The sequence below is a fragment of the Streptomyces regalis genome (assembly GCF_001509475.1).
In the GTDB taxonomy this organism is placed as follows: domain Bacteria; phylum Actinomycetota; class Actinomycetes; order Streptomycetales; family Streptomycetaceae; genus Streptomyces; species Streptomyces regalis.
Map to the genome: position 1 here is coordinate 1 of NZ_LLZG01000153.1, position 87,143 is coordinate 87,143.

The following is an 87,143-nucleotide window of genomic DNA, read 5'->3' on the forward strand; positions in this document are numbered from 1 at the left end:
TCACGCCGATCCCCGGATCGCCCGCCCGCACATTGGAACAGCTACACGCCCGAACAACTGCGGAATCCCGTCCCTGACAGTTATTGAAATACGGGCCCCCGCGGTGCCGGAGTACTGCCGCTGGACGCCCCCCGTGCGCGTGCCCCCGCTCGGCGATGGTCCAGCAGTTCTTGCGCGGCAGGTCCGACAGCAGCCCGCGCGCCAACTGCCGGACACGACGACGGGGTTCGACCCGCGCGAACCGTCCCGATATCCGGTCCATCAGGCCCTCGAATGCCTCCTCCCAGCGGGCAGGGTCTACGCTGTGACCTGCAGCCGCCGCATGATCGTTTGCCTTCACACGCCGATGGTCAACGGTGGCCGCATCCTTGCCCGAACAGGCCCCCCACCAGCAAGATCACGATCTATCGCCGGGGCCCCGCCAGCCGTCCCGGATCAACGCGGTGTGCCGATGCCGCCCCTCCTACCAGCCTGCTCGTCGGCATCCGTCAGGGTGGCTCTGCGGGTGCGCTCCGTTTACGGACTCCCCATCCGGGGAGTCGACAATCAGGGTGGAACGTATCGAGCACCGCGAGTGGAGTCCATGCCGTGGCCGGGACGCACGACTCGAGTCACCCTCCCGGATCACCGCCGTACGCCGTGGAAGCGAAACAGCGCGCAGCTCCCTTCTCCCGGTATCTGGCAAGTGGCGCTCAGCCGCCGGATATGCGAGCGCCCCCGTCACCCGGGCCGGTGTGCAGCAGGGACTCGCCGAACCCGCGCAGTCGCTCCACTGCCCGAGCGTCGGGCCGCTCCCGCCGGGCCAGCGACTTCTTGATCTCGCGGTACAGGTCAGCCTCCATGCCACAGTCGCGACAGTCGTCCAGGTGTGCGACCACCCGGCGGGCGGTGACCTCGTCCGTCTCCCCGTCCAGATACGCCTGCAGGACACGAACCGCCTCGGCGCAGCCCATCCTCCGCTGCGCCAGGTCCCGCCGTCTCGGCCACACCCTCATCGTCCACCTCGCCTCGGTCTCGGACCGACCGTCGCTTCGAGGTCGTCGCCCCCTGAGCGCGGCTACGAGGTCCGCGCGCCCGAACGGTGAGCGTTCGGTCCCCGCTCACCACGGAACCGCCCCGTGCGCCGGGCAATCGGCGCCCCCGCTCACCGCCCGACAGGGGCGCGGACGTCCACTAACGGCCCTTCCGCATGCAGGAAACCCGCTGACGGCCTGTCCACATTCCCTTTGGCCCCTCCCGAACGGCACAACCCGGCTCCGGGCGGTGGCCACGCGAGTGGCGTCGGCGCGGGCCCGTCTTGTCTGGTGACGCTCGAACCCGTACGCCGACCCCGTCTGCAGCACTTCGGCCACACCGTCAGCGACATCGACGTCCCACGGGTGCACGCCGCGGTGCCGCCCGACGGCGCGGGCCAGCTCCGTCAGGAGTGCTGTGCCCACCGCCCATGTCGCGGCGGCGGTGGCAGAGATGGCAGGGCGCACGCCTCCCTGCGCCGCATCCCCCGCGAGTCACCCCGCAGGTGTTCTCATGCCTTGTCCGCGGTCAGGATGTCGGCGAGCTCCCGCAGGTCCCGCACGCTGTAGGTCGGCCGGGACATCGCCTGCGGGTGGACGACCGCGTCGCGGCGCAGCCAGGCGCCGCCCAGACCCGCCCGCAGGGCACCGTCGACGTCCCACGGGTGCACGGCGACCAGCAGAGCACGTTCGGGCGGCACTGTGGCGTACTCGACGACGTACCGGTAGGGGGCCGGGGCGGGCTTCCAGCACTGCGGCCCGCCGACGTCCAGCAGCGCCTCGAAGGACTCCAGCAGGTCCGCCTTGGCGAGCAGCTGCTCGGTCAGTCGGGCGCTGCCGTTGGTCATGGTCATCAGCCGGAACCCGGCCACGCTCAGCTTCCGTACGCCGTCCGGGACATCGGGGTGCACGTCGAGCAGGCCGAATCCGTCCATGACGTGCCGGACCGCGCCCTCGACATCGCCGGTCCACTCGCCCGCCCGGGACGACAGCACGGCCCGCAGCCCGTCCCGGGCGATGGACGCGAAGTCCGCGTACGCGCCCGCGGCGGTCAGCGCGAACCCGTCGCGCAGCACCCCGGCGAACCAGGTGGGCATCAGCTCCGCCGGAGCGCCCACATCCTCGAAGCGGTCCCGCAGCGGTGTGAGGTCGCTGAGTGTCTCGTTCACATCGAAGACCAGGACCAAGGGGTCCTCGCGGCGGTCGTCGGACATGATCTCCTCATCCCACCTGCTCTCGCCGTCCTCACAGTCGGCCAAGCGTGCACGTCCGGAAAGGCGGCCGACAGCCGGAACGCCACGTTCCGATCAGGGGATCGGGTCGAATCCCTGTCGGGTGCGCCCCTCCTCCCCGTTCTCACCGCTGTGCAGCAGTCCCTCGGCGAAGCCGCGCAGCCGCTCGACCGCTTCGGCATCCGGCTCCGACCGGCGGGTGAGCGCGTCCTTGATCTTCCGATAGGTCTCGACTTCCAGTCCGCAGCGGCGGCAGTCCTCAAGATGGGCCGCCACCCGGCGGGCCGTGACCTCGTCGGTCTCCCCGTCCAGGTACGCCTGTAGGACCCGGGCCACCTGCATGCAGTTCATCCTGCGCTCGGCCGGCTGTCGTCGCTTCGACCACATGCTCACCGCTCACCTCGTCCCGGCACCAGTCCGGCCGCCGCCAGCCGGACGCGGATGCGCCTGCGCGCCCGGCGCAGGCGACTCGTCACGGTCGCCTCGCGCATGCCCAGCAAGCCGGCCGCCTCCGCGTACGACAGACCGTCGATGTCCACGAGCCTGACCACCTGCCGGTATCTGACCGGCAGAGCCGCCAGCGCGCTGTCGACGACCTCGTGGAACGCCGGTCCGACCACGAGCGATTCCCCGGGGCGCCCAAGGGAGCCCACCAACGCCCGGACAGGGCCGCCGCCCCGTCCGTCCGGCAGTTGTGTTCCGCCGTCGCGAGGCCGGTCGGTGCGCGCCTGGTGCATCAGGGTCAGCAGCCAGGCCCTCGGCTGCTGACCGTCGAAGCGGTCACACATCGGGTACGCCCGCAGCAGGGTGTCCCGCACCCACTGCTCGGCCTCGCCCGGCCGCGCGGTCAACGTCGTCGCCACCCGTAGCAGCATCTCCACCTCAGGCAGCACGCACTGGGCGAACTTCTTGTCCCGCTCCGTGTGTGCGTGCGGCAGCCGTTCCTCCACGATGACGGAAACCCTTCGCTCCTGAGCCCGCATTCCATTCCCGCACGGACCGCGGCGGACATGATCGAAGAGTACCCTTTTGTACAGGTGGTCTCTGCTTCAGCAGCATTCCACTCCCGGAGGTCATCATGGACGTCCTGGTGCTCATCGGCCGCATTCTCTTCGCGGCGCTCTTCCTCGGCTCAGCCTTCGGCCACCTCAAGCAGACCAAGACAATGGCGGACTACGCCGCGTCCAGAGGCGCACCGTCCTCCGTCCCAGTGATCCGCGGAGGCGGGCTGTTGCTCCTCATCGGCGGACTGAGCGTCCTGCTCGGCATCTGGGCCGACCTCGGCGCCCTGCTGCTGGCCGTGTTCCTGATCCCGACGGCACTGCTGATGCACGCGTTCTGGAAGGAGAGCGACGCCCAGGCCCGGCAGCTGGAAATGGTCCAGTTCCTCAAGGACATGGCCCTTGCCGGAGCCTCGCTGATGCTGCTCGCTCTCATCTCGCACGCCGGTGGAGACCTCGGGCTGACGATCACCGGTCCGGCGTTCGACATCGGCTGACGCGGCGTTCGTCGGAGTGCGCGTCCACCTTGAGACAGTCTGTCCGTCTTGGGACGACCTATCTGCGCCGACCGGGGAACGAGGGAAGTTCCGTGCCCGATACCGGGTTTCCGTCGTGCCGTTCACCGCACCGTTCGGACTTCACGCCTTCCCCGGAGGAATTCGATGCGCCTTCTTCGTTCCCGGACGATCACGACCGCCGCCGCGTTGGCAGCTGTGGCCCTCGCCGCACTGACGGCGGGCTGCGGCACCAAAGAGACCGCCGGGGGTACCGGTGCCAAGACGTCCAAGACGTCCAAGACGTCCAAGGCGGACGCGGGCGGCGCGGCGGCGAAGGTGCCGACCCAGCTGAAGTTCAAGGCGACCACCGTGGACGGCAAGTCGTTCGAGGGCACCTCGCTGGCCGGCAAGGACGCGGTGCTGTGGTTCTGGGCCCCTTGGTGCACGGTGTGCCGAGGCGAGGCTCCGACCATCGCCAAGGCCGCCGAGAAGTGGGGCGACAAGGTCACCTTCGTCGGGATGCCGGGCCTCGGCGACACCTCGGACATGAAGCAGTTCGTCGCCGACACCGGACTCGACGGCATGCGGCACGCCATCGACGCCGACGGTTCGCTGTGGGGCCGGTTCGGGGTCGTCGCCCAGCCCGCGGTCGCGTTCGTCAACGACGACGGAAAGATCCAGGTCTCCCCCGGGGCCGTGAGCGCGGACCAGTTCGACGCCGAGGTCGAGCGGCTGATCCAGCAGTGACCGGCATCCCCTACGCACTCGCGCTCACCGCGGGCATGCTGGCCGCGGTCAACCCCTGCGGCTTCGCGCTCCTGCCCGCCTACCTGACCATATTCGTCTCCGGCGGCGACCGGACCGGCAGGCGGGACGCGGTGACCCGGGCACTGATCGCCACGGCTGCCATGACGGGCGGCTTCGCTGCGGTCTTCGGCACCTTCGCGCTCGTCGTCTCCCCGCTCGCCCTCACTGTCGAGCGGTGGCTGCCCTGGGCGACCGTCGTCATCGGTCTGATCCTGCTCGCCCTGGGCGTCTGGTTGCTCACGGGTCGTGAACTGCAGGTGCGGCTGCCGAAGGTACACACGACCAGCCGCCCGGCGGACTCGGCTCTCTCCATGGGCCTGTACGGCATTTCATACGCCGTCGCCTCGCTGTCCTGCACCATCGGCCCTTTCCTGGCCCTCACCACCACGGCCTTCCGGGGCAGCAGCGTGCCGGGCGTGGTCGGCGTCTTCCTCGCCTACGCCGCCGGGATGGGGGCCGTGGTCGGCGTGCTGACCCTGACCGTCGCCCTGTCCCGGCAGGCCGCCGTGGCCCGGGTCCGCGCGGTCCTGCCGTACGTCACGCGTCTCTCGGGAGCGCTGTTGCTGATCGCCGGGGCGTACGTGGCGTACTACGGCTGGTACGAGCTCAGGCTGCTGGGCGGCGGCGCGGCGGACGACCCGGTGGTCTCCACAGTCACCCAGTGGCAGGGCACCGTGACCCGATGGCTGAACGACCTGGGGCCGGTGCCGATCGTGGCGGCCCTCGCAGTGCTCGTGACCGCCGGGTGGGCCGCCCGGGCCCTGTGGAACCGCCGGGCTGCCCCGGAACTGCAGCCCTCCCGGGCTGACCTTCACCGTCCGCTCGGCGATGGTGCCCCGAACGGGGCGCGCGACGGAGTCACCTGACGCATAGATCCCGTCGGGTGTGGCGGTGCGGCCCACGCAGGGCTTCACAGCCGTACCGTCCGGCGATCGGAACCCTCGGTGATCCGTCATCACCCGCCTTCTGGGCAGCGTTGGGCCACCTGGGGCTGAATGAACTCGACGCGGGCGGCAACCCGTAACGTCCGGGCGGGCTGAGCATGGTCCGGTGGATCGTCCGCGGCTCCGTTCTGCTTGGCCGGGGGGTCGAGCTTCCTGGCGCCCCATACGACGGAGACAGTGAGCAGCACCAGGCTGAGTGGATAGAACACCGGGCGCAGGGGCACCACAAAGGGCAGTACTGCGGCGGCCGTGCCGGTGCCCAGGGCCAGCAAGAATGCCGGGACGCAGCAGGCGAAGCCGAGCAGGAAGGCGGGCAGGACGCCGAGCAGCCGGGTCAGGCCTCGGGCGCGCGGCGCACGGCATACCGTCTCGTCGCGGGCGGCCGGCGCGACGGCGATGTTGGCGGCGGCGAGCCCGGCCACGACCGCGCCGAGCAGCACGTTGACCGGGCTGAGGAACAGAGCCATGTATGGCGTCCGCAGGACCAGAACCGGCTCGAAAAGGTACGGAGCACGCGTGCTGAACACCCGGTCCCACTCGGTCTGCGCGAAGGGCATGCCGGCCCAGCGGCCCGATGGCGAGAAGACGAGGTCGCCGATGGCTGTCAGGTACAGGACCAGCAGTACGGCCCCCGTGACCAGCGCGATCCGGCGCCGCCGCCGTACGGACAGCGCCCGGCGGAGGCGGGAAGGGGTCGCCGCCACGGCGTGGGCGGCCCGGTCCCATGCGTCGCCCACTCTGGACAGGACGGCCACCACCCGGTTCATGACAGCACCTGGGTATCGGGGTGGAACGCGTACCAGGCGAACCACATCGCGTCGAACGCCTCGGTTCCGCCCTCGGCGCCGGCGAGGTGAGCGGCGCCCAGCGTTCGGTTCCAGCGCACGGTCATTGGTGCGCCGCCGAGCTCGGCACGGACAGCCCCCTCGCGCTCGATGCGCTTCTTGGCGACAGCCAGGTGGCGCTGTCCTCTCCGTACGCCCACCACGACGTCCTTGTCCGCGAACCGCCTCGACCGGTCGCGGGCCAGCACGGGAAAGATCGGGCCGCCTTCGACGTAGTAGCCGCTGTCGCGGGTGTAGGAGCCGTACGGGTCGCTGCCGTAGTCGCGCAGGTGGCCGGTGTCGGTGGACAGCACCTTGGTGCTGGGGCGGGCCGTGCGCCAGGTCTTCCAGGTGGTCCACACCAACGGCGTGGTCGCGAGCCGCTGACCCTTGCGCTTGCCGGTGATGGCGGTCCCGGTGATCTGCGGCCAGGTGGAGTCGGTCTGACGGTCGTACATCAGCAGGTTGGAATTGACGAGGTTGCCGGTGGTGCCGAAGGTCAGCCCAGCCCCGTCGGGCGGGCCGGTGAAGGCGATCGCGGTCCCTGTGAGCGGGCAGTAGGTGACGGTGAGCGGCCTGCCGCCCACCCGGTCGTTGACGATCTCGTGCCAGACCAGCACCAGCTGCGGGTAGGCACGGGGCCGTTCCCCGCCTTGTCCCTCCAGGCCGAACACCGGCTGGTCGTCGGAGAGGAAGCGTGGTGCGTCGTCGGCGTCGACGAAGCGCGGTTTGTCGATGGCGGGGATGCCGTCCTTGCCGGGGCCGCCGGGCACCACGCCCGCCGCCAGCCGCTCCAGCGAGGTCGGCTCGCCCGGGGACGCGGGCTGCGCTGTCGAGGCCGGTCCGTCGCCCGAGTCGTCAGTCAGCCGGCGCACGCCGTAGAAGCCGCCGCCCGCCACCAGCACCGCCAGACCGCCGATGACCGCGGCCCCCTTGAGCACCTGGCGCCGGTTCGGCTCCGAGGGCGAATTCTCCGGCCCACGAGACGGAGGTGTGTGCGGCTGTTCGTCCATCCCATCCATGACGCACCGTCCCGGATCCAAGGGGTGACGCTCCAGAAACCCGGCTGATGGCGCGATTCCTTCCCTCGCTCGCCACCAAGCCCGACCGCCTGACGTCACGGACCCTCCGGCTCCGGCGCAGATCCGTGTTGCGTGGGGCGGAAGCCCCATTCGGCGGCCTTGGCCACTGCCTCAAGCTGAGATCGGGCCTCCAGTTTCTCGAGGATCCCGCGTACGTGAGTGCGTACGGTGGCGTAGCTGATGGTCAGATGGTCGGCGATGGCGCGGTTGTCGAGTCCTTGGGTCATCAGGGCGAGGATCTCTTGTTCCCGGGCGGTGAGGCTGTTCAGGCGTTCCGTCTGCTGGGCGGAGGCACGGGTGGTCTCGCGGTGGCGGGCGAGGACCTCCATCAGGGTGCGGGCGGGGATGAGGGTCTCGCCCGCGGCCGCGGCCCGGATGGCTGCGGCAATCTCGTCGCCGCCCGCCGACTTGAGCAGGTATCCGCTGGCGCCCGCCTCGACCGCGGCCAGCAGGGCGGCGTCGCTGGTGTCGGCGCTGAGGAAGACGACCACGACGGCGGGGTCGTGGGCGCGGATGCGGGCCGCGGCGTCGGCGCCGGTGCCGTCGGGGAGCCGGTAGTCGATCAGCGCCACCTGCGGGGAGAGCTGCTCCGTCATCGGCACGGCTTCGGCCACGGAGTCCGCCCAGCCGACCACGGTCAGGTCGTCGTACTCGTCGAGCAGGGCCCACAGTCCCTCGGCGACGGCCCGGTGGTCCTCCACGAGCAGCACCTTGGTGAGGTCGGGTGCTCGGTTCATGGCCCGGTGTCCTTCGGCGCGGACGTGCCGTTCTCCTCCGTTCCGGATTCCGTGGACGGCAACGGAGTCTCCTCGATCGGCACCCAGAACTCGACGGTGGTACCGGCTCCCGGCTCGCTCTCCACGCGGCTCCAGCCTCCCGCCATCTGGGCGCGTTCGTGGATGAGGGTGAGGCCGAGGTGGCCGGGGCGGGACTCGACTTCGAGGGGGTCGTAACCGGCGCCGTCGTCGACGATGCGCATCAGGCAGCCGTCGTCAACACCGAGCAGTTGGACGCGGACCATCTTGGCCCGGGAATGCTTTCGTACGTTGATCAGGGCTTCCTGGGCGGTGCGGTAGACCAGCACCATGGTCTCGACGGGCAGGGTGGCCGTCAGGCGTTCCTCGAACTTGTAGTGGATGCCGGTCTCGGCGCGCATGCGATCGAGGAAGGTCTTCAGGGCGGTGGCCAGGCTGCCGTGCTCCAGGGCGGAGGGCCGCAGGTCGAAGATGAGTTGGCGCAAGCGGCTCAGAGAGAGTTTGAGGGTCTCGTCCAGCCGGTCCATCACCTGCACGTCCTTCGGATCCTTCAGCCGTCTGCGGAACTGCTGCAGGCGCAGGCCTGCCGCGGTGATGACCTGGATGGTGTCGTCGTGGATGTCGGCGGCGATGCGCTTGCGCTCCTCCTCCTGGGCATGGATGAGGTGGCTGAGGAGGGCCTGCCGGTCGCGGTCGGTGCCCTCCAGGAGTTCCAGGCTGCGTTCGAGGACGAACTGGGCGCGCTGCACCTCGGTGATGTCCCGGACCGTCAGCACGGCGAACACGCCCTCGGTGGTACGCAACGGACTGACGCTCACGTCCACCGGGAACTGCTTGGAGTCCTGGCGCCGGCCGACCAGTTCCACGCTGTGTCCGGTCGGCTCCTGGCGCGGGTCGGCCCAGTCGCGCAGTGAGACGGTCAGCGGCTGGTCGGGCAGCAGCACCTCGACGAGCGTGCCGAGCAATTGCTCGCTGCTGTATCCGAACAGGGTCTCGGCGCGCGGGCTCGCCTGCCGGATACGTCCCTCGGCGTCCATGACCAGCATCGCGTCCGGTGAGGAGTCGACGAGCTGGCGCAGCCGATCACCGGTCACGCCCCCGCCGCTGAGGTCCATCACGTACACCACGTAACGTGGACGCCCGCCCCGCAGTCGGCCGCCGCCGATCCGGGCGGGGAACTCCGAACCGTCCCGGCGCAACGCCGGCGTGACCGGGGCGATCAACTCTCCGGTGGCCACCCCGGCACCGGGGTGCTCCGGCAGCAGGTCGCGCAGCCGCTTGCCGCGCAGTTCGGTCGCGCTGTAGCCGAACAGGTGGCGGGCGTGGGCGTTGGCGAGTTCGACGCGGTCCTGGGCGCCGGTCACGAGTACGCCGCAGGGTGCCTGTTCGAGCACGTCCAGGCAGGCCTTCTCGTCAATGCGTACGGGCGCGGTTGCCGCCCCGGGCACCGGCGGTCCGGGGGTGCGCCGCAGCGGTTCCAGGCAGGCCCCGGCAAGCTCGGCCGACATGCTGAACTGGCCGCGGGCCGCGCGGGTGATGGCTTCGAGGATCTCTTCCGCGGGCGCGCCCTTGACCAGATAGCCGACGGCCCCGGCGACTAGCACATTCGTCACCGTCTCACGGTCCGCGTACGCGGACAGGGCCAGAACCCTCGTGTCCGGCGCGCGATCACGGAGAGTGCGTACGGTGGTGGGGGCGTCGCCCTTGGGCATCTGGACGTCCAGGACCAGCACCCACGGATGTGTCTGGCCGGCCACCGAGATGGTCTGGGCGTGGTCGACAGCCAGGCCCACCAGTTGGAAGGCCGGGTGCGACTCGACCAGGTCCGCGAGGGCCTCGCGGACCTCGGCGTCGTTGTCGGCCACCATCACCGGGATGCGGTGGTTCATGACCGCCCGCTCCCCCCGAGCACGGCGTCCGGCAGGTGGCGGGGGCCGAGTACGTCGCGCCGGCACACACCCAGGAAGGGCATGACGGCGGCGACCGGGGCGATCAGGACGTCGTAGTGGCCGCCGATCCGGTCGCAGACCGCGATCGCCATCACCGCGTCCCAGACCGCGGCCCAGAAGGCCCAGTCGTGCCTCTGGTGGCTCTGCGCCGTGTCCAGGGCCGCGCGGCGGGCCACCGAGGCCGCAACGTGGATGCGGTAGCGCTCCTCATCGGTGGTGGTGCGCCGGACTTCGGCCCACGCCTCGGCACGGGTCTGGCTGGAGGTCTGCCGCCACAGGCCGGCCACCCGGTCGATCTGCTGCGGCGTCAGGTCCTCGATGTGGGTGAGGAACTGCAGGACCCGTCGGGTGTTGGGCCCGAAGACGACACTCATGGTGCTCTCCTCCTGTGTCTGTCTCCCGTGTTGTCGCTCTGCGGCGCTCGGCCGCTGATCCGGCCCGTCCGGACTACTGCCCCTGGCCCTGCTGTCCTTGGTCCTGTTGTCCCTCCTCCTCGGCGGCGTTGACGGATGCCTTGGCCTCGCCGCCGCTCTTGCTGCCGACGAGCTTGAAGGCCACGCCGCCCTCGTCGGCCTTGGTGATCGGGTACGAACCCGCGGCCTCCGCCTCGCCCTTGGCGTCGACCTGGAACGTCGTGATCTTCTTGGCGTCGCCGTTCGGGCCGCCGGCGTAGAGGGTGACGGTCTCGTTCGCGGCGAAGCCGGTGACGTAGAAGCTCACCGCCGTACCGGCCTTGCCGGAGTAGGTGCTGGGCTCGGCGGTCGGCGTGTAGGGCATCACCTGGAAGCCGGCGCGGACCACTGCCCGGGTCCGGTCGCCGATCGCGGTGAGGTTCTGCTCGCCCTCCAGGCCGAACGGCACGTCGAAGGACACGGATCCGACGTTGCCGTTGGCGTCGGCGGTGGCGGTGAAGGCGGGAACGCCGCTGGCGCTGTTGATGTAGTACAGGACGCGCTCGGCCGGGGCGAACCCGCCGGCGGAGACGGTGATCTGGTGTCCGGCCTTCAAGGCGTACGGCGACGACTTGAGCGTCGGGTACAGGCCCAGGATCTGGAAGGGCGCGGTGGCCGTGGTCTGGCTCTTCTCGCCGACCAGGATCAGCGTGCTGACGCCGGTGGGTGCGACGCCGACCTTGACGTCCGCGCGGCCGATGCCGCCGGATCCGTCGGCGGTCAAGGTGGCGTCCGGCTTGCCGCCGACGCGGCCCCAGAAGACGTCGATCTTCTCCCCGGCCCCGAAGCCGCGGATGTTCAGCGACACCGAGTCCCCGGGCTTGCCCACCATTTTGTTGATCTTCACAGCGCCGACCACACCGCCCGCGACGAGCTGGGCCTCGGCCACATTGTCGGCGTCGCGCTGCTGCGCGACCACAATGGCGCCCTTGCTGACGTTCTCGGGCACGGTGATCTGCGTGTTGATCGACCCGGTCCTGTCGGTCTTCGCCGTGGCGATGCCCTTTCCCTCGTTCTGCTTGGCCGAGGTCTTCAGAAACAGGTCCACGGTGGACTTGGCGTCGAACCCGGCGCCCTCGACGGTCGCCTTGCCGCCGGGTGTGACCAGGCCGGGGTTGACCACGATGATCGGCCCGGACGCCTGGGGGATCTTCTGGTCCCCCAGCTCGACCGTCTTCGGCTTCTGGGCCGGTGTCTCGATCTCCTTGGGTGCGCTCTTCTTGTTCTCGGAGTTGTCGCCGGTGGTGTTCAGCGCGCCGCCGAAACCGCCGCTCCTCGCGATGACCTGTACGAGGGAGCCGACGACCACGAGCGCGATGGCGATCATCAGGAGCTTCTTCCAGGTGAACCGCCGCTTCATTCCTCCGGTTTCTCCGGGAGGGGCCTGTTCGTTTTCCTCGGGGCTCTCAGGTATGTCCTTGTCCCTGTTCTCGGGGTTCTCGGGCATGTCGTTCACCTCCTCGGCCCGGGACTAACCGACCCGGTAGATCTGCAGGTTGATGTCACCCTGACCGGTCTCCCAGACCTTCTTCGCGTTTTTCAGCGCGGTCAGGATCCAGTCCTCACGGCCGTCGCCGTTGTTGCTTTCCATGGACTGACGCATCTTGTTGGACATGACGATGTAGTCGATGTTCCGCCATTTCTTGGCGAAGAGTTTGTCGCGCACGTCGGGGTCGGCCGCGGCATTCCAGTGGGAATGCGCGAACGGGTAGAACGGGGGGACGTCGTGGAGTTCGCTCCACAGGTCGTCGTCCATGATGATCCGCGCGTCCGCCGGGACGTTCCCCCGTATCCAGGCGACCTGCTGCTCCTGCATCCGGGTCAGGTTCAGCTTCGGGTGGTACTGGTCCGCGACCGCCACCCGTCCCTCGTCGTTGACCGTCAGCAGATAGTCGGTCACCGGTACGAACAGGAGGAGAGCCCCGGCCATGGCGGGCACTGCGATCCGCAGCCGGGACGACAGGCGGCCGAGCAGCCGGTCGGTCACCATGCCGATGCTCATTGCGAACAGCACGACCATCGGTGCGATGTAGAAGTCCAGCAGCACGCTGCCGCGGATGAGATAGAAGGCATAGGCAACGGCCATCGTGCCGACCACCAGGAAGCCCAGGTTCCGCTCCCGGTCCCTGAAGCCCCAGTACAGGGCGGCCAGCATGGCGAGCAGACCCAGGAGCAAGAACAGCCCGTCCCTTGGGATCCAGCTGCTGTACAGGAAGCTGCCCGAGCTGAGCAGGGAGCCCTGACTGCGGTTGAGCTGCCACCACAGGGTGTACAACAGCGACACGTGGTCGGCCGGCGGGTTGTTCAGGTCGAAATCGAGGCCCGTGGGCACCAGCTCGTTCTTCAATACGGCGTACAGCAGGTAGGCGCCGACCGGGATCGCCGTCGCGAACGGCCAGAGCGACCGGGTGAACCGGCGCTGGGTGGAGCCCTTCACCCTGCGGTGCAGCAGATACACCAGGGTGGGGACGAAGAAGAGCGCGTTCTCCTTGGTGATCAGTGCGATCCCCAACGCGGTCCCGGCCCCCAGTGCGTGCCGGATTCTCATGTCCCGGCCGAGCAGCAGGTACAGGCTCAGCAGCACCCAGAACATCATGAGATTGTCCAGCAGGACCTGCCGCTGGTAGTAGACGGCGAGCGGCGAGACGTTGTAGAAGAACGCGGCAACGGAGGCGGCCAGGACGCTGCCGGTCAGCCGCCGGACGATCTCGAAGAGCAGGGCCACACTGACCAGGTGGACCAGCAACATCAGGAATCGGCCGGTGTTGACCGCGTTGCCGAACGTCTCGAACTGGTTCGGCAGCGGGAAGGCGAAGCCGGCGAGCTGGATCCAGCCTCCGGGCGCGTGGTCGTAGTCGTAGGTGTACGGCGACAGGCGGGTCTGCCGGACGAGCGACCAGGCCCGCTGCATGTAGATGCCCTCGTCGGTGAGGTACAGCGGGTACTGGAACAGGTGCCAGCCGTGCGTGACCAGCCCCGTGAGCACGGCGGCGCCCAGGGCGATCCGCCCGCGCTGCCCCAGCCGGGGGACCCCGCCCAGAGGGACAACCGGCCGAGGGCTCCGCTCGGTGGGCGCCGGGGCCTGGCCGGCCGGCGTGCGAACCCCGTCGTGGACCACGACCAGCTGGGGCCTCGTCACACCCGGTCCTGTCGCACGCCGTCTCATCTCACGCGGCATGGGAGTTCGCCTCCGATGCCTTGTCCCGGTGGGCGCCGACGTGCTGGGTCTTCTCCCAGTTGGTGCGGCCGGTCAGCTGGCGCCGCATGGCGCGGAGCGCGGCGTAGGCGAGGATCAGCTGGTACGGGTACCAGGCGACGGCCATCCTCAGGACGGCCTTGGGGGTGGCCTTGAGGCCGTGGGCGTCGGTGAACTCGTACAGGCCCACGGCCTGCGTCACGAAGTGCGCCAGGAGCATCAGCACGGGCAACCAGGAGACGAGCGCCACCAGCACCGGCACCCTGAGGAAAAGGATCATGCCTAGGGAGACCAGCAGGTACAGGCCGAGCAGGGCCTGCCCGTGCGGAAACGCCAGCACATAGAAGGCGAGCCAGCGCTGCTTGCGGGTGGGCATCTGCTTCCAGGTGCCCTTGCTCAGGGTCTGCATGAAGCCCTGACTCCAGCGGGTGCGCTGCCGGATGAACTGCCCCAGCGTGGGCGGGGTCTCCTCCTTCGTCACGTAGCGGTCGTCATAGACCACCCGCACCCGCTCCCCCGCGGCAGACACCCTCAGCCCCAGGTCCGCGTCCTCGGTGAGGTTGTGCTCGTCCCAGCCACCCAGGCGCACCAGCAACTCACGCTTGAAGAACACCGTGTTGCCGCCGAGCGGGATGGACCCCTCAAGGGCGTGGTAGTGCAGACGGCTCTTGAACCAGAAGAAGTACTCCAGGACGTTCAGCGCGGAGTACCAGGTGGACTGATAGTTCATCAGCTGCACGCCGGCCTGGACGACGTTGACCTCGTCCTCGATCATCACGGTGTTGACCAGGTCGAAGATCGCGGGGTGGATGTCGTCCTCGGCATCGAAGATGGTCACCACGTCGTGACTCGCGTGCGGCAGGGCCGCGTTGAGGCCGTGGGGCTTGTTGATGGGCTTGTCGTCGAAGACGACGACCTCGACGTTGTGCAGCCCCTCGCGGCCGAGTGCGGCGATCTTCTCCTCGGCCTTGCCGATCGTGCCGGTGTCGTCCGCCGAGCAGATCACGAAGACCTCCAGCAGCTCGGCCGGGTAGTCGGCACGCACCACGCGGTCGATGGTGGTCTGGATGACGTCCTCTTCGTGCCGGGCCGGCAGCAGCACACTGAACGACAGCCGGGGCGCCACGAACTCCTCCGGCGCCTTGGCCTTCGCCTCGGCGTCCGGCTGGTCCCAGGTGTAGAGCATCAGGTACAGGACGTGGGCCGACTGCACCGTGAGCAGGAGGGAGACCAGGACCAGTCCGGTGTGCAGGAGGAGCGTCATCATCGGTTCCTCCCCCACACCCACAGTGCGCTGGAGGCGTAGTTGACCGAGAACGCGGCGCCAATGGCAAGGAGGTTCGCCACCACGAGGTGGACTCCGCCGTGCACCAAAGCCCACAAGGCGAGCACATTGACCGCGAGACCGACGAGCATGGACAGGTTGAACTTCCCGAACCGCCTGAGCGACGGTGCACGCGCCGCGAAGGTCCACCAGTCGTTGAGCAGGTAGTTGTGGACCACAGCGAACTCGACGGCCAGCGCCGAAGCAGCGACCAGCGGCACACCCAGCGGGCGATGAAGGACATACAGAGCCGCCGTGTTCACGACCGTGCCCGCGCCACCGACCACCGCGAACCGCAGGATCCGGTTCGTGAGCAGCCCTGTGGTCCGACCACCCCAGGCCCTGGACATTGCAGGAACGCCTCCGGGCGCCGGCTTCGGGGACGGTACCGCCTCCACTCGTGGCTCGTCGGTGTGCACGGGTACCGTTCGGAAGTGGTGCATCACGGCTCCTCGAAGGCGGGAGAACGCCCCGGCCCCGCCCGGCGGGACCTCACAGACCAGCCTGCACTCGTGAGCAGTCGCAAACATCACATAAACGGGTGACTGGAACCCCCGCCTTCGGGGGAGGCACTGGTCTCCCCCATTTGGGGGAGCCCTCGGGATCAGCCCGAGAATCGGAACGCGCGCTCCCGCTACTCCCCCAAAGAGGGGATCGATCTCTCCCCCATTGGCGGGTGCCACGCCGCTCTCCGGCTGCGGACGATGGAGCGCGCAGGGGTGTTCCGGCCCGGCACTTCCTGGGGCACCGGGCTGGGACGGCCGGGCCGCGGCGCTTCTTTCAGCGGCCCGGCCTCACATCCCACCAGCACCAGAGGTAGGTCCTCGCTATGGCAGGTCGTACGACGTCGGGCCCCATGCTCGCCACACGCGCCGGAGCCGTCGCTGCGGCGCTGGCACTCGCTGTCGTCGCGGCCGGCACGGCCGCCCCGGCTGATTCCGGAGCCCTCCGCGAGTCAGAGTGGGCGCTGACCGCGCTCAAGGCCGAGCAGGCCTGGGAGATCACCAGGGGCGAGGGCGTGACGGTCGCGGTGATCGGCACCGGCGTCGACGCCTCCCACCCCGACCTGGCGGGCCGCGTCGTCAAGAGCAGGGACGTCGACGGCACGCGCGATGAGGGGGGCGGCTCCGCAGCGATCCAGGGCACCCACGCGGCGGGCGTGATCGCCGGAACCGGCCGCAACTTTGACGGCGACGGCCTGTTCGGGCTCGCTCCGAAGGCACGCATACTCCCCTTCAGCGTCTACCGCGACAACACGGCCCTGACCGCTGCGACCGCAAGGTCGATCATGGACGCCGCGCGCCAGGGAGCCGAAGTCATCGACGTCACCGTCGGCTTCCCCCGCCCGAGCGACGACCTCAAGACGGCCATCGAGTTCGCGACCGACCGGGACGCCCTGGTCGTGGCCGGTGCGGGCGACACCGGTGGGACGGGCAACGCGGAGACCTACCCGGCGGCCTATCCAGGTGTCCTCTCGGTCACCGCCATGGACAAGAAGGGCGCGATCTGGCCGGACTCCCACCACGGCAAGGATGTGGACCTGGCCGCGCCAGGCGTCGACATCCTGACCACCGCCAGGAACCGCGACTACTGGACCGGCTCCGGCACCGCGTTCGCGGCGTCCTGGGTAGCGGGCTCGGCCGCGCTGCTGCGCTCCGAACACCCGAAATGGACTGTCAGCCAGGTCACTCGGACACTGACCGAGACGGCCACTCAGCAGGGCAAGGCGGACTGGGATTCGCGGTACGGCCGGGGGGTCGTCGCCCCCGCTGCGGCGCTCTCGCAGCGCGCCGTCCCGTCCGGCTCCGAGGCGGCCGCGCCGCCGAAGGACCAGGCGGCGAACGCCGAGAACCACGCCACCTCCGAGCCCTCCGACGCCGGACCGGCGCTGATCGTTCTGGCCGTGACCACAACGCTCCTCGTCCTGGCTGTCATCGCATGGCTCCTGATCCGACGCAGCGTCACCCCAACGGACAACGACTGACGGCGAGCCGCTTGAGCGGCCCCGTCCCCGAGCGCGCGCGCCCCGAAACACCGGCCCCGGGGCGCGCGCATCCGCGTCCGTGGAGGGTGCGACTGGGGGCTCTGCCGGCCGCTCTCGGCCTCCTCGTGGCCATCTCCACCGCAGTGATCAACGCCCCGTTCCTCCCGGACCCGCGTCCCGGCGCCGCCTCGCCCCCCGCCCTGCCGGGGCCGCGTTTCCCCGCCGCAACCCGCCTCTACACCGCCCCCGACACCCCTGCCGCCCACTGGCTGCGCGAACACCACCGCGACCCCCGGGCAGCGGTCATCCGAGAGCGCATCGCCTCCCGGCCACAGGGGGCCTGGTTCACCGACCCGGATCCCCTGAAGGTGGAGGGCGAGGTGCGCACCGTGGTCGACGCAGCCCGGGCCCGTGGCGCGATGCCGGTCCTGGTCCCGTATGCCGCGCACCGCCGCGACTGCTCCGGGCACAGCACCGGCGGCACGGGGGATCTCGCCGCCTACCGGGACTGGATCGAGGGCTTCGCCCGGGGAATCGGTTCAAGAGACGCACTGGTGGTCCTCGAACCGGACGCGCTCGCGCTCGCCGACTGCCTCAGCTCCCGGGAACGGCGGGATCGGTACGCGGCCCTGTCCTACGCCGGCCGCGTACTGGACCGCCACGCCCCGCGCTCCTCGGTGTACTACGACGCGGGAAATTCCGGCTGGCACCCCGCCCGCACCATGGCCGACCGTCTCCGGCGCGCCGGTGCCACCCGCTACGGAGACGGCATCGCGCTGAACGTCTCGAACTACAACAGAACCCGTGACGAGATCGACTACGGCTACTCGGTGCTCCGGGAGCTGAACAGCACCCGCCTGACCATGGTCATCGACACCAGCCGCAATGGAGCCGGACCCACCCGCGGCCATCGCGCCTGCGATCCACCCGGCCGCCGCCTGGGACAGACCCCGACGACGGACACCGGCGTCCGTGGTGTCGACGCCTACCTGTGGGTGAAACCGCCAGGCCAGGCCGACGGCTGCGCCGCGGCCGCGGGAACCTTCGACGCGCAGTACGCCTACCGGCTCGCCTGATGACGCGACGGAAACCCAGCATCTTCACCTAGCAACACAACAGATATAAGTAACCAATCGGCCGAATTCGGGCTACCTCAATTGAGGTAGCCCGAATTCGGCCGATTGGTGTGCCTGGAATTCGCTCGGTCGTACGGCGATTTGAACACGGCTCCTTTCCTAGCCTCGTGGGCACGGCAGCAAAAAGCCCGAAGGAGCCCATCGCCCATGAAAAAAGTTCTCGTCGTGGAGCCTCATCCGCAGGTACTGGCGGCCCTCGCCGATCTCGTGGAAGAGGAGCCGGGATATGAACTCGCGGGGGCCGTGGCCACCATCTCCGAAGCGATATCGCAGATCAGCGACCTGACACCGGATGTCGTCCTGGTCGATTCGGATACGGCGAACCAGGAATCCCACCTGCTCGGCCACCAGCTCGGCGAACTCCTTCCCATGGCTTTGCTCGTCCTTCTTTCCGCAGCCACCGAGCCGCACAAGGAGTGCCCGGAATCGTCGGCGAAAACACTCCCCATCAGCATTCTCAAGACCGACGCACCCGAATTCCTCAGGAGTCTCAGCACATGAATTCCCCCATGGAAAACCACACCGACCCGACCACGTCTGCGCCTTCCGAGTATTCCGAAACCGCGACCGAGGGGAAGAAGCGAGGCCGCGGTCGGCGCCGGCTGATCCTGGGGGTCGCTGGGGCGGCCGTCGCAGTCGCCGCCGTCGGCGGAACCGTCACCGCGTTTACAGTGGACTCTGTGAGCGGCTCCGAGAACACCGCCGCTTCCGGGGTGCACGGCCCCCTGCACACCAAGGGCGGCGACATCGTGGACGCCGACGGCAAGAAGGTCGTCCTGACCGGCGTCAACTGGTTCGGCCTGGAGACCGGCACCTTCGCGCCGCACGGCCTGTGGGCCCGCAACCTCGATTCCATGGTCGAGCAGATGGTCGACACCGGGTTCAACACGCTCCGGCTGCCGTACTCCAATGAGCTCTTCGACGCCAAGAGCAAGCCCAACGGCATCGACTACAAGAAGAACCCCGACCTCAAGGGCCTGGGCGGCCTGCAGATCATGGACAAGGTCGTCAAGAGCGCCACCGAGCACGGGATGATGGTCATCCTCGACCAGCACCGCCCTGACCAGTACGGCCAAAGTGAGCTCTGGTACACCGACAAGCTCCCCGAGAGCAAGTGGCTGTCCGACTGGAAGATGCTGGCAGAGCGGTACAAGGGCAACGACAAGGTCATCGGGGCCGACCTGCACAACGAACCGCGCGGCCAGGCCACCTGGGGCGACGGCAACCCCAAGACCGACTGGAAGATGGCCGCCGAGAAGGCCGGCAACACCATCCACTCGGTCAACCCGGACTGGCTGGTCTTCGTCGAGGGCAATGACAAGTACAAGGACGAGTCCACCTGGTGGGGCGGCGAGCTGCGGGGCGCCAAGGAGCACCCCGTGAAGCTCAAGGAGGCCGACAAGGTCGTGTACTCCGCGCACGACTACGGGCCCGGTGTGTACAACCAGAACTGGTTCATGGACAAGAGCTTCCCGAACAACATGCCCGCCTTCTGGGACAAGCACTGGGGCTTCCTGAAGAAGGAGAGCACCGCTCCCGTGCTGCTGGGCGAGTTCGGCGGCAGGAAGAGCACAGGCAAGAGCACCGAGGCCGTCTGGCAGCAGAGCCTGATGAAGTACCTGAAGAAGAACGGCATCAGCTACACCTACTGGAGCTGGAACCCCAACTCCGGTGACACCGGCGGCGTCCTCAAGGACGACTGGACGACCGTGGACTCGGGCAAGCAGGCACTGGTCGGCACGTACCAGGACCCGCTGCCGCTCTCGAAGGCGGCGAAGTCCTCGCAGTAGTCCCCCGCACACCCGGGGTATGAGCGGAGAGAGGCCGCGGGCATCGTGCCCGCGGCCTCTCAGCCGTGCGCGGCCGCTTCCGCCCTGCCGATCGCCCAGGCGGCGTTGACCAGGCCGATGTGGCTGAGCGCCTGCGGGAAGTTGCCCAGCAGCTGGCCTCCCACCGGAGCCACTTCCTCCGCCAGCAGCCCGACGTCGTTCGCGCAGGCTGCGGCCCGCTCGAAGACCTCCCGCGCCTCAGCCCCCTCCCCCATCAGGGCGAGTGCGTGCGCGAGCCAGAAGGAGCACATCAGAAACGCTCCCTCCTCGCCCGCCAGGCCGTCATCGACCCGCTGATAGCGGTGGATCAAACCGCTCGGACCGGTCAGCCGCTCCCGTACGGCGGCAACCGTGGCTCGCGCCCGAGGGTCGTCCGGCATGGTGAACCCGGTGATCGGCAGCATCAGTGCCGACGCGTCCAGCAGGTCGGACCCGAAGGCCTGGCTGTAGGCTCCGGCCCGTCGGCTCCAGCCGTGTTCCTCGATCGCCGCACGGATCACCTCGCGGGCCGCCTTCCAGACGGGTACCCGCATGGCGGCGTCGAGCTCGTCGGCCAGACCGATGGCACGGTCGAGCGCCACCCAGCACATGAGCTTGGAGTAGACGAAGTGCTGCGGGCGGCTGCGGACTTCCCAGATACCGTGGTCCGGCTCCGTCCAGTGGTTCGCGGCGGCGTCGGCCAGGCTTATCAGGAACCACCGGCCGTGCTCGTCCAGCCGGTTCAACTGACCCCGCAAGCGATACGCGGCGTCCAACAATTCGCCGTAGACGTCGAGTTGGCGCTGGCGCCAGGCATCGTTGCCGATGCGCACAGGCCGGCTGCCGCCCCACCCCGTCAGATGGTCGAGTGTGCGCTCGGTCAGTTCCCACTCGCCACCGACGCCGAACAGCACCTGCAGTGACTGACCGTCGGCGAGCCCCTCGGCGGAGGCGGTCCGTGCCATCCACGAGAAGAACGCCTCCGCCTCTCCCGGGCAGGCGGCGACCGACAGCGCGTGCAGAGTGAAGGAGGCGTCCCGCACCCAGGAGAAGCGGTAGTCCCAGTTGCGTTCACCGCCCACAGCCTCCGGCAATGACGTCGTGGGCGCCGCCACGACGGCGCCGGTCGGAGCGAACGTCAGTGCCTGGAGGACGCGCCCGCTGAGGTGCACCGCATCCCGCCAGGGTCCCTCGTACCGCTGGTTCAGCGCGGCCCACGAGCGCCAGGCGTCCAGGGTGGTCCGCAACGCCTCGCCGATGCGGTCCTGCGACCACAGTTCTCGACGGCCGCCGATGGGCGCGTACGTCAGGGCGAAGCCCGCCCGCTCACCGGCGCTCAGCGTCAGCTGCCCACGAGCCGTGGTCCGCCCCTCCAGCCGCAGCGGTGAAGACAGCAGCAACGATCCGGAACCGAAGGCGCAGAGCAGCCCTCCCTCGGCCGGCGCCAGCAGTGGCCGGATCACGCCGTAGTCCGGCCGGGGGGCGAACTCCACGGCCATCCTGGCCGATCCCTCCGTGCACTCCACCACACGCAACAGGGTGTGCGGCACCTCGCGGCCGAGGACCCGGCCGGTCGTGTTCGGCCCCACCGCCAGCGCGTCGGTCACCTGAACAACTCCGGTGTCCGTCCGGAACTCGGTACGGAGCACCATCGTCGTGTCCACGTACGCCCGGCGTGCGGTGAAGACGCCGACCGGGCGGATCCACCAGTGCCCGGCCGAACGGTCCAGCAGCCGCGCGAAGACAGAGGCGGAGTCGAAGCGGGGCAGGCACAGCCAGTCCACCGATCCATCACGCGCCACGAGCGCCGCGCCCTGACAGTCCGACAGCAGCGCATAGTCCGCTATCGGCCTCGCCTCCGTGCCCACTGCGGCGGCAGGGAGAGGCGAATGCGTGGGATGTCCGTTTACCACAGGGCTCGGTGAGAGCGCTTGGGGAGCGGGGCCCCTCATCCATCCGGGGATCTTGTTCACGGCATCTCCCTGCACGCGAAGTGACACCGGCCCCAACAAGAAGGAAACACGCTCTATTGGGACCATATTCCCTCATCTGAGCTGGAATGTGAGCATCCGAGCGATGAGCTCCAAACCGGTGGACACCGCGCGAAACGCCTGCAGGTGTGGAATCCGTACTACGTACCGCCGGGTTTCCCACCGGGGCCGTGGCACAGGTCCAGCCCCGGACAAGGAGAAGATCATGGCCCACCGCGGAGGGCGGAGAAGACGCACACTCCGGACCAGTGACCGCCGCACGTCCCCTTCGCTGCCGCACCCACAGCGGCGGCGGTCGACCAGATCAGCAAGAGAGTGATGGTGCAGCGCCGCCTCGCTTCACGCCGCAGTGACCTGCATCGGCCCCTACCGGTTCCGGTCCAGCGGCACGACAACGCCGTATCCCCTGGAACCGACCCGTCCCCCAGTAACACCCACGCACGGCGTGCCGCCGTTCCACGCGGTCATGCACAGGCAGGAGCGTCCAGTGGCCATCACCGACCTCTTCCGTCCGAATCCGCGGGAACGGGACCGGGCCTTGCGGGCCGGCCTCCTGGCCGGTTCAGCGGCCGTGGAGGAGTGTCTGCTGGCCGCCGTCAAGAGCGATGCCCCTTTCATCGCCGACTCCGGCCTGGGACTTCTGGGCACCGCGCAGGCATGGCGACTACGCCCCCTGCTGGTGCTGCTGGCGGCGCGGTTCGGCGACCCGCACGCACCCGGTGTCGTGCCCGCGGCTGCCGCCGTCGAGCTCACGCACCTCGCCACGCTCAGCCACGACAGCGTGCGCGACGCGGAGGCGGCCCGGCTCACCAGGCCGGATCCCGGCGCCCTCACGGACGCCTCGGTCGCCCTCCTGACCGGCGACTTCCTGTTCGCCCGCGCCTCACAGATCCTGGCCGACCTCGGCCCTCACGCCGTCCGCGTCCAAACCGCGGCGTACGAGCGCGTGGTCACCGGCCAGATCCTGAGCCGGACGGGCCCAGCCGAGGGATGTGACCCAGTCGCTCACCACCGCGAGGTGGCCGCCGCGCAGACGGGCTCGCTCACCGGCGTCTCGGGGCGACTGGGCGCCCTGGCGGCGGGCGCGGACGACCGCGCCGGAGAGGCCCTGGCCCGGTACGGCGAACGGCTCGGCACAGCGCTCAGACTCACGCACGACGTACTGGGGCCGGTCGCCGAGGGTCCTCTCCAGGCCGAGGCACCTGGTGGACCGTGTCACCCGCAGGGACATCCGGCGCCGCGACGGGCCCTACGAGACGCTCTGCGCCGGGCGCGTCAGGCGCGGGCCGCGCTCGAGGACCTTCCGGACTGCGCGGCGAGAGATGCCCTGGCCGGGCTGTGCGACGCGGCAGCCACGCGCGCCGGTCGGTGACTCGCCGGACACTCGCCGGAAGGGCCGGCGCAGCCGGTCACGCGTCCGTCGGCGGTCGTCCGGCGCTCGGTCCGGCCAGTGTCGGGCGTGCCGGGACGGCGACCCGGACCCGGGTCCCGCGACCGAGGTGGCTGTCCACCTCAAGGGTGCCGCCCGCTTCCCGCGCCCGCTCCTGCATGGAACGCAGGCCCAGGTGGCCTGGGAAGGATCTGCTCGTGTCGAAGCCCACGCCGTTGTCCGTGATCATGAGCGTGACGGTGTCGGCCTCCGTGTACAGGCTGAGCAGGACATGCCGCGCCGCCGCGTGTCTGATGACGTTGTGCAGTGCCTCCTGGGCGATCCGGTAGAGCGCGTGCTTGGCCTCCGGTGCCGCGTCCGGCTCCGCCGAGAGCTTCGCCTCGACAACGACAGCGTGTCGCACGCGTACCTGGCCGACGTACCGGCTCAGCGCGGTGACCAGCCCCTCGGTCTGCAGCGACTCGGGACTGATCCGGCACAGGATCGTCCGGACTTCGCTCAGTCCGGCGTCGGTCAGCCGGAGCACGGAGTCGATCGACTGGTGCGCCCCGGTGTGCCCGCGGCGGAGGAATTCGCGGGCGGTGCGGGCGCTCAGGGCGATGCCGTAGAGGGCCGGGCAGAGGGAGTCATGCAACTCACGGGCCAGATACCGCCGTTCCTCGCGCGTCGCCTGCTCCCGGGCCACGGCCCACAGCCGCTGTGCCTCCACCGTGGCAGCGGCCCTGACGGCGAGGGTCTGGAGCGCCGCGAGATCCTCGGCACCGGGATGCCGACCCCGTGGAAAGCGGCAGCAGAGGGCGCCGACCGCCTCCTCGCGGCACAACAGCGGCACGGCGGACAGGAACTCGCCGGAAACCGGGGCCGCCGTCGTAATCGCCTCCATCACCACTCTCACGGGATCAGTGACGGAGCGCTCCGCCTGGTCGCAGGGGAGCGGACCGGTACCACCATGGCCGCCGGCCGGACGCAGGCCCGCCCCTGGTTCCAGGAGGTAGATCACGCAGCACACCGCACCGGTGCGGCTGACCGCCTCGGCGGCCACGGAGTTCAGCGCCTGCCGTACGGCGTCCTGGCCGACCAGAGATCCGCGGCCGAGCCGGTCCAGGTCCTCCTCCGCACGGGACCGGTCGACCGCGAGCCCCACCGGTCCCGTGAACGGCTCCACGATCCGCAGGTCCTCGGAGGTGAAACAGCGCCCGCCCCGCCGGTTCGCCACCTCCAGCAGCCCGACGACCCGATCACGGACCGTCAGCGGCACCTCCATGACCGAGGCCAGCCCAGCCTCCCGCAGCGCCGCCCGCAGCCTCGACGGCTCGTGGTCGGTGTCGGTGTCGGTGTCGGAGAAGATCCTCGGGCGTCCGACGCGGACCGCCTCGCGTACCAGCGTGGCCTCCCCCGGCATAACGAAGCCAGGTGAAGTCGCGTCCCCGACGCCGTCCACGGCGCACACGGTCGGTGTGTCTCCCCAGTCCAGAGCCAGTACGCGGGCCGTCTCCGCGCCGACGGACTCCCGTACCCGGCGCGCGGCCAGCGCCAGCACCTCGAGCCCGGGACCGCACTCGACAACGCTCTTGGTGACCTCGGCGACCGCTCTCTGTCGGCGCTCGTGCCACCAGTGTGCGCTCAGATCGCGGAGAACCACGCAATAGCCGAACAGGCGTGCGTCCGCGTCCCGGGTCGCCGTGACAACCGTCTCGGCCCAGAAGCGTTCCCCGTCCGGGCGCGTGCGCCAGGCGTACTCCCGGTGTGCGCCAAGGCCTGCGGCCGCGTCCATTGCGCGGGCCACGCCGCCCGACGCCGCGTCCTCGGGCGGATAGAGGAGCGAGACATGCCGCCCCACCAGCTCGGCCGGATCGTGACCGTCCAGCGAGGCGGCGCCCGCGCCGACGCTCAGGACATGCCCCTGCGGATCCAGCACGAGGAGCAGCTCCGCGGGCCCTGCCCCGGGCGACGGCCCTCCTCTCCCGCCGGACTCGGCGTCGGGCGTCGCGCCCGGTGCCGCCGGCATCGCGGTGGGAGGGGGTTCCGTCACGCCGACCACCGGTACTCGTCCATCGCGACGAGGCCGCGGGCGAGTTCTCCGGACGGCACGAGCCCCAGCCTCAGGGCGTGGGCGACCGCCTGGGTCCGGCTGTGCACGCCGAGCTTGTCGAAGATGTGGCTGACGTACGTTTTCACGGTCTGCTGCCCGATGCGCAGCTCACGCGCGATCTCCTTGTTCGCCTTGCCTCGGGCGAGCATGACCAGGACCTCCGACTCGCGCTCGGTGAGACGTCCCGGCTGGGCGGCGTCCGTGACCTGGTCGACCAGGCGAGCGACCGCTGTGCTGGAGACGTACGTCCGCCCGGCCGCCACGGCCTTCACCGCGTGCCGCAGCTCGTCGGCCTCCGCGTTCTTCAACAGGAAGCCCGTCGCGCCCGCACGCACGGCCGCCATCACCGCACCACCGTCCAATGCGCTCGCCAGCGCCACCACTCTGACTTCGGGCAGCTCCTGGCGGATCTGCTCCGTGGCCTCGATGCCGTCCATGACGGGCAGCATCAGGTCCATCAGCACCACGTCCGGGCTCAGTTCCCGGGCCAGCCGTACAGCCTCCCGGCCGTTGGTTGTCTCGCCGGCCACCGCTATGTCACCGTCAAGACTCAGGAAGGCGCGCAGGCCCTCCCGGACCACCGCGTGGTCCTCCGCGATCAAAACATGAACTGCCACTGGTGATCTCCGTTGTCGAGCACGGGCTCACGGCACCCACCACGGCTCACCCACGGTGCGCGCCCTGAGGCCTGCACGGTCGGCATCCGCCCCAGGCTTTCACTCCGCTGCCCGGGGCACACAGGGAACGTAACTGGATATTTACGACATATTGGAAACACGCGGCGGCCCGCGCTCATTCCATACCCGGGAGTGAGAGGCCACCGTCGTTACAGCGGGGCTCGTCTGCCGCAACTCGAGGACACGGGACGAGGGACTCCGCGCCGCCGCACCGGTGGAACACGGCATGGCTGTCGACCCATGTCGCACGCCGCGCCCACGAGGCCTCGGCGCCCCGCCGGCCATGGCTGCCGAGGGAGCCGGCCACGGCGCAGGATCCGTCCGCAGGCGCTCCCGCAGGCTCCTACCCCATACGGTAACGCGCTCAACGACCGGCTCGCAGCGCGGCAGGGCCAGCAGCACCAGCGCCCCGGCAGCCCAACCACCCAAGGCGTCGCTGAACCAGTGATGTCCCAGGTAGACCGTGGTCAGCCCGACCACCAGCGCGACCAGCGCAGCCAGCACACCCGCTGTCCTGCGATGACGCGTGGCCAGGTACGTCAACGTCCCCCAGACGACGACACTGTTGGCTGTGTGGCCGGACGGGAACATGTCGCCACCCCGGAAGAACTCATCGGATCCGATGGCATGCGCGTAGCCGGGCCCCAGGCGTCCGGTGCCGAGTTTGACCGCGCCGACACTCAGGTTGAGCAGCAACAGCGCCGTCAGGAAGATCAGCAGCGGGCGTGGGTTCCGGCTCCGCCAGAAGCGCCACCCCAGCCAGGCCAGCGCCACTGTCGCCGTCGGTCCGCGCTGCCCTGCGACGACAAGGACATCCAGGAGCCCTCCCGGCTGTGGCCACTGTTTGTACGGCCGCCACATGGCCACGCGCCAGTCGAACTCCAGCAGGGGTGACCGGGTAAGCACCGCCAGGAAGACGGCTACGTATGCCCCGGCCACCAGCGCGAAGAGAGTCGTCATGCGCCTGCCACGCGCTCCGGGGAAGAGCCTTGCTCTCCTCAGAGGGAGTGCCATGATGCCCATGCCGTAACTCCCGGTCCCCTCGGGAACTTCGACCGCGTGACCAAGCGCAGAGTCCGAACGCGGCGCGACGCAACGACACACGAAGGGAAACCCGGCTCGATCCGCCCGGAATTCCCGTTTCATCAAATATATCCCCGCGAGCCTGCAGCGACGATGTGACGGATCTCGCCGGCCCACAGCACGATGAGTGTCGCCGGGTGGCGAGGGTGACGTTGCCTTGTCGTCCCAGGGCATGCCGGACTTCACCGGGTCGGCGCAGCTCCCTCCCGGGTCGGCAGGGACGTTGGTCCGCCACAGGGCATGGACGACGAAGAGAGTGCGCAACACACCCACGGTGATGAGCAGTTCACCGAGCCCGCCGATGGCCTTCGCTGTGGTGTCCGTCGGGAGGGCGTCACACGAGGAAGTCCGCGAGGTCACGGACGAGCGCGGCCATCGGCTTGGCGCCGACGATGGTCTTGGCGACCTCGATCTTGTTGTCGTAGTCGGCGGCGATCGCCTCCAGGGCCGGCGCGACCTGACGGCACGGACCGCACCAGGCGGCCCAGAATTCCGCCAGGACGGGCTTGTCGCTCATGAGGACGTCCTGCTCGAAGGAGTCGTCGGTCACCTTCTTCAGGGTGCGGGCCGCGGCGGTCTCCTTGGCTCGATGGCGCGTGGGGACGGGGAAGGAACCCGGGAGGGCGACCGCACATTCCCTCCCTGCATCAGTCGGGAATGGCGAGTAGAAGAGCGAAGCGCTGCGCCCGGTCGGTCCACCACTGGCGCACCGCGAACCCGGCGGACCCTGGACCGCAGCCGCATCTCGACGCGTTCCTCGTACGTGTTCCACACCGCGTGGTGGGTGAAGGCCGGGGTGTCGAAGTCGGCGTCGAGCAACAGGGCGTCATTGTGGTCGAGTTGGCCGCAAAGGGTGGTGTAGAAAGCGGCGCGCTGGGCCGAGTCCAGGTTGCCGACGAGGGAGCCGAGGACGGCGATCAACCGCGGCCCGGTGCCGGATGGGGGTAGGGCGGGATCAGTCTCGAAGCCCGTGACTGCCCGCACCAGGGCGGAGAAGGAGACGTCGACGAGTGCGTACTGCTCCAGTGTTCCGCCGGTGGTGAGCGCGTCCAGCAGCAGCCGGGTGTTCTCCGATGCGCCCGAGCCGACTTCTGAGCACGACCTCCCCCAGCGCCTTGAGGGCCTTGGAGGTACCCCCACCGGGGCGGGGCGCAACGGAGTCTCGACGCCGAGGGGGGTGGCCACGGGCAGGAGACCGATCGCGTACGCCCTGCCAGTCATGGGCGCCGTCGACCGGCTCGGAGGCGACGACGCGGTCCTCCGTAACGCGGTAGCCGAGGGTGTCGTCCCAGCGGGTGGCGGTGATGGTGTGGCCGTCGGCGAGCAGCAGGTTGAGCCAGGTCGCAAGCCCTGCGGGCCGTATGGCGGCGAAGTCCCGAACGAGCCCATGGCGTAGATATGGACGGAGCGGGCCAGGTCGGGCAGGTTGCCGCCCGTCCAGATGATCATCGACCGGCGGTAGGGCGCCGGCAGGCGGTAGCCGCCGGGCTGACACCAGCCGATGCGGAATTCGTCCACGTTCACCGTGCCGTGTCTCTGCCTGCGCGGCGAGGTGACGGCACATCAGGCCGCCCTCATCCGCGGAGCACCGTCGACATCACGGACGGTGCGGAAGCCTGCGAAGATCTGTCGGCGGACGGGGAAGTCCCAGTTGCGGAACGTGGCCCGGCAAACGGTCGGGCCGGTGGCGAAGGAGCCACCACGCAGCACGTTGCACTGGGGGCCGAAGAAGACCTCGCTGTGCTCCCGGTGGGGGAAGGCGCGGAATCCCGGGTAGCCGGTGAAGTCGGAGGACGTCCACTCCCACACGTCGCCCAGCAACTGCCCGGCCCCGCACGGGGCGGTCCCGATGGGATACGAGCCGACGGGCGCGGGCTGCAGGTGGTGCTGGCCGACGTTGGCGTGCCACGAGTCGGCCTCCCACTCGCCCCACGGGTTGCGCCAACTGCGTCCCGTGGCGGGGTCGTGGCGGGCGGCCTTCTCCCACTCGGCCTCCGCCGGCAGCCGCCGCCCGGCCCAGCGCGCATAGGCGTCCGCCTCGTACCAGCACACGTGCACCACCGGCTCGTCGGGTGGCACCTCCTCGGTTCGGCCGAAGCGACGCCGCAGCCAGGTGTCCCCGTCCCGCTGCCAGAACAACGGAGCTTCCAAGCCCACGTGTTGGCGGTGCTTCCAGCCCTCCGGATGCCACCAGAGCGGCTCGGCGTAACCGCCGTCGGCAATGAACTCCTGGTAGGCCGCGTTGCTGACGGGGGTGGTGTCCAGCCAGAAGGCGGGGACGTCGACGGTGTGGGCGGGGCGCTCGTTGTCCAGGGCCCACGGGTCGGTGGAGGTGCCCATGATGAACTCGCCCGCCGGGACAAGGACTTCGCCGGGCAGCCGGTGAACGGGCGTCGCGGCGGGCCCGGGAGGCGGCGCGTGCAGGACGGCGGGGCCGTGGCGCAGCTGGTGGGTGGCGAGCATCGTCTCGTCGTGCTGCTGCTCGTGCTGGGCGACCATGCCGAAGACGAAGCCGTCCTGGAACAGTGGACTTCCTGTCACAGGAGCGTCGCTGAGAACCTCCAAGGCGTGGATGCGGACCTGCCCGAGATAGGCGCGGGCGGCGTCCGGACTCAGCAGCGGCAGTTCGGCGCGGGTGGCCCAGGGCTGTTCGACCGTGTTGTACAGCATGTCGAGTTCGCCGCGCAGCGCCGGGCGGCCGCCCGCTTCGCGCAGTAGCCAGATCTCCTCCTGGTTGGCGATGTGCGCCATGTCCCACACCAGCGGGGGCACCAACGGCGAGTGCCGCGCGGTCAGTTCGTGCTCGTCCAGGCACTCGGTCAGGGTCAGGGTGTGGCGCCGCGCCGCGTCCAGGGCCTGCGCCGCGCGCACCTTCACCGTCTGGGGCCGAGACTCCGCGATGATCGCGGTGACGGTGCCGATCGGTATGTGGTTCATGCCTGTCATGGCAGGCCTCCTTCCGAGAGGTGGGGTGCATCCGGGAGGTGGGGTGGGCCGGGCAGCGGCCGCGCGGCGGACAGCCGCCGATGAAGTCGGACACCGCACGCTGCATCAGTTCAGGCGTGCCCCAGTCGTACGCCGCCCCGTACGCCGCCCCGTACGCCGCCTTCGCCGCCGTCGGGTCGTCCAACTGCACGGTGGTGACCAGCACTGGAACGATCCCGCCGTCACAACGCTGGGTGTCGATCATCCGCAGCCACGGGTGGCCGCCCGGACGCACGGGCGGGAAGAGCGCGGTCAGGTCACGTCCGCGTGAGTGGCAGGCCGTTCGGTCGTCTCGCCGCGCAGCCAGGTGCGCAGCGGCAGGTACGGGGGCGCCGTCCAGTCGGCGGGCGGGGTGCGGCGTACGTACATCACGCGAGTGTCCGGCGCGTAGCGCACCCAGGCGGTACGCGGGCCGACCCGGGTGCCGACAGGCCGCCGGGTGTGGCCCCGCTCCATGCGCCCCCACACCGCCTGCCGGGAGGAGACCCAGCTGGTGGACCGTCCCTGGTACAGCGGGGAGTCGGCAATGGCGGCGATCAGCACCGGGGCCAGGGGGCGGGCCGGCAGCCACCGGAACCGGCAGCCCGTAACCCCGTCGCAGTCGCCCCCCGGCGTCCACGTTGACCTGCCCTGCAGCCGTGGGCCGCATCATCACCAGCGTCCGGTGGTGGGGATGGTCCGGCACACGGGACGGTGTCTCCGCGACGCGCCGTGCCACCAAGGCCGCCGGAGGGCAGCTGAGCCCGATCTGGCCGCCCGGCTCCCGGATCACCGCACTTCCCCGGGGCCTGCACTGCAGCCGTGGGCGGGCGGCCCAGGCTGCAGTGTTCGATGCGGCGGGCCGGTCTTGAAGCACACGCCGTGCACATGCGTCGTCTCGGCGTCCTCCCCCCGCAGCGGGACGCCTGCCTCACGGACGGTCGTCGTTTCCACGGCGCCCCCAGACGACGTTCTCGGTGATTCGTGAGCCGGATGGGAAACCCGCTGGGCCGTTCGGGGGATTCCACCCCACGTGAATTCGGCACCGAACGGTTCACCGGGATGAGCGGCACGCGAAGAGCCGCGAGCCGCACCTGTTTGCCCGGCCGCCGGTCCGGTGTGGGTCCCGGACCTCAGCGCCTCAGCGGAGCCCGCCTCACGGCGCTGGTCAGCCGGGACGGCAGCATCGACTGGCTGTGCCTGCCCCGGTTCGACAGCCCCTCGGTCTTCGCGGCGCTGCTGGACACGGGGGCCGGCCACTGGAGCCGCCGGCGATCCCCACCGACTCGGCGAGGGTGCGGAGTTGCTGCTGTTGCGCGAGGTCAGTGTTCCAGAGGCTCGGTGGAGGTGGCGCTGGAGTTCGGGCCCCGGCCTGAGTACGGCCGCGTGGTCCCGGCGCTGCGGGTGGTGGAGGGCGGCGTACGGGCCCGGGGCGGGCCTGCGGCGCTGGCCCTGTCCAGCTTCGTCCCCCTCACCGTCAGCGCAGACCAGAGCGCACGGGGCACCGTACGACTGTCGGCGGGAGAGGCGACCCGTTTCGCCCTGCACTACGCGGCCCTGCCCGATCCCCGCCCCCGCATCCTGAGCCAGGAGGACATCGCCCACCGGCTCTCCGACACCGTCACGGCCTGGCACCGCTGGTCGGCCGAGCACCAGAACTACGACGGCCCCTGGCGCGATCAGGTGCGGTTCGCCGGCCGGGTGCTGCAGGCCCTGTCCTACCAGCCCACCGGCGCTATCGTCGCCGCCCCCACCACATCCCTGCCCGAACGCGCCGGCGGACGGCGCAACTGGGACTACCGCTCCACCGCGGATGCCGCCGCCACCGGCTGGACCCGCACCCATCTGCAGATCATGTACGGCATCGGGGGCGAACACGATCTGACCGAGCGGGAGTTGCCCCACCTGTTCGGCTGGAAGGGCAGTCGCCCGGTCCGGGTCGGCAACGCCGCCTGGAACCAGCCACAGGTGGACGTCTACGGCGAACTGCCGGACAGCGCGGCCCGCTTCGCCCCGCAACTGGACACCACCGACGGCACCCAGCGGGCCTTCCTGATGTCCCTGGCGGACGCCGCCGTCGAGGCCTGGCACCAGCCCGACCACGGCATCTGGGAGATCCGCGGCGCACCCCGGCACTTCCTGCACTCCAAGCTCATGTGCTGGGTGGCCCTGGACCGCGCCCTCAAACTCGCCGACCGCCTCGGAGCTCAGCAGCGTGCGGAGGAGTGGCGCAGTGCCCACGACGAGATCCGCACCGCCATCGAGCGGCACGGATTCAGCGAGACGGTGGGCGCCTTCACCCAGTCGTTCGGCTCCACCGCGCTGGATACCTCCGCCCTGATGCTGCCCATCACCGGCTTCCTGCCCGCCACCGACCCGCGCGTGCCGGCCACGCTCGACGCCATCACCGAGCACCTCACGCGAGGGCAGTTTCCTGCTGTGCACCTTCTGGCTCGCCCAGGTCCAAGCCCTCGCGGGGCGCACGGACCAGGCCCGGGCGACCTTCGAGCGGGCCGCCTCCTGCGCCAACGACCTCGGCCTGCTCTCCGAACAGGCCGACCCACGCACGGGGACACTGCTCGGCAACTTCCCCCCAGGCCTTCAGCCATATCGGACTGGTCAACGCCGCCTGGGCCATCCACTGCGCGGAACAGGCCCAGGCCGACGGACTCAGCGCCGCAGCACACCACATCCCCACAGAGGTGTAGAGCCGGCGGCCTCGTCAGCAACGGCAACATTCGGCAGTGACCGACTGCGCGGCACTTCCAGTCCCTGCCTGCCGTCGGGCTTTCCGCTGTCCGTGCGGTTCGGCCATGGCACGGGGCTGCCGGGCCGGCCAGTCCGTGCCTGGCCACCGCCACGGCCGCCACCGTCACGATCGGCGCAGCCGCCGATGGCCCGCCGAACCCGCTGCCGGTCGACCCGCGACCCGCACAACGGCGGCCCTGAGGAAGGAACCGCAGGCTGCGCATCAGGCGACGATGCGCCGACGGATCGCCACGTCGGTCCTGGGCCGGGACTTCAAGTCCATACTCACGCTCGCAGACCGCGGCCTCCTTGCGCCTCCAAGCCTTCGCCTTCAAAGCTCTTTGCCCCCTGCCCTTGATGATCCAGGGCGCCGTCTCCGTCCCGGCAGCGCCGGTCGATCGCCGACGAGTCCGGACTCCTGACACGTGGGCGAGGCTGTCCATCACTTGGACCGGCCATGGCCACCAGGAATCGGCAATGCTACAAATACTCGCATGGCGGACCATTTCGCCCGCTTTAAGCGCATCTCAGTGTGCTCGCTGGCTGGAAAGAGCCCCCGGAGCGTTGCCGGACAGGTCTTCGTGCTTCAGGTGGTGCTCGTGGTGCTGCTCGTGGTCGGCGCCGTCGTCGCTCTGGTCCTGCAGTCGGACCGGGACACCAAAGCGGAGGCCAAGCGCCGCTCCATCGCTGTCGCACAGACTTTCGCGCACTCTCCCGGCGTCCAGGCGGCGCTCAAGACGGCTGACCCCTCGAAGGTGCTCCAACCGCTCACCGAGGCGGGGCGCAAGTCCGCCGGCATCGACTTCATCGTCGTGATGGACACCAAGGGCATCCGCTACACCCACCCCCTGCCGGACCGGATCGGAAAGCGGTTCGTGGGCACGATCGAGCCTTCCCTGGCGGGGAAGGTGTACACCGAGAGCGTCCACGGCCCGCTGGGCCACGAGGTCCAGGCGACCGTTCCCATCAACAGCACCGACGGCAAGGTGATCGCCCTCGTCTCCGCCGGGATGAAGGTCAAGAACGTGACCAGCGAGGTGACCCGGCAACTGCCGATCATCCTGGCCGCCGGGGCCAGTGCGCTCGTGGTGTCGACCGGCGGGACGGCGCTGGTGAGCCGGCGGCTGCGACGCCAGACCCACAGCCTGGCCCCGGACGAGATGACCCGCATGTACGAGCACCACGACGCGGTGCTGCACTCCGTGCGGGAAGGCGTGCTCATAGTCAGTGACGACGGGCGGCTGCTGCTCGCCAACGACGAGGCCAGACGACTGCTGGAGCTGTCCCCCGACGCCGAGGGGAGGCATGTCGGGGAGGTCTCCGGTCTCGACCCCGAAACGGTGGACCTGCTGGTCTCCGGGCGCGAGGCCACCGACGAAGTGCACATCGCCGGGGAACGGCTGCTCGCGGTCAATCAGCGGCCGACGGACCGTGACGGAGGCCCCAGGGGAACAGTGGTGACGCTCCGCGACTCCACCGAGCTTCAGGAGCTGTCCGGGAGGGCGGAGCTCGCACGTGAGCGGCTCAAGCTGCTGTACGACGCGGGACTGGGCATCGGCACCACCCTCGACGTGGTCCGCACGGCCGACGAGCTGGCACAGGTCGCCGTCCCCCGCTTCGCCGACTTCGTCACCGTGGACCTGGCCGACGGTGTATTGCACGGCGATGAGCCGACTCCCACAGCGACGGACATGCGACGCGTCACCGTGTGCGGCATCCAGGACGACCATCCGCTCTACGAAAAGGGCCGACTGATCGACTTCCTGCCTTCCACGCCCCAGGCACGCGGCTACGGCACCGGCCACTCCGAACTGGTGACCGACCTGTCGACGGCCATGGGCTGGCAAGCACAGGACCCGGAACGCGCCCGGGACATCCTCGCCTACGGAATTCACTCGCTCATCTCAGCCCCGATCCAGGACCGCGGGGTCGTGCTGGGCATGGCCAACTTCTGGCGTACCAAACGGCACAACCCGTTCGACGAGGAGGAGCTGTCGCTGGCGGAGGAGCTGGTGGCCCGCGCCGCAGTGAGCATCGACAACGCCCGCCGGTACACCCGCGAGCACGCCCTGGCGGTCACCCTCCAGCGCAGCCTGCTGCCGCGGGCCCTGCCCGAGCAGAGCGCCCTCGACATCGGCTACCGCTACATCCCCGCCCAGTCGGGCGTGAGCGGAGACTGGTTCGACGTGATACCCCTGCCGGGGAGCCGGGTGGCACTGGTCGTCGGCGACGTCGTCGGCCACGGCCTGCACGCCGCCGCGACGATGGGGCGATTGCGGACCGCAGTGCACAACTTCTCCACGCTCGACCTGCCGCCCGACGAGCTCCTGAGCCATCTGGACGACCTGGTGGGCCGCATCGACCAGGACGAGTCGTCGAGTGCGGAGGCGGCCGCAGAGATCGTGGGCGCCACCTGCCTGTACGCGATCTACGACCCCGTGACACGCCGCTGCGTCATGGCGCGTGCGGGGCACCTGGCGCCGGCGCTGGTCCATCCCGACGGAAGCGTCACCTTCCCCGACGTGCCGGCCGGACCGCCCCTCGGACTCGGCGGCATGCCGTTCCAGACGGCCGAGCTGGACCTCGCCGAGGGCTCGCAGCTCGTCCTGTACACCGACGGCCTCATCGAGGACCGTGCACGCGACCTGGACGTGGGAATGGAGCTGCTGCACCAGACGCTGGCGGGCCACCCCGACCGGCCGCCGGAGGAGAGCTGCCAGGCGGTGGTGGACGAACTGCTGCCGGGCCGTCCCAAGGACGACGTCGCTCTGCTCATCGCGCGCATCCGGGCGCTGCCGCCGAACCAGGTCGCCGACTGGGACGTGCCGCGCGATCCGGCCGCTGTGTCAGAGATGCGAGAAGCCGTGTCCGGCAAGCTTGAGGAGTGGGGCCTGTCCGAGCTCGGTTTCGCCATGGAGCTCGTCCTGAGCGAGCTCATCACCAACGCCATCCGCTACGGCTGCGAACCGATCCACGTGCGGCTGATCCGCGACCGCACGCTGATCTGTGAGGTGGCGGACGGCAGCAGCACCTCGCCACATCTGCGGTACGCCGCGTCGACCGACGAGGGAGGCCGAGGCCTGTTCCTGGTCTCGCAGATGACCGAGCGCTGGGGCACCCGGTACACCCCCCAGGGCAAGGTGATCTGGGCGGAACAGGCACTGCCGGAGATCACGGAGCTCCTTCCGGACTGAGCCCGGAGCCGCCCCCGGCACGATGATGGGCTTCGCGTGCCTCCGGGTGACGGGCACGTTCTTCGCCTCCGGCGGCGCCCTCTCCGCCTGGCCGACCGCCGGCGCTCTCGAGCCGTCAAGAACATGATCATGATCAGCCAACGGCCAACCGAGGCAGCCGACCGGGCAATGCTGGTCCACCTTCCCGACGGCTACAACTCAGCACCCGTGCGTGACGCCCTCATCACCACCGTCAACGCCCTGCCACCCCACCTAAAACGGTCACTGACCTGGGATCAGGGCACGGAGAAGGCCGCTCACCGCGGCTTCAGCATGGCCACCAACGTCCCGGTCTACTTCTGCAACCGCGGCAGCCCGTGGCAGCGCGGCTCGAATGAAAACACCGGCCGACCATCCCTCGCCCTGCGCTTGGGCATCGGGATCGCTCTTCTTGGGGCGGACGTCCACAAATGCCTGGCGGCTTGGCCTCGATGCCGGGACTTCCGCAACCAGCCTCCTGCCGAGACGGAGCGCGGTCAGGTGGTGATTTCTGGTGCGTGCTCAGCCGGACGCCACCAGAGGCTCACAGCCGATCCGCTGTCTACACTGCTCGCGGCTTGATCAACTCACCGCGTGTTGCACCGATCCCTCGAATCCACCTGACGCGCCGAGCCTCGGCGCGTCACATTCATGGGCCTTCATCGACCGTACCGCGCGCCCCCGTTACGAACAGATCCGCACCGTCGTCTCGGCGGTCCGGTCCGCTCAGCATCTCCCTGATCACCGGTTCTCCCGTTGCCCGGGCACTCCCGCGGCCGCCTCACACGCACTCCTGCCGGCCCCGTGTGCTCGCCGGTCACGGACGACGACAGTGCCCGCGATGACGTCTCCCAGCCGCTGGCGCCGTGGAGACAGGCGCATCGCGATCAGTCCGACCAGGCCGACGACCAGACCCATCGACGGCAAGCAGCAGCACACGGGCGACAGCGACCCGCGTGGTCTACGAGTCCCGACCCATCCCGGCCCCGTGATGCCCTGAGCCGTTGGCCCGCCCAGTCAGGACTGTCACGAGGAGCTTCCAGACTGATCCTCATCTCGTGCAGTCGACACCTGAGCCTCAGTGGGTCGACCCTGAGAGGGGAACATATAGGTGATAGCTGGAGTAAAGGGGCTTCCAGATGGAATGGTGGACCTGGCTCATCGTCGCTCTCGCGATCGTCCTGGCGGGCGCCGCTTTGGTCGTGCCCCTCCAGGCTCGACGCCGCTCCGGTGGGGTAATAGCGCAGGGCCGTCGGCCTCCGGGGGGAGGAGGGCAGAAGTCGTGACCGTCTACATGCGAGCCAGCGAGATCACCAAGAAGCCAGTGGTCACACTGGCGGGCGACGACCTCGGGCAGGTCAAGGACCTCGTCTTCGACGCCTCGACGGGCAGCATCCGATGCTTCACCCTCGCCGGTCGTGGCCTACTGGCAGGCCCGCTCCACCGGGCCCTCCTGTGGAGGAACGTCCACGCCCTGGGTCCGGACGCGGTCATGGTGCGCGACGAGAGCGCGCTGGAGGAAGACGACACGGCCGCCCAGCCGAGCGCGAAGGAGCCCGCCGGGGGCAATGTACTGGGTGTCGCGATCATGACCCGCAGCGGCGCACGGCTGGGTACGGTCACCGACGCCGTCGTCGAGGCAGGCAAGACACCGGTGGTGGCGGGCTATGAGATCGAAACCCCCGAGCACCGCCGCGTTCTGCTCCCGGTTGCCGGGCCCGTCACCGTCTCCGGAGAACGGGTACTCGTTGCGGACGCCACCGCACAGTACAGAGCTGGTGACCTGGGAGGGTTCGGTACCGCCGCGGAGAGCCTGCGCATCCGCCTCAAGGAAGACTCGCAGGGGGACTGACTCATGCTGTTCACCAAGGCCCGGGGCAAGGCCGTCATGGATCTCGCGACAGCCGAGACAGTAGGCACGGTCGCCGCATGCACCGTCGCACCGTCACCGGCGCGTATCGCCGGCCTGCGCCTCAGGACCCGAGGCCGCGGACATCGCACCCTCGAATGGAGCGACGTCCAGTCGTTCGGTCCCGACGCGATCGCCGTCGAAGAAGCCAGTCGGATCCGCGACGAGAAGAACATCGATCCCGGCAACGGCGCCCACCCGGTGCACGACCCTGTCGGAAAGGCGGTACTGACGGAAACAGGTCTCATGAAGGGCATCGTCACCGACGTCGAATTCGACGAGCGATCAGGACGCATCCGACACCTGCTGACCGACGAGGAGCAGATCCCCGGCGACGAACTCCTCGGAGTCGGCAGCTACGCTGCTGTCGTCACCGCCTCGCAGTGACGGCCCAGGGCGCCAGTGTCCTCAGTGCCCGAAGATGTGCCTTCCCCGGCGACGGTGAACCGACTGCGACTGCGGGGGGCGATCAGCCTCGCGGTCCTCTGCCACGGGTGGGGCAACGGGTGGGGCAGGCATGGATTCCTGTACGCGGTGCCGTCGCTTCACTCCAGCGGTGAGCGCGGCCAGCCCCAAGCAGAATACAAGCGCCAGCCCTACGCCGGAGAGGAAGAGCTCCGTCCCATTCAGCGTCGCGATCTGGTTGCCGAATATCTCCACCGCGTGCTGAGGTCCGTCTGTGAAGTTCTCCGCAACAGCAATGGCCGTGAATGCACCGGTGGCCAGCACGAGCAGGAGAGCCAACGTGATCATTGCTCTCGCCTCCTGATCCGGTCCCCGTTCTGCCTTTCTACTCGACTACCCGATGCCGGTCACCCCACACAGGCTCCGGTCAGCCCAGCCGACCCACGGCAGCCCGGGTGCCTCCCCCGGCGACCCGTCCTCCCAGATTGCCGCCGACTTCTTCCGTCTGCGGCTGCCCGACCCAGGCGGTGGTACGGAACAGGAATCTGAAGGCGAAATGCCAGGGGTCGGCTTCCCCTTGGCGTCGTTCGCCTCGATCACGTGAATGGGGTGAGTTTCCGGTCGACGCCCCAGCGAGCGGCTCCGGATGCAATGGTCTGCTGGATGGTGTCCGAGGGCGCGGCCGATTCGGACTCCAGGATGGGTTTCGAGGGTGAGGAGTTCGGCGAGCTGGGCGCGTACGTGGTCCAGGCGGTCGGTCAGGACGCGGCGAGCGTGGCCGCAGGGGCCGCCGCCTCAATAGGGGCGGGTCTTCGCGCCGTACGTCGCCGCGTACACCGCGGGCCGCGGCTGGATCGAGCTGATGCGCGTCGGCCCGGCCCACGACATCCTCGGACTGCGCCTGAACGTCTGGACCAGCCTGCTGCTGTTCACCCACCTTCCTCATCCGGCGCCATCGGCCTTCCGGGACCGCAGATGTACCGATGACCGCCGCGCAGAGGACTGCGAATTTCGGCAGTGATCACCCGCGCCCGCCCCGGCCTGTCGGACACCACTCCGGCCTCGGGCACCCCGCAAGAGGCAGCCGTCCCCGCTGCTGCTTTCTGGCCCCGCGCACCCCCTCGCCGGCCGCCATCCATCTCCTCGTACCGCACTCCGCCCCAGGCGGGAGCACCCCGTGACCGCCCGGCAACGCCGACCGGCCCGCTCGAGGCCGCACGAGCACCCTGCTGTCGAACAGGCGCGGCGGCCAGCACTCCCGTACGTCATTGACACCCCCGCCTGGCCGCGGGCTGGAACGCTGGTCAGGCTCGCGGTGGGCGAGACCCGGGCTCAGTCCGGGAACCGGACAGCTGGAGACCAATGGTGCCCACAATCACCGACGCGATAGAGACGATCTTGAACGGGGAGACCAGATCGCCGAGGAAGGCCATGCCGTAGATCGCCGTTCCCGACGCACCGAGGCCTGTCCACGCCGCGTACGCGGGGCCGACGTCGAGCTTCTTCAGCGAAAGCGTCAACAGACCGAAGCTGGCCGGTGCGAAGACGCAGAACCCGATGGTCGGCCAGAGCCGGGTGAAGCCGTCGGACAGGCTGAGGCTCACGGCGAAGCCGGTCTCGAACAGTCCAGCGACGATGACCATCAGCCACGCTGTGGCCATGTGAGTGCCTCCGCGCCTCAGGTTGCAGGTTGATGACTGCCTCGCCGACCGGTCATTCCCTTGCTGTGAGTATGCACTTACCAGTCGCGGTCGTCGGGATCCCGCGCTCAGCGTTGATCGCGCCGTTGCCTTTCGACTTGGCTCGGGCCGGGGAGGGGGGCGGACCGGTGGAGACACCGGTGACGAGCAGGGCAAGGGACGACGGCATGCGTCGGTTCTCCTGGATCAGGAGGGCGGCGCGCCCGCGGGAACGCCAAAACGGACATGGTGGGGATCAGTCGATTTCCGCGAGGCAGACGACTACGTCCGTGACACGCACAGCCGGTGCAGATCCGGCGGCGGATCCGGGCCGCACTGGGGCAGGGCACCGAGCCGGGCCGCCCCCAGCTGCGGCGATGGGCATCAGGGCCGCGGGCTGGGCGCAGTGCTCCTGGCCCATCGGACAGGCATCGCGCAATTCGCCTCCATGCCGGACGGCATGGCCATGGCCGGACGTGCGACACCGGCCGGACACAGCAAGGCCGCGTACACCATCAGCACTCCGGCCCACAGCCGGAACACCGGATTCACGCGCGACATCACGACCGGCATGTGGCGGGCGACCTGACGCCGGAGCGGAGAAACTACGTTCGCGACCGCCGGCCTCGTGCTGCTGGGCGACGGTGAGCCGGTGCCCGAAACGGCGCTCGCAACCTGCAGCGGTTGCGGCGGCGCACCGGAACCGCAGGCGCCGACAGGACTGCTGCGCGGGGCCCAGCCCCAGCGCCTTCGCGATCTACTCCAGGCTGCTGCCACGCGCTGAAACCAGGTTGCGGCACGGCGCTGTCAGCCTGGTCCTGGGTACGTCTCCTCCGCCGATGCTGATCTGTTGACGCGAAGGTCCCGGCCGCCCAGCGGCCGGGACCTTCATCGTTCCGTGGTCGCAGTCGGATGCCACGGGCCCCAGGCGGATGCCATCGCCCTGCTCAGGCAGGCGCGTCAGGCCTGGTCGTCCAGGTAGGAGGCCACCCACGCCAGCGGGGCGTTCCAGTTGATGGTGATCTCGTTCGTGGACCAGGACTCGATGTCGTCCATGTAGCTCTTCGCCGGGGCGCTGCCCTTGAGCTTGGTCTGGGCGACCGGGTCGTCGATCGACGAGTTCGGACCGCCTGCCACAGCGCCGGGGGCAGGCTGCGGCAGCCGGGGGTCCTTCTGCTTGGCCCAGAAGCGGTGGTGCTGGTTGTGCGCGTACCGCTCGCCGTAGCCCGTGACGTACGACAGGCCCATCGGATTGCGGCCGAGGATGTAGTCCATGCCGCTGGTCACCGCGTCGCGGTACTTGGTGTCGCCGGTGATGTCGTGGGCGGTGGCGAGGACGACCATGTTGTTCAGCACCTGGCCGTTGGAGCCCCACTGGTAGCCGCCGCCGGGGGCGTACGGAACGCCGTACGCGGCCTTGCGGGCGTCGGCGGCATAGCGGTCGGCGGCCTGGGTGACGGTCTTGCGCACGGCCTTGGTCTCGGCCGCTCCCAGCTTGTTCGGCACGGTGGCCAGGTCCAGGGCACCGAGCCCGCCGACCGACTGCCAGGAGACGCCGCCGGCCGGGAAGAGCGCCTCGCTGTCGTTGTGCAGCGGGGACTTCAGCACCTCGTGGCGGTACTCCTTGTCACCGGTGGTGATGAACAGCTCGGACGCGGCCCAGTAGAACTCGTCCTTGACGTCATAGTCGCTGTAGGCGCCGCCGCCGGTGGCGTCGCCAGGGTCGGCGTACATCTCCGGGTTGGCCTTCGCGGCGTCAAAGGCGGCGCGCGCTGCCTTCAGGGACTTGGCGGCGAACTCCTTGTCGTGCGGCTCGAAGAGGCGGGCGGCCTGGGCGGCGGTGGCGGCCAGGTTGAGGGTGGCCGCGGTGGACGGGGCGTGCAGCTCGCGCTTGCCGTCGCTCTTGTCGGCCCTGAGCGGCAGGCCGGACCACTGGGCGTCGTGGATCTTGTGGTGCGCCATGCCGGCGAGCTTCTCGCCCGCGGGCACCTGCATCTTCAGCAGGAAGTCCATCTCCCAGCGGGCCTCGTCCAGGATGTCGGGGACGCCGTTGCCCTGCTCGGGCACGACGAGCCGGCCGTCACCGAGGGCGTCGGCGTCGGCGCCCTTCGCGTGCTGGGTGCGCTCGTAGCTGGACATCAGCTGGGCGGCGGAGATGCCGCCGTTGACGACGTACTTTCCGTAGTCACCCGCGTCGTACCAGCCACCGCTGACGTCAAGCGTGTAGTCGCAGACCTTCGGCTGGCAAGGCACCTTCTCGTCGCTGGACGCCGCGCCGTCGACGTGGCCGGCGGGGCGGGCGTACTCCTTGCCGACGAGGTCGGCGTCGATCTCGGCGCCGCTGCGGTTGTGGTAGAAGTACGCGAGCGAATCGGTGCGCAGCTGCGAGTAGAGGTCGTCGGCGATGGTGAACGGCTCGCTCTTCTGGCCGTCGACGGTGACGGTGTAGCCCTGACCGCTCTCGGTGACGTCGCTGAAGTCGAAGGTGTGGACGTTCTCGCCGGCGGACTTGTCCACCCCGGCGGGTGTGGTCATCCCGTGGGCCACCTCCTTGCCGCTCACGTCCTTGAGGGACCAGGCCAGCGGCTTCTTGGCCTTGGTCACGAACGTGCCCTTCTTGGGGCTCTCGGTCTGGTAGCCGACCTGGTTCACCCGCACGGTCGGGGCGGGGCCGGTCTTGGAGGCGGCCGGCTTGGAGATCTGCGGCTGGGTCGCCGCGGCGGCGCCGGCCTCCATACCGAAACCGGAGGCGACGACGGGGACGGCGATGCCGCCGGCCAGAACACCGGCCACGGTCGCGACCGCCAGCCTGCGGCGTCCGCTACGGTTCAGCCGGTCGAGTACACGGGCCGTACGGGAGAGCGGGCGAGGCACCAGAAGGGTCCTTCCGAGGTGGGGTGCGGGAGATCCGCGGTTTTCCAACCGCCCCACCGACGGTAGGAGAGGGACCGGGCCTCAATCACCGTACGCGCGAGCGAAGTTGAGACCCTTCGATCGAACGAAAGGCGCCTACCTCAATTGAGGTAGGCGCCATGCCATTGCCCGGCGGGATGGGCACTGAGCGGTCTCCGAAGAGGACGATGGCCACTCTTTGTTACCGCACAGAGACATGGCGCGACGTAGGCGGCGCTGAAGGACGCGTCATCCGGACAGGATGAGCAGGGCGGTGGCCGCGAGCACGAGAGCGACGTCGCTCAGGAGGTCGGAGCGGATGCGGATGAAGCGTCCGGCGATCTCCCGATGTGCAATCCGATCAACGACGTCACCGCGGTAGTGGCACCGAACACAAGAGCGGGAACCCAGGAGGCGAATCCGAGCAGTCCGAGGCCGGCGCCGCCGACGAGGTTGTCCAGGCTCAGGGAGAGCGGGATACCGAAGATGGTCACGCACGGGTCGTCGATCTCGTCGGGAGGCTGTGGGTTGCGTACGGCCCGGATGACGAGGTACAAGCCGTTTCCGCCCAGGGCGGCCGAGCCCGCGTAGCCGGCGATCGGGGCGATCGCCTGGCCGATGTGGTGGCCGAGCAACAGGCCGATCAGCGGCATCACCCCGTCCCACAGTCCGAACATAAGAGCGATCTGCAGGGCGCGGCGGAGGCTGAACGGCACCGTGCCGAGCACGATCAACACCCGGAAGTAGTCGCGTGAGTACGCCGTCACCGATCCCGGTCTCCCCGCCCGCGGCCCGCACCCGCTCGGCCACGATGTCGTGGTCGGGAGAGAGACAGCAGACCGGGTCGGTGCGCGCCGCGTCGCCGGTGAGCTGGAAGGCCTGGCAGCGACACTCGCCGAAGTCGATCTCGCGGCGCCGGCAGCTTCGGCACGGCTCCGGCATCCAGTCTGTGCCACGTCAACGCCGGAACACCGGAGAGTCGGCCCATATCCGCGCCAGGGAGTCCTCGTGCACGCTTGCGCGTGGCAGGGGCAGGGCGCCCGCGGCCGGGCAGGGCAGGACATCGCCGTTCGGGGTCACGGTGAGCTGCCGATTCCCCCACCCGCCCATGCAGGGTTTGGGGTATTGGCTGCAGTAGTCGGGAAGGACGTAGAAGATCTCCATGCCCCAAGGCTCAGGACCGCCCCCGGTCGGCGGGCAGCGAGGCCAGTGTGCGGCGAGGGGGGCGCGGAGAAACGTAAGCGCCGTCACATACCGGCGCCACCCTCGCCCCTAGCGTGGAATTGCCGCTCAGGCTTCACGCCTCACCCCACCAGGTGACGACCGCGCCTCCCGCACGCGCTCTGTCCGGCGTGGATGGTGATCCAGTCTGCGGTGTCGGGTCCGGCGTCTTAACGTGGGCGAGGGAGGTGACCGTCGTGCCGTCGCTGACGCCCACCAGGGTCGGCGTGCCCGTCCCCCACGCCACCGGGGCATTCCGGCGAGGCTTCGGCGGTCGCCTGGCCCACTGCCCGCTGCCAGGCCCGGCCCGCGCCCACCGGGCGACGCACCATGACGACGGCGATGGGGCCTCACCATGAAGCGCTCCTTCCGCCTCACTTCCCCGGACGCCGGACGGGACGCCGCCGGGGTCGGCGCTCCGTCGCGCCTCCCGCCGCCCACCGGCACCGGTGCCACGACAGAGTCCGACCCGGCCCCGGCCGCCCTGCCGCCGCGCGGCCCCGAGCCCGGCGGCGGCAGGGGACCCGACCGGGTTTCCGGGGCGACCTGGTGCCTGTCCGAGGTCGATGTCTTCCGCGACCTCGACGAGGCGGAGATGACGGCCATCGCGAACGCCGCCCCGATCAGGACCTACGCCGCCGGCGAACTGCTCTACACCCCGCAGGAGCCGTGCCAGGTGCTGTTCATCCTCAAGCACGGCCGCGTGCGCATCTTCCGGATCTCATCGAAGGGTCGTGCCCTGACCTGCGCGATCCTCACCCCAGGCACGGTGTTCGGCGAGATGCTGCTGCTGGGGCAGCGGATGTACGACGACTTCGCGGAGGCCCTCGACGACGTCACCGTCTGCGTGATGCACCGCACCGACGTGGACCGGCTGCTGCTGTCGGACGCCCGCATAGCCACCCGGATCGCCGAGATCCTCGGCCGCCGCCTGGCCGACCTCGAACAGCGGCTGTCCGACAGCGTCTTCAAGTCCATACGGCAGCGCGTCGCCACCACGCTGCTCACCCTCACGGCCGGGCCGGCCATCGGCCCGCCGGCAGCGGACGCTCCGGAGCGGCAGCTCGCCGTCACCCACGATCAGCTGGCCGCGCTCGTGGGCACCGCCCGCGAGTCGGTCACCAAAGTCCTCGACCACTTCGCCGATCTCGGGGTGATACGCCTCGAGCGCGGTCACATCACGCTCCTGGACCCGGACAGGCTGCGCGACGAGGCGGGGTGACGTATGCCCCGCCACCTCCTCCCGCGAGTCGTCGCCGTCCCGCAGGACGCCGACGCTCATGCCGGAGAGCACGGACAGCATCGAAGCCGACCGGTTCGAGGGCTACGACGGGCACGACGATCGCACCGGCAAGGAGGCCACCGGGATGCGGTTCCCACTGACCGAAGCGAGAGGGCGGGACCGACCCGGGTGTCCGGGCACCGCCAGGTCGTGTCCGCCCCACCAGTGCGCGTCCCAAGCCGAGGGGACGGCCTCCTGAAGACACCGCACCCAGTCCGGAGGGAGCCGTGATGAACACACACCGGTTCCGGCTGCCATGGCGCTGGGGCAGGCACGCCGCCGTCGGATCCACACCGTCGGCCGTCCGCCACCGCACCGTCTCCCTCCCCGTGGGCCCGAACGCCGTGGCACAAGCGAGGGAGACGGTGACCGAGGCCCTCTCCACGGCTGGTGTCCCGGCCCGCTCCGCCTTCGCCGACACAGCGGTGCTCGTGGTCAGCGAGCTCGTCACCAACGTGCTGCGGCACGCCACCCGCTCCCCGGTGATGGACGTGGGCACGGCCCTCGACGCCGGGCAACTGGTGATCACGGTCGTGGACACCGACCCGCGCCTGCCGGACCTCACCCCCGACGACCCGGGGGCGGGGTTGCGCATGGTGGCCGAGCTGGCGGGCACGTACGGCGGCGACGTCAGCGCGGAACCGGCGCACGGGCACGACGGCAAGGTCGTCCGGGTACGGTTCAGGATCCCCTCGTGACAGGGCGCCCGGTCATGCCTCGTCGCCGCCGGGTGGGACCGGCAGCAGGGCGTGGAGGAGAACTCTCACACCAGCCCCGCGACCAGCAACTTCAGGGTGCAACATGCTGCCGCCCGGTTCACCTGCCGCACTCAACCGACCGCTTCGATACTTTGAACAAAGATGATGTTGTTGTTCCGGTCGCGGACGACATTCCCGCGACTGTTACGTAGGGGCTCCGCCGTCACCTGGAGTTCAAAAGGCTCGGAGCACTCTTGCTGCCTGCCCTGTCTGGCCGGCCTCAGCGGCACGCTCAGTTCGACGCTCCAGGTTACCGACTGGTCGGTGGAGACAGGGCCCCCCTCAACAGTGAGGGGGCATGTGTTGGAACGGCCTGTTGCCGCGTTCCAGCGGAATTGCCCCCGGTCGCCCACGACAGCGACACCGGCGTCAGGATCAACCCTCGTGGCGGCCGTCCGGAGGAGCTGGACCTGCACAGTCGCACGGTTGGTTCTGGTGTCCCGGCGCAGTGCGGTCTCCGTGAAACGAAGGTTGTCGTCGTTCGAGTAGGCACGCATCGCCTGCTGGGTCCCCTGCCCCGGGTGTGGCAGGCCCGGGGCCTGACCGATCCCGCTCGGGCCGGCCCCGGTCACCGCCACCGACGTCAGGACGGTGGCTCCCAGCGTCAGGCCCACGACCCCCCTGCGCTTCCTGCCCTTGTTCATAGCGGTCCCCTCAGGTGAGGTGATGTCGCTCCTGCCCCTTAAACCACATGGGCAATAAGAGCAACAATTCTTCACCCACGTACCACACGTATCTCCAGCAAAACGAAAAATATCGACAACTTCGGTGTGTGCGGACTCAACGCACTGCTCCACGGGCGCCCGCCACCCCACCCGCACGGCCGACTGGCGAGAAACTCATGCCCGGGGCCTGTCCCCCTCGCGCCCACCGGATACGGCGAAGCTCTCGGCGACGACTCGGCGCAGCGGCAGCTCGAGGCGACGGCCGGAGCTCGCCCAGGCGGCCAAGGCCTGCTTGGCGGCCTGGGCCCGGCGCTTGCTGAGGCGGGGCAGATAGAGCCCGTCGACCAGGAGTGCCACGGCGTCGGGGGTGTCGAGGCGGAGGGCGAAGACGCGGCGCTGGTCGGAGCGGACGCGGAAGCCCGCGCCGCGCAACAGCTCCGCCAGGCCGTCACGCGCCCGAGGGTTGGGCCACGGCTGGCGCATGGCCCGGAGTGCGTACATCACCCGGGCCCACGCGAGAGCCCCGGACGCCGAGAGGCCGGACTGGGCGGGCACGAGCGCGGCGAGCGTGCCACCGGGACGCAGGACGCGCCGGACCTCTCCCAGGACCTGGGGCAGGGGGGTGAGGACGGGCAGGCACATGGAGGCGCAGACCGCGTCGGCCGAGGCCGAGCGCAGGGGCAGGGCGGTGGCGTCCGCCCGCACCACCGGGCCCCGGCCGAGCCGGGCGGCCGCGGCGAGTTCGCCGGCGGAGGCGTCGACGCCGATCCACCGGGCGTCCGGAAGCCGCGCGCGCAGGGGAGCGGAGCCGCAGGCCAGGTCCAGCACGGTCCCGGTGACCGGGCGAAGCGGCTCGGCCAGCCACGCGTAGGGCGACTCGTCCACGAGCCCGAAGAAGCGTTCGGTGATGCCGGGGCGGGCGTCGTGGTATCCGCCGAGGAAACGGCGCCAGTCCTCTTCGTTCAGTTCAGCCCCCAGCCCTTCCGGTCCGTCCGCCCGCGGCGACCCGCCGGGCGGTCAGCCGGTCTCGTCACGCAGCTGCTCCGTCTTCAGCACGGTGACGCGGCCGCGAGCCAGGCGGATCAGCCCCCGGTCGGCGAACTGGTGCAGCACCTTGGTGGCGGTCTCCCGGGACGTGCCGACCAGTGCGGCGAGTTGCTCATGGGTGAGAGCCACCTGCGGATGCCTCGCCCCGGGCCGCAGGGGCAGGGCCGAAGGCTCGCGCTCGGGCACCAGGGTGAGCAACGTCGTGGCGATGCGCTGGGGGACGGACTTGAAGACGCTGTCGGACAGGCGCTGTTCGAGGTCGGCCAGGCGGCGGCCGAGGGTCTCGGTGATGCGGGTGGCGATGCGGGCGTCCGACAGCAGGAACCGGTCCACGTCGGCACGGTGCATCACGCAGACGGTGACATCGTCGAGGGCCTCGGCGAAATTGCCGTACATCCGCTGCCCGAGCAGCAGCATCTCCCCGAAGATCGTGCCGGGGGCGAGGATGGCACAGGTCAGCGCGCGGCCGTCCGCAGAGACCCGGAAGACGCGCACCCGGCCGCGCTTGAGAATGAACAGCACCTCGCACGGCTGCTGAGGGGCGTAGAGCATCTCCCCGGCTGTGTACGTCTTCATCGGCGCCGCGGCGGCGATGGTGTCCATCTCCCGCTCGGTCAGGTCGCGGAAGATGTCGACCTCGGACAGACACCATGTCCGTTCCCCGATCGCGTCATCGATCATCCTGGCCGTCTCCTCACGCCGTCCGGGAGCCCATGGCGGCGGCGCCGCACCCCAGGGCGGATGTGCCAGGGCGCCGGCGCCCTCGGTCAGACAGTAGCGGGACTGGATCTCGTCGGCGGCGAGACCGGGAGCGCTGACGAGTGGCGTCGCGTCGGCGATGGCAGGTGGGGGCACCGGCTCCTGCGGGTGGGAGTTGCGGGCGACGGGGGGCTGAGACGTCATGGGCTCCTCCTCCGGAGATGGTCGCGAAGGGCTGCGTCAAGGACGGTAGGCCCCGTGCGGGCCGGGGTTCTGTGACAGCGCTTACAGACTCGCTGGACAGTCCGAAGCGTCCGCGCCAGGCGTCGCTGTGGCAGAGCGGCCACCGGCCCGACTCGGCGGTGGGCATGTCACCGGATCGGGACCGCGAAGTGTAAGCGCGGTCACATTCCTGGGCGTACGCCGTCCCTAGCGTCGGAGCTGAAGGGGTCCCCGAGTGGACCAGAACTTCGTGGACCAGAACTTCGTAAGGAGAACGACGACATGGCGACCACACTGCAAGTTTCCCCGCGCACGGCGGCCATTCCCGTACACGCGGCCTGGGGCGCCGTGGCCGGCTTGGTCGGCGGCGTCGGCTTCGGCATCTGGATGTCGGTGTCCAAGCCGATGATGGACACGGCGATGATCAAGATGGTGGCCGGGCTCCTCGGCTCCGACAGCGCCTTCGCGGGCTGGCTGATCCACCTCGGCATCTCGCTCTCCGCAGGAATCGTCTTCGGCGCCCTGCTGGGCCAGTGGGCGACCCGCATGATGCCGGCCATCATCCTCGGCCTGGCCTACGGGGTGGTCTGGTGGGTCGTCGGCGCCCTGTGGATCATGCCGGCGAACATGGGCATGCCGGTCTTCGAGTGGAACGACGTGACGAGCTCCAGCTTCGGCGGCCACCTCGTCTTCGGTCTGCTCCTCGGAGCGGCCTACTCGTCCGTCGCCGCGGCCATGGGCAAGGAGAAGCGGGCCGGCTGACGGTACGGCGAGGAGCCGGACCGGGGCCGAACCTGGATCACCCCGGCCCCAGGGAAGGCACGAACCCCTCACCGGGTTCCTCGTTCGTGCGAACCCGCACCAAGCGGGTCGAGGGCAACGACTACTTCCCGCCCGAGTCCCTCGAGCAGGAGTACTTCACCGAGAGCAGGAGCAAGTCCCTGTGCCCGTGGAAGGGCGTCGCCCGCTACTACACCCTCACGGTGGACGGCGAGGTGAACCCGAACGCGGGCTGGTACTACCCGCACCCCACCCCGCTCGCCCGCCGCATCAAGAACCACGTCGCCTTCTGGAACGGCGTCGTCGTCGAAGGCACGCGCGAGAAGAAGCCGACCCGGCAGGGCGGTCGTGGAGGCTCAGCAGCAGTCGGCCGCTCCCGTGGCGGTGATCTGGTCGATCAAGGGGCGCCCGGCCTCGTAGGCGTCGGCGACGGGCAGGACGCGCGCGGCGGGGTGTTCGCCGAGCCAGTCCTTCGCGGCCTCGGCAGAAGAAGGAGCGCACCGAGGCCCGGGCATCGGGGGCGACCAGGGAGACGACCGCCGTGGTGGGCTGCAGGTCGGTCGGGCCGTCCGGGGTCGCGGTCAGGCGGACCGGTTCGCCGGTGGCGCGGCAGGGGGAGGTCACCTGGGCGCTCTCGCCGAGGATGGCCTGGAAGACCACGGTGTCCAGCGCGCACCAGGTGTAGAAGGTGCGGGCGTGGGTCTCGTAGCGGTGTGGGGTGGGATGGAAGGTGAGGCCGTAGCCGATGATGCGGCCCTCGGTGTCGTACTCCGTGTCGGGCATGGTCGCCGGCGCGCCACGGATTTCCTCCGCGCTGCGCCCGGCCCGGGTGGCGAGTTGCGCGACGGTGACCGGCTCGCCGGAGACGAGGAGGGCCTGCAGGGGGCGCAGCAGCGAGAGCTGCACGCCGGGCACCGATGCCTGGGACCGTAGGGTCTGCCCCCGGGGTGAGGGTCAAGCCCGCGTGCCGCAGCGAGGGTCGCCGACGAAGCACCGTTCGTCGTCGGCCGGGTCCGCGTGGTGCGCGGCCTCGAATTCCTCGATCCAGCGCAGTGTCTCCTGCTGGGCGGCGATCCCAGAGGGGGCACCCCCAGCTCGAGGCGCTCCCGCGAGCGGCGCAGCGGCTCCGCCAGTCGCTCTCCCCTCCGTGGGCCCTCAGCACCTCGCCGGGCGCCGGTCAGTAGCGCGTCGGTGGTGTACAGCCGGTAGTTCGCCGGGCTGCGGCCGAGCGTGTGGATCAGGCCGAGGTCGGTGTGCTCGCGCAGCGTCCTGACCGGCACGCCGGTGCGGCGCGACAGCTCACCGACCGTCATCGGCCTGGACAGGTTCGTACGCACGGCCATCCCCTCTCCCCTCCTTCTTCTCCTTCTTCTCCTTTCCTTCTTCTCCTTCTTCTCCTTCTTCTCCTTTCCTTCTTCTCCTTCGTTCAGCCCGCGCAGCAGGAGAGCTTGGCGACATCGGCGGTGTAGGTCTGGGCGGCAAGTTTCAGCGCCTCGGCCATGGTCAGGTACGGCGCCCAGGTGTGTGCGAGCTGGTCGACCGTGAATCCGGCGGTGAGGGCGTAGGTGGCGGCCGTGATGAGCTCGCCGGCGCCCTCGGCGACGGCGTGTACGCCGAGCAGGCGGCCGGAGTCCGCCTCTGCCACGATCTTGACCAGGCCGCGAGTGTCGCGGGTGACCAGCGCCCGCGGTACGTATGCCAGGTCCAGGGTGCGGCAGTCGCAGCGCAGGCCCGCCCCGACGGCCTGGGCGTCGGTCATCCCGACAGCGGCGATGGACGGGCTGGTGAAGGTGACCCGGGGCAGCGCGCTGTAGTTCAAGGTGCGGTCCGCGCCGTTCAGGGCGTTGTCGGCGACCAGGGTGCCCTGGGCCGCGGCCACGTAGACGAACTGCGGGCTGCCGGTGACGTCGCCCGCGGCCCAGATCCTCGGGTTGCCGGTGCGCAGGTGCTCGTCCACCACCACCTCGGCGCGCGTGCCGGTCTTCACACCGACCTGTTCCAGGCCCAGTCCGGCGGTGACGGGGCGACGGCCTGTGGCGACCAGGATCTGCCCGACGCTCAGTGCGCTCTCCGCGCCGTCGGCGGTCCGTACGATCGCCGTCTTCTGCCCGTCGTCGGTCTGGACGGCGGTCAGTGTGGCGCCGGTGTGGACGACGACGCCCTCGTCGACGAAGACGGCCTTGATGGCGGCGGAGACCTCCGGCTCCTCGAACGGGGCCAGCCTGTCCAGGGCCTCGATCACGGTGACCTGGGCGCCGAGGCGAGCGAAGAGCTGGGCCTGCTCCAGGCCGACGGCGTTACCGCCGACCACGAGCAATGACTCCGGCAGGGCGGCGAGCTCCATCGCCGTGGTGGAGGTCAGGTAGCCGGCCTCCGCCAGCCCGTCGATGCGCGGCGCCCAGGGGGCGGAGCCGGTGGCGATGAGGTAGTGGGCGGCCTCGATCCGCCGGCTGCCGCCGTCCTCGAGCGCCACGTCCAGGGCGGGGCCGTCGCCGTTCCCGGTGAACGCGGCGGTGCCGTGGACCAGCTCGAAGCCGTAGTCGTCCGCCAGGTCCAGGTACTTCTCGGACCGCATCTGGTCGACCAGGGCGTCCTTGCCGCCGATCAGTTCCGCAAAGCCCACCGGCAGCCGGGCCGACTCCAGGCCGGGGAACCGTCCGGCGGCCACGGCAGTGTGCCGGGCGTCCGCTGCGGCCAACAGCGCCTTGGAGGGCACGCAGCCTGTGTTCACGCAGGTGCCGCCAGTGGTGCCCCGCTCGATCATCACCGCCCGCTTGCCCTGGTTGGTGGCGGAGATGGCGGCGGCGAAGGCCGCCGAGCCGGAGCCGATGATCGCCAGGTCAATTCCGCAATCCGTCGAGGTCACGGTGGAGCCTCCGCTGTCTGGGCCCAGGGGTCTGAACGACTGCTATACGCCTTGCCGAATAGGTCAACTCCTCCATAGTATTCGGATAGGCGAATAGTTCCAGTCGAGGAGACCTTTCCATGCCCTCAGGTCCTGCCCCTGCGGTGCCGGAGACCGCGGCTGCCGCGTGCACACACCTGGACACCACGGCCCGGTTCTTCCGCGCCCTTTCGGACCCCACTCGCCTGAGGCTGCTGGAGTTCATCCTGGCCGGGGAGCGCACCTCCGCCGACTGCGTGGCACACGCCGGGATCTCCCAGCCGCGCGTGTCGGTGCACCTGTCCTGCCTCGTCGACTGCGGCTACGTCACCGCCCGCCGCGACGGCCGCAAACTGCGCTACTCCGCCGACGACCCGCGCGTGGCCGAACTGGTCCACCTGGCCCGGTCGCTGGCCGCCGACAACGCCGCCGCCCTGGCGTGCTGCCGCCGCATCCCCGACAGCCAGACCTGAAGCACGAGGCTCACCATGCCCACCGCCCCGCGCCGTGAACCCGGCACATCCGGCGGCCGCACCGCCCTGGCCGGGATCGGCGCCGCCCTCCTGATGATCGTCTGCTGCGCCGCACCCGCTCTGGTCGCCACGGGTGTCCTCGCCGGGACCGGCGCCTGGCTGTCCAGCCCTTGGGTGATCGCCGCCGCGTTCGTGCTCCTCGCCGGTGCCGTGACCGCCCTCGCACACCACCGCCGCGCCGGCCGCGCCGACTGTTGCCCGCCCACCGACTCCACCAGGGACCGCGCCGACCAGGCCCAGGAGGCCACCGCTCACCACCCTCGGCGACGAGCAGATCAACATCCCTGAGGACAGGCCGGCGGCCTCCGTCCTGTCCGTTCGGGGTCGTGCTCTTCGGCGAGGCGGTCAGAAGTCGCCCCACAGACGTGCTGCCAAGGAGCTGGGGCTCACCGGATGAGATGGCCGTAAAGGCATGGTGATCAGTGCGGCGGCGTAGAGGGTTCCGTCGGAACGGACGAGGAAGAACCCCGGCTCGCCGAGCGGCTCGGGTTCGCCGTCCTTGACAGCCCTGGAGACGAACCGTGCCCACTCTCGCATCGAGGCCACCGACTGGCCGTAGCCGACCGGCAGACACTCCAGCCCGCATTCCCTGACCGACCGGCCGGCATGCTCCTCGTCATCGCCGCTGGCGGCGATGACCGAGGTGACTCCGACCCGGGCGAGCTCGTCGAGCAGTCCGTCGAGTTGCCTGAGGTAACTGCCGCAGTCCGGGTAGTGCTGGCCGCAGTAGAAGAAGACGCAGGTGAATCGTGCGGGCCGCTGCTCGGCCAGGGACCAGCGGCCACCGCCGACCAACTCCACTTCCAGCGGGGGAACCAGGCGCCGCGGCTTGTGGGTCTCGGGCATCTCATCGCTCCCTGATCCACACGCGGGATCTTCGCCCGCTCCGGGCGAGTGGGCTCTCGCCGACCCGTAGCTCTGAGGGCAACCCGCCTCGGCCTGCACGGCATTCCATGCTGCCGGTGCCCAGGACGCGGCGGGCCGGTGCGGCGCCCTCGACGACGAGGCCCGCAACGGGCCTGTACATCGTCGTACCGGCTGCATTCCCGCCGGCCTCCCGCGTGTACACGAGGTGACTCCGGCGGCGGGCTGCACCATGGGTGAGACTGATCGTCGTCCGCTCGGGTATCGGCTCGGGTGCACGCGCCTGCACCGCCATGAGTGCGCCAGGAGTGGATCGTGAAGATGTGTGTGATTCGTCTGCGGCTGTGTGCGACCGTGCTCGCCCTGCCCGTCGCCTTCGCGGTCGGCTGCGGGCAGGGTGAGCACGGACGGACCTGTCCTGACGGAGCGGGCAAGGACCTCTCGGGCCGTGCCGTCGCGGGGGTCGAGCTGTGGCAGAAGACGCTCCGGTGCGTCAATCTGCAGGGCTCGGAGCTGACGGGCTCGGTCTCCGAGGCGAACCTGAGCCGGGGCAACCTCTTCGGGGCGCGGCTGACCGAGGTGTCCCTGGAGAGCGTGGACCTGCGTGACGCGGATCTGCGTCGCGCCCGGCTTGCTTCCGCCACTCTCGGCGAGGTTGACCTGCGCGGTGCCGACCTCGGCAAGGCCGTGCTCGACAAGAGCCTGCTCACCAACGTCAGTTTCGAGGGGTCGAGGCTCCGGGGCGCGAAACTGCGCTCGGTGGCCCTCACCAACGTCGACTTCGCCGACGCGGATCTGCGCGACGCGGATCTGGCAGGTGCCACCCTGTCCGGCACCACACTGCGCGGGGCACGACTGGACGGGGCCGACCTCTCGGACACGAGCTGGGAGAACGTCGTATGTCCGGACGGCACCAAGTCCGTCGGCACGCGCTCCTGCACCGGCCACCTTGTCCCGGCGTCATGAGCGCAGGGCCCCGGCTCAGGGGTGTCCGGCCTGTCGGCCACGGCACTGACATGGGACCACCACCGGACAACGACTGGCGCGGTGGCCAACCAATCCGGCGGACGCGCGGCCGCCCGCCCCGCTGAACCCTGGTTCAGCCGCCGCCGGCGAAGGCAACTGTGGCGGCGCACCCGGGAGCCCACGTGGCCGCGAGCCGTGAGGTGTCATGTCGTCTCTTCCGCCGAACCCGGCGGGGAGGACCGCGGCTGTGTCGGAGAAAGGTGGGCGACCACCTCGGAGAGGGCGGCGCAGGCCTGCTCGATCTTCTGGTAGGTGTTCTCACGCTGGGCGACGACCGCCGCCAGCAGCAGGGTGGTCAGCGCCGCTGCCCCGTTCAGCGCCTGCAGGGTGACCATGATCCCGAGGATGCCATGGTCCTTGAACGGCCCGTGGTGGCCGGTCGCCGCCACCACGGCGAGCACCGACAGCACCAGCACGCACGGCGCAGTCGCCGCCAGCTGGAAACGCAGCGCCGCCCAGATCAGCAGCGGGAAGACCAAGAACAACAAGTCCAGCGAACTGCGGGTGACGACGACCGCGACAACCGCGGTGGCGGCCAGCAGCACCACCTGCTCCGCCCACGCATGCGGCACCGCTCCCCAGGCCGGCCGGGCCATGCGGAGACTCAGCAGCAGCGGGGTGATCACGACCACCCCCATCACGTCCCCTGTCCACCACGCCGACCACGCGGCCCAGAAGCCGTGCGGGGGCAGCCCACCGTCCAGCAACAGGGTCACAGCCCCGGTCCCCGAGCTGACCAGCATCCCGGCGGCGCCCAGGAACACCAGCGCCAGGCCGTCCTTGAGCCGGTCGAGCTCAGTCCGGAAGCCCACCCGTCGCAGCAGCAGGCAGGCGGCTAGCGGGCCCGCGGTGTTGCCTGCGGTGATCGCGAGGGAGGAGGGGGTCAACGTCAACGACCCGATCGCCACCACGACGAGGAACGCGCCGAGGGCGATCCCCGGCCAGATGCGCAGCCCGAGGATGAGAAGGCAGGCCAGGGCCACCCCGGTCGGCGGCCACAGCGGCGTGATGTGCGCGCCCCCGACGACGACCTCGGCCAGCAGCCCGAGCCGCCCGGTCGTGTAGTAGGCGGCGGCGACAGCCAGAATCGCCAGACCCGTCGCGGCCGGACGCCGAAGATCCTCAAAGCGCACCACAGCGGCCATCGTCGGCCCTCGGACACCGGTCGGCCTGCGAAGCGGCCGTGACACGCGGTACGGCGCCCCGGCCGTCACCCGTCCTGGCTGAGGACCAGCACCGCCGCGTCGTCGGTGTGCCCGGTCAGGTCGGCCACCTTGAGGACCTCGGCGGCCAGCTCGTCCGGGTCGCCGCCCGCCCCGGCCCGGACCAACTCCACCACCTGCCGCAGCCCGTCCTCGACCGGGAACGTCGGCCCCTCCACCACACCATCCGTGACCAGGACCAACGCCCCCGGCGCCGGCAGCGGCCAGCAGGTGACGGGGTACGTGTGGCCGGGCACGACACCGAGCGGCGGGCCCCCCTCGTCCTCGGTGACACCACCGCACCCGTCGGTGCTCGCCCAGACTGCCGGAAGATGTCCGGCACGCGCGCCGAGCAGCTCCCCGGTGACCGGGGCGAAGCGGACGAAGCTGCAGGTCGCGAAGAGCGTGCAGTTCATCGACGTGAGCAGGTCGTTGGCGCGGCTCAGCACCTCGCCCGGGTCGGAGGTGAAGGCGGCCACCGCGCGCAGGGCGATACGCACCTGCCCCATGAAGCTCGCCGCCTCGACGTCGTGCCCCTGGACGTCGCCGATCGAGAACGCCAGCGACCCGTCCGGCAGCCGGAAGCCGTCGTACCAGTCTCCGCCGACGGCCAGACCGGAACGGGCCGGCGCGTAACGCGCGGCATTCCGCAGCCCCGGCAGTTCGGGCAGGGAGCCCGGGAGCAGTTCGCGTTGCAGGGCCTCGGCCAGCTCGACCCGCGCCCGCTGCAGCTCCGCATGCTCCAACGCCTTTGTGGCGAGCCGACCGAGTTCGGTCAGCAAGTCGTCGGCACTCCCGGGCCGGTTGGAACGGTGCCGGGTCATCGGCCCTCCCAGGTGCGTCAGGCCACAGGCCAGCAGGCAGACCCCGCACTCCTCATTCTTCCGCCTGCGGAAACACTGTGCACTGCGCGGGAGGGACACAGCCCGCGCCCGCGCACCAGCCCAGCCCCTTCCCTACCCGAGCGCGGTCGGCCCGCCCATTCTCCGGGGCGCCGTCCTGGCACCGGGCGGCCTACTCGACGAGGCCGGACAGCCCCACACCGGCCCCTCGTCACGGCCGCGCCCCGGTGGCACGGGGGAATCCACCATCATCGTGATTCCTCCCGTACGCCTACGACGCCAGAACCCGGGCCCAAGGACAAGGTCAACAATGGGAAGGAGGAGATTGCGGCCATGGCGCTCTCGGGACTGACCATCGGGCAGGTCGCCCAGCCTGCCGGGGGCACGCGCAAAGCGGTGCGGTTGTACGAGGCCAAGGGGTTGCTGCCCGCCGCCGAGCGCAGTGCGGTCGGCTGCCGGCTCTGCACCGAGCACGACGTCGAGCTGCTGACCTTCATCCGACGTGCCCGCACTCTCGGCCTCCACCTGGACAACATCCGCGACGTGCTGGGCATCCGCGACGGCGGCATCGCACCTTGCGCCACCGTCCGGGACCTGCTCGACGCCCGCATCGCCGAGATCGACGCCACCGTCGCCGAGCCGGCGGCGCTGCGCGAGACCCTCACCGACACCCGGCAGCGGGCCGACGACCGCACCGGCGGAGAGCCGCCCGTCACGGTCTGCACGATCATCGAGGATCCGCACCGCTGAACTCCCGGTATGCCGGACGCACAGAACGCGGGGTATCCCGAGCCATGCCTGGTGGGGACACGGCCGGCCGACGCCGGGTCCCCAAGCCTGACGCGGTCTTCAGTCGGCGAGCAGCACGGTGTAGTCGTCACCCACCTGCTTCACCCGCGATCAGAGCGGCGGTGTCCAGGGCCGCACCGTCCTCCAACCGGATGGTGGTGCGCCCGGTGCTGCTCGACCGTCATCAGGTCGGGTATCCGCGCCTGTGGCCGACGCCGCTGTTCCAGGGCGTCGAGGTGAGCCAGGTGAGTACTCGGTTGATGTCGGACGTGGACACGATTCCGACCATCCGGCCCTGCTCCATCACCAGTGCGCGGCGCGCGGGCGAGGACTCCAGTTTGAGCAGCAGACCGCCCAACGGGTCGCCGGGGCCGGTGGTGACGACCTCGTCCAGGGGGAACATGGCGTCCGCGACGGTGGCATCCGCCCCGTCCCGTGCCGCGATCTCCTGGGCCCGGTGGACGGTCACCAGTCCCACCGGCGCCGCGTCGTCGGACACCACAGGGAAAGCCGAGTGCCGGTAGCGGAAGGCGGGGCCCTGCAGCAGCTCCGCGACGGTCAGCCCGGCGTAGGCGGACACCGGATCGGGTGTCATGGCCAGGCGTACGGGGACCCGGTTCAGCGTTTCCTTCGTCTGTGCCTGCCCTCCTTCGACCGTCGCTGCGGCGATGAGGAACCAGCCGATGAGCGCCAGCCATAGCCCGCCGAGTGCGCCCAGGAGGACCTGGTAGACGCCCAGCACGACGAGGACCCAGCCCAGGACACGGCCGGCGGTGGTGGCGACCGTCGTGGCCCGCAGCCGGTTTCCCGTACGCCACCACACGAACGCCCGCAGCAGCCGGCCGCCGTCGAGCGGTGCGGCCGGGAGGGCGTTGAACACGGCGAGCAGCACGTTGATCCCGGCCAGCCACGCCACCGCCTCGACGGTGAGGCCGGACAGGCCCAGTGCCACCAGCACGGCCGCCAGCACCGCGAACACGATGCCGAGGACCAGACTGACCAGCGGACCCACTCCCGCGACCCGCAGCTCGGCACCAGGGCTGGGCGCCTCGTCCTTCAGCCGGGCAGCACCGCCCAGCAGCCACAGCGTGATGCTGTCCGCCTCCATGCCGTTGCGTCGGGCGACGACCGCGTGGGCGACCTCATGGGCCAGCAGCGACCCGAAGAACACCAGGGCGGTGAGGATGCCCACCAGCCAGTACTGCCAGGCGGGCCGTCCCGGGTGGGCGTCCGGCAGTCGGCCCTCCGACAGGCCCACGGCGATGATCAGGAAGATGACCAGGACGCTCCAGTGGACGCCGACACGGATCCCGGCGATGTGTCCGAGCCGAAACGTCTCACCCATCGGTCTCACCACTCAGAACGCAGTCGTATCGCCCCTTCGGCCTCCGCGTCATACGGTCCCGACGGGCCGGTAGCGCCCTGGCGCCTGAGTACCCACCGGGGAAACCTCCACACGTCAGGCCCCGCCGTGAACGCCTCCCGAGCCAGGGGGCGATCACGAAACGTATCGGGTACCCGGGATTTGCGACGTGCCCGAAGGAAAGGGGCTGAGCATGACCGTGGTGCACATGCCCGAAAGGGCCGAGGCGACGGTCCCCTCCCGCCATCCGGTCGTGACCTGCAACATCCCACCCTGGGCTGCGCGGGCGCACGGCCTCGTCGCCGGCTTCAGGTATCCGCGCACGCTGGTCGAGCCTGCGCAGAACGAGCTCGATCAGTTCATCGCCCTTCTACGGTCCCTCGGCATCACAGTCAGGCGCCCGGACCCGGTCGACCACAGGCAGCGCTTCGGCACCCCCAACTGGTCGTCGCGCGGTTTTTGCAACAGCTGTCCGCGGGACAGCCTCCTCGTGATCGGCGACGAGATCATCGAGACTCCGATGGCCTGGCCGTGCCGGTACTTCGAGACCCACTCCTATCGCCCGGGCCCGGCGAGCCCACGCGCTACGTCCTCACCGGGTTCGAGCCGGTCTTCGATGCCGCGGATTTCGTGCGTGCCGGTCGCGATCTGTTCGTCACGCGCAGCAATGTCACCGATCGGATGGGCATCGAGTGGCTGCGTCGCCATCTCGGACCCGGCTATCGGATCCACGAGATCGAGAGCCGGTGCCGCACGCCCATGCACATCGACACGACGTTCGTTCCCCTCGCGCCCGGCAAGGTCCTGGTCAATCCCGAGTACATCGACGACATCGACGTCGGCCATCTGCCCGACATCCTGGACTCGTGGGACGTCCTGGTCGCCCCCGAGCCCGATCCGATCGACGACCGCCTGCTCAGGGTCACCTCGATGTGCGGCAAATGGCTCAGCATGAACGTGCTCATGGTCGACGAGAAGCGGGTGATCGCCGAGCGCCACCACACCGGAATGCTGCGCGCGCTCGATCAGTGGGGGTTCGAACCGATCCCGTACGGCCTACTGCACTACGCGCCGTGCGGCGGCTCGTTCCACTGCGCGACACTCGACATCCGCCGCCGCGGCGCCCGCCGACATCGGCGAAGGCTTGGAGCACGACGGGGGCAGACGACGCGGGCCCGGCCCAGGCGGCGATGGTCGGAGTGGGCGCCACCCTCTTTGCAGTCACCTGCCCGGACAACCGCGTACGACGCGTTCAGCAGGCGCTGCAGGCCGACGTCGGGGCCTCGCCTTTCGAGTCCGTCGAGCATGAGTCTGACCGAGGGCGGTCTGGTCTCGTGACCATCGACCCAGAGGCGTAGAAAGAAGATATGTGCGCAATGCCGGGAATGGGTCGGAACTCCCGTCCGGGTCTCGGCCGCCAGGGGCGACGGAGGCACGGTCGGCCCAGTCACCGGAGAGAAGTGCGGCGTCCGCCGCCGCGCCTGCGGTCTCTGCTGAGCGTGCGCAGCGTCGCCGGCCAGGTCTTCCTGCTGCAGCTGGCGGTCGTGGTGCTGCTCGTGGCCGCCACGCTGGTGGCTCTCGTGGTGCAGGCCCGACGCGACAGCATGGCGTCCGCCCGGCACACGACGCTCGCCACGGCACAGACGTTCGCCAACTCCCCTGGAATCGTGGCGGCGCTGAACAGCCGCAACCCGACCGCGGTGCTGCAGCCACGCGCCGAAGCGGCCCGGAAGGACGCGGGCGTCGACGCCATCATTGTGTACCGGCTGGACGGGATCACCCTCACCCACAGTGACCCGCGTCAGATCGGGAAACATGTCATCGGCCCCTACGCGCCTGCGGCGGCCGGCCAGGCGTTCACCAGAACTTTCGAAGGGACCCTGGGGCTCTCCGTGATCTCGGCGGTCCCCGTCCGGGACACGGACGGCTCGGTTGTCGCCCTCGTCTCCGTTCCCGTCAGGGTCGCGAGCGTGCAGAGCCGCGTGCAGCAGCAGCTCCCGGTCCTGCTCGGTGGCGCCGCTGTGGCCCTGGTCATCGCCGCGGGCGGGTCGGGCCTGGTGAGCCACCGGTTGCGGCGGCAGACCCATGGCCTGGACCCGGCCGAGATGACCCGGATGTACGAGCACCACGACGCGGTCCTGCACGCCGTTCGGGAAGGCGTGGTGATCATCGGTGGTGACGGTCGCCTGGTGCTGGTCAATGACGAGGCACGGCGGCTGCTGGACCTGCCGACGGACGCGGAGGGGCGCCGCATCACGGAACTGGGGTTGGAGCAGGATCTCGCCGAGCTGCTGGCCTCCGATCGCCCGGCCACCGACGAAGTGTTCCTGGCCGCCGACCGGCTTCTGGCCGTCAACAAACGGCTCACCCCACCCCGCGCACCGGGCGGCAGTGTAGCGACGCTACGGGACACCACCGAACTACAGGCTCTCTCCGGCAGGGCCGAGGTGGCACGCGAACGCCTGAGCCTGCTCCACGACGCCGGGGTACGCATCGGCACCACTCTTGATGTGCGGCGTACCGCCGAGGACCTGGCCGCAGTGACGGTGCCCCGCTTCGCCGATGTCGCCGTCGTCGAGCTGCTGGACCCCATCCTGCACGGCCAGGAGTCCGCCGGTACCGCCGCCGAGCTGCGCCGGGTCGCGGTCGCGGGCCTGGACAAGGACGGTCTACTCCACCCCGTCGGCGAACTGACCCGGTTCGTCGCCACCCACCCCGTCGCCGCAGCGATGGCCAGCGACCGACCCGTCCTGGTCAGGGACTTGAACACCGACGCCGACTGGCAAGCCCAGAATCCCGAACCAACCCGGCGGATCCTCGACCACGGCATCCACTCCCTGCTCGTGGTCCCGCTGCGCTCCCGCGGGGCGGTGCTGGGCATGGCGGAGTTCTGGCGGGCGAAGGGCTCCGCACCGTTCGACGACGAGGACGTGTCCCTCGCCGAGGAGCTGGCCGCGCGAGCGGGGGTGTCCATCGACAACGCCCGCCGCTACACCCGCGAGCACACCATGGCCGTCACCCTGCAGCACAGCCTGCTGCCCCGCGCCCTGCCCGAACAGGCAGGCCTCGACATGGCCTACCGCTACCTGCCCGCCCAGTCCGGGGTGGGCGGGGACTGGTTCGACGTCATCCCGCTGTCCGGCGCCCGGGTGGCACTGGTGGTCGGAGACGTCGTCGGCCACGGCCTGCACGCCGCGGCCACCATGGGCCGGCTGCGCACCACTGTTCTCAACTTCTGCAGCCTGGACATGCCCGCCGAGGAACTGCTGGGCCGACTGGACGAGCTGGTGGCCGAGATCGACGCCGACGAGGCCTCTGCCGGGAAGGAGGACGAATTGGCACTCACGGGGGCGACCTGCCTGTATGTCGTCTACGACCGCGTCTCCGGGCGGCTGGACATCGCCACCGCGGGCCATCCGGGACCGGCGGTCGTCCATCCCGACGGCACCGTGGACTTCCCCCAGGTGCCCGTCTCCCCACCCCTGGGACTGGGCACCGGCCTACCCTTCGAGAGTGCGGAACTGACCGTGCCCGACGGCTCCCGGCTGGTGCTTTACACCGACGGCCTGATCGAGGAACGCGACCGCGACCTGGACGTCGGACTTCAGGCCCTGCGCGATGCCCTGACCGGGCCGGACCGCACCCCGGAGGACACCTGCGCGGCGGTGATGGCGGCCATGCTGCCGGACCGGCCCAGGGACGACATCGCGTTGCTGGTGGCCCGCGCCAGTCGGCTCGACCCCACGCAGGTCGCCGAATGGCACGTACCCCGTGACCCGGCGGCGGTCGCTCCCGCGCGTACCGCCTGCGCCCGCCGGCTCGCGGACTGGGGCCTGGAACAGATCGCCTTCACCGCCGAACTCGTCCTCAGCGAGCTGATCACCAACGCGATCCGCTACGGCGCCGAGCCCATCACCGTCCGCTTGCTGCGCGACCGCTCACTGGTCTGTGAGGTCTCCGACGGCAGTGGCACCTCGCCCCGGCTGCGCCGGGCGAAACCCACCGACGAGGGCGGCCGCGGACTGTTTCTGGTCGCCCAGTTCACCGAACACTGGGGCACCCGTCACACGCCCACCGGCAAAGTCATCTGGGCCGAACTGCCCTTCACCGACGGCACCGCGCCTGCGGCGGAAGAGCTCGGCGAGATCCTGCTCGGCTCGTGGGACGACACGGCACTGTGAGGAGGGCGGAGGGGCTCGAAGGGCGCGGGGCCACAGCGAAGGCACTGACTGCCACCCCCAAAAGGTGGATTCCACCGGCGAGGTGACTGGGTATTCTGACGTCGATACGCCCTCACGGCCCTCGACAGCGCCCGTGACTCCACGAACGAGGTGCTCTGCCATCCTCGGACGTCCCCCGGTGAAGGCCTCGTTCCCTGTCTCCACCCTCTGGAGCCGTCGTGACCGCCCCCCGTGCCCGAGCAGCAGCCGCCCTCGGCTGCTTCATCCTCGCGGCACTGGGCCTGAGCTCCTGCAACAACACTCCGCCCCCAAGGCCGGCGAAGCCGTCGCTGGCCACCTCCGCCGCGAACGCGGGCGGCATGGACGCACTGATCGCCGCGGCGAAACGGGAGGGAACGCTCAGAGCGATGGCGCTTCCGCGCGACTGGGCCAACTACGGCGGCCTGTTCGACGGCTTCGAGAAGAAATACGGGATCACGGTCACGGTCGAGAATGCGCACGGCCACAGCGAGGACGAGATCGACGCCGTGAAGCAGCGGGGGAAGGGGCCAGAGGCCCTCGACGTGCTCGACGTGGGCGATACGTTCGCCCGGTCGGCGGTTCGGCAGAACCTGCTCGCGCCGTACAAGGTCACCGCGTACGACTCGATCCCCCGCAGTCAGAAGGACCCGCAAGCCCGGTGGTCCAACAACTACGGGGGCTACATGTCCATCGGTTGCAACGCAGACCGCGTCAAGCGCTGCCCCCAGACCTTCGCCGATCTGCTGAACCCCCGCTACAAGGGTGCGGTCGCGCTCTCGGGTGACCCCACTCGGTCCGGTACCGCCTTCGCCGGCGTCTTCGCGGCAGCGCTGGCGAACGGCGGATCATTCGACGACATCCAGCCCGGTCTCGACTTCTTCGCCAAGCTCAAGAAGCGCGGCAATTTCAACCCGGTCGAGTCCAACTCGGACACCGTGGCGAGCGGCCGCACGCTCATCGGCATCAACTGGGACTACATCAATCTCGGCTACGCCGACCAGCCCCGCGGCAGCGCCCTGACCTGGAAGGTCTCGATCCCCTTCGACGGCACCTTCGCCCAGTACTTCGCGCTGGCGGTCAACAAGAACGCCCCGCACCCGGCGGCCGCCCGCCTGTGGCAGGAGTACGTGTTCAGCACGGCGGGCCAGAACCTCCGCCTGCACGGCTTCGCCCGCCCGGTGCTCATGGCCACCATGGAGAAGGACGGCACCCTCGACACGACCGCCGCCGCGCGGCTGCCGACGGTCGAGGGAACGCCGCACTTCCCGACGGACGAACAACTGGAGAAGGCGAGGGAAGCGGTCGCACAGGGCTGGCCGAAAGCCATGTCCGGCCGAGCCCAGCGACGATGACCGGGACCGCGAACGAGCCGCAGAGCCCCCTAATCGTCGACCGTTGCCCCCTGTTCCGCGGCCCGTCCGGCCATGCCGCCCATGCCGGCATTCACTCCGCCGCGCGGGGGCGGCGCGCTGTCGCCCTGGGGGGTGAACCGCCCGTCCCGTAGCTGGAAGCGCTCGGTGGGCGAGCAGCCGATCGAGGGGGTGATCAGCAGGCTCACTGCGACGGGCGCAGGGTCTGTGCTGGCCGTGGAGAATTCGCAGATCGCGCCCCGCCCGGTGAGCGGGAACCAGAACCAGCCGTCCGCCGCGCCGACCCGGACCGAGTCCGCCAGCACGAACCGGCCGTCCTTCCGGAGGAAGGCCTTCAGGCGGACGGAGGCCGCCAGCGGGTCGGCGGTGGACCGGATCGCGGTCAGCGTGAATTTGACGTTCTCGTCCGCGTCCAGGACCGAGGACGCAATTTGCCTGGTCTCCGCCCGCCCGCCCGCTGTCCTCCCGCCGCGAGTTTCGGCTTCGGCGGTCTCGACGGGGGCGGCCAGCAGAGCGACTGTCGCTGCGGCGGTGGCCAGCACCGCGCCGCCGCGTACGAACGTGCTCGCTTGTATCTGCATTACTTCCTCCCAGTTACCTCTGAGTGTGATTTGTAAGGAAGAATCCCTCCTTTTTTCTGTTCCACCGGACCATGCGAACACCATCAAGATCACCCGATTGCCCGCTGTCAGTTGTCTGCGGCCCCGCTGCTCTGGAATTGGCTGCTGCTGATTCGGATCAGGCTGATTCGGTTGAGCGTCCAGGGACGGGACGCCGGAGTGACTACGACGGCGTGGGCCGGGACATAGCCGGACCTCTCACGGCCCGTGCGCGGCGCCCGGCAGTGGTGTCCGACACCGCTCGCGGTGGAACACTCCACCTCAGGGAGGCAGTCTGGAGCCATGCGGTCGCTCCTTCGCCCATCCGGCCCATCAGGAGCGGGCAGTCACAGCCGGAGCCTCCTCAGGCTCACGCAGGCCGTGCCGTTCGTGATCGTAGGGCTCGCCCTGGGGGTCGAGCTCTCACCCGCGCACATTGTCATCACCGGCCCCCTTTTGGCCGCGATACCAGCGCTGGCCGCATTGACCATGGGCCCCAAAGGCACCCTCTCAGCAGCGACCGGCGCCTTCTCCGTCACCGTGATCACGGCCACCCTCCATCAGAGCTGGGGTGGCCAGGTCTACAGCAACCTCATCTCCCTGGTCGCGGTGTCCATAGCCGGCGTGATCATGAGCAATGCCGTGCGCAGGCGCAGACAGAGCGAGCTCGACCAAGTCCGCCGCATCGCGGTGGCAGCGCAACGAGTCCTCCTGCGCCCCCTGCCGACCCGGCTGGGCCCCGTACGCGTGGCCACCATGTACCTCGCGGCGGAAACAGGAGCGCAGATCGGCGGCGACCTGTACGAGGCCGTGCCTACCCGGTACGGCGTTCGGATGATCGTGGGAGACGTCCGCGGCAAGGGACTGCCGGCCGTACGCCTGGCCGCAGCCGTGCTCGGCGCGTTCCGGGAGGCCGTGCACTACGAGGACAACTTGGTGGAAGTGATGAATCACTGCGCTGCTGCGCTGGGACGGGAGCGCGCCTCGTCGAGTCCAGCCGATCAGAGCAGCGCGGAAGACCGGGCCGAGGACTTCGTCACCGCACTCGTGGCTCAGATTTCCGACACATACGTGATCCAATTGGTCAATCGCGGCCATCCACCCCCTCTCGTACTGCACCACGGCAAGGTCCAGAGCCTCGCACCCACCTCACCACTGCCGCCCCTGGGCCTGGAGGACTTCATCACCGCCCTCCCAGACGAGGCGGAGAACTTTCCCTTCACCCCCGGTGACCGTCTGCTGCTGCACACCGACGGTGTGATCGAAGCTCGCAGCCCGGACCACGAATTCTTCGCTCTGCCCGAAGCCATGGAAGCCGTCCAACCGTGCACCCCACCGGAATTCCTGAGACAACTGCACCAGAGGCTGCTCCGCCACACCCGAGCGCACCTGGCGGACGATGCGGCAATGCTTCTCGTTGAACGACTCGACGGTCGAGACTCGCGGATCTGAACGGCTTCGACCACCAAGGACCCAGCAGCGAGGCCCGGGCGGCACCGCCGCGCTACGGCTGGACGGCAACGGGGAGAACCCCACCGCCCTGGTGCTGCCGACCGGCGGCCACGACCCGTTCACCATCCGGCCCGGCGTGACCCAGCGGCGGCGGATCCTCAACGCCGTACGCATCGACGGCTACAGCGATCTGCAACGCTTCGACTACACCGCCGGCGACCTGGGCATCGCCCGCATCTGCCTGCGCCCCGAGGCGGCCGGGTTCCCCCTCCGGTCCCGTGGCATACCGCCGCCTACGCCGGCCGGCTCAATCGAGCTGGTCGAGTAATCCGGTCAGCGGTCGGCCAGTTGGAACGTGATGACCCAAGTCGCCGCCGACAGGACCTCCAGCGTCATCTCACCCTGCGCTTTGCGGAACTTCCCGGTGCCGCCGGTAATCGCGTTGGTCGCCGAAGTCGGCGTCGGAATTCCGTCCTGCTCACCCTGGACCGCGATCTGTCCCCCTTCGAGCACCGCGGTCAGCATGCACGGTCCGGCGTTACGTTCCAGGTCGCTGATGACACAGAACTCGCTGAAGCGGCCGATGACGCGATCGGGTTCATCGGCCGGCGACAGACTGCCTCTGAAGACGAACTGGTCGCCGATGCTGCGGCCTGGTGCGCCCAGGTCCAGTTCTTCGCCGGTCTGCACGTTTGCCTCCAACCGGAGGATGCGACCTTCCCCAGGGCCGGACTCCTTCCGAGGCGTGTCACCTCTCGGCGCCACGGGCGAAGGCCGGTCCTGCTCCTGGGGGTCGCCTTGCCCGCCCCCGGGAGGCCCACCGCCGCTGATGGTCAAGAACGCCAGAATGGCGCCGCATGTGGCCAGAACGCCATGCCGTATTCGCCGCTTGCCGATTTTCATGATGCTCTCCTGCCTCCCAAGACGAGGACAGACGAGGAGAAATGACGGCCTGCCACTCCCGTGCAGGCCTTCTCCTTCGCCGCGGCCGGATGACCCCAATGGGGAATACCGGGTTTTAACCGTAATATGACGTGGGAAGGTGTGCCGCCGGGCTCGGCCATTCGAGTGCGATGTGCTCGACTTCCTCCTTTCCAGCGGATCGCGGTCGGCAGAGGAGGAAGTTGCCATCTCTCCTCTCGCGTGACATGACCGCGGGGCGCCGGCCAACCGCAGGCAGGACATGGCGAAGAGCCCTGGACCGGATGTGCCCGCGTCTCACGGTGGTGCGCCGACGAGCGGGCCGGCCAGGCCCCCTATCCGGTCCCGTACGGGGCAGCCTGGAGCAGCCGCGCTCCGCCCAGAATCTCCTCGGCCCCCATGGCTGGAAGCTCCGCGCGGTCGGCTGCCCGGCCGAGCGCGGCGGCAACGGCGTCGCGCACGCGCTCACGGTAGCGGTGGGCATGTTCGGCGATCCGCTCGTCGCGGGGGGGGCCACCTCGGTCGCGGTGTTGACCATGAAGCAGCCGGGGCTGCCGGGCTCGGTCACGCCCTGGCGAATACGGTTCAGGAAGCGGCGCAAGTCGTCCAGCCCCGCTGCGCCCCGCTCCAGGGGGCCCAGAAGGTCGTCACGGTCCCGGTCGTAGCGGGCCAGTGCCGCCTGGAGCACCCCGCGTTTGCTGCCGAATGCGGCATAGAGGCTGGGCGGGGCGAGCCCGGTGGCCTCCACCAGGTCTTCGACCGTCGTCGCCTCGTATCCCTTCGCCCACAGCGCGCGCAGTGCCGTCGCCGTGGCCGCGTCCAGGTCGAATGAGCGACGGCGTCCGCCACCGCACGTGAGGAGTTCCCTCATGGCCCACTCCGAGCGTCCGCTGTCCCTCCCCGTCCGCACCGAGGCCGACCCGGACCCCGCCGTCGCCGAGGTGCTGGCCAAAGCCAGGGCGCAGACCGGGATGATCCCCAACATGTACGCCCGGATGACCGACGTGCCGGGCCTGCTGGACGCCTACCTGAACGGCTACAGCGCCTTCCGCTCCGAATCCGGATTCACGCCGGCCGAGCAGGCAGTAATCCTGCTGACCTTCAGCCGAGTCAACGGCTGCACCTACTGCGTGGCCGCCCACAGCACCATCGCCGACATGAGCGAGGTCCCCGCCGAGGTCACCGACGCCATCCGCGACGGCAAGCCGCTTCCCGACGGCCGCCTGGACGCGCTGTCGACGTTCGCCACCGCCATGGTCGAGAGCCGGGGTCTGCCCACTGCCGCCCAGACGGACGCCTTCCTCGCGGCGGGCTACACGGAATCGGACATCCTGCAGATCCTGCTGGCGGTCTCGGTCAAGACGATCAGCAACTACGCCAACCACCTCTTCCACACCCCCGTGGAAATACAGAGACCGGGAACCGGGTTTCGAACCCGTGCTCACATCGCCGCAACCGCCCCTCGCTTCCTCCTCCACCGCCTCCGTGCGGCAGGAGGCGTCCGACCACGGCGCCGACAGTCACGAAGCGCGCTCTCCCAGCCGCGCCGCGCTACGGGCCGGACTGCTGCTCCTGCTGCTCGCCCTGCTCGGTGCGGTGATGCTGACCGGTGGCGGCCAGTTGCTGGACGAGGCGCGGGCCCGGGTGTCTCGTGGGGGGTGTGGGCGCCTGTGGCCTTCGCGGTGCTGTACGCGCTGGCCGTGGCGGCGCTCGCGCCGGGCGCCGTACTGACCGCGTCCGCCGGGGCATTGTTCGGTGTGCTGACCGGCACGGTCACAGTGCTGGTCGGCGCCACCGGCGGGGCGGCGCTGTCGTTCGCCCTGGCCCGGTGGCTGGGTCGTCCCGCGGTGGCCCGGTGGACCGGCGACGGACGGCTCGCACGGCTGGACGCGCTGGTGTCCCGGCGGGGCTTCACTGCCGTGCTGCTGCTCAGGCTGGTCCCGCTGTTCCCGTTCGCGCTGGTCAACTACGCGACCGGGGTCATGGGCGTCCGGTTCCTGCCGTATCTGACGGCCACGGCGATCGGCATCGTTCCCGGCACCGTGGCCTACGTCGGGTTGGGCGGAACGCTCGACGATCCGTCATCGCCCGCTTTCTGGGGGGCACTTGCGGCTCTCACCGTGCTCGCGGTCGGCGGCGGGTGGGCAGCGCGCCGTGTCCGCGCCCGGGAACGCACCGCGGACGGCGAAGGAGGGACCGCGGACGTCGGGGTCGACTGACGGGGATCCGGGACCGCGTCTCCGATTTCCCCGGCCGGAAGGCCCGGAGGGGCGGACAGGAAGTGGAATCATGCCGGACTCGTACAGAAAGTGGTGATCGTGATGAGTGCGGCGGACGAGGGCGTGGTGGGTCTACTGGCGGCCGGGCTGCCCGTTCTGCTCGTCGAGACCGTGCCCACCGTGACCGTCGCCGGCCGGGCCATGGTCAACCCGTCGGCCCGCCAGGTTCTGACGACCGCCTCCGAGCACGCACCTCAGGTGGTGCGCCACCGCGCAGACTCCGAGCCGCGCGCGTCAGCTTGCCGGTGGTCGGCGAGCGGACGGCGCCGGGCCGCCGACCACGCGATCCGGCGTCTCTCTCCCGATGGCAAGGCCTCGGGTATGCCCGACGACAAGGGCCAGAATGTGGCCGACGACGGCGACATCGCGGAATTCCGTGCCGGTTCACCCAACGGTGGTGTGACCCGCTCCAGGCTCTCCCAGAGGTGTGCACGGCAGAGGGCTCCGGGCCTCGGCGTGGGGGATGTTTGCAAGGGGGCGGGTCCGGGCCGGCCGAGGCGGTGAGGTCCTACCGCCCGGAGGCACCGACGGCTGTCGCGCGGTCACCGCCCTCCGCCGAGTCCGGCCGCCTCGTCGTACGCCTCGGGTGGCCCTGCCGTGAGCAGGGCACTGCCGAAGTCGCGCAGTCGTGCCATCGCTTTCTCGTCCGGCACCTCCTGACGGGCCAGTGAGTTTTTGATCTCCCGATAGACGGCCGTCTCGAGACCGCAGCGGCGGCAGTCCTCCACGTGCGTGGCGACCCGGCGGGCAGTCACCTCGTCCGCCTCGCCGTCGAGACAGGCCTGCAGCGCCCGGGCCACTTCCCTGCAGGTCATGGGGCGATGTGCCGCCCCGCCCCGGCGCCCGATCACATCCTGCTCCTCTTCGGCTTCGGCGCGACCCCGGCCGCCGCCAGCTGCGTCCTTATCCGCTTGCGGGCCCGGTGCAGTCGGCTCATCACGGTCCCCTCGGGTACGTCGAGCACCTCGGCGGCCTCCGCGTAGCTCAGCCCGCCGATGTCCACCAAGCGGACGACCTGCCGGTGCTTGTCGGGCAGGGCGGCCAGCGCGGCGCCGACCACCTCGTCGAAGCCCTCGCCGACCACCACCTCCTCCGGCGAGGCCACTGTGTCGCCCGCGGTCAGCCGGTCCAGGTCGGCGTCGGGGTCGTCGAGCAGGTGGGGCCTACGGCGCCGGTGCCGGTTGATCTCCGCGCGGCGCATGATGGTGAGCAGCCAGGCGCGGGGGTGCTCGCCGTCGAACCGGTCGATCGCCCTGTAGGCACGCAGCAGCGTCTCCTGCACCAGATCCTCGGCGTCGGCGGGCTGCGCGGTCAGCGTCATCGCCACCCGCAGCAAGACTTCCACCTCGGGCAGCACGAACTCCGCGAACGCCTTGTCCCGCACCTCCGGCGGCTGCGCCACTGTGTCTCCCACGGACTGGAAACCCCCCGGGCCAACCGGAGCATTCCACGGAATGAGGTACGTCGTAACGCGGGTTTCCGGTGCATGACGAAGCTGAGTGCCTCCAAGTCGTGCCGGTTGTGGGCGGAGTGCCGCGAGAGGCTGCGCCACCTCCGGCTGCGCGGCGCGGTCGGCGCGTACGCGGACGGGCAGCTGACCGGTGCGCGGCACACCCGCGTCGCGGCCCATGTGGCCTGCTGCTGGACGTGCAGCGGCGAGCTGCTCGCCCTGCGGCTCATCAAGGCATCGGTGCACGGCCATCCGCACCGGGCACCTACCTCGCTGGCCGAGGTCCGGATACGCCGCTTCGCCGACCACGTCGCCCGCACTGCCCCACCAATCGGCGGCTGACCAGGCCGCCAACCGGGGGGAGTGGTGTCATCCCCGGAATCTCGCGACGATCCGGCTCAGCAGCGACGCGTCACGCCGCCTCGGACCCGCTGAACTCGCACGCCACGCCAGAACGCGATGTACCCGCGGATCGGCTCCGCGGCAGGCAGCGGTTCGGCGTAGCACCAGGCCGCGTCCCGGTTTTCCCGGCCGTCCACGGCGAGGGTGAAGTCGCTCGCCCGCCCCTTCCACTGGCAGGTGCTCAAGGTGCTGCCGGGGACGAGGTACTGCCGGCGCACGGAGTCGGGCGGGAAGGAGTGGTAGCCGTCGACGCTGAAGATGTCGGCGCTCTCGGCGATCACCTGGCCGTTCCACGTGGCGCGATAGATCATCACGCGGCTCCCTGTCGTCTCGCGCAGGCGCCGGGTGCCCCATGCCGCTCAGCAGCAGGCACCGCTCGTGCCGGACTCCTGCGTGCCGGTCTGCTCGGCGGGGGCGCACGGGAACAGGCCGAAGTGGGAGGACTTGTTGCCGGTGACGGTGAAGTGGGGGGCGTAGCGGGTGGCGGAGAGCATGTCGGCGGTGTTGCCGCAGACCAGCATCGGCTTGCCGGTGTGGAAGCGGTGGTGGTCGTCAAGGTCGAAGGCGTGCGGGTGCTCCGGGACGGTGCCGTGGTAGACGGCGACCTGGCCGTAGTCCTCGCAGCGGTCCTCCAGCGGCAGGTTGAAGGCGCGCACGGTCCGCGAGGTGAAGGCGGCGAAGCCGATCTTCCGCTCGATCTCCGGGTCGTCGAGCGTCACCGGTGAGGTGGCCACCGTACGGGCGTCGGGGCAGCCGGTGCGCCCCAGCAGGCGGCGGAAGTCCTCGGTGTAGAGGGCTCCGGCGAGGCATTCGCCGACCAGGACCGGGTCGCCGAAAAGCGTGGCGGGCAGGCGGCGGTCGGCGAAGATGTCGGAGAAGTACAGCTCGCCGCCGAGCCTGAGAACGCGGAAGATCTCGGCGAGGACGCGCGGCTTGTCCGGGGACAGGTTGACCACGCAGTTGGAGACGACCACGTCGACCGAGGCGTCCTCGATGCCGGCGGCGGCCAGGTCCTCGATGTAGCCCTGGCGGAACTCCACGTTGGCGTAGCCGAACCGCTCCGCGTGCCAGTCCATGTGGCGCCGGGCGACGGCCAGTTGCTCGTCGGTCATGTCGACGCCGATGACCCGGCCGGTCGGCCCGACCAGTTGGGCCAGCACGTACGCGTCGCGCCCGCTGCCGCAGCCCAGGTCCAGCACGGTGGCCCCCTCCAGGGCCGGTGGGATCGGCGAGCCGCAGCCGTAGAAGCGGTCCAGGACCTCCTCGTGCACCCGGCCCAGCGCGGCGGCGATGTGCGGCGGCGGGGCATCGGCCGTACAGCACGCCGAGGTCTTCAGGTCCGCGGAGGACGCGAGCACCCTGCCGTAGTACTCCTTCACCGACTCCGTGACGGGGGATTCAGCGGTGGGTGCGGCGATGTCGAGCGTCATCTCTCTCCATGATTCATCGGGCGGCCCTTGAGGACCGGCTGGTCGGGTGCCGGAAACCCGTTGAGCGGTCCCGCTCATTCCCCCGGACGGCCGGTCCTTCGGGACACGCCGCGCCGACGCCCTTCGCGCAGCCTCGGTGCTCGTCGCGAATAGTCGTACCCGAAGGGAAGGGATCGGCCACCTGGGCGGGTTCCCGTACCGCTGGTGCGGCAGAGGTGCGGGTATGTACAGGAAGGGCGAGTGAGGCAGTCCAATGAGCGCGTACGACCTGGTGGTCATCGGCGGCGGCAGCGCCGGGCTGACGGCCGCGCGGACTGCGGGGCGGTTCGGGGCCCGCGTTCTGCTGGTGGAGCGGGACCGGCTGGGCGGGGACTGTCTGTGGACCGGGTGCGTGCCCAGCAAGGCACTCCTGCACGTGGCCGCCGAGGTGCAGGCCGCGCGCCGCGCCGGAGCCTACGGTCTCGCTGCTGACTCGGGTCCGGCGGATCTGGCGGCGGTGATGGGGCACGTGAAGGGAGCGATCGCGGCGATCGAGCCGCACGACTCGGCCGAGGAACTGCAGCCGCTCGGCGTGGAGGTGGCGTACGGCCCGGCAGTCTTCACCGGGCCGCGTACCCTCACCGCGGGCGAGCGGGAAGTCACCTTCCGGTACGCGGTGATCGCGACCGGGTCCGCCCCTGCCCTGGTGCCCGTGCCGGGCCTCGCCGAAGCCGACCCGCTGACCAGCGACAGCGTCTGGGATCTGACCGAACTCCCAGGCCGCCTGGTCGTGCTGGGCGGCGGCCCGGTCGGCTGCGAGCTCGGCCAGGCCTTCGCCCGTCTCGGTTCGCGAGTGACGGTGGTGGAGGCGCTGGAGAGGCTGCTGCCGCGTGAGGAACCACGGGCCTCGCAGGTGGTACAGGAACGCCTGGAGGCGGAGGGCGTCACCGTCGTGACCGACTACCGCGCGGAGAAGGTGGCCGACGGCATGGTGCACGGCGCGGGCGGCCCGCTGCCGTACGACGTGCTGCTGGCGGTGACCGGTCGTCGTGCCAACACCACCGGGCTCGGGCTGGAAGCGGCCGGGGTGAAGGTGGACGAGCGCGGAAACGTGCGGGTGGACGGCCGGCTGCGGACGAGTAACCCGCGCGTCTACGCCGCCGGGGATGTGACGGGGCGGTCGGCGTTCACCCACCTGGGCGGAACGCAGGGCGCATCTGCCGCCGCCGATGCGCTGCTGGGCGTACGGCGGCGGATCGACTACGCCGCGGTTCCCTGGGTGACGTTCACCGATCCCGAGGTCGCACGGGTGGGGCTCACCGCTGAGACGGCCCGGACCCGGTACGGCAGCCGGGCGCAGGTGCGGACGCTCGACCACGAGCGGGTTGACCGCGCTGTCGCCGACGGCCGCACCGAGGGCTTCACCACCCTGGTGCTCGATCCGCGCGGCCGGATCGTCGGAGCCACAGTGGTCGCTCCGCGCGCCGGCGAGACCATCGCCCATCTGGCGGCAGCCGTACGGCTGGGCTGGACGCCCTCGCAGTACGCGAAGACCGTGCACCCGTACCCGACCTACGCGGACGGGCCCTGGCACGCCGCGCTGCTGGACGTCCACGACCGCCTCGCCCGCCACCGGAGCGTGATTGGCGGCCTGATGGCCCTGCACGGGAGGGCGCGGCGATGATTCTCCGTCTCGTCCTCGGGGCGCTCTTCACGGCCATGGCCGCAGGCCAGCTCGTGTCCTTCGACGCGATGCCCGGCATCCTCGACGCCTATCACCTGACGAGCGGCGCCGGCTCCACCGCCCTCGCCGTCCTGCTGATCGCCGGTGAGGCGATCGCGGGGGTGTGGTTCCTGGCCCGGCCCCGCACCACGTCCCGCACACCGGCGTGGATCTTCACCGGCGTGAGCGCGGTCTGGGCCGCCCTCGCCGTGCAGGCGTACGCACGTGAACTCACCGTGGACAACTGCGGCTGCTTCGGCCGCTACGCGTCCCAGCCGTTGCGCTGGTGGGTCCTGGCCGAGGACGCGCTGATGCTGCTGTACGCCTGGCTGTTGCTGCGCGGGAGCGGGAACAGCCGGGGCCTTGCCCCGCGCGAGCACCCGATACCCGCACGGATCACCACCGCGACACACGGAAAGCAGGAAGCGAACTGATGGGACTCGTGGCGAGACTGCGTGCCCTGGAGCGCGCCACCCGCCCCTACGACCCGGAATTCGCCGAGGCGATGCAACGCCGCTGGGCCGAACTCCCGGACGGGGTGAAGACCCCGGCACAGATCATCGGACAGCACGGGGTGGGCTGCGAAGGCACCCACGGCGTCTTCCCCAAGTGCAACCTGAAATGCACCCCCTGCTACCACTCCCGCGACGCCAACGCCGTGCGCGTCGACGGCTCCCACACCCGCGAGCAGGTCGCCGCCCAGATGGGCCTGCTGCGCAAGCTCCGCGGCCCACGGGCGCACACCCAGCTGATCGGCGGCGAGGTGAGCCTGCTCCCGCCCGACGATCACGCCGCCACCCTTGAGGTCATGCGGGAGCACGGCCGGGAACCGATGAGTTTCACCCACGGCGACTTCGACTACGCCTACCTCAAGCAGCTCGCCCTCGGCCCGGACGGGAAGAAACGCTTCGACCGGCTGTCCTTCGCCGCCCACTTCGACAAGTTCATGTACGGGCGGCGCGGCATCGAACGTCCGGCCGACGAAAGGGCCCTCAACCCCTACCGCCGACAGTTCGCGGCCATGTTCCGCAAACTCAGGCACGACCACGGGGTCCGGTTCTTCCTCGCCCACAACATGACCGTCACCCCCGGCAACCTGGACGAGATCGCCGACGTCATCCGCGCCAACCACGCCGCCGGATACGGCATGTTCTCCTTCCAGCCCGCCGCCTTCGTCGGCGACGAACGCCGCTGGAAGGAGCAGTACCGGGCCGCCACTCCGGACGCGGTGTGGGCCGAGATCGAGCGCGGCGCCGGAACCCGCCTCGACTACAACGTCTTCCACAACGGCGACGTGCGCTGCAACCGCACCGCCTACGGCTGCTACGTCGGCCGTCGCTGGTTCCCGTTCCTCGACGGCGACGACCCACGCGACATCGCCGTACGCGACGCGTTCTTCCGCCATCTCGGCAAGGTCAGTTTCACCGGGACTCCGCCCGCCCTGCTCGCCATGAAACTGCTCCGCGTCATCGCCCGCCACCCCGGTACCGTCACCGTCGCGCTGGGCTGGCTGGCCCGCACCGTGCGCCGAGTCGGTGTCGGAAGACTGCTGCGCCACGGCTTCCGCATCCGGCCGGTGACGTTCGTGATGCACATGTTCATGGACGCCGAGGACGTAGCCCCGGCGTGGGAGCTGATGCAGCGCGGTGAGACGAGCGACGACCCGAAGGTACGGGAGACCCAGGAGCGGCTGGCCGCCTGCCAGTACTCCATGGCCCACCCGGAGGACGGCACCCTGGTCCCGGCCTGCGTCCAGCACTCGGTCCTGGACCCGGTGGAGAACGCCGAGTTGCGCAGGCTGCTGCCCATCGTCGAAGTCCGTACGTCAGCAAGGAAGTAAGGGGAGGATTCCGGATGCGCATCGGCGTCATCACCGGCTCGGGCAGCTACGACTGGCCCCACCTCGAAGGGGCGACGGCCCGCACCGTCACGACCGAGCACGGCGAGGTCCAGGTCACCGAGGGGCACCTGAAGGGGACGGATGTCGTGCATCTGTCCCGGCATGGCAGGGGCCACCGTCGCCTGTCGCACCAGGTCGATCACAAGGCCAACCTGGCGGCGCTGCGGGCGCGGGGAGTCGACGCGCTGATCTCGCTCACCGTGTGCGGGGCGGTCGACCCCGCGGTCGCTCCCGGCTCGCTGGTGGTCTTCGACGACCTGTACTTCCCCTCCAACCGGCTCCCCGACGGCTCCCCGTGTACCTGGTACGACACCCCGGGTCAGCCTGGCCGCGGCCACTGGATCTTCGACCGTCCGTTCAGCGAGCCGCTGCGCCAGGGCCTGATCAACGCCGCCGGACAACTCGGCACGCCGGTCGTGGCACAGGGCGTGTACGGACACGTGGACGGCCCCCGCTTCAACAGCCGCAGCGAGATCGCCGCCCTGCGGGCCGCCGGGGTGAGTGCCGTCAGCCAGACCGCCGGCCCGGAGGCCGTACTGGCCGGGGAGGCCGAACTGCCCCTGGCCCTGGTCGGCTTCGTCACCGACTACGCCAACGGCGTCGCCCCCGAACCCGAGCCGGTCGAGGCCCTGCTGGAGCGGATGGCGGCCAGCAAGCAGATCTTCGCCGACCTGGTCGCCCGCGCCGTGCCGGAACTGGGCGCGGTGGCCCCCGCCGGCTTCGTGTACCGGTTCGACTCATGACGCCGCCCAGTACGCCCGCCGTACTGGTCATGGCCAAGGCGCCCAGGCCCGGCACGGTCAAGACCAGGCTGCATCCCCTGCTGGGTCCCACGGGCTGCGCCCGCCTGCAGGCCGAACTCATCCGCCACACGCTGGAGACGACGTCCGCGCAGGGACTCCGTACCTTTCTGGCGTACACGTCGGAGAACGGCCCGGACAACCCGGAAGGCCCGTACAGCCTGACACCGACCGGTGTTCGTCTGCTCGTCCAGCGCGGCGGGGACCTCGGGCAGCGACTGACCGCCGCCGTCACCGACGCGTTCGCCGACGGCGCGGGTCCCCTGCTGGTGATCGGCACCGATGCGCCCACGCTGACACGGGATCACCTGACCGCCGCGCTCAGTGCGCTGGAGAGCGCGGACGTAGTGCTGGGCCCGGCGCTGGACGGCGGCTACTACCTGATCGGCCTGCGTGCCCCGCACACCGAGCTGTTCGCCCTGGACCCGGCGTGGTGGAGCACGGACAAGGTGCTGGCCGCCACGCTCACGCGCGCCGACGAGGCGGGACTGCGCACCCGGCTCCTCGCTCCGCTGCGCGACCTGGACACGCCCGAGGACGCCGACGTGCTCCTCGCCGACCCGGCCCTGCCGCCAGGAGTCGCGGCGCTGCTCAAGCGAACGGAGGCCGTGTGACATCCCGCGAGTTCGCCCGTCTGTCCGTGTCGATCGTGGTCCCGGTCCTGAACGAGGAAGCCACGATCCAGGCGGCATTGGGCCGGCTGTGCCGGGACTTCCCCGACTGCGAACTCGTCGTGGTCGACGGCGGCTCCACCGACGCCACGGTCGAGATCGCCTCCCTGCACGCAACGGTCGTGCACAGCGAGCGAGGGCGCGCGAAGCAGATGAACGCCGGTGCGCGGCACTGCACCGGCGAGGTGCTGTGGTTCATTCACGCCGATACCGAGATCCACCACGCTGCCCTCGCCCAGATCCGCGCGGTGATGTGCGACCCGCATGTGGTCGGCGGCGGACTGACCCTGCGCTTCGACCACCGCAGCCCGGGACTGAACTACCTCGCCCGCACCTCCAACCTGCGCGCCCGCCACCTGCGGCACATCTTCGGCGACCAGGCCATGTTCATCCGTCGCAAGGACTTCGACGAACTCGGCGGCTTCCCGGACCTGGCCCTCATGGAAGACCTGGAGATGTCTCGCCGCCTCAACCGCCGCGGGCCCCTGGCCTTCCTCCCGGCCACCTCCACGGCCTCGGCACGTCGCCTGGTCGAGCATGGGGTGTGGCGGATGATCGTCTTTATGCAGTACCTCAAGCTGCTGTACTTCGCCGGCGTCGACCCCGAACGCATCCGCCGACGCTACGCGGCGGGCCCGCCCCGGCTCCCGCGGCGCAGCCGGAAGGCGACCAGTGGTCAGCGGGTTTCCAGCGCATGACCGCCGACAAAGCGTCACCGCACACTCGCATACCCGCCGATCTGGCGGCCCGCCTGGACCGCCTGCCATGGAACGGACTGCACAACACGATCCTGGTAGCGCTCGGTGCCGGCTGGCTCTTCGACTCGCTCGACGTCCAGTTGTTCGGCAGCGCGGTCGGCCCGCTCGGCGAGTACCTCGACGCCTCCGTCTTCGAGCAGAACGCCGTCCTGTCGCCGAGTTGCTGCCCGCCCGCGCACGCGGGAAGGTCGGTGCGGTGGTAATGAACTTCTGGGCGGCCGTCATCGGCGGCCTGTTGGCGCTGGTGGTGCTGTACTTCCGCCGCCGCATCCCGGAGTCTCCGCGCCGGCTGGCCTCCCGGGGCCGGTACGCGGAGGCCGTGGTCGTACCACGGGAGGAGCGATCGGAGCCGACTCCTGAGCCGGGTAGCGATGCCAAGGGGGTACGCCGGCTCCGGCTCCGGACCCTCGATGGGCGATCGGCGAACTGCTGTGCCACCACGCACAGGTGCCGTTCTTCTTCATCGTCGGCACTGCCGGGGCCCTCGTGGGCGGCCTGGCCATATCCCTGGTCATCGACCGGCACGGCCGCCACCGCACGGTGGCCGCCTCCTGTGCACTCGCCGCGGCCGGGGTCGGGCTGCTCGCCTGGGCGACGGCAAGCGGCAGTGCGCTGTGGGTGACGCTCGCGCTCATCACCGCCAACGCGTTCGCCACCGCCGCCTGGACCTCCGCCTACCCGACCTTCACCGAGCTGTTCCCCACCCAGCCCGAGCCAACTTGGAGTTCTCTGACATGCGGATCGCAGTATGCGGCGGCCCCTACGGCAACCCGTACGCCCTGCAGGCCTTCGTCGACGACGCGCGTGCCCGCGGCGCCGAACGGCTTTACTGCCTGGGCGACCTGGGCGGCTTCGGCGCCGAGGTCGACGCCCTCTGGCCGATCCTGACTGGCAACGACATCACCTGCCTCGCCGGCAACTACGACGTGGCGATCGCCCGCGGCGACACCGACTGCGGCTGCGGCTACCGCGATCCGAAAGACAACGAGTTCGCCCAGCTCATCTACGACCACACCCTCGCCACCACCAACCGCGACTTCGCCGCCTGGATGGGCGAACTGCCCACGGAGCGCCGCGAGTCCATCGGTGGCTGCGACGTGCACATGGTGCACGGCTCCACCCTCGCGCTGAACGACTTCTGGTGGGAGTCCCTGCCCGAGGACCAGCACCGGCTGCGGCTCGAGGCCTCCGGAGCGGACGTGATCCTGTGCACCCACAGCGGTCTGCCCTGGCAGCGCCGGACCGGCGACACCCTCACCGTCAACGTCGGCGTCCTGGGCAAACCCGCCAACGACGGGCAGCAGGGCGTCTGGTACGCCCTGCTCGACCTGGACGAGGGGCGCGCGAGCGCCGAACTGGTACCACTGGCCTACGACTGGCAGGCCCAGGCCGCCTCCATGCGGGCCGCCGGCCTGCCCGAGGTGTTCGTGGAGACCATCGAGACCGGCTGGTGGACCACCTGCCTGGAAGTCCTGCCGCCGTACGAGCGCGCCCGCGGCCGCTACCACCTGTACCGCTCCACGCTGCCGACCGCCTTCAGCCCCGCCGACGACGGCTGGGGCGGCACCGAGCCCGCGGCTCTGGACGAAGACCGTCCCGTGGTCCCGCTGTTCGGCAGCCCCTACTTCCCGTCCCGGCTGTGGCTCTACACCAACTTCCACTGCAACCTGGCCTGCGACTACTGCGCCGTCGCCTCCTCCCCCAAGGCCGCCCCACGCTCGCTGTCCGTGGAAGAATTCCGGAGCCTGGTCGACGAGGCCGTCGCATCCGGCTTCACCGAGCTGTACGTCACCGGTGGCGAGCCCTTCCTTCACCCCGACATCGTCCAACTGCTCGACTACGCCTCCGCCCAGCTGCCCACCGTGGTCATGACCAACGCCATGCTGCTGCGCGGCCGCCGCGCCAACGGCCTGGCCGACCTCGCCGACCGCAAGCTCACCGTCCAGACCTCCCTCGACGGCGCTACAGCGGCCACCCACGACCTGCACCGCGGCCCCGGCTCCTGGCAGCGCACCATGGACGGCATCCGCCACCTCATCGACCTCGGCCTGCCCCCGCGCGTCGCGCTCACCGAAACCCCGGAGAACACCGGTGAGATCCCCGCCGTAGCCGCCCTACTGGCCGAACTCGGCCTTCCCGCCGACCACTTCGCCGTACGTCCCCTGCTGCGCCGCGGCTTCGCCGACACCGGCATCGAGATCGGCGAGGACACTTCCGTCCCTGAGCTCACCGTGACCGCCGACGGCCTGCACTGGCACCCGGCCGGCGCCGACACCGCCACCAGCCCCGACATGTACATCGCTCCCCCCGGTACCCCGCTGGAGCGGGGCAAGCAGTTGGTGACCGAGCACTTCTTCGCCGCCCGCCTCGCCGACGGCAGCCTGCCCCGCCCCGTCCACTGCGCCATCTGACGACCGCCCCGAGAGGACCCCCGCCCATGCCCGCCACCCCGCACGTCGCGATCCTCGGCGCCGGCCCCGTCGGCCTCGACGCCGCCCTCGCCTGCGCCGACGCCGGATGGCCGTTCACCGTCTACGAAGCCGCGGACGCCGCCGGCGCACACGTCCGCGCCTGGGGCCACGTCCGCCTGTTCACCCCCTGGGAACTGAACGCCTCCCACCGAATGCGCGCCCACTTCACCGACGTACCGACGGACGACACCTGCCCCACCGGCACCGAACTCGTCACCCACCTCCTGCAACCACTCGCCGAACTCCCCGCCCTGGCCGACCGGATCCGCTACCGCACTCGCGTCGCAGGCATCGCCCGCACCGGCCTCCTGAAACACGAGCAGATCGGCACCGGCGTGCGCGCCGCCGCCCCCTTCACCCTGCTGCTGGACACCCCGGACGGCGAGGACACCGCCGAAGCCACCCTCGTCCTGGACTGCACCGGCACCTACGCCCACCCCAACACCCTCGGTGACGGCGGCATCCCCGCCCCCGGCGAACGCGCCCTGAACCACCGCATCACCCGCACCATCCCCGACACCGCAGACCCCACCCGCTGGCGCGGCACCGTCCTCCTCATCGGCGCCGGGAAGTCCGCCCAGACCGCCGCCCGCGACCTCGCCGCCCTTCCCGGCACCCGGCTGGTCTGGGCAGTGCGTAGCCCGGCCCCCGACTGGGGTGCGATCCCCGACGACGCGCTGCCCGCGCGCCAGGAACTCGTCGACGCCTCGCAAGCCCTGGTCGACGGCGGCTGCGACCGCGTCACCGTCCACACGGGCGCCCACGTCCAGTCACTCCAAGCCGACGACGACCGCATCCGTGTCCGCCTGGCCACCACCGCAGGCCCCCGCGCGGTGTCGGCCGATCACATCGTGTCCCTGACCGGCTACACGGGCGATCCCACGCTCTACCGCCAGCTCCAGGTTCACGAGTGCTACGCCACCGGCGCCCCCATGAACCTCTCCGCCGCGCTCCTCGCCGCCACCGGCGCGAGCACCGACTGCCTCGCCCAGCCCACCCCCGGCATCGACCAGCTCCGCACCCCCGAACCGGACTTCTTCATCCTGGGCGCCAAGTCCTACGGCCGCCTCAGCACCTTCCTCCTGCGCACCGGCTACCAGCAGGTCGACGAAGTCACCGCCGCATACGCCACGCTCCCTCCCGTGACCGCGGCCAAAGTGGTCTCCGCACCCTGACCGGCAGCGCGCCCTGTCTCGGCCGCCCGGGTTTCTGGGGTGCCGGTCCCGGGGGGCCCGCATCCACCCCACGCCTCCTAGGGCGTCGAAGTCGCCGAGACGGCGGGGAGTCCGCGGTCAGGCACCTCCCTGGGCACGCAGACGAAGCCGTTCCGGGTCGAGCAGGTCGACGTGCCGGTAGCCGACCCGTACGAGTCCGTCCTGCTCGAAGCCCTTCAGGATCCGGTTCAGGGTCGGGCGACGCAGACCGAGCATGGCGGCCAGGGTCGACTGAGGACGTCTCGGCCGAGCACTCGTCACCCCGCGCAGGACGGCCGGCAGCCAGACGCGTGGCTGTCGTCGCGACCCGCGGCACCTCCCTTTCGGTCAGCGCGTACGTCTCGAACGCCGTCTCCGTCTCGTCGTCCGCACCGGGCCGTTCCTTCGCGGGCAGGGAACCCGCCGACCCGTCGTTCGCATTCCTCCCTCTCGTCTCCCCCGCACCGTTCGCGTGAGCGCGTCACACGGCCGCGGCACCGCAGGCGCGGTCAGGTGACCGGCTGGATCACCAGCACGCCGCCTGCGGCCGGCGCTCCCCCCGGTTCTTGGGGTTATGCGGCGAGGGAAGTGAAGGCGCCGATGAGGGCACCGTAGGCGAGGTGAGCGGCGAGGCTGACGATCGGGGTGGCGAGGCCGTAGTTGAGCATGAGGAAGCCGGGAGGCTCCAGCAGCGCCACCTCGGGGGCGCTGGTGAAGGGGGTGCCCATACGGGGGTGGACCAGGGGAATGAGGATGTTGACCAGTGCGGTGCCGGCGAACATGCCGTGGGCGAGCCCGAACAGCATCCCCAGCCACCAACTGCTGTGGCCCAGGGCGAGGAACAGGGCGTAGTAGCCGAGGGCGAAGAGCTGCCCGAGGGCGAAGTGCAGCAGGTAACCGAGGGCCTTGGCGCGGGTGCGGTCGGCGGTGAAGGCGCTGCCGAGCAGGAAGGGCAGGTCGATGCGGGTGAGCCTGAACTGGCTCGCCGCCCGCAGCATGGTGGTGAGGACCAGGGTGCCGACCAGCCCGCCTGCGAGCGCTGCTGTCGCACTCATCGCTGCTTCCGTTCGGTGAGGGCGCAGGCGGCGCTGATCAGTGCCAGGTGGCTGAGGGCCTGTGGCAGGTTGCCCAGGAACGCGCCGTCGGCCGGGTCGATCTCCTCGCTGTACAGGCCGACGTCGTTGGCCAGCGCGATCAGCTGGTCCATCAGGTCGGCGGCCTCCGCGCGTTGGCCGCAGCGTGCCAGGGCCTCGGTGAGCCAGAAGGAGCAGGCCAGAAACGCGCCCTCGCGGCCGGGCAGGCCGTCGTCGCCGCTGTAGCGGTGGACGAACGGGCCGTGGGCCAGCTCGCGGCGGACGGCCTCGACCGTGCCGCGCATCCGTGACTCGTCAGGGTGGGCGTAGCCGAGCAGCAGGCCGGCGTCCACCTCCGCGCTGTCGGCCGCGCGGACGTAGGTGTGCCTGTCCTCGTTGAAGCAGCGGGTCTCGATGAAGTCCCTGACCGCCTGGCGTTCCTGCCGCCAGCGGGCGGCGCGGCGCGTGTGAATGAGCCGCCGGTCGGCCAGGCGCACGGCGCGGTCCAGGGCCACCCAGCACATCATCTTGGACTGGGTGAAGTGCAGGGGGCGGCTGCGGACCTCCCAGATCCCCGCGTCCGGCGCCCGCCACAGCCGGCACACCAGGTCGGCCATCCCGGCGATCCGGTGGGCGATGTCGGAGTCCAGCTGCCCTGCGGCCTGTGCGTACAGCCACGCGGTCTGCAGCAGCTCGCCGTAGGTGTCCAGCTGCAGCTGGCCGGCGGCGGCGTTGCCGGTCCTGGCAGGCGCCGATCCCCGGTAGCCCTGCAGCGGCAGCGTGCGCTCGGGCGCGCGGGCCCCGCCGTCGAGCCGGTAGAGGACGCGCAGGCGCGGGTGGGTGAGCTGGGTTGCGTGCATCAGCCACCAGAAGTAGGCCTGCGCCTCGCGGGGGCAGCCCAGCTGGAGGAACGCGCCCAGGGTGAAGGCGGAGTCCCGGATCCAGGAGAACCGGTAGTCCCAGTTGCGGATCCCGCCCAACTGCTCGGGCAGCGAGGATGTGGCCGCCGCCGCGATCGCGCCTGAGGGGGCGAAGACCAGCAGCTCCAGCGCCAGGGCGCTGCGCTGGACCGCCTCCTGCCACGGCCCGCCGCAGGTGCGCTCGCCCAGCCAGCGGCGCCAGGCGGCGGAGGTTTGGTCCAGGCGCGCCTCACACTCGGCACGCGCCGGGAAGACCAGCGGCTCTTCGTGGGCAAAGGGCAGGGCGATCAGCGAGCGGGACCCGGGCCGGGTGTCGAAGCGGCCGCTGATCGCCGACGGTGTGCATTGCGGTCGGCCTGCCTGCCAGGTGCAGACCGCGAGCGCGTCCGCCCCGCAGGAGACCACGGGCACCCCCGCCCGGGTGCGGATGCGCGCCGGGCGGCTGCCGAAGCCGAAGCGCGGCGTCACGCTCCAGCACATCGGCACGCTCCCCGACAGCCCCTCGATGCGGCGCTGCAACTCCCGCAGGGGCGTCAGATGTGCGTCCGGCACCGTCATCGCATCGGTGACCCGGACCGTGCCCCGAGCGGTGGAGAAAGTGGTCTCCAGCACATTGGTGCCCGGCAGGTAGCGGCGGCCCACCGCACAGGGCACGGTCGGCCGCAGGGTGCAGCTGCCCCCGCGACGGCTGTCGAGAACGGCGGCGAACACCGTGGCGGAGTCCAGATCCGGTACCGGCAACCAGTCCACGGCGCCGTCCCGGGCCACGAGCGCGACGGTGCGGCCGTCCCCGATCGCCGCGTACTCCCGCAGCGGGGCGTACCCATCGCGGCGCTCCGGCCACCCGCCTGCGGTCGATCGAGACGGGCCCGATTCCATCGGACCACCTCCTGAGCGTGTGTGCCCGCACCCCGCTATCGGCAGCCGGCAGAGGCACCACAGATGCATCACTGATGCTCGTGCACCTGAAGGAACCGCGGATCACTGGGCGCCCCGTCAGCGAGCCACTTGCGGGTACTGTCGTGGGCGCGGGTGATGAGTTCGCGGTTGTGGCTGAAGTCGGCCGGGGAGATGCCCAGCGGGCACAGCGGCGGTGCCACCCGCAGGTGCGCCGAGGAGCGGTGTCTGGCGACATCGACCAGCAGGCGCTGCTGCAGAATCAGCGTGAGCGCATGCAGGGCCATACCCAGGGCCGACCGGGGCGCCGCGTCCAGCGCGCAGGCATAGCCGGCGTGCAGCACATACACCGTCTGCGCTCCGGCCTCCACGGCGACCGAGATCGGCGTGTTGTTCGCCACCCCGCCGTCCATCAGGTCCCGGTGCCCGATCCGCACCGGAGGAAAGACACCGGGTACCGCGGCGCTCGCCATCACCGCGTCGACCACCGGGCCCTGGGAGAGCACCGTCTGCCTGCCGGTGGTGACCTCGGCTGCAACTAGGCACAGGGGGCAGGAGGCGTCCTCCAGACACTTGTAGCCCACATGCTGCTCAAGCAACGAACGGAAGGCATCGGGGGCGACGAGATGGTTGCCCCGTCCGGTCAGCGCGAGCAGCCCGCGCACGGGCTGAACGGGGAAGATGTGGCTGCGGCGCACGGCCCGCCAGAGGCTGGCGAGCGTCTCCACCCCTGGTCGCCCGGGATGCCCGGCGATGTAGGCGCCGTTGATCGCTCCCACGGACGTGCCCACCAGGAGGTCGGGAACGACACCGTAGTCGGCCAGCGCCCGCAGCATGCCCACCTGGATGGCACCCAGACTGCCCCCGCCGGACAGCACGACCGCGGTCCTGGCCATCGGGGACCTCCTCTCCACAGGCCGCAGCCGCAGGGGACGCTCCGACGAGAGGCCGCGCGCCAGCCTGAACAGCCGACCTCGGTACTGCGGCATAGGGCCCCGCTCGCATGTGACCTCGGCCTACCTGCCCTTCGGAAACCCGGTTCGGCCTGTCGCACATTCCGCTGTCGCTACCGGTGCAGCAGGAGGTGGCACTGGCTCCGCGCGCAGCCAGTGCCAGGCCCCGGACAGCCCCGCCCGCTGGGCCCCGCCGACATCCCACGGATAGAAGGCCACCTGCGTGGCCTGCTGGCGGTCGCAACGGTGGGGCATTCCGTGACTGTCAGCGATCTGACACGCGTGCGGGAGCGGTGGTCGTTTCCGCTTCGCAAAGTCGAGTTGGGCACCTGCGGGCGCCCCTACGGGACTCCTTGCAAGCACGAACACGCCTGCGTTCGCGGTCACGTCCGCTGGAGTGGTGTATCGACGGCCATTCGGTGATCTCGTTTTGAGGTTATGCGGTGAGTTCGGTCGGCAGGACGGTCTCGTCCGTTT

The 87,143-nt window shown here is 70.3% G+C and carries 81 protein-coding genes and 9 pseudogenes; 42 read left to right on the forward strand and 48 right to left on the reverse strand.

From position 1 onward, the window contains the following. Window positions 1–96 precede the first annotated feature (96 nt). The 5 genes and pseudogenes from ADL12_RS58495 to ADL12_RS19820 form a co-directional block, all read right to left on the reverse strand. Window positions 97–262: pseudogene (locus ADL12_RS58495) on the reverse strand (IS701 family transposase); the annotation flags it as partial. A 430-nt stretch (window positions 263–692) separates the two neighbouring features. After that, entirely contained in the window at window positions 693–995 is a 303-nt protein-coding gene (locus tag ADL12_RS19805; RefSeq protein WP_107119966.1) for an anti-sigma factor family protein, read from the reverse strand. A gap of 530 nt (window positions 996–1,525) precedes the next feature. After that, entirely contained in the window at window positions 1,526–2,227 is a 702-nt protein-coding gene (locus tag ADL12_RS19810) for a haloacid dehalogenase type II (RefSeq protein WP_062704060.1), read from the reverse strand. 93 nt (window positions 2,228–2,320) lie between these two features. Further along, a complete protein-coding gene (locus tag ADL12_RS19815; protein WP_107119967.1) occupies window positions 2,321–2,632 on the reverse strand; it encodes an anti-sigma factor family protein in 312 nt (103 codons plus the stop codon). Between the two features lie 2 nt (window positions 2,633–2,634). After that, complete coding sequence (locus ADL12_RS19820) at window positions 2,635–3,195, reverse strand: sigma-70 family RNA polymerase sigma factor (RefSeq protein ID WP_244187958.1); 561 nt, start codon at window positions 3,193–3,195, stop codon at window positions 2,635–2,637. A 128-nt stretch (window positions 3,196–3,323) separates the two neighbouring features. Between ADL12_RS19820 and ADL12_RS19825 the strand changes: the two genes are divergently transcribed. The 3 genes from ADL12_RS19825 (at window position 3,324) to ADL12_RS19835 (ending at window position 5,416) form a co-directional block, all read left to right on the forward strand. Further along, a complete protein-coding gene (locus ADL12_RS19825) occupies window positions 3,324–3,743 on the forward strand; it encodes a DoxX family membrane protein (protein WP_062704007.1) in 420 nt (139 codons plus the stop codon). Between the two features lie 165 nt (window positions 3,744–3,908). Then, window positions 3,909–4,490, forward strand: a complete 582-nt coding sequence (locus tag ADL12_RS19830) for a redoxin family protein (protein ID WP_062704008.1) — start codon at window positions 3,909–3,911, stop codon at window positions 4,488–4,490. Next, window positions 4,487–5,416 (forward strand): cytochrome c biogenesis CcdA family protein, encoded by a 930-nt coding sequence (locus tag ADL12_RS19835; RefSeq protein WP_063806694.1) that lies wholly within the window; start codon window positions 4,487–4,489, stop codon window positions 5,414–5,416. Before ADL12_RS19830 ends, ADL12_RS19835 begins: the two co-directional genes overlap by 4 nt. A gap of 89 nt (window positions 5,417–5,505) precedes the next feature. On the opposite strand, the gene ADL12_RS19840 is transcribed toward ADL12_RS19835, so the two are convergent. The 9 genes from ADL12_RS19840 to ADL12_RS19880 form a co-directional block, all read right to left on the reverse strand. After that, window positions 5,506–6,261: a hypothetical protein gene (locus tag ADL12_RS19840; protein ID WP_062704009.1), complete on the reverse strand. Its 756-nt coding sequence runs from the start codon at window positions 6,259–6,261 to the stop codon at window positions 5,506–5,508. Next, entirely contained in the window at window positions 6,258–7,259 is a 1,002-nt protein-coding gene (locus tag ADL12_RS19845; RefSeq protein ID WP_062704010.1) for a DUF3179 domain-containing protein, read from the reverse strand. Before ADL12_RS19845 ends, ADL12_RS19840 begins: the two co-directional genes overlap by 4 nt. A 176-nt stretch (window positions 7,260–7,435) precedes the next feature. After that, window positions 7,436–8,137 carry a response regulator gene (locus tag ADL12_RS19850; RefSeq protein ID WP_062704011.1) on the reverse strand — a complete coding sequence of 234 codons (702 nt, stop codon included), beginning with the start codon at window positions 8,135–8,137 and terminating at the stop codon, window positions 7,436–7,438. Further along, window positions 8,134–10,044 carry a PAS domain S-box protein gene (locus tag ADL12_RS19855; protein ID WP_062704012.1) on the reverse strand — a complete coding sequence of 637 codons (1,911 nt, stop codon included), beginning with the start codon at window positions 10,042–10,044 and terminating at the stop codon, window positions 8,134–8,136. The genes ADL12_RS19850 and ADL12_RS19855 overlap by 4 nt, the downstream gene beginning before the upstream one ends. Then, a complete protein-coding gene (locus tag ADL12_RS19860) occupies window positions 10,041–10,478 on the reverse strand; it encodes a hypothetical protein (RefSeq protein ID WP_062704013.1) in 438 nt (145 codons plus the stop codon). The genes ADL12_RS19855 and ADL12_RS19860 overlap by 4 nt, the downstream gene beginning before the upstream one ends. Before the next feature lie 73 nt (window positions 10,479–10,551). Further along, window positions 10,552–12,003, reverse strand: a complete 1,452-nt coding sequence (locus ADL12_RS19865; RefSeq protein WP_062704014.1) for a hypothetical protein — start codon at window positions 12,001–12,003, stop codon at window positions 10,552–10,554. 24 nt (window positions 12,004–12,027) lie between these two features. Next, on the reverse strand, window positions 12,028–13,695 hold the full coding sequence (locus ADL12_RS19870) for an ArnT family glycosyltransferase (RefSeq protein ID WP_244187959.1): 1,668 nt from the start codon (window positions 13,693–13,695) through the stop codon (window positions 12,028–12,030). A 28-nt stretch (window positions 13,696–13,723) separates the two neighbouring features. Beyond that, on the reverse strand, window positions 13,724–15,019 hold the full coding sequence (locus ADL12_RS19875; RefSeq protein WP_244187960.1) for a glycosyltransferase: 1,296 nt from the start codon (window positions 15,017–15,019) through the stop codon (window positions 13,724–13,726). After that, a complete protein-coding gene (locus tag ADL12_RS19880; protein WP_062704016.1) occupies window positions 15,016–15,426 on the reverse strand; it encodes a GtrA family protein in 411 nt (136 codons plus the stop codon). Before ADL12_RS19880 ends, ADL12_RS19875 begins: the two co-directional genes overlap by 4 nt. Window positions 15,427–15,932: 506 nt before the next feature. On the opposite strand from ADL12_RS19880, the gene ADL12_RS19885 reads away from it, so the two are divergent. The 4 genes from ADL12_RS19885 to ADL12_RS19900 all read left to right on the forward strand — a co-directional run bounded on the left by ADL12_RS19885 (window position 15,933) and on the right by ADL12_RS19900 (window position 19,986). After that, window positions 15,933–17,060, forward strand: coding sequence for a S8 family serine peptidase (locus tag ADL12_RS19885; protein WP_244187961.1), 1,128 nt, complete (start codon window positions 15,933–15,935; stop codon window positions 17,058–17,060). 86 nt (window positions 17,061–17,146) lie between these two features. Beyond that, a complete protein-coding gene (locus ADL12_RS19890; protein ID WP_244187962.1) occupies window positions 17,147–18,136 on the forward strand; it encodes a glycoside hydrolase family 6 protein in 990 nt (329 codons plus the stop codon). Window positions 18,137–18,343: 207 nt separating this feature from the next. After that, a complete protein-coding gene (locus tag ADL12_RS19895; protein WP_062704018.1) occupies window positions 18,344–18,697 on the forward strand; it encodes a response regulator transcription factor in 354 nt (117 codons plus the stop codon). Between the two features lie 179 nt (window positions 18,698–18,876). Then, entirely contained in the window at window positions 18,877–19,986 is a 1,110-nt protein-coding gene (locus tag ADL12_RS19900; RefSeq protein ID WP_244187963.1) for a glycoside hydrolase family 5 protein, read from the forward strand. A gap of 59 nt (window positions 19,987–20,045) precedes the next feature. Here the strand turns inward: ADL12_RS19900 and ADL12_RS19905 are convergent, their stop codons facing one another. Then, entirely contained in the window at window positions 20,046–22,043 is a 1,998-nt protein-coding gene (locus ADL12_RS19905; protein WP_341846364.1) for a glycoside hydrolase family 15 protein, read from the reverse strand. Between the two features lie 445 nt (window positions 22,044–22,488). Between ADL12_RS19905 and ADL12_RS19910 the strand changes: the two genes are divergently transcribed. Continuing rightward, window positions 22,489–23,367, forward strand: coding sequence for a polyprenyl synthetase family protein (locus ADL12_RS19910; RefSeq protein WP_244187974.1), 879 nt, complete (start codon window positions 22,489–22,491; stop codon window positions 23,365–23,367). A gap of 37 nt (window positions 23,368–23,404) precedes the next feature. Here ADL12_RS19910 and ADL12_RS19915 read toward each other — a convergent pair whose 3' ends face one another. The 7 genes from ADL12_RS19915 to ADL12_RS19945 form a co-directional block, all read right to left on the reverse strand. Beyond that, window positions 23,405–25,417, reverse strand: a complete 2,013-nt coding sequence (locus tag ADL12_RS19915) for a GAF domain-containing protein (RefSeq protein WP_159053214.1) — start codon at window positions 25,415–25,417, stop codon at window positions 23,405–23,407. Continuing rightward, on the reverse strand, window positions 25,414–26,094 hold the full coding sequence (locus ADL12_RS19920) for a response regulator (protein WP_062704022.1): 681 nt from the start codon (window positions 26,092–26,094) through the stop codon (window positions 25,414–25,416). The genes ADL12_RS19915 and ADL12_RS19920 overlap by 4 nt, the downstream gene beginning before the upstream one ends. Window positions 26,095–26,235: 141 nt before the next feature. Then, a complete protein-coding gene (locus tag ADL12_RS19925) occupies window positions 26,236–27,114 on the reverse strand; it encodes a phosphatase PAP2 family protein (protein WP_062704023.1) in 879 nt (292 codons plus the stop codon). Between the two features lie 457 nt (window positions 27,115–27,571). After that, window positions 27,572–27,796 (reverse strand): thioredoxin family protein, encoded by a 225-nt coding sequence (locus ADL12_RS52800; RefSeq protein WP_279617153.1) that lies wholly within the window; start codon window positions 27,794–27,796, stop codon window positions 27,572–27,574. Continuing rightward, complete coding sequence (locus ADL12_RS52805; protein WP_062704024.1) at window positions 27,793–28,458, reverse strand: class I SAM-dependent methyltransferase; 666 nt, start codon at window positions 28,456–28,458, stop codon at window positions 27,793–27,795. The genes ADL12_RS52800 and ADL12_RS52805 overlap by 4 nt, the downstream gene beginning before the upstream one ends. A gap of 342 nt (window positions 28,459–28,800) precedes the next feature. Beyond that, window positions 28,801–30,183: an ergothioneine biosynthesis protein EgtB gene (egtB, locus tag ADL12_RS19940; RefSeq protein WP_425265125.1), complete on the reverse strand. Its 1,383-nt coding sequence runs from the start codon at window positions 30,181–30,183 to the stop codon at window positions 28,801–28,803. Between the two features lie 291 nt (window positions 30,184–30,474). Next, window positions 30,475–30,765, reverse strand: coding sequence for a glutamate-cysteine ligase family protein (locus ADL12_RS19945; RefSeq protein ID WP_062704025.1), 291 nt, complete (start codon window positions 30,763–30,765; stop codon window positions 30,475–30,477). Window positions 30,766–31,263: 498 nt separating this feature from the next. On the opposite strand from ADL12_RS19945, the pseudogene ADL12_RS19950 reads away from it, so the two are divergent. From ADL12_RS19950 to ADL12_RS19965, 5 genes and pseudogenes are all read left to right on the forward strand, one after another. Then, a pseudogene (locus tag ADL12_RS19950) lies at window positions 31,264–33,307 on the forward strand (glycoside hydrolase family 15 protein). Window positions 33,308–33,443: 136 nt separating this feature from the next. After that, entirely contained in the window at window positions 33,444–36,143 is a 2,700-nt protein-coding gene (locus tag ADL12_RS19955) for a SpoIIE family protein phosphatase (RefSeq protein ID WP_079052150.1), read from the forward strand. 63 nt (window positions 36,144–36,206) lie between these two features. Continuing rightward, window positions 36,207–36,527: pseudogene (locus ADL12_RS56540) on the forward strand (transposase); the annotation flags it as partial. 916 nt (window positions 36,528–37,443) lie between these two features. Then, window positions 37,444–38,013 carry a PRC-barrel domain-containing protein gene (locus ADL12_RS19960; protein ID WP_062704026.1) on the forward strand — a complete coding sequence of 190 codons (570 nt, stop codon included), beginning with the start codon at window positions 37,444–37,446 and terminating at the stop codon, window positions 38,011–38,013. A 3-nt stretch (window positions 38,014–38,016) separates the two neighbouring features. Beyond that, window positions 38,017–38,457 (forward strand): PRC-barrel domain-containing protein, encoded by a 441-nt coding sequence (locus tag ADL12_RS19965; protein ID WP_062704027.1) that lies wholly within the window; start codon window positions 38,017–38,019, stop codon window positions 38,455–38,457. A 21-nt stretch (window positions 38,458–38,478) separates the two neighbouring features. On the opposite strand, the gene ADL12_RS55610 is transcribed toward ADL12_RS19965, so the two are convergent. Next, window positions 38,479–38,823: a hypothetical protein gene (locus ADL12_RS55610; protein ID WP_063806695.1), complete on the reverse strand. Its 345-nt coding sequence runs from the start codon at window positions 38,821–38,823 to the stop codon at window positions 38,479–38,481. Window positions 38,824–39,277: 454 nt separating this feature from the next. Here ADL12_RS55610 and ADL12_RS58500 point away from each other — a divergent pair. Continuing rightward, window positions 39,278–39,406, forward strand: a pseudogene (locus ADL12_RS58500) (prolipoprotein diacylglyceryl transferase); the annotation flags it as partial. A gap of 373 nt (window positions 39,407–39,779) precedes the next feature. Here ADL12_RS58500 and ADL12_RS19975 read toward each other — a convergent pair. Beyond that, window positions 39,780–40,136, reverse strand: coding sequence for a DMT family transporter (locus ADL12_RS19975; RefSeq protein WP_062704028.1), 357 nt, complete (start codon window positions 40,134–40,136; stop codon window positions 39,780–39,782). Between the two features lie 466 nt (window positions 40,137–40,602). Here ADL12_RS19975 and ADL12_RS54075 point away from each other — a divergent pair, with 466 nt between their 5' ends. Beyond that, on the forward strand, window positions 40,603–40,743 hold the full coding sequence (locus tag ADL12_RS54075) for a hypothetical protein (protein WP_159053215.1): 141 nt from the start codon (window positions 40,603–40,605) through the stop codon (window positions 40,741–40,743). 371 nt (window positions 40,744–41,114) lie between these two features. On the opposite strand, the pseudogene ADL12_RS19980 reads toward ADL12_RS54075, so the two are convergent. From ADL12_RS19980 to ADL12_RS56550, 3 genes and pseudogenes are all read right to left on the reverse strand, one after another. Next, window positions 41,115–42,812: pseudogene (locus ADL12_RS19980) on the reverse strand (glycoside hydrolase family 9 protein); the annotation flags it as partial. Between the two features lie 536 nt (window positions 42,813–43,348). Beyond that, entirely contained in the window at window positions 43,349–43,813 is a 465-nt protein-coding gene (locus ADL12_RS19985) for a manganese efflux pump MntP (RefSeq protein ID WP_244187964.1), read from the reverse strand. A 190-nt stretch (window positions 43,814–44,003) separates the two neighbouring features. Continuing rightward, window positions 44,004–44,210 (reverse strand): SPASM domain-containing protein, encoded by a 207-nt coding sequence (locus tag ADL12_RS56550; protein ID WP_244187965.1) that lies wholly within the window; start codon window positions 44,208–44,210, stop codon window positions 44,004–44,006. A 412-nt stretch (window positions 44,211–44,622) separates the two neighbouring features. On the opposite strand from ADL12_RS56550, the gene ADL12_RS19995 reads away from it, so the two are divergent. Both ADL12_RS19995 and ADL12_RS20005 read left to right on the forward strand, forming a co-directional pair. Further along, window positions 44,623–45,489: a Crp/Fnr family transcriptional regulator gene (locus ADL12_RS19995; protein ID WP_079052151.1), complete on the forward strand. Its 867-nt coding sequence runs from the start codon at window positions 44,623–44,625 to the stop codon at window positions 45,487–45,489. 290 nt (window positions 45,490–45,779) lie between these two features. Then, window positions 45,780–46,247, forward strand: a complete 468-nt coding sequence (locus tag ADL12_RS20005) for an ATP-binding protein (RefSeq protein ID WP_079052152.1) — start codon at window positions 45,780–45,782, stop codon at window positions 46,245–46,247. Between the two features lie 899 nt (window positions 46,248–47,146). On the opposite strand, the gene ADL12_RS20015 is transcribed toward ADL12_RS20005, so the two are convergent. Both ADL12_RS20015 and ADL12_RS20020 read right to left on the reverse strand, forming a co-directional pair. Next, window positions 47,147–47,857, reverse strand: coding sequence for a class I SAM-dependent methyltransferase (locus ADL12_RS20015; protein ID WP_244187966.1), 711 nt, complete (start codon window positions 47,855–47,857; stop codon window positions 47,147–47,149). A gap of 132 nt (window positions 47,858–47,989) precedes the next feature. Then, a complete protein-coding gene (locus ADL12_RS20020; protein WP_079052153.1) occupies window positions 47,990–48,922 on the reverse strand; it encodes a Crp/Fnr family transcriptional regulator in 933 nt (310 codons plus the stop codon). A 300-nt stretch (window positions 48,923–49,222) separates the two neighbouring features. Here ADL12_RS20020 and ADL12_RS20025 point away from each other — a divergent pair, with 300 nt between their 5' ends. Then, window positions 49,223–49,702, forward strand: a complete 480-nt coding sequence (locus ADL12_RS20025) for a hypothetical protein (protein ID WP_062704032.1) — start codon at window positions 49,223–49,225, stop codon at window positions 49,700–49,702. 86 nt (window positions 49,703–49,788) lie between these two features. Further along, window positions 49,789–49,956: pseudogene (locus ADL12_RS52820) on the forward strand (DUF427 domain-containing protein); the annotation flags it as partial. Window positions 49,957–49,990: 34 nt separating this feature from the next. Here ADL12_RS52820 and merB read toward each other — a convergent pair. The 3 genes and pseudogenes from merB to merA form a co-directional block, all read right to left on the reverse strand. Next, on the reverse strand, window positions 49,991–50,626 hold the full coding sequence (gene merB, locus ADL12_RS20030) for an organomercurial lyase (RefSeq protein ID WP_244187967.1): 636 nt from the start codon (window positions 50,624–50,626) through the stop codon (window positions 49,991–49,993). A gap of 335 nt (window positions 50,627–50,961) precedes the next feature. Continuing rightward, window positions 50,962–51,063: pseudogene (locus ADL12_RS56555) on the reverse strand (hypothetical protein); the annotation flags it as partial. An 83-nt stretch (window positions 51,064–51,146) separates the two neighbouring features. Continuing rightward, the gene (gene merA, locus ADL12_RS20035) at window positions 51,147–52,586 is read right to left on the reverse strand and encodes a mercury(II) reductase (protein ID WP_062704033.1); all 1,440 of its coding nucleotides are present in this window, start codon (window positions 52,584–52,586) and stop codon (window positions 51,147–51,149) included. 119 nt (window positions 52,587–52,705) lie between these two features. Here merA and ADL12_RS20040 point away from each other — a divergent pair, with 119 nt between their 5' ends. After that, the gene (locus tag ADL12_RS20040; RefSeq protein WP_062704034.1) at window positions 52,706–53,077 is read left to right on the forward strand and encodes an ArsR/SmtB family transcription factor; all 372 of its coding nucleotides are present in this window, start codon (window positions 52,706–52,708) and stop codon (window positions 53,075–53,077) included. Between the two features lie 15 nt (window positions 53,078–53,092). Then, window positions 53,093–53,425 (forward strand): hypothetical protein, encoded by a 333-nt coding sequence (locus ADL12_RS20045; RefSeq protein WP_062704035.1) that lies wholly within the window; start codon window positions 53,093–53,095, stop codon window positions 53,423–53,425. A gap of 57 nt (window positions 53,426–53,482) precedes the next feature. Here ADL12_RS20045 and ADL12_RS20050 read toward each other — a convergent pair whose 3' ends face one another. Continuing rightward, window positions 53,483–53,983 (reverse strand): thioredoxin domain-containing protein, encoded by a 501-nt coding sequence (locus ADL12_RS20050; protein WP_062704036.1) that lies wholly within the window; start codon window positions 53,981–53,983, stop codon window positions 53,483–53,485. A 339-nt stretch (window positions 53,984–54,322) separates the two neighbouring features. Between ADL12_RS20050 and ADL12_RS20055 the strand changes: the two genes are divergently transcribed. Continuing rightward, complete coding sequence (locus ADL12_RS20055; protein WP_062704073.1) at window positions 54,323–54,967, forward strand: pentapeptide repeat-containing protein; 645 nt, start codon at window positions 54,323–54,325, stop codon at window positions 54,965–54,967. A 203-nt stretch (window positions 54,968–55,170) separates the two neighbouring features. Here ADL12_RS20055 and ADL12_RS20060 read toward each other — a convergent pair whose 3' ends face one another. Beyond that, the gene (locus ADL12_RS20060) at window positions 55,171–56,172 is read right to left on the reverse strand and encodes an MASE1 domain-containing protein (RefSeq protein WP_107119969.1); all 1,002 of its coding nucleotides are present in this window, start codon (window positions 56,170–56,172) and stop codon (window positions 55,171–55,173) included. A 65-nt stretch (window positions 56,173–56,237) separates the two neighbouring features. Then, entirely contained in the window at window positions 56,238–57,053 is an 816-nt protein-coding gene (locus tag ADL12_RS20065; RefSeq protein WP_062704037.1) for a PP2C family protein-serine/threonine phosphatase, read from the reverse strand. A 351-nt stretch (window positions 57,054–57,404) separates the two neighbouring features. On the opposite strand from ADL12_RS20065, the gene ADL12_RS20070 reads away from it, so the two are divergent. Continuing rightward, on the forward strand, window positions 57,405–57,821 hold the full coding sequence (locus ADL12_RS20070; protein WP_062704038.1) for a MerR family DNA-binding protein: 417 nt from the start codon (window positions 57,405–57,407) through the stop codon (window positions 57,819–57,821). Window positions 57,822–58,044: 223 nt separating this feature from the next. On the opposite strand, the gene ADL12_RS20075 is transcribed toward ADL12_RS20070, so the two are convergent. Further along, window positions 58,045–59,205 (reverse strand): site-2 protease family protein, encoded by a 1,161-nt coding sequence (locus ADL12_RS20075; protein ID WP_062704039.1) that lies wholly within the window; start codon window positions 59,203–59,205, stop codon window positions 58,045–58,047. Between the two features lie 211 nt (window positions 59,206–59,416). On the opposite strand from ADL12_RS20075, the pseudogene ADL12_RS20080 reads away from it, so the two are divergent. The 3 genes and pseudogenes from ADL12_RS20080 to ADL12_RS20090 all read left to right on the forward strand — a co-directional run. Further along, window positions 59,417–60,345 (forward strand): annotated as a pseudogene (locus ADL12_RS20080) (amidinotransferase); the annotation flags it as partial. Window positions 60,346–60,599: 254 nt separating this feature from the next. Beyond that, the gene (locus ADL12_RS20085) at window positions 60,600–63,404 is read left to right on the forward strand and encodes a SpoIIE family protein phosphatase (RefSeq protein ID WP_425265126.1); all 2,805 of its coding nucleotides are present in this window, start codon (window positions 60,600–60,602) and stop codon (window positions 63,402–63,404) included. 218 nt (window positions 63,405–63,622) lie between these two features. Then, window positions 63,623–64,777 (forward strand): ABC transporter substrate-binding protein, encoded by a 1,155-nt coding sequence (locus ADL12_RS20090; protein WP_062704040.1) that lies wholly within the window; start codon window positions 63,623–63,625, stop codon window positions 64,775–64,777. Between the two features lie 29 nt (window positions 64,778–64,806). Here ADL12_RS20090 and ADL12_RS20095 read toward each other — a convergent pair whose 3' ends face one another. After that, window positions 64,807–65,376: a hypothetical protein gene (locus ADL12_RS20095; protein ID WP_063806696.1), complete on the reverse strand. Its 570-nt coding sequence runs from the start codon at window positions 65,374–65,376 to the stop codon at window positions 64,807–64,809. A 399-nt stretch (window positions 65,377–65,775) separates the two neighbouring features. On the opposite strand from ADL12_RS20095, the gene ADL12_RS20100 reads away from it, so the two are divergent. Beyond that, window positions 65,776–66,846 (forward strand): PP2C family protein-serine/threonine phosphatase, encoded by a 1,071-nt coding sequence (locus tag ADL12_RS20100; RefSeq protein ID WP_244187969.1) that lies wholly within the window; start codon window positions 65,776–65,778, stop codon window positions 66,844–66,846. After that, a complete protein-coding gene (locus ADL12_RS20105; RefSeq protein ID WP_107119970.1) occupies window positions 66,812–67,174 on the forward strand; it encodes a hypothetical protein in 363 nt (120 codons plus the stop codon). Before ADL12_RS20100 ends, ADL12_RS20105 begins: the two co-directional genes overlap by 35 nt. A gap of 5 nt (window positions 67,175–67,179) precedes the next feature. Here the strand turns inward: ADL12_RS20105 and ADL12_RS54080 are convergent, their stop codons facing one another. The 3 genes and pseudogenes from ADL12_RS54080 to ADL12_RS58115 form a co-directional block, all read right to left on the reverse strand. Beyond that, entirely contained in the window at window positions 67,180–67,536 is a 357-nt protein-coding gene (locus tag ADL12_RS54080; RefSeq protein WP_062704043.1) for a dirigent protein, read from the reverse strand. Window positions 67,537–68,102: 566 nt separating this feature from the next. Continuing rightward, on the reverse strand, window positions 68,103–68,228 hold the full coding sequence (locus ADL12_RS57725; RefSeq protein WP_279617155.1) for a hypothetical protein: 126 nt from the start codon (window positions 68,226–68,228) through the stop codon (window positions 68,103–68,105). Window positions 68,229–68,500: 272 nt separating this feature from the next. Then, a pseudogene (locus ADL12_RS58115) lies at window positions 68,501–68,752 on the reverse strand (hypothetical protein); the annotation flags it as partial. Between ADL12_RS58115 and ADL12_RS56565 the strand changes: the two are divergent. Both ADL12_RS56565 and ADL12_RS20125 read left to right on the forward strand, forming a co-directional pair. Next, on the forward strand, window positions 68,637–69,986 hold the full coding sequence (locus tag ADL12_RS56565) for a VTT domain-containing protein (RefSeq protein WP_244187970.1): 1,350 nt from the start codon (window positions 68,637–68,639) through the stop codon (window positions 69,984–69,986). The pseudogene ADL12_RS58115 and the gene ADL12_RS56565 overlap by 116 nt on opposite strands. A 102-nt stretch (window positions 69,987–70,088) precedes the next feature. Beyond that, window positions 70,089–70,550 (forward strand): hypothetical protein, encoded by a 462-nt coding sequence (locus ADL12_RS20125; RefSeq protein WP_159053216.1) that lies wholly within the window; start codon window positions 70,089–70,091, stop codon window positions 70,548–70,550. Window positions 70,551–70,588: 38 nt separating this feature from the next. Here the strand turns inward: ADL12_RS20125 and ADL12_RS20130 are convergent, their stop codons facing one another. Together ADL12_RS20130 and ADL12_RS20135 are read right to left on the reverse strand one after the other, a co-directional pair. Next, window positions 70,589–70,861 carry an anti-sigma factor family protein gene (locus ADL12_RS20130; protein ID WP_062704045.1) on the reverse strand — a complete coding sequence of 91 codons (273 nt, stop codon included), beginning with the start codon at window positions 70,859–70,861 and terminating at the stop codon, window positions 70,589–70,591. Between the two features lie 32 nt (window positions 70,862–70,893). Continuing rightward, window positions 70,894–71,460, reverse strand: coding sequence for an RNA polymerase sigma factor (locus tag ADL12_RS20135; RefSeq protein WP_244187971.1), 567 nt, complete (start codon window positions 71,458–71,460; stop codon window positions 70,894–70,896). A 72-nt stretch (window positions 71,461–71,532) separates the two neighbouring features. Here ADL12_RS20135 and ADL12_RS20140 point away from each other — a divergent pair, with 72 nt between their 5' ends. Next, a complete protein-coding gene (locus ADL12_RS20140; RefSeq protein WP_062704047.1) occupies window positions 71,533–71,838 on the forward strand; it encodes an anti-sigma factor family protein in 306 nt (101 codons plus the stop codon). Between the two features lie 56 nt (window positions 71,839–71,894). On the opposite strand, the gene ADL12_RS20145 is transcribed toward ADL12_RS20140, so the two are convergent. Beyond that, window positions 71,895–72,209, reverse strand: coding sequence for a DUF427 domain-containing protein (locus ADL12_RS20145; protein ID WP_244187972.1), 315 nt, complete (start codon window positions 72,207–72,209; stop codon window positions 71,895–71,897). Window positions 72,210–72,257: 48 nt separating this feature from the next. Continuing rightward, a complete protein-coding gene (locus ADL12_RS20150) occupies window positions 72,258–73,328 on the reverse strand; it encodes a methyltransferase domain-containing protein (protein WP_062704048.1) in 1,071 nt (356 codons plus the stop codon). 253 nt (window positions 73,329–73,581) lie between these two features. Between ADL12_RS20150 and ADL12_RS20155 the strand changes: the two genes are divergently transcribed. The 10 genes from ADL12_RS20155 (at window position 73,582) to ADL12_RS20195 (ending at window position 82,805) form a co-directional block, all read left to right on the forward strand. After that, window positions 73,582–74,991 (forward strand): dihydrolipoyl dehydrogenase family protein, encoded by a 1,410-nt coding sequence (locus tag ADL12_RS20155; protein WP_062704049.1) that lies wholly within the window; start codon window positions 73,582–73,584, stop codon window positions 74,989–74,991. After that, complete coding sequence (locus ADL12_RS20160) at window positions 74,988–75,464, forward strand: MauE/DoxX family redox-associated membrane protein (protein WP_063806697.1); 477 nt, start codon at window positions 74,988–74,990, stop codon at window positions 75,462–75,464. The genes ADL12_RS20155 and ADL12_RS20160 overlap by 4 nt, the downstream gene beginning before the upstream one ends. After that, window positions 75,464–76,870, forward strand: coding sequence for a hypothetical protein (locus tag ADL12_RS20165; protein WP_062704050.1), 1,407 nt, complete (start codon window positions 75,464–75,466; stop codon window positions 76,868–76,870). The genes ADL12_RS20160 and ADL12_RS20165 overlap by 1 nt, the downstream gene beginning before the upstream one ends. Before the next feature lie 14 nt (window positions 76,871–76,884). Then, window positions 76,885–77,673, forward strand: a complete 789-nt coding sequence (locus ADL12_RS20170) for an MTAP family purine nucleoside phosphorylase (RefSeq protein ID WP_062704051.1) — start codon at window positions 76,885–76,887, stop codon at window positions 77,671–77,673. After that, a complete protein-coding gene (locus tag ADL12_RS20175; RefSeq protein ID WP_079052157.1) occupies window positions 77,670–78,344 on the forward strand; it encodes a TIGR04282 family arsenosugar biosynthesis glycosyltransferase in 675 nt (224 codons plus the stop codon). Before ADL12_RS20170 ends, ADL12_RS20175 begins: the two co-directional genes overlap by 4 nt. Then, entirely contained in the window at window positions 78,341–79,099 is a 759-nt protein-coding gene (locus tag ADL12_RS20180; protein ID WP_062704053.1) for a TIGR04283 family arsenosugar biosynthesis glycosyltransferase, read from the forward strand. Before ADL12_RS20175 ends, ADL12_RS20180 begins: the two co-directional genes overlap by 4 nt. After that, window positions 79,096–79,362 carry a hypothetical protein gene (locus tag ADL12_RS20185; RefSeq protein ID WP_062704054.1) on the forward strand — a complete coding sequence of 89 codons (267 nt, stop codon included), beginning with the start codon at window positions 79,096–79,098 and terminating at the stop codon, window positions 79,360–79,362. The genes ADL12_RS20180 and ADL12_RS20185 overlap by 4 nt, the downstream gene beginning before the upstream one ends. A 244-nt stretch (window positions 79,363–79,606) precedes the next feature. After that, on the forward strand, window positions 79,607–80,047 hold the full coding sequence (locus ADL12_RS56570) for an MFS transporter (protein WP_244187973.1): 441 nt from the start codon (window positions 79,607–79,609) through the stop codon (window positions 80,045–80,047). After that, a complete protein-coding gene (locus ADL12_RS20190; protein WP_244187977.1) occupies window positions 79,939–81,570 on the forward strand; it encodes a radical SAM protein in 1,632 nt (543 codons plus the stop codon). The genes ADL12_RS56570 and ADL12_RS20190 overlap by 109 nt, the downstream gene beginning before the upstream one ends. A gap of 26 nt (window positions 81,571–81,596) precedes the next feature. Continuing rightward, window positions 81,597–82,805: an NAD(P)-binding domain-containing protein gene (locus ADL12_RS20195; RefSeq protein WP_062704056.1), complete on the forward strand. Its 1,209-nt coding sequence runs from the start codon at window positions 81,597–81,599 to the stop codon at window positions 82,803–82,805. A gap of 117 nt (window positions 82,806–82,922) precedes the next feature. On the opposite strand, the gene ADL12_RS50640 is transcribed toward ADL12_RS20195, so the two are convergent. Further along, window positions 82,923–83,105 (reverse strand): helix-turn-helix domain-containing protein, encoded by a 183-nt coding sequence (locus ADL12_RS50640; protein WP_279617152.1) that lies wholly within the window; start codon window positions 83,103–83,105, stop codon window positions 82,923–82,925. A 29-nt stretch (window positions 83,106–83,134) separates the two neighbouring features. On the opposite strand from ADL12_RS50640, the gene ADL12_RS54085 reads away from it, so the two are divergent. Beyond that, window positions 83,135–83,299 (forward strand): hypothetical protein, encoded by a 165-nt coding sequence (locus ADL12_RS54085; protein ID WP_159053217.1) that lies wholly within the window; start codon window positions 83,135–83,137, stop codon window positions 83,297–83,299. 96 nt (window positions 83,300–83,395) lie between these two features. Here ADL12_RS54085 and ADL12_RS20200 read toward each other — a convergent pair whose 3' ends face one another. The 3 genes from ADL12_RS20200 to ADL12_RS20210 form a co-directional block, all read right to left on the reverse strand. Next, complete coding sequence (locus tag ADL12_RS20200; protein ID WP_062704057.1) at window positions 83,396–83,878, reverse strand: hypothetical protein; 483 nt, start codon at window positions 83,876–83,878, stop codon at window positions 83,396–83,398. Beyond that, window positions 83,875–85,695, reverse strand: coding sequence for a glycoside hydrolase family 15 protein (locus ADL12_RS20205; RefSeq protein ID WP_062704058.1), 1,821 nt, complete (start codon window positions 85,693–85,695; stop codon window positions 83,875–83,877). Before ADL12_RS20205 ends, ADL12_RS20200 begins: the two co-directional genes overlap by 4 nt. 68 nt (window positions 85,696–85,763) lie before the next feature. After that, window positions 85,764–86,609, reverse strand: a complete 846-nt coding sequence (locus tag ADL12_RS20210; RefSeq protein ID WP_062704059.1) for a patatin-like phospholipase family protein — start codon at window positions 86,607–86,609, stop codon at window positions 85,764–85,766. Window positions 86,610–87,143: the final 534 nt, after the last annotated feature.

Excerpts from the sequence above, each read along its gene's own strand:
- ADL12_RS19805 (WP_107119966.1), bottom strand. The coding sequence starts at position 995 with ATGAGGGTGTGGCCGAGACGGCGGGACCTGGCGCAGCGGAGGATGGGC.
- ADL12_RS19810 (WP_062704060.1), bottom strand. The coding sequence starts at position 2,227 with ATGTCCGACGACCGCCGCGAGGACCCCTTGGTCCTGGTCTTCGATGTG.
- ADL12_RS19815 (WP_107119967.1), bottom strand. The coding sequence starts at position 2,632 with ATGTGGTCGAAGCGACGACAGCCGGCCGAGCGCAGGATGAACTGCATG.
- ADL12_RS19825 (WP_062704007.1), top strand. The coding sequence starts at position 3,324 with ATGGACGTCCTGGTGCTCATCGGCCGCATTCTCTTCGCGGCGCTCTTC.
- ADL12_RS19830 (WP_062704008.1), top strand. The coding sequence starts at position 3,909 with ATGCGCCTTCTTCGTTCCCGGACGATCACGACCGCCGCCGCGTTGGCA.
- ADL12_RS19840 (WP_062704009.1), bottom strand. The coding sequence starts at position 6,261 with ATGAACCGGGTGGTGGCCGTCCTGTCCAGAGTGGGCGACGCATGGGAC.
- ADL12_RS19850 (WP_062704011.1), bottom strand. The coding sequence starts at position 8,137 with ATGAACCGAGCACCCGACCTCACCAAGGTGCTGCTCGTGGAGGACCAC.
- ADL12_RS19855 (WP_062704012.1), bottom strand. The coding sequence starts at position 10,044 with ATGAACCACCGCATCCCGGTGATGGTGGCCGACAACGACGCCGAGGTC.
- ADL12_RS19860 (WP_062704013.1), bottom strand. The coding sequence starts at position 10,478 with ATGAGTGTCGTCTTCGGGCCCAACACCCGACGGGTCCTGCAGTTCCTC.
- ADL12_RS19865 (WP_062704014.1), bottom strand. The coding sequence starts at position 12,003 with ATGCCCGAGAACCCCGAGAACAGGGACAAGGACATACCTGAGAGCCCC.
- ADL12_RS19875 (WP_244187960.1), bottom strand. The coding sequence starts at position 15,019 with ATGATGACGCTCCTCCTGCACACCGGACTGGTCCTGGTCTCCCTCCTG.
- ADL12_RS19880 (WP_062704016.1), bottom strand. The coding sequence starts at position 15,426 with ATGTCCAGGGCCTGGGGTGGTCGGACCACAGGGCTGCTCACGAACCGG.
- ADL12_RS19885 (WP_244187961.1), top strand. The coding sequence starts at position 15,933 with ATGCTCGCCACACGCGCCGGAGCCGTCGCTGCGGCGCTGGCACTCGCT.
- ADL12_RS19895 (WP_062704018.1), top strand. The coding sequence starts at position 18,344 with ATGAAAAAAGTTCTCGTCGTGGAGCCTCATCCGCAGGTACTGGCGGCC.
- ADL12_RS19905 (WP_341846364.1), bottom strand. The coding sequence starts at position 22,043 with ATGGTCCCAATAGAGCGTGTTTCCTTCTTGTTGGGGCCGGTGTCACTT.
- ADL12_RS19925 (WP_062704023.1), bottom strand. The coding sequence starts at position 27,114 with ATGACGACTCTCTTCGCGCTGGTGGCCGGGGCATACGTAGCCGTCTTC.
- ADL12_RS52805 (WP_062704024.1), bottom strand. The coding sequence starts at position 28,458 with ATGACTGGCAGGGCGTACGCGATCGGTCTCCTGCCCGTGGCCACCCCC.
- egtB (WP_425265125.1), bottom strand. The coding sequence starts at position 30,183 with ATGACAGGCATGAACCACATACCGATCGGCACCGTCACCGCGATCATC.
- ADL12_RS19955 (WP_079052150.1), top strand. The coding sequence starts at position 33,444 with ATGGCGGACCATTTCGCCCGCTTTAAGCGCATCTCAGTGTGCTCGCTG.
- ADL12_RS19965 (WP_062704027.1), top strand. The coding sequence starts at position 38,017 with ATGCTGTTCACCAAGGCCCGGGGCAAGGCCGTCATGGATCTCGCGACA.
- ADL12_RS55610 (WP_063806695.1), bottom strand. The coding sequence starts at position 38,823 with ATGATCACGTTGGCTCTCCTGCTCGTGCTGGCCACCGGTGCATTCACG.
- ADL12_RS19975 (WP_062704028.1), bottom strand. The coding sequence starts at position 40,136 with ATGGCCACAGCGTGGCTGATGGTCATCGTCGCTGGACTGTTCGAGACC.
- ADL12_RS54075 (WP_159053215.1), top strand. The coding sequence starts at position 40,603 with ATGCCGGACGGCATGGCCATGGCCGGACGTGCGACACCGGCCGGACAC.
- ADL12_RS56550 (WP_244187965.1), bottom strand. The coding sequence starts at position 44,210 with ATGGAGATCTTCTACGTCCTTCCCGACTACTGCAGCCAATACCCCAAA.
- ADL12_RS19995 (WP_079052151.1), top strand. The coding sequence starts at position 44,623 with ATGAAGCGCTCCTTCCGCCTCACTTCCCCGGACGCCGGACGGGACGCC.
- ADL12_RS20005 (WP_079052152.1), top strand. The coding sequence starts at position 45,780 with ATGAACACACACCGGTTCCGGCTGCCATGGCGCTGGGGCAGGCACGCC.
- ADL12_RS20020 (WP_079052153.1), bottom strand. The coding sequence starts at position 48,922 with ATGACGTCTCAGCCCCCCGTCGCCCGCAACTCCCACCCGCAGGAGCCG.
- ADL12_RS20025 (WP_062704032.1), top strand. The coding sequence starts at position 49,223 with ATGGCGACCACACTGCAAGTTTCCCCGCGCACGGCGGCCATTCCCGTA.
- ADL12_RS20040 (WP_062704034.1), top strand. The coding sequence starts at position 52,706 with ATGCCCTCAGGTCCTGCCCCTGCGGTGCCGGAGACCGCGGCTGCCGCG.
- ADL12_RS20045 (WP_062704035.1), top strand. The coding sequence starts at position 53,093 with ATGCCCACCGCCCCGCGCCGTGAACCCGGCACATCCGGCGGCCGCACC.
- ADL12_RS20050 (WP_062704036.1), bottom strand. The coding sequence starts at position 53,983 with ATGCCCGAGACCCACAAGCCGCGGCGCCTGGTTCCCCCGCTGGAAGTG.
- ADL12_RS20055 (WP_062704073.1), top strand. The coding sequence starts at position 54,323 with ATGTGTGTGATTCGTCTGCGGCTGTGTGCGACCGTGCTCGCCCTGCCC.
- ADL12_RS20060 (WP_107119969.1), bottom strand. The coding sequence starts at position 56,172 with ATGGCCGCTGTGGTGCGCTTTGAGGATCTTCGGCGTCCGGCCGCGACG.
- ADL12_RS20065 (WP_062704037.1), bottom strand. The coding sequence starts at position 57,053 with ATGACCCGGCACCGTTCCAACCGGCCCGGGAGTGCCGACGACTTGCTG.
- ADL12_RS20070 (WP_062704038.1), top strand. The coding sequence starts at position 57,405 with ATGGCGCTCTCGGGACTGACCATCGGGCAGGTCGCCCAGCCTGCCGGG.
- ADL12_RS20075 (WP_062704039.1), bottom strand. The coding sequence starts at position 59,205 with ATGGGTGAGACGTTTCGGCTCGGACACATCGCCGGGATCCGTGTCGGC.
- ADL12_RS20085 (WP_425265126.1), top strand. The coding sequence starts at position 60,600 with ATGCCGGGAATGGGTCGGAACTCCCGTCCGGGTCTCGGCCGCCAGGGG.
- ADL12_RS20095 (WP_063806696.1), bottom strand. The coding sequence starts at position 65,376 with ATGCAGATACAAGCGAGCACGTTCGTACGCGGCGGCGCGGTGCTGGCC.
- ADL12_RS56565 (WP_244187970.1), top strand. The coding sequence starts at position 68,637 with ATGGCCCACTCCGAGCGTCCGCTGTCCCTCCCCGTCCGCACCGAGGCC.
- ADL12_RS20125 (WP_159053216.1), top strand. The coding sequence starts at position 70,089 with ATGAGTGCGGCGGACGAGGGCGTGGTGGGTCTACTGGCGGCCGGGCTG.
- ADL12_RS20130 (WP_062704045.1), bottom strand. The coding sequence starts at position 70,861 with ATGACCTGCAGGGAAGTGGCCCGGGCGCTGCAGGCCTGTCTCGACGGC.
- ADL12_RS20140 (WP_062704047.1), top strand. The coding sequence starts at position 71,533 with ATGACGAAGCTGAGTGCCTCCAAGTCGTGCCGGTTGTGGGCGGAGTGC.
- ADL12_RS20145 (WP_244187972.1), bottom strand. The coding sequence starts at position 72,209 with ATGATCTATCGCGCCACGTGGAACGGCCAGGTGATCGCCGAGAGCGCC.
- ADL12_RS20150 (WP_062704048.1), bottom strand. The coding sequence starts at position 73,328 with ATGACGCTCGACATCGCCGCACCCACCGCTGAATCCCCCGTCACGGAG.
- ADL12_RS20155 (WP_062704049.1), top strand. The coding sequence starts at position 73,582 with ATGAGCGCGTACGACCTGGTGGTCATCGGCGGCGGCAGCGCCGGGCTG.
- ADL12_RS20160 (WP_063806697.1), top strand. The coding sequence starts at position 74,988 with ATGATTCTCCGTCTCGTCCTCGGGGCGCTCTTCACGGCCATGGCCGCA.
- ADL12_RS20165 (WP_062704050.1), top strand. The coding sequence starts at position 75,464 with ATGGGACTCGTGGCGAGACTGCGTGCCCTGGAGCGCGCCACCCGCCCC.
- ADL12_RS20170 (WP_062704051.1), top strand. The coding sequence starts at position 76,885 with ATGCGCATCGGCGTCATCACCGGCTCGGGCAGCTACGACTGGCCCCAC.
- ADL12_RS20175 (WP_079052157.1), top strand. The coding sequence starts at position 77,670 with ATGACGCCGCCCAGTACGCCCGCCGTACTGGTCATGGCCAAGGCGCCC.
- ADL12_RS20185 (WP_062704054.1), top strand. The coding sequence starts at position 79,096 with ATGACCGCCGACAAAGCGTCACCGCACACTCGCATACCCGCCGATCTG.
- ADL12_RS20195 (WP_062704056.1), top strand. The coding sequence starts at position 81,597 with ATGCCCGCCACCCCGCACGTCGCGATCCTCGGCGCCGGCCCCGTCGGC.
- ADL12_RS20200 (WP_062704057.1), bottom strand. The coding sequence starts at position 83,878 with ATGAGTGCGACAGCAGCGCTCGCAGGCGGGCTGGTCGGCACCCTGGTC.
- ADL12_RS20205 (WP_062704058.1), bottom strand. The coding sequence starts at position 85,695 with ATGGAATCGGGCCCGTCTCGATCGACCGCAGGCGGGTGGCCGGAGCGC.
- ADL12_RS20210 (WP_062704059.1), bottom strand. The coding sequence starts at position 86,609 with ATGGCCAGGACCGCGGTCGTGCTGTCCGGCGGGGGCAGTCTGGGTGCC.